We start from the raw sequence: 111,376 nt of genomic DNA on the forward strand, positions 1-111,376 counted from the left end.
GATCGTCGCCTTCCCAGATGATCGCGGTCTGGTTGGCGCGCGTGGCGAGATGCCGGTCGATGCAGTTCCAGGCGACGTTGAGAACGCCGTCCTCGAACCATTTGATCGAGATGTTGCCCGGCGCAAAGGAGACGTTCTCGATCTTCGTCGGCGCGTGCATCCAGTCGATGCGCTTGGCTTGCTCGGCCCAGAAGGCGTTCGGGTCGGCGATCGAGCGGGCGTACATGTCCTTGTACTTGGCCTGGTCGACCCAGGCGCGCTTGGTCCATTCCGCGGGGACGTCGTAGATCTTCTCGGACATGTTTCCCTCCAGATACGGCAAGCCGAGCACAGACGAGTGGCGAGCCGACTTCATCGTTGAACGATTATGCGTCCGCGTAACCGGACACGACAAGCCGCACAAGCTGGACCTTCGACGAGCGGCCGGCCATGCGGGGGATCAAGGCTGCGGAGCGCGACTGTCGCAGATCTGAAACAGCCGGGGAGCCGGCTTTCGGGTCTTTACCCAGATCGTCGGAAGGGGCTCGTGCAGGGCGCCCATGCGCCGCAGGCGGTATTTAGAAACCGCCTGTCACCGATTCGGGACTCGCAATGCCGTTCGGAACACCCTAAGTGGCTAACCCGGGTCCCAAGAGACCGTCCAAGAGTCCTGCCAAACGACCCTTGGAACAAACATCAGAACAGCGGCATTGAACGGTAACAGACAGGGCCAAGGCTTAACACTATGATGGATCAGCAGAATCTCGGGACGATACGGCCCGCTTCAGCCGATCCTGCAGCCATTGCGCTGGCCAAAACCCTTGGACAATGGCCGAAACCGGCCGGTTCCAGCCGTTCCAGCCCGAAAAAGGTCTTTGATTCAGCTTCCCCGGCCGCCGTTGAGGAACTCGCCAAGGAGCTGGGCCTGCGGCTTGGCGACCAGAACGAGCTGAAGATCCGGCGCATCAAGCGCGGCAAGGGCTATTCTTTCGTGCGGCCTAACGGCGCGCATATCCGCGACGCCCGCACCATCCGCCGCCTGCACGCCATGGCGGTGCCGCCGGCCTATCGCGAGGTGCGCTACTCGGCCGATCCGACGACCCATCTTCAGGCGGTGGGACGCGATGCCGCGGGCCGGCTGCAATATCGCTATCACGCCGACTGGGAGAAGGTCCGCGAGCACCGCAAGGCGCACCGGCTGGAGAAGCTCGTCGGCGCGCTGCCGAAGATCCGGCGCAAGGTGTCGGCGTTCCTGTCGGGCGACGAGCCGACGCGCGAGTTCGCGCTCTCGGCGGTGATCGAGCTGATCGCGCGCACCGCGATCCGTCCCGGCAATGAATCCTACGCCCGCCTCAACGGCACCCGCGGCGCCACCACGCTCTTGAAGTCCAACGTCACGCTGGAAGACGATTGCTTCGTGCTGACCTTCAAGGCGAAGGGCGGCAAGGCGGTGCGGAAGGAATGCGACGCGGCCAAGCTGGTGCGTGCCATCGGCATTTTGCAGAGCGTCCCCGGCAAACGCATGTTCCAGTATCGCGATGCCTACGGCATCGTGCGCGCGGTCAGCACCACGCAGGTCAATGCCTTCCTGCGCGAGATCGCCGGCATCAAGATTTCGCTGAAGGATTTCCGCACGCTGATGGCGTCTGCCGTCGTCGTGGAATCACTGTCGCGCATCACGCCGGCGACCAGCCAGCGCGGCCGCAAGAAGCAGGTGCTGGAGGCGATCCGCGCCGCCGCCGACAAGCTCTCCAACACGCCGGCGATCTGCCGCAAGAGCTACGTCCACGACACCATCGTCACCGCTTTCGAGGACGGAATTCTGGAGCGCTTCGCTGCGACCATGAAGGGCCAGCGCTCGCAGGCGCGGCGCGAGCAGCTGTTGCAGCAGGTGGTCGCGACCGCGGCGGTGTAAGGGCGGTGCCGCGCAGCACTCCGCTCTCGTAGGGTGGGCAAAGGCGCGAAGCGCCGTGCCCACCAGCTCTCAATAATCGCGACCAGATCGTGGGCACGCTTCGCTTTGCCCACCCTACGGCAGCGGCGATTACATCCCGCCCATCTTGCAGACGAGCTTCCACTCCTCCGCCGTCACCGGCTGCACCGAGAGGCGCGAGTATTTCACCAGCGCCATCTCGGCGAGCTTCTTGTCGGCCTTGATCGCAGCCATCGTCACCGGCGTCTTCAGCGGCTTGTCGGCCTTGATGTCGACGCAGACGAATTTTTCCGTCTTGTCGGTGGGATCGGTGTAGGCCTCCTTGATGATCTCGGCGATGCCGACGATCTCCTTGCCCTCGTTGGAATGATAGAAGAACGCCTTGTCGCCCTTCTTCATGGTCACGAGGTTGATGCGCGCGGTGTAATTGCGCACGCCGGTCCAAGCCTCGCCCTTGGCGCCCTTCGCGACCTGCTGGTCCCAGGACCACACCGATGGTTCGGATTTCACCAGCCAGTAGTTCATCGCAACTTGCCCCATTCTCGATACTTACGTGTCGCGATAATACCGCGACGCGGATGCCCGCGACAAGCACGGGCATCCGATAACCACCGCTGCACTCATTCCTTCAGATAGCGATCGAAGAATTTTGCGATATCGGTGAAAGCTTCCTTCGTCTCCGGCGCATTGATGCTGAACTGGTATTGAGCGTGAGACTGGCCTTCATAGACGTTGAGGTCGGCAACCACGCCGGCGCGCCGCAATTTGCGATGCGTGCGAACCGTGTTGCTGAGGAACAGGTCGCGTGTACCTGACGTGAGGATGGTCGGTGGAAACCCTTTGAAGTCGCCGTAGATCGGCGAGATGTAGGGATTCTTCATATCCGTCCCGTTGGCATAGAGCTTTGCGGCGCGGCCGAGCCAGCCGTCCCAGGTCACCAGCACGTTGTCGACCCATTCATTGCTGGCATAGGTGTCGCCGACCTTGTCGATATCGGACCACGGCGTGCCCGGTGCGATCGCGGCCGGCTTCGGCAGTTTCTCGTCCTTGGCCCGCAGCACCATGGCGAGCGTCATCGCGCCGCCGGTCGACGTCCCGAAGATCGCCATCCGGCGTGAATCATGCGTCTTCGTGACCTCCTTCCAGACCGCCATCGCATCGTCCATCGCGGCGGGATAGGGGAAGTCGGGCGGCATGCGATAGTCAACCGAGATCACCTTGAAGCCGCCGAAACCGGCCATCATGATCGCTTCCGGCAGTGCGGCCTCGCCGGGGCCGAATACATAGCCGCCGCCATGGACATGGACCAACAGGCGGCGCCGGTTCTCGGGCGGGATCCTGTTTGGCGTGACGATGAAGCAATGCACGCCGGCAATCTTCGTCTCCTCGACCTTGACGCCGAGCTTCTCCTTCATCGCGGGGACATTGGCGATCGAGAGCTTGGCGCGACGGTCGATCAGCTCCTTCCATTCCGCAGGCGTCTTCGGGTCCGCGTTGAAGTGCGGCGGAAACGGTGCGCCGATCATGGCCTGCATGTCGGAGCTGACGTCATTGGCGGGATTGGCGATCGACTTGACGGGGGCGACCCGCTTGCCGTTTTCGGCATTGGCCGCCGCCTCGTTTCTGGCGAGCTCGTCATAGGAGATTGCGGCCTGGGTGTAGGCGGCGGTGGGTAAGGTCATGGCGGCGAGTGCGATGGTGGCGATCGAAACGATCGCGCGATGCGGTTTGCGCATGCGTTCTTCCCCTGGATCCGTTTGATTGTTGTTGGACCGGGATCCTGCGGTGTGCCGCTAGGCTAGACCAGCGTGCAAAGGCCGTGAAGTGCTACCCGCAAGGCGGCCGCTATTCCTCGGCCTTGAACGGCCGTGTCAGCAGCCCTTCGATGGCGGCGTCGATGGTCAACCGGCCATCGAGGATGGCGGCGACCGCTTGCGAGACCGGCATGTCGACGTTCCGCGCCGCCGCGAGCTCGACCAGCACCGGCGCGGTGAACGCGCCTTCCGCGAGCTTGCCCGCCGGCGCGGCCTCGCCGCGACCGAGCGAAATGCCGAGCGCGAAGTTTCTCGACTGCGCGGTCGAGCAGCTCAGCAAGAGGTCGCCGAGGCCGGAGAGGCCCGAGAGTGTTTCCGTGCGCGCGCCGCAGGCGCGGCCGAGTCGCGCCAGCTCGCTGAAGCCGCGCGTTGTCAGCGCCGCGAGCGCGGAAGCACCGAGGTTGCGTCCGACCACGATGCCGGCGGCGATCGCCAGCACGTTCTTGGCCGCGCCGCCGATCTCGACGCCGCGAATGTCGGTGGAGTGATAGGGCCGGAAGGTCGGCGAGCCCAGCGCCTGCACCAGCGCGCTCGCCAGGGCTTCGTCCTTCGCGGCCAGGGTTACGGCGGTCGGCAAGCCGCGCGCGACATCGTCGGCGAAGCTCGGCCCCGACAGGATCGCCGGCAGCGCGTGAGGTGCGGCCTCCGCGATCACGTCGGTCATGAATTTGTGGGTGCCGTGCTCGATGCCCTTGGCGCAGGCGACGATCGGTACCGGCTTTGCCAGATGCGAGGACAGCATGTTGACGGCGCCACGCAGATGCTGTGCGGGCGTCACGATCAAAACCATGTCGGCGCGCGCAGCTTCCGCGAGTTGATGCGTGACGACGATGTCAGGCGCCAGCCACACGCCGGGCAGCCGCGGATTGTCGCGGGTCGAAGCGATGCGCGTTGCATGCTCCGCATTGCGGGCCCAGAGCGTCACGTTCCGTCCGGCCCGCGCCGCCACGGTCGCCAGCGCCGTGCCCCAGGCACCCGCACCGATCACCGCGACGGATTGGAACGCGGCCATGGCTAGATCTCTCCACCCCCTCGCCCCGCTTGCGGGGAGAGGGTCGGGGTGAGGGGGAGTCTCCGCAAGGACGGTGACAGAGAGACCCGCGGAGAGTCCCCCTCACCCGGATTGCATCTTCGATGCAATCCGACCTCTCCCCGCAAGCGGGGCGAGGTGAAGTGGAGCCCGTGGCGAGACGACGGCATTCAGTATCCCGCCCGCGTCTTGCCGTAACCGGCCGGCGCCGTCGCATTGGCGTCGAGCAGCCAGCGCGCGCGCGGCTGGGCTTCCATCGTGTCGGTCATGCCAAGCGCGAGGCGTTCGGCACCGGCCCAGGCGATCATCGCGCCATTGTCGGTGCAGAGCGCGGGCGGCGGCATGATCAGTTGCGTGTCCGCCTCGCGCGCGACGCCGTAGAGGGCGCCGCGGATCGCATGATTGGCCGCGACACCGCCGGCCGCCACCAGCGCGTTGGGTGCACCGAACCGCTCGCGGAAAAGTCTCAATCCGACATTGAGACGGTCGGCCGTCGAGTCCAGCACCGCGGCCTGGAAGCCCGCGCAGAGATCGTTGATGTCCTGCTCCGTGATCTCTGTCAGCCGGCTCGCTTCGGTGCGGACTGCGGTCTTCAACCCGGATAGCGAGAAGTTGGCATCGGGGCGGCCCTGCATCGGTCGCGGAAAAGCAAAACGCTTGGCATCGCCGTTTGCCGCCGCGCGCTCGACCTGCGGTCCGCCTGGATAGGGCAGTCCCAGCATCTTCGCGACCTTGTCGAAGGCCTCGCCGATCGCGTCGTCGACGGTGGTGCCGAGCCGCACATATTGCCCGACGCCGGTGACGGCGACGATCTGGGTATGGCCGCCCGAGGCGAGGAACAGGCAGTAGGGAAATTCGATGGCGTCGGTGAGGCGCGGCGTCAGCGCATGCGCTTCGAGATGGTTCACCGCGACCAGCGGCGTGTCATGCACCATCGCGATCGCCTTCGCGGTGGTGAGCCCGACGATGACGCCACCGATCAGTCCCGGTCCCGCGGCGGCCGCAACACCGTTGAGCTGCGCAAAGCCGATGCCGGCCTCCGTCATGGCGCGGTCGATGATGCCGTCGAGCAGATCGACATGGGCGCGTGCGGCAATCTCCGGCACGACGCCACCGAAGCGGGCATGCTCCTCGACCTGCGACCGCACGATATTGGACAGGATCCTGCCGACACCGTCGGGCGCGCGCTCGATCACGGCCGCGGCGGTCTCGTCGCAGGTGGTTTCGATGCCCAGCACCAGCATTGGTGAATCGTTATCCAATTTGCTCCCTTGCGCTCATCCGTAAAGCAGAGTTCTGGTACGTCCGTCAGCGTTCGTCAATGCGCCACCGCCACGTGGTTCGGGAACACCAGCGATGTCCATTCTTGTCACACGACCGCATCCCGACAATGAGGCGACGGCAGAAAATCTGCGTGCGCGGGGTCATGTGGTGCTGCTCGCACCGGTGCTCAAGTTCGAGCCGGTCGCGTTCCATGACGAGAGCGAGGCAGCCTACGGTGCCATCATCGTGACGTCGGCCAATGCGATCCGTGCTGTTGCGCCGCAATTGCAGGACCTTGGCTTAAAGGACCTTCGCCTGCTGGAGCTGCCGCTGTTTGCGGTCGGCGAACACACGGCCGCCGCGGCGCGTGACGCCGGTTTCGCCGAGGTGATCGTCGCCGGCGGCGATGCCGCTTCCTTGCGCGACAAGGTGATGCAGAGCGCGCGCGACAAGCTGCTGAAAAAGAAGAGTACGCTGCTTTATCTCGCGGGCGCGGATCTGTCGCGCGATCTCGGCGGTGAGCTCGGCGCGGAGGGCTTTAATGTGGTGACGCAGACCACCTATCGCATGGCGCCGGTCAAGATTTTGCCGCGCGATGTCTGCGACGGTTTCGCTGCCCATGGGATCGGGGCGGTGCTGCATTACTCCCGGCGCAGCGCACGGGCCTTTCTGGACGCGGCACGGGACGAAGGCGTCGAAATCTCGGCGCTGGCGATCCCGCAATGCTGCCTGTCCGAGAACGTGGCCGCCGTGCTGCGCGACGCCGGTGCGTCGCAGGTTCTGGTCGCCGCGGCACCTGACGAAAACGCCTTATTCGACACCTTGGAGCGTGCTTTGCGGACCCGTTTGGCGTAAGAGGTCGGGCCGAATCCGACGCAATCGGGTCCGTTTAGGGCATGTAAGTGTGAGGAACCGTCACGATGGCCGATGACAAGCCTGAAGACGCAAAGCCTGAAGATTTGGGCAAGCCTGAAGACTTGAGGAAGCCTGAAGACTTGGGAAAGCCTGAAGACCTGGCAACGGCCCCCGGGTCCGGCCGCGCCAAGCGCACCCCGCCCACCATCGACCTCGAGGCCACCGAAATCTCCACTCAGCCGCAGGAAACGGTCGGCGAGCGGGAGACTCAAGCGGCGGCCGAACAGGCCGCGCATGAGCATGCCAAGATCGACGAAACCAAGGTTGAAGAGATCAAGCCCGAGCTGCAGCCTGAGTCCGCCGAAGCGCTGGCTGCCGTCGCGTCGCCGCCGGTTTCGCCGCCAGTTTCGCCTTGGGTCGTTGCGCCGTTGTCTGGCGCCGTCGCAGCGGCCATCGTGATCGGAATAGGCTGGATGCTGGGCTGGCCCGCGGTGCAGGCGCCGCCGGCTGCGCCGCAAGTGACGAGTGCATCGGTCGATGCGCTGAGCGGTCGCATTGCCGCGGTCGAAGCCAAGGCGGCCAGGCCCGCAGCCGATCCGGCCATGGTGGCGCGGATCGACGCGCTGGAAAAGTCCGTCACAACCTTGCGCGGCGACATCGCCGGTCTGCGGGCACAGTCCGACAAGACCGCGAGCGCGTTGAGCGACGCCAAAGCCGCGCCGCGCGATGCTGCGGTTTCCTCCGATCTCGCCAACCGCGTCGCGCAGCTCGAGCGCGCCAGCAAGACGGAACGCGCCGAGCTTGCACAGCAGAGCGAGAAGATCGACGACAAGCCGCTGCGCCATGTGGTGGCGGCGTCCCTGCTCGACGTCGCCGTGCGCCATGGCGACCCCTATCAGTCGCAACTGTCCGCGGCGCGGTCGCTCGCGGCCAAGCCCGACGGGCTGAAGCCGCTCGAGACCTTTGCGGCATCAGGCATCCCGACGCCGGTCGCGCTGAGCCGCGAGCTGCTGAATATCGTGCCCAAGCTGGCGCCGCCGGCGGAAGCCCCGGCCGCGAATGCCGGCATTGTCGAGCGCCTCCAGGCGGGGGCGTCAAAGCTCGTCCGCATCGAGCGCACCGACGGTATCGGCAACGATCGCGGTGCGATCGTCGCGCGCGTGACGGCTTTCGCGCTTCGCAACGATTTCGTCGAGGCGCGGCGCGAGCTGAAGACGCTGCCCGAGGCCGATCGTGCCCCGGCGCAGGCCTGGCTCGACAAGGCCGACGCCCGCGATGCCGCGCTCGCGGCTTCTCGCAAATTTGCCGACGACGCCATGGCGGATCTCGTCAAGCCTGCTCAATAAAGGTTCGCGCAACAATCAGCGCGTATAGGGATCGTCATGCTTCGCATCGTCCTCTTCCTCGTTTTGATTGCGCTGGCGGCGGCCGGCGCGGCCTGGGTTGCCGACCAGCCCGGTGAAGTCGTGATGACCTGGGGCGGCTGGAAAGCCTCGCCGACCATTCCGGTGTTCGTGCTGCTTCTCGGCCTGTTCGCCGTGGCGATCGTCCTGCTCTGGAGCCTCCTGACCACGACGTGGCGATTGCCCGGCCGTGTGCGCCGCCGCCGACACGAGAAGCGTCATGCACGGGGGCGCCACGCCATCACCCAGGGCCTGCTTGCGATCGGCCATGGCGATACCGGGCTCGCCCGTCGTCACGCCGACACCGCACGACGGCTTGCCGCAAACGATCCGCTCGCGCTGCTCTTGCACGCGCAGTCCGCCCAGCTCGAAGGCAATCGCGACGAAGCGCAGCGCGTCTTCCGCGTCATGGCCGAGCGCGAGGATACCCGCCTGCTCGGCCTGCGCGGCCTGTTCATCGAGGCGCAGCGCGCCGACGATGCGGTCGGCGCCGTGATGATCGCGGAAGAAGCGATCAAGCTGTCGCCGTCCTCGACCTGGGCCTCGCATGCGGTGCTCGGCTTCCGCTGCGCGCGTGGCGACTGGAGCGGCGCGCTTGCGATCCTGGATTCGAATCTGGCCGCGGGCCTGATCGACAAGCAGGCCTATCGCCGGCAGCGCGGCGTGCTGCTCACGGCGCGCGCGCTCGAGCTCGAGACGATGGATCGCGACGTCGCGCGCGAGAGCGTGATGGAGGCGATCAAGCTGGCGCCGACCCTGGTGCCGGCCGCCGTGCTCGCCGCGAAATTCGAGAGCGAGGCGCATCAGGTGCGCCGCGCCATGAAGCTGGTCGAAGCCGCCTGGCTCGCCAATCCGCACCCCGATCTCGCCGATGCCTATGCGCATGTGAAGCTCGGCGATTCCGCGCGGCAGCGCTTGCAGCGGGTCGAGACGCTTGCCGCCAAGACGCCTGTCGCAAAGACGCCTGCCGACAGGGCCGGGCATGTCGAGGGCCAGCTCGCAATCGCGCGCGCCGCGATCGACGCCTCCGAATTTGCCCGCGCGCGCGCGGTTCTGGCGCCTTACGTCAACGATCCGACCCAGCGCGTCGCGTTGCTGATGGCCGAGCTCGAACGCACCGAGCACGGCGACGGCGGCCGGGCCCGTGCCTGGACCTTGCGCGCGGTGCGCGCCCGCCACGACCCGGCCTGGACCGCGGACGGCTATGTCAGCGACCGCTGGCGCCCGGTCTCGCCGGTCACTGGCCGCCTCGACGCCTTCCAGTGGCAGACGCCGGTCGCGAGCCTGCCCTCGGACAGGGGCACCACGATTGAATCCTCGGCCTTCGAGGAGGCCATGCTGGCCGCCCCGCCGCCAAAGCGGGTCACGGCGGCCCCGCGTGAAAGCGCGGCGGAACCGGTTGTGGCTACGCCGGATCCGGTGCCGGCCGCACAGGACAATTTACCCCCTGAGGCCAAGGAGGCCGTCAGCGGAGCGGCCAAGGAAACGATCAAGGAATCCATCAAGGAAGGGCCGGTGGTGACGCCCGCCGAGCCGGTCAAGCCGACCCCGGAGGTTGCCGAATCATCGCCGGTGGCGGCCACTCCGGTGTTCCGGACCCGTGCTGACCTCGGCAAGCCGGCGCCCGCCCCGATTCCTGCCGTCATCCCGATCGTCCGTGCCCCTGACGATCCCGGGATCGATGACGAGGGTCCAAGCGATGAATTTACGGAACAAATCGGCACGCCAAAGGCCCAGGCTGGCGGCTGGCGCGGATTCTGGTCTCGCTGGGGCGCGTGAGGCCGATTTCGCTTCCCGCTTGTTCTTCGCTTGTCCTTGCCAATTCGGGCCATGCCCGATATCAGAAGCGCGCGTATCGGGGCCGGCATTGCCAGGTCCCGCAGGGTTCGCCGCAATAGCTCAGTTGGTAGAGCACGTCATTCGTAATGACGGGGTCGGGGGTTCGAATCCCTCTTGCGGCACCAGCGCGCCCCATTCATCCGATCGTCATCTGCCCACCGAACCCGGCTCGCGCGTTGCGCTCCGTGCTCGTGTCACTACGATGCGCCGCTGAGAAAGCGCACGTGACGGGGCAAGTGGTGGGTACGGAGAACAAGGCCGATCAGAACAATTGGCTGCGGATCTCCGGTCTCGTCATTCTCGCGGCATGCATCACGGCCATCGTCGCCTCGCGATCGATCGAAGCCTCAACGCTGCAGGGCCGGCTCTCTGTCCCGCCACTCTACGACGACGTCTCCTATTTTCTCGATGCCGTCAGGTGGATGAATGCTGCAACCGACCGGAGCATCTTCGCCAGCGTCTGGGCTCTGCTGCACGACCACGCGCCGTTCTCGACGCTCGTGGCGGTCATCGGGCTTGCGCTGTTTCCCGGCAGCTTCATCGGGCCTTATCTCGTCCACGCCGTGATCGTCTTTGTATTCCTGCTCGGGATCGTCTGGCTGGTCTGGCACCGGCCGGTGCTCGAGATCGCGGTGTGCCTGATCGCGGTGCCGTGTGTGCCGGTGCTGTGGCACACGGTGACCGAGGCGCGACCGGATCTGCCTTCGGGTCTTGCCATCGGCCTTGCTGCCGGGGCGATCGTTCACCGCGGCGTGCTCGATCGCAGCGCGCGCGCACTGGCCGGTCTCGGCGTGGCCTGCGCACTGGCCGTCAGCGTCAAGCCGACGGCGTTCTTTGCCGCGCTGGCTTTGCTTGGGTGCGCATTTGCGATCCGGCTGTTTGTCGACTGCATCGCGGCGGGCGGATTGCGGCCGTCGATCCGCAAGGCGTTCAGTGCGCTCTTGTGGTTCGTGCTGCCGCTGATCGCGACCACGGCGCTCCTGATCGGGCCGGCGCTGTTCGAGACCGTCACCTACATTCTCCATGTGTTCATCGGCCAGCGCGATCTCTGGACGACAGGTGAAAGTTTTTCGGCGGGATTGCTGCGCTTCTCGATCGGTGGCGAGGGCCAGTTCGGCCTGCATTACTGGTTTGCCATCGGCGTGGCCTTGATGCTGCTGCGTCTGGTGCTCGCGGCCCTTCACGGCAGAGCGGCGTTGCGCGACGCCATCGTCCTGCTCGCGGCCGTGCTGATCGCCTACGCCATTCCCTCCGTCGCGGCGATCAAGACCTATTATTTCGGCGCGATGTTCTATGGCCTGTTCATCGTCGCGATGGTGCTCAATGGCTGCGCCAGTCTGGAGCTCAGCGAAGCGTTGCTTGCCCGCGTCGGTCTCGGCAACGACATCCGCCGCTATCTGCCCATTGCCGTCCGGGTGCTGGCGCTCGCCTTTATCGTCCAGCTCTTCGTCAGGCACGTCGTCATCGGTCCCATCAGCATGGCGACACCGCTGAGCGCGCAGCAGCAGGAAAGCATTCGCCTTGCGACCGGGCGGCTGTGGTCGCTGCTGCGCGACATCAAGCCGGAAAAGCCCAGCCCGCTCATTGTCGGTTTTTCGAGCCCCTATCCGGTGACGTCGGCAACCATCCAGCTCTATGCCGCGCAGGCGAAGACGAGTCTCGTCATTCGCAACGAGCTGTATCACCGGAGCGCACAGGAAACCGGCGATGCGTTGTTGAAGTCGGAAATCCTCGTGCTCTCGAGCTCGATCCCGCACACGCTGGTCGGGCCGCGCGTCGGCGACGAGCTCATTGCCCGCATGGATGCAGACAAGGGGCTCTGCGTCCTCGATACCCAGACATTTCCGGACGTAACCCTGCGGGTCTATCGGCGCGGGTGCTGATGGCGGTCTGGTGGGTTCGAAGGAAGCTGAGGTCGATGTGAGTTTGATCACATAACCCGGGAGGCGTCTCCCGTAATGTCCCTGTCACGCAAACACGGGGAGATTTCACATGCGCAAGATCATTTGGGTTGCCGCCATGGTCCTGGCCTCCGCATCTGCCCAGGCTGGTGACCGCAGCCTGTCGATGTCAGCGGCGAGCGACCACAGCGCCGCTTCGCAAGTCACGACGACATCGGCCACCACGACGCAAATCAGCGAAGTCGCGCCGGCCGTCGAGCTTCCGAAATACGTCGATCGCCCGCCGGCAATCCCGGCTCCGCCTGCCCCGGCCGCTGCGCCCGCTCCCGCGCCTGCTGCGGCGACCGCGCCTGCCGTGACCACGCCAACGACGGCCTCGGCCCCTGTCGCGACGACCAGGTCCGCGAAGACTGCAAAGGCGGAGAAGCCGAAGCGCAAGCACGAATGGACCGAGCGCCGCATCATCAGCGAGCTGCATCGCCACGGCATCTATTGGTGATCTGCGGCTTCCTCCAAAAGCAAATGGCCGGGCGAAAGCCCGGCCATGCGCATATCGCAGGATGAATGGCGCTTACTGCGAAACCGTCTGCACCACGCTGGAGATCGGACGTGTGGTCGTGCTCGCGGTCGGCACCTTCAATTCCTTCAGCACCGCTTCGTCATATTCCGGCAGCGACTGGAAGGTGGTCTTGGCCTTGATCTGCACGATCTTGTAGCCGCCGGCCTTCAGCCGTGCGAGCAGCGACGGCAGCGCCTCACCTGTGTTCTTCTGGAAGTCGTGCATCAGGACGATACCCTTGCCGAGCTTGTCGAGCTTGGTCATCACCGTGTTGACGATCTTCTCGGGCGTGGCGCCCTTCCTGAAGTCGAAGGAGTCGAGGTCGGTCGACCACATCGCGACGTTGCGGGTGCCGAGATAGGTCACCATCGCCGGATTGTGCTGAAGCTGCGGGAAGCGGAAGAACGGCGCCGGGTTGGTGCCGAGCGCGAGCTTCACGGCGCTGAACCCCTTCTCGATCTCGTCCTTGGCCTGCTGCTCCGTCATCTTCTTGCCGTTGAGATTGAGATGCGACCAGGTGTGCGTGCCGACCGTGTGGCCCTGGGCCAGCACCTGGCGCAGGATTTCCGGATGCCAGGCGGCGTGCTTGCCGACCGAGAAGAACAGGCCCTTGGTGCATTCCTCCGCGAGCGCCTTCAGCACGGCGGGCGTGTTCACCGGCCACGGGCTGTCGTCGAAGGTCAGCACGACCTCCTTGTCGGTGAGGAAGTCGAACTGCTTGAAGGTCTCGAAGCCGAAGCCGGGGCCGCCGGTGGTGTCGATCTCGACGACGCGGGAGACACCCAGTGCGTTCGGATTGGCGCAGGCCTGTTTCGGCTGCGCCGCTACAGCCGGAGCAGGCGCGGGTGCTGCCTGCGCAAATGCCGCCGGCTTGGCCGCGATCGTCGCGGTGGTCTGGACGTCATCCTTGGCGGCGAGCTTCGCCGGTGCCGGCAATGGATCGGCAGCACGGGCGGCAACTGTCTTGGGAGCGCCCTGATCGGCGCGCGAGGAATAATAAAACCAACCGCCGGCGGCAATCACGACCGCCGCAACTACACTGGCCAGCATCAGGCCCAACGCATTACGCATCGCTATTCTTTCCAATTACGCAACCAAACCTGCGGAATTTCCCGCGTGCCGAGCCATTAATGCGAAGGAACAGTTAACGTGACACCAACACGACGGCGTTTGCGCCGGATTTTCAGCTGGATGCGCCAATGTGACCGATGTCACAATTGGGGTGCGGCCCGTGACCATCATCACAGTAGAAACTGTTTTGGTGGAGCATCGTAGTTCCCATCAACAACGGGCCCCGCTTCGGCGGTGCCAATGGGAGCTTCAAATGACCACCACTGTGAACAGCAAGTCCCTGACCACCAAGATCCGCGACACCAGCCTGGCCCTGGGCTTTGCCGCCATCGTTTCCATCGTTTCGACGACCTCGAGCTTCGCCTTCTCGTCCGAGGCGCAGCAGCAGTGCACCGGCGATGCCTTCCGTCTGTGCTCGGCGGAAATCCCCAACATCCCGAAGATCACCGCGTGCATGATGAAGCATCGTGCGGATCTGAGCGTCGGCTGCCGCGCGGTGATGGACAAGGATCTCGCCAAGGGCGCGTCCCGCAAGGTCGCTGACGCCCAAGACCAGTAAGACAGCCAGTAAGAGCGCAACTCAAGATCGTTGCGTCGGTTAGCTCCCCTCGCGATGTGCCCCGGCGTCAAGCCGGGGCCACGCGGCGGCGAAGATGCAGCCTGCCAATAAAGCCGTTGCGGCCCAGGGATCGTCGCACTAGCTTCGCCCGCACGTTCTTCCGGGTAAGAGGCATTACGCGATGACCAGATTCTTTTTCATTCTTCCTTTGCTCCTGTGCGCATCCGCCGCCTCGGCGCAGCAGCCCGGCCACGATGCCTGTGCGCGCGATGTCACCCGCTTCTGCCGTCCTGTGATGAACAATGGCGATGGCGCCGTGCTGGCGTGTTTGAAGGAGAACCGCACGCGGATCAGCAAGGGTTGCGACAAGGTTCTCAAGGATCACGGGCAGTAGTGATTCCCGTAGCAGCGACCTACGTGCTGCTCCCCGCCGCGGTCGCCACCACCGGCAGCACCTCCGCACTCGCACGATCCGGTGTCTCTTCCTTCCAGCGCACCGAGCCGAACGGTCGCTCCAGCATCCGGCGGATCCGCACCGGATCGGGGCCCATGTGGTACTCGATCGCCTGCTGATGCAGCGCGCGTTCGGACTGGGTCGAGCGGTTGCGCTGGCGCAGATAGTCGAACCAGGTCGGGCAGTGATAGCGCTCGGTCCACAATTCCGGATCGGCGATGTCGCGCGCGATCGACCAGCCGTAGGCGCCGTTGCGTTGCCGTGAGAGCTGCACGTCCTGCATCACATTGTGGAAGGCGCGCGCGTTCTCCTGCGCGACGCGATACTCGATCTCGACCACCAGCGGCCCGCTGCGGCCGGTGATCGACAGCTTCACCTCCGGATCGGCCAGAACGTCGGCATCCTCGTTGCGGGCGCCGACGCGCGGCATCGTCAGCCACAATCCGAGCAGCGGCGAGATCAGCATCAGGCCGGCGGCGGTCAGCAACGCGACCTCGACACCGGCATAGTCGGTGAGATGGCCCCAGCCCCAGGCGCCGATCGCGATGCCGCCGGAAATCGAGGCCTGGAACGCCGCGAGCGAACGGCCCGCGACCCAGCGCGGCGCCGAGAGCTGCACGCCGATATTGAACAGTGCGACCGCCGCCATCCAGACCGCGCCCGCCAGCACCAGCGCGGCCGCCGTCAGCACCGGCTCGCTGCTGACGGCAAGCGCGGCCATCGCGAATGCCATCGAGATGGTGCAGGCGCGGATCGCGGCCTCGCCGCTCATGCGCTTGCGCAATTCGTGGATGTTGAGTGCGCCGACCACGGCGCCCATGCCGAAAGCGCCGAGCATAATGCCGTAGGTCTGCGCGCCGCCGTGCAGCAGGTCGCGCGCGACCAGCGGCATCAGCGCCATGATGGCGCCGCCGATCAGGCCCATCACCAATGTGCGCAACAGCACGATCTTGATCGGCGGCGAATTGGTGATGTAGCGGAAGCCTGAGACCATGGCGCGGTTGAGCTTCTCTCGCGGCAGGCGCGAGGGCTCGGTGTTGCGCCGCCAGAGCAGCAGCACCACCAGAAGCGGCACATAGAGGATTGCGTTGCAGGCAAAGGCGGCGACAGCGCCGAGCGAGGCGACGATGACGCCGCCGACCGCGGGACCGAAGCTGCGCGCGATGTTGTAGCTGATGCCGTTGAGCGCAACCGCCGACGGCAGCGCGTCGGGCGGCACCTGTTCGCTGACCGAAGACTGCCAGGCCGGGCCGAACAGCGCGTTGCCGCTGCCGACGACGAAGCAGAAGGCGAGCAGCAATTCCGGGGTGATGAGGTTGAGCCAGGCCAGCACAGTGAGCGCGGTTGCGCCGATCAGTGCGATCAGGAGTGCGATCAGGCTCACGATGCGGCGGTCATACATGTCGGCGATGGCGCCGGCCGGCATCGAGATCAGCATGATCGGCAGCATCAGCGCGGTCTGCACCAGCGCGACCTTGTCCGCCGAAGCCGCCATCTGCGTCATCGCCCAGGCCGCGCCCACGCCCTGGATCAGCAGGCCGAGATTGGAGAGCAGGCTGGCGAGCCAGATGCGCCGGAATACGGTGTACCGCAGGGGTGCGGCGATGCCGTCGCCGGCGAAGGTCTGACGGTTCGGCTGCTCGGTCATATCCCCTTCCAAATGGGCTGGCAGAAATGATCTTCGATTGGTCTCGGGTGATTCCGGCAAGTTCAGTGATGCCTGCGAAAGTCCTTCGCTGTCCAGTGGTTAGGCCGGTATAAGCGGTGCAAAGATGGTTTTGCCGGGGAGGAACAGATGAAGCTGTCGCGACGGATGATCTTGCAGGGGGCGGGCAGCTTGCCTTTCGCAGTTGCGAGCCTGCGGGCGGGCGCGTTGGCGCAATCTGCGCCGGCGGCTGCGCTGCCTCTGGACCCGCCGCCCCCGATCCTGTTCGTCCATGGCAATGGCGACTACGACGCGCTCTGGATGACCACGATGTGGCGGATGGAATCCAACGGCATCGCGCGCGATCGCATGGCGGCCATCAATTTCACCGATCCCAACGCGCGCAGCGACGACAAGGTCGAGCAGGCGAACCGCTCCTCGACCGAAGATCAGCGCCGCGAGCTCTCTGCTGCCATTGCCGAGCTCAAGCGCCGCACCGGCGCATCGCGCGTGGCGCTGGTCGGTAGTTCGCGCGGCGGCTATGCGATCCGCAACGTCATCAGGAACGGCGGCGTCGGCGATGTCAGCCACGCCGTCCTCTGCGGCACACCCAATCACGGCGTGTTCGCGACCGAGGACCAGCCGAACAACGAGTTCAACGGTGGCGGTACATTTCTGCGCGGTCTCAACGAGGGCGAGAGCGAGGTGACGCCGGGCGTGGCCTTCCTGACGCTGCGCAGCGACGGCATGGACAAATACGCGCAAGCCGACGGGCGATTCATCGGCAAGCCGGGCACGCCGACGGGTGTGACCGTCGCGGGGCCGGAGCTGAAGGGCGCGACCAACCTCGTGCTCGGCGCGCTCGACCATCGCGAGGTGGCGTTTCACCCGCGCGCGTTCCGCGAGATCTACAAGTTCATCGCGGGACGCGAGCCCGCGCGGATTGCGATCTTGGCGGAGCCAAGCGTCAGGCTGAGCGGGCTCGTCACCGGGACACCTGGGGGCGCGCCGACCAATCGTCCGGTCGCGGGTGCAACTGTCGATGTCTTCCGCGTCGACGCTGATACCGGTGAGCGCAAAGGCAATGCCGTGCACAGCACGAAGACCGGCGCCGATGGCCGTTGGGGACCGGCGCAAGTCGATCCGGCCTGGACGCTTGAATTCGTCCTGACATCGCCGGATGCGCCGACGACGCATATCTACCGCTCGCCGTTCCCGCGCTCGTCCGACGTCGTGCACCTGCGTGCCGCACGCCCGCTTGGGCCGGCGGACAAGGACGCGGGCGCCGTCCTGATCATGTCACGCCCGCGGGGCTATTTCGGTGTGCCGCGCGACGTGGTGCTGTTCGACGGCAAGGAGCCGGCCGACGTCAAGCCGGGCGTGCCCACGGATTCGGCAGCAACATTGCGGCTTCCAGCCAGCGAGGTCGGGCGTAACATCGTGGCCCAGTTCGGCGAAGAACGAATTGTGGCGCGCCTCTGGCCTGCTTCCGAGAACAGGATTGCGATTGCCGAGCTGACTTACTAGCTATTTGCCTGGGTTACATCGGGAGGGAGCCATGAACATCGCCAGCGTGCGTCGGCCCATCATCCCTCCGGCGCCGCCGCGTGCGCCCGACGACATGTCGTTCTTCGGCCGGCTCTCCGTGATCCGGCAGAACATGATCGCGACCTGGGGGCAGCGTGCCTATGAAGAAGACGTCATCAAGGGCCGCTTCCTCCTCCGTCACAGTTTCATCCTGAACCGGCCGGATGCGATCCGGCACGTCCTGCTCAGCAATTACGAGAATTATTCGCGCACGCCGGCGGGCATCCGCATGTTGCGGCCCGTGCTCGGCGAAGGCCTCCTGATCGCCGAAGGTCACGACTGGACATTTCAACGCAGAACGCTCGCGCCTGCCTTCACGCCGCGTGCGACCGCGAACCTCGTTCCGCACATGACGGCGGTGCTCGACGAAACCATTGCGAAGCTTGATACGCTGACCGGCGCGCCGGTCGATCTGCGCGAGATCATGCAGCGCATGACGCTCGAGATCGCCGGGCGAACGATGTTCTCGTTCGGCATGGACCGGCACGGTGCGACCCTGCGCAATTTCGTGATGGAGTATGGCGAGCGGCTCGGACGGCCGTATCTTCTCGACATGCTGCTGCCGGTGTCCTGGCCGACCCCGATGGATCGGGCGCGCGCCCGTTTCCGCAAGCGCTGGACCGAATTCGTCGCCATGCTGATCGCCGAGCGGCGCAGGATGGGCAAGAAGGACGGCGCGCCGCCGCGCGACCTGTTCGATCTCATGGACGAGGCGCGCGATCCGGAAACCGGCAAGGGTTTTTCCGACGAGCAGCTCGTCGACGAGGTCGCGACCATGATCCTCGCGGGTCACGAGACCACCGCAACCGCGCTGTTCTGGGCGCTCTATCTGCTCGCGCTCGATCCGGAGACGCAGGAAGAGGTCGCCTCAGAGACGCGTGGCGAGCATCTCGATAGCATGGCCGAGATCGATCGCCAGAAATTCACCCGCGCCGTGATCGACGAGACCATGCGGCTCTATCCGCCGGCCTTTCTGGTCGCGCGTGCCGCGCGCGAGAAGGACAATGCCGCCGGTGTCGAGATCGGCAAGGGTGACATCATCATGATCGCGCCGTGGCTGCTGCACCGGCATGAGAAGCTGTGGGATCAGCCGAACGCGTTCATTCCCAAGCGTTTCATGACGAAAGAGGCGCCTGATCGTTTCGCCTATCTGCCGTTCGGCGCGGGTCCGCGCGTCTGCATCGGTGCGCCGTTCGCGCAAGCCGAATCCGTGCTGGCTTTGGCCCGGCTGATCGGCGCATTCCGCGTCGAGCTCGCCGACAGGGATCCCGTGATCCCGCTCGGTGTCGTCACCACCCAGCCGAACCGCTCACCCCTGTTCAGCATCTCGCGTCGGTGACAGACATTCGTCTGGCCGGTCGCGTGATCCACCCGAGATAGAGTTGCGCCAAAGGTAACACGATGAGCGACATCCAGGCCCAGATTTCCGTTCTCAAGCAGACCGCCGATACGAAGGTGGTCGACGCGATCTCGCGTTTGATCAAGGACGGCGAGGATCACGAGCTCAACCGCGTCAATGTGCTCGACTTCGCCACGCTGCATGGCCTCGACGAAGAGCACGCGATCTCGGGCTTTCTGCATTCGGCCCGGCTTGGGCTGTTCGATCTCGGCTGGAACGTGCTGTGTCCGGGCTGCGGCGGCGTGCTTGGCGCTCACTCGACGCTGAAGGCGCTGAAGCCGGACGATTACCACTGCGCGCTCTGCGCCTGCGGCTACAAGGCTTCCGTCGACGATCAGGTCGAGGTCTCCTTCACCGTGAATCCGCGCGTCCGGCGCATTGCGGCGCACGATCCCGACACGCTTCCGGTGTGGGAGTATTTCAAGCAAGTGTTCTGGAGTTCCGGCGTCGACTTCAACAAGGAATCGTTTGCGACGCTGGCGAACGAGGTGACGCTCGACACGATGGAGCTGCCGGCCGGCGAGAAGGCGACGATGTCGCTGCAACTGCCGAATGACTTCATCATCATCTTCGAGCCGGTGACACACGCGGCGCATTTCATCGACGTGCAGGGCGAACCGACCAAGGACCGCCAGCAACTCGCCATCATGTACAACAGGGTGCAGGCGCCAACGGGGACCACGACGATGCGGCCGGGTCCGCTGCGGTTGTCGATGGAAAACCAGGCCGGTGTGCGCGTGCTGCCGTCGGTGTTCATCGCGGCCGAGGCGCTTCACCACCTCATCGGCAAGCGCAAGCCGTTCCTGACCGCCAAGCGGATGCTGTCGAACCAGACCTTTCGCGACGTCTTCAAGGCGGACAATCTCAGTCTCGACCAGCGACTCCAGATCACGTCGCTCACGTTCCTGTTCACCGATCTGAAGGGCTCGACGGCGCTCTACGAGCGTGTCGGCGATCTCGCCGCGTTCGATCTCGTGCGCGCGCATTTCCATGCATTGCTCGAGATCATCTCGTCCGAAAAGGGTGCGGTGGTGAAGACGATCGGCGACGCCGTGATGGCGACCTTCGTCCGCCCCGAACATGCGATCGTGGCCGGCCTGCGGATGCGCGCGGCGATGGAGGAGCTCAACAAGAAGCGCGAGACGGCGGATCTCATCGTCAAGATCGGCATCCACGAAGGGCCGTGCCTTGCGGTGATGCTGAACGAGCGGCAGGATTATTTCGGCCAGACCGTCAACATCGCCGCCCGCGTGCAGAGCCTGTCGACGGCGCAGGAGATCCACATCACCGGGCCGGTGCTGGATGCACCCGCGGTCGCGGCGGTGCTGGAACAGCGTGCGATCAAGCCGATCCAGAAACAGGCCGCGCTGCGCGGCATCGCCGACAAGATGGTGGTGTACGAGATTCCCTGAGGGGCTCGCGGCGTCCGCCACACGCTCCGTCCTTGCGACGGAGTTCGTGGCGGTTACTGCCCAGCCGCCAAGCTCATCACGAACCTGCTGCCCACGATAAACAGGTAGCAGCCGAACGCGACCTCCAGCGTTCGCTTCGACATCGCATGCGCGGCTCGCACGCCGAGCGGCGCTGTGACGAGGCTCATCGGCATCACCAGCACGGCGCCGATCAACGAGACGTAACCGAGCGCGAAAGGAGCCTGCAGCGCCGCAACGCCGGGATAGGTCGCCGCCGCCGGCCAGCCCGCATAGATGTAGCCGAGCGCGCCGGGGATCGAGATCAGCACCGCGAGCGCCGACGAGGTCGCCACCGCCTGATGAATGGGACGGCCGTAGAACGTCATCAGCAGGTTCGAGAACAGGCCGCCGCCGATACCCATCAGCGTCGAGAGGATGCCGACGCAGAAGCCGTAGACGCGCATCAGCGGTCCCTTCGGCAGATCGTCGCCGAACTTCCAGCCCTCGCGGGCGAAGATGAGACGCGCCGACGCGGAATAGGCGACGCAGACGAATACGATCTTGAACAGCTTTTCGGGCGCGTAGCGCGCAATCACGCTGCCGGCGACGACGCCGATCACGATCGGCAGCCACCACACCCGCAGGATCGTCATGTCCACGGCGCCGCGCTTGTAATGCGCCTGGAACGAGCGGATTGAGGTCGGGATGATCACGGCAAGCGAGGTGCCGATGCAGAGCGGCATTCGCACTTCGAGCGGCACCCCGGCGATGCGGAAGCATTCGTAAAACACCGGCACGAGTATAGCGCCGCCGCCGATGCCGAACACGCCGGCCAAAAATCCCGAGAGCGCGCCGGTTGCGATCAGCAACAGCGCGAGCTCGACGAGCTCCTTGATATCAAGACCTGCAATCACCTGACCTGCCCCGGCGACTGGTCGCAGCGTCGCCGAGACGCGCGCTCGGAGGTCGCTGCGCGCCAAGCTGTAGGCGATCTGATTTGCCCGGTCGACACGCCGCGCGTGCCGTCTGGGGTGGGATGCAGGTTGCGCATATCCGCGACCGGCCGCAAAACCGGATGGGGCTGCAGGTCCAGGCCGCACGAACGACCAGGGAGGCCGGTCAGCCGATCCCCTTCGGCGATTTGGACGGCATGGTCCGTTTAGAGGTGTTCCAATAGCGATTTCAATGCTTCGGGCGCGCACCTGAAGAAACGAATATGTATTCGGAATTTGGATGATAGGCCAAGGCTCTGGTATACCAAGCCCCCGATTGGCCCTGTTACATCAAGGGTCTAGAGCTGAACGCCGGTTCGATTTATGGCGATTTGGTGATTGCGCAGGCCAAACCGACTCCGTAAATAGAGCCAACCCTTCGCGATCTCCGCGCGCCCTCTGCTGGGCCGCCATAACATCAAAAGCCCATGACCGCACGGATCGAACGACCGCTTTCACCCCACATGCAAGTCTACCGCTGGACGCTGACGATGGCGCTGTCCATCGTCCATCGCGCCACCGGCATCGCCCTTTACGTCGGAACCCTGCTGCTGGTCTGGTGGCTGGTCGCGGCGGCCTCCGGCCCCGCCGCCTATGCCCATGTCCAGGCCTTCACCGGCAGCATCATCGGCCGGCTGATCGTGTTCGGCTACACTTGGGCGCTGATGCACCATATGCTCAGCGGCATCCGGCACTTCGTGTGGGACCTCGGCTACGGCTTCAAGGCCAATGAGCGTGAAGCCCTGACCTGGGGCGCGCTGATCGGCGGCATCGTGCTGACGGTGCTGATCTGGATCATCGCCTACGCGGTCGGAGGCGGACGATGAGCACAGGCGATACGCCCAGGCGCAGCATGCGCACCCCGCTCGGCCGCGTCCGCAACCTCGGCGCCGCCCATTCCGGCACGTCCGATTTCTGGCGCCAGCGCATCACCGGCGTCGCCATGACGCTGCTGATGATCCCGGTGCTGGTCGTCGTCATGATGACGCTCGGCAGCAACCAGGCCGGCGCCAAGCTGGTCCTCAGCTCGCTGCCCGTCGCCGTGATCCTGCTGCTCTTCATCTTCGCCAGCGCCTGGCACATGAAGATCGGCATGCAGGTGGTGATCGAGGACTACATTCATAACGAGAAGCTGAAGCTCATCTCGGTCATGCTCAATAATTTCTTCTCGATCGCCGTCGCGCTCGCCGCGACCTATGCGATCCTGAAACTTTCATCCGGAGTGTAAGCCATGGTCACAGCGACGAATGGCAAGGGCAACGGCGCTCCCGCCACCAACGGCAAAGCCTATCCGATCGAAGACCACACCTATGACGTCGTCGTGGTCGGCGCCGGCGGCGCGGGCCTGCGCGCCACGGTCGGCTGCAGCGAGGCCGGCCTGAAGACCGCCTGCATCACCAAGGTGTTTCCGACCCGCTCGCACACCGTCGCGGCACAGGGCGGCATCTCCGCCTCGCTCGGCAACATGCACAAGGACGACTGGCGCTGGCACATGTACGACACCGTGAAGGGGTCGGACTGGCTCGGCGACCAGGACGCGATCGAATACATGGTGCGCAACGCGCCCGAGGCGGTCTACGAGCTCGAGCATTGGGGCGTGCCGTTCTCGCGCACCGAGGACGGCAAGATCTACCAGCGCCCGTTCGGCGGCATGACCATGGATTACGGCAAGGGCCAGGCGCAGCGCACCTGCGCCGCCGCCGACCGCACCGGTCACGCCATGCTGCACACGATGTACGGCCAGTCGCTGCGCCATGCGGCCGAGTTCTTCATCGAATTCTTCGCCATCGATCTAATCATGGACGACCAGGGCACCTGCCGCGGCGTCATCGCGCTCAAGCTCGACGACGGCACGCTGCACCGTTTCCGCGCCCAGACCGTGATCCTCGCCACCGGCGGCTATGGCCGCGCCTACGCCTCCTGCACTTCGGCGCACACCTGCACCGGCGACGGCGGCGGCATGGTGCTGCGCGCCGGCCTGCCGATGCAGGACATGGAGTTCGTGCAGTTCCACCCGACCGGCATCTACGGCTCGGGCTGCCTCGTGACCGAAGGCGCGCGCGGCGAAGGCGGTTATCTCGTCAACTCCGAAGGCGAGCGCTTCATGGAGCGCTATGCGCCGTCCGCGAAGGATCTGGCGTCGCGCGACGTCGTCTCGCGCGCAATGACCATCGAGATCCGCGAAGGCCGCGGCGTCGGCAAGAAGAAGGACCACATCTTCCTTCATCTCGACCATCTCGATCCCGCGGTGCTCGCCGAGCGCCTGCCGGGCATCTCCGAATCCGCAAAAATCTTCGCCAATGTCGACGTGACGCGCGAGCCGATCCCGATCGTGCCGACCGTGCACTACAACATGGGCGGCATCCCCACGAACTATCATGGCGAAGTGCTGACCAAGCGGGATGGCGACGACAACGCCACCATTCCGGGCCTGATGGCGATCGGCGAAGCCGCCTGCGTCTCCGTGCACGGCGCCAACCGGCTCGGCTCCAACTCGCTGATCGACCTCGTCGTGTTCGGCCGCGCCGCAGCGCTCCGCCTCGCCGAGAAGCTGACGCCGAACGCCACGCAGCCGGAGCTGCCGGCGAATTCGTCCGATCTCGCGCTCGGCCGCCTCGACCATTACCGCTACGCCTCCGGCGGCACGCCGACCGCGAAGCTGCGCGAAGGCATGCAGCATGTGATGCAGAACAATTGCGCGGTGTTCCGCACCGGCGACATCCTGAGCGAAGGCCAGGACCTGATCGAGAAGGTCCACAGCGGCATCACCGACATCGCCGTGTCCGACCGCTCGCTGGTGTGGAATTCGGACCTCGTCGAGACGCTGGAGTTCGACAATCTGATCTCGCAGGCGGTGGTGACGATGAACTCGGCCGCCAACCGCACCGAGAGCCGCGGCGCGCATGCCCGCGAGGATTTCTCCGACCGCGACGACAAGAACTGGATGAAGCACACGCTGGCCTGGCTGGACGATGCCGGCAAGGTCAAGATCGAGTACCGCCCGGTTCACGACTACACCATGACCAACGACGTGCAGTACATCCCGCCCAAAGCGCGCGTGTACTGAGCGAACAGCGAAGGCCCTAATCGAATGGTTGAATTCGCACTTCCGAAGAACTCCAAGATCACCGGCGGCAAGACCTGGCCGAAGCCCGCGGGCGCGACCGAAACGCGCGAGTTCCGCGTCTATCGCTGGAATCCGGATGACGGCAAGAACCCGAGCGTCGACACCTATCACGTCGACACCAATGATTGCGGTCCGATGGTGCTGGACGGCCTGATCTGGATCAAGAACCACATCGATCCGTCGCTGACGTTCCGCCGCTCCTGCCGCGAAGGCGTCTGCGGCTCCTGCGCCATGAACATCGACGGCCAGAACACGCTGGCCTGCACCCGCTCGATGCACGACGTGAAGGACGGCGCGGTCAAGATCAATCCGTTGCCGCACCAGCCGGTGGTGAAGGACCTCGTCCCCGACCTGACCAATTTCTACGCGCAGTACGCCTCCATCGAGCCATGGCTGAAAACGACGTCGCCGACGCCGCAAAAGGAATGGAAGCAGAGCCACGAGGACCGCGAGAAGCTCGACGGCCTCTACGAGTGCATCCTCTGCGCCTGCTGCTCGACCTCGTGCCCGAGCTATTGGTGGAACAGCGACCGCTATCTCGGCCCGGCCGCTCTGCTCCAGGCCAATCGCTGGGTCTCCGACTCCCGCGACGAGGCGACCGGCGAGCGGCTCGACAATCTCGAGGATCCGTTCCGGCTCTACCGCTGCCACACCATCATGAACTGCGCCAAGGCCTGCCCGAAGGGCCTCAACCCGGCCGAAGCCATCGCCGAGCTCAAGCTCAAGATGGTCGAGCGCCAGATCTAGGCCTCGTTCACGCTACGCCCCGGCCGCCGGAAGCGCTTCCCCTGTGGCCATCCTTCGAGACGCCCGCCATTGGCGGGCCTTCAGGATGAGGACCGAATGCGTGGCCGCAGTTTTGACGAGCGCAGATGCGGCTTAGCCTCATCCTGAGGAGACCGCGAAGCGGTCGTCTCGAAGGACGAGGCGCGCGCTCAGGTCGCGCATCGCCACGATGGGGGCATTCTACGATCAACGCCAGTTTGAGCAGAATTTTCTGCAATTCGCCCTGCGGGTGAACTGGCGGGATACAACCAAAGATTACCGGCACAAGCCGCTTCCTTCCCGGCGCGAATTTCAGCTAAGCTTCCGGCCGGGGGACCGGGAGCGACCGTGCAGGGCGCACAACGCAACTCGCTGAGACTGTTGCAGTGGATGATGGCGGCATCCCTGGCGCTGCCGGTTGCACTGTTCGTCTTCACCTCCACGATCTCCTACACTTCGACCAAGGACATCGCGGACCGCGAGATCGAGCGTACGCTCGACGTCGCGCATGAGCATGCCCTCAAGGTGTTCGAGACCATCGACCGCAGCCTTGCCGAACTCAACGAAGTCGTGCGCGGCCTTCCCGACGAGGTCATCCGCGCGCGCGAACCGGCGCTGCACCGCCGCCTGAAACGGCTGACCGATGCGCTGCCACAGCTCAAATCGGCATGGATCTTCGACGCGAACGGAAAGTCGCTGGTCAACAGCCTCGCCTCGCCGCCGCAGGATCTGAGTTTTGCGGACCGCGACTATTTCTACGCCCATGTCGACCAGAACATCGGCACGTTCATCGGGGCGTCGCTGACACCGCGGCCGCCCTATCAGGGCGCGCGCTTTTTCGGCGTGAGCCGGCGTCGCGAAACCGACGACGGCAGCTTCATCGGCGTGATCCAGGCCTCCGTCCTGCCGGAATATTTCGAAAGCTTCTATGCCAGGATCGGTTCGGATCCCGGCAGCTTCTTCGCGATGGGACGCACCGACGGCGTGCTGCTCACCCATTTCCCCCGGCTCGACCGGGACTTCCGGCTCGATCCGGCCGGGCCGGTCGGTCGGGAGATCGCCGCGCACCCGGACCATGGCCTCATCACCATCGGCTGGCCGTCGGACGGGATCGAACGGCGCGTCGGCTACAGGCGTGTCGCCGAATATCCGATCTATGTCAGCGCCGGGCTCGAGACCGCGGCGATCCGCGCGCGCTGGCTCGCCACCATGGGCCAGCATCTGGTGTTCGGCGTGCCCGCCACCGCACTGCTGTTCCTGCTGCTGGCGCTGGCGTTCAGGCGCACCCAGCACCTCCAGGCGGAAGCCGCAAAGCGGCGCGAGGCCGAGGAGGCGCTCAAGCACAGCCAGCGGCTGGAGGCGCTCGGGCAGCTCACCGGCGGCGTCGCGCACGACTTCAACAATTTGCTGACGGTCATCCGCGCCTCGGTCGACCTGTTGAATCGTCCGCAACTGACGGAGGAGCGGCGGCAACGCTACATCACCGCCATCGCCGACGCAGTCGCGCGCGCGGCAAAACTGACCTCGCAGCTGCTGGCGTTTGCACGGCGCCAGACCCTGAAGCCGGAAGTGTTCGACGTCGGCGAGCGGGTGCAATCGCTGCACGACATGCTCGCCACCCTGCTCGGACCCGCGATCGAGATCGTCATGCGACTGCCGGCAGAGCCGTGTCTCGTCAACGCCGATGCCGGCCAGTTCGAGACGGCGCTGATCAACATGGCGACCAATGCGCGCGATGCCATGCAGGGCAAGGGCAGGATCATTTTCGCCGTGCAGGGCGCGACGACCATCCCTGACACGCTGGCACATCCCTCCGGCAGCCAGATCCCCAGCGATTCCGGTTTCGTCGGCGTCGCCGTCAGCGACACCGGCATCGGCATTCCCGCCGCACGATTGGGGCGCATCTTCGAGCCGTTCTTCACCACCAAGCAGGTCGGTGCGGGCACCGGCCTCGGCCTGTCCCAGGTGTTCGGCTTCGCCCGGCAATCCGGCGGCGAGGTGACCGTGATGAGCGACGTCGGCCAGGGCAGCACCTTCTCGCTCTATCTGCCGCGCGTGCCGGCGGATCTGCTGCCGCAGCGCCAGGCGCCGAACACGGCGCCGGCAGTCGTGGGCAGCGGCATGTCGGTGCTGCTCGTCGAGGACAATATCGAGCTGGCCAATTTCGCCGCCGACGGCCTCACCGAGCTCGGCTACAGCATCACGCTGGTCGACAACGCCGCGGACGCGCTCGCCGAGCTGGTGGTCGATGCCGATCGCTTCGATGTCGTGTTCTCGGACGTGGTGATGCCCGGCATGACCGGGCTCGATCTGGCGCACGCCATCCGCGACCGCGGCATCGGCGTGCCCGTCGTGCTGACCAGCGGCTATAGCGAGGCATTGTCCCAGGACGGCGCCACCGGCTTCGACCTCGTGCAAAAGCCTTATTCCATTGAGGAATTGTCGCGCGTGCTGCACAGGGCGGCGCGGCTGCGGCGGGTGCGGGATGGCGCCGCGGAGTGATTCGGCACGTGGAACCGCAGGGAACCGTTTGATTTCCTTCGCGTTGTCCGCACATGAGCAAGCCGGCCGCGAAGCGTGAAAAGGGCAAGAAGCCGCCCATTGTCGAGATCAAGGGCGAGAACGGCGACGAGGTAGCGCCGCCGCCGCCGGAGGTCGTCGAGCCGGACCCGGAGCTCTCGCCCGAGGAGGCCGAGCAGGCGCGCAAGGATTACCTGCTGACGCGTTTCTGGATCAGCGCGCGCGGCTTCTGGGGCCGCAACGGCGACCGGCTGGCCTGGCTCTACTCAATCGGGCTCGGCGTGCTGATCGTCCTCACCGTTGCCTTTCAGTACGGCATCAATGTCTGGAATCGCGCGATCTTCGACGCCATCGAGAAGCGCGAGGCCTCCACCGTCTTCCATCTCACCGCGGTATTCTTTCCACTCGCGATCGGCAGCATCGTGCTCGGCGTCGCGCAAGTGTTTGCGCGGATGGGCATCCAGAGGCGCTGGCGGGCCTGGCTCACGGCCAGCGTCCTGACGCGCTGGCTCAAGAACGGCCGCTACTACCAGCTCAACCTCGTGGAGGGCGATCACAAGAATCCGGAGTACCGGATTGCCGAGGATCTGCGCATCGCAACCGATTCGCCGGTGGACTTTCTCGCCGGCGTCACCTCGGCGCTGCTGTCGGCCGCGACCTTTATCGTCGTGCTCTGGACCATCGGCGGCGCACTCACCGTCACGCTCGGCGGCTCCACCATCACCATTCCCGGCTTTCTCGTGATCGCCGCGATGCTCTATGCGGGCATCGCCTCGGGCTCGATCCTGGTAATCGGCCGCCAGTTCGTGCAGGTGTCCGAGGACAAGAACCAGGCCGAGGCCGATTTCCGCTACACGCTGACGCGTGTGCGCGAGAACGGCGAGAGCATTGCGCTGCTCGGCGGCGAGGAGGAAGAGCGCGACGGCATCGACCGCAATTTCACCAGCGTGCTCAGGCAATGGGCCCGGCTCGCCGGCCAGCACATGCGGACCACGCTGGTGTCGCAGGGCTCGAGCCTCGTTGCACCCGTCGTGCCGCTGCTGCTCTGCGCGCCAAAATTCCTCGACGGCAGCATGACGCTCGGACAGGTGATGCAGGCGGCCTCCGCCTTCACCATCGTGCAGAGCGCGTTCGGCTGGCTCGTCGACAATTATCCGCGGCTCGCCGACTGGAACGCCTGCGCGCGCCGCATCGCCTCGCTGATGATGTCGCTCGACGGTCTGGAACGCGCCGAGCAGGGCGATGGTCTCGGCCGCATCAAGCGCGGTGAGACCAGCAACGAGACCATGCTGGAAATGAAGGATCTTTCCGTCACGCTCGACGACGGCACCGCCGTGGTCGGCGAGACCGAGGTGGCGATCGAGCCGGGGGAGCGGCTGCTGGTCGCCGGCGAATCCGGCACCGGGAAGAGCACGCTGGTGCGCGCCATTGCAGGGCTATGGCCATGGGGTGGCGGCAGCGTCAATTTCCATCCCGACCGGCGGCTGTTCATGCTGCCGCAACGGCCCTACGTGCCCTCCGGGTCTTTGCGCCGCGCCGTCGCCTATCCCGGCGCCGAGGACGACTGGACCGTCGAGCAGATCGGCGAAGCCCTGCACAAGGTCGGCCTCGACCATCTCAAGGAGAAGATCGAGGAGGAAGCACCGTGGGACCAGACGCTCTCGGGCGGCGAGAAGCAGCGCCTCGCCTTCGCGCGGCTTCTGCTGCACAACCCTGACATCGTCGTGCTGGACGAGGCGACCTCCGCGCTCGACGAGAAGAGCCAGGACAAGATGATGAAGATGGTCACCGACGAGCTGCCGAAGGCGACCATCGTCAGCGTCGCGCACCGCGTCGAGCTGGAAGCCTTCCACAGCCGCAAGATCGTGCTGGAGCGCCGCAAGGGCGGCGCCAAGCTCGTCAGCGACATCGACCTGATCCCGCGCAAGGGCAAGCGCAAGCTGCTCGGGCGATTTTTGCGGCAGCGCAAGGCGGTGCCGAAGAAGGCGGCGTGAGGGAAGCGTACTCTCTCCGTCGTCCCGGACAAGCGAAGCGCAGATCCGGGACCCATACCCCCAGGGAGCAATTTGACGAAGACTCGGAGTGGGCATCTCGCACCACACGCCTCCCTGTGTTTATGGGTCCCGGGTTCGCTTCGCGCCCCGGGACGACACCGAAATTGTAGCTCCCGGCAAAACCGGCTATGCATGCGCCGCTTGCAACGAGGACTGCCTGCTTGACGCCCGACAATGCCCCATCGTCCACGCCATTCGGCGCGTTTGCGCCCAATGCCGCACAGGCCGCGATCATTCGCCTCGCGACACAGTCGGGGCTGAAACGCGGCGCGTTTCGGCCGTGGATGTCGCGGCTGGTCAATCTGCTGCGCGGCGGCCCGGTCGACGTGCAGTACCAGGGCGCCTCGTTCCGGCTCTACCATCAGGGCAGCGCGACCGAGCGCGGCGCGCTGTTCAATCCCGACTACAATCTCGACGAGCTCGACTTCCTGCGCCAGCACACGCAACCGGGCGGCACTTTCGTTGACGTCGGCGCCAATGTCGGCACCTTTGCGCTGGTGATGGCGCAGCAGGTCGGCTCCGCCGGCAAGGTGGTTGCGATCGAGCCGCATCCGCTGACGTTCGGGCGGCTCGCGTTCAACCACGCCGCATCGAAGGCGGTGCAGGTGCGCCTGGTTCAGGCCGCCGCCGGCGACAGCGATGGCGAGCTCATGATCGAGAGCGGCGGTGGCAACCTCGGCGCAACCCATGTCGTCACCGGCACGGCCAGTGCAGAGGCGATCAGGGTGCCGTCGCTGCGCCTGACGCGCATCCTTGAAGAAGCCGGTGTCACACAGGTGGATTCGCTCAAGATCGACGTCGAAGGCTTTGAGGACCGCGTGCTGATCGGCTTCTTCCGCGATGCGCCGCAATCGCTGTGGCCGCGCGCGGTGGTGATCGAGCATCTGTCACAAAACGAATGGCGGCAGGATTGTATTGCCGACATGGTCACGCGCGGTTTTGCGATCGTGCGCAAGACGCGAAGCAATACGTTCCTGTCGCGCTGACAGGGACGAACAACGGAGGTTGCGATGATCGACCATCTGGGTTTCTCCGTCTCCGACTACGAGCGCGCGAAGGCGTTCTATACGAAAGCGCTGGCGCCGCTCGGCTACGGCCTGATCATGGAAGTGACGGCGGAGCAGACTGGCCACGCGCCGGCTGCCGGCTTCGGCGCCAACGGCAAGCCGGACTTCTGGTTTGGCGGCGAAGGCGCCATGAACAAGCCGGTGCACGTTGCCATCACAGCCAAGGACCGCGCCTCGGTCGATGCCTTCTACAAGGCGGCGATGGCGGCCGGGGGTCGCGACAACGGACCGCCCGGCATCCGGCCGCATTATCATGCGAACTATTACGGCGCGTTCGTGCGCGATCCCGATGGCCACAACATCGAGGCCGTCTGCCACGCGCCGGAATAGACGGGTTCCAGCAATAGGCAGGAACCACGTTCCACGCAGGCCGTTATCGTTCCTTGCAGGAAGGAACCTGAAATGGCTAACGACAATGCTCGCGATGTGGATCGCGCCTGGGATCTGATGAAGACAATCGGATTCGCGATGCTGGTGACGCGTGACGGCGACAAGCTGCGCGCGCGGCCGATGAGCGCATTTCTCGATCGCGACGCGAACACGATCTATTTCCTTACCGACGCACGGCGTCACAAGGACGAGGAGATCAAGCGCAATCCCTCGATCAATCTGTCGTTTGCGGATGCCGGCAGCCAGAAATATGTCTCGCTGACGGGCACCGCGGTCGTTTCCAACGACCGCGCCAAGATCAAGGAGCTGTTCTCGACGCCGGCGAAGGCGTGGTGGGACAGCGCGGAGGATCCCAACATCCGCGTGCTCAAGATCACGCCAGACGATGCCGAATTCTGGGACTCCCCGGGCACGGTGATTTCGTATGTGAAGATGGCAGCCGCGGCGGTAACAAATACGCGTCCCGATCTCGGCGAGAACCGCAAGGTCCAGATGTGATGCCGATCGAGCCGCCCGAAATTCCACCTTCGACGCCGGGCACTCCGACCGAGCCGCCAATGGGGATTCCGCCAGGCAACCCGCAGCCTGAAATCGCGCCGCCGGTGCGCGAGCCCGGCGAATCACCACGGCCCGACGAGTTGCCGGGCAACATGCCTGAAGAGATTCCATCGCGCGGGCCGAACGGACCGCTCACGCCAAATCCCGCGACGGATGAAAATTCGCCGCGGGATGGCGCATGAGGCGAACCATCACGTATGAGGCAATTGCAACCAGCGTCTGAATGCGCAATGAACGTTGTCATAGTGACGTGATTTGCATGCAGAAATAAATCGGGCCGCGACCGCTTCGCCCGCCACATTCCGGCCTAACGCGTAGCCGTTCATTCCAACACTTCGTCAAAGAACCTTCCGGGGAAGTTCACCACCATGACCAACCTTCGTTTCGTGCTGCTTGCAACGACGGCTCTGACCGCGATGCAATTCGCAAGCTCCGCATCGCATGCGCAGAGCGCGCCGCCGCTCGTCGTCGCGCAGGCGCAGACACAACCGCCAGAGAACGACAAATCGAAGCAGCCGCCGCCGAAGGGAGCGCCGCCGCCAGCCGCGCGTCCTGCCGCGCCACCTCCGCCTGCCGCAGCACCGCCTGCGGCACCCGCACGCCCGAGTGCGCCACCGCCCGCGGCCGCACCTCCGCATCCTCCCGCTGCGCCGCCGCCGGCTGCGGCGCCATCGCGTCCGACGCCGCCGCCGCCGCCGCCACCGCCAGCCGCTGCTCCCAAGCAACCATCGCCGCCTCCGGCCGCGGCTCCGCAGCAGCACGCGCCGACACCGCCGCCGGCCGCACAGCCGCACTCACCGACGCCGCCTCCCGCGGCGCGTCCCGCTCCCACGCCGCCACCGGCAGCAACACCGCCCGCTCCGGCACCCGCGGCTCCCGCAGCGCGTCCGTCTACGCCTGCTGCTCCGACCGCGACGCCCACAGCAACGCCTGCACCGGCAACGACACCTGCGCCGGCCGCAACGCCCGCACCGGGCACGCCAGCTGGACGCCCGGGCGCACCGCCGCCAGGCGGACGTCCCGGCACGCCTCCTGCCGCAGGAACACCGTCGCCCACTCCCGGTGCTGCGCCCGCTCCGACAGCCACGCCGGCTCCCGGTGGCGCTCCGACCCCGCCGCCCGGACGTCCCGGTGCGGGGCCGACGCCCGCCCCCGGCGCAACCCCGGCTCCGACGGCAACCCCCGGCCCCGGCGGCACTGCAACGCCCCCGCCTGGCCGTCAGGGTGGAGCACCTCCTCCGGGTGCGCCCGCAGCCGGAACTCCGGGTGCACCGCCCCAAGCCGGCCTCCCGCCCCGACCCCCGGCTCCGCCCGCCGGCGTCGCGGCGCCGAGCACCGTTTCGGGCTCCGCAGCCGCAACGGCGCCGCCCGACAGGGCGCAAAATGCTCCGCCGACGGTCGCCCCGGCCTTCCGCAGCGCCCCCACCACGACCACGCCCCTGCCGCCTGCGCCGCGCCCGCAGCAGCGTGACCTGACGCCACTCGCGATCGGCGCGGCCGTCGTGGGCGGCGCCGTGATCGGCGCGACCATCGCCGACTACCGCAACCAGCGCCGCGAAAGCATCGAAGGTGGCCGCACGGTCTACACCGAGCCGGATCGCATCATCATCCGCGATCCCGGCGGGCAGACTTACGTCCGCGGCAACGATCTCTATCGCTTCCGCTACGGCGCCCGGGATATCCGCACCGACACCGTCGGCGGCGATACCCGCACCGTCGTGATCCGTCCCGATGGCAGCGAGATCATCACCACGGTCGGCCCGGACGGTCGGTTGCTGCGGCGAATCCGCAGGGACAGCGGTGGGCGCGAGATCATCATCATCGACAACAGCTACCGCGATCCGCAGTCGGTCGGGGGCTTCTATGTCGACGCGCCGCCGCCGGTCGTGAACATTCCCTATGATCGCTATATCGTCGACGCGCAGGAAGCGTCGCCGGACGTGATCTACCAGACCATGGTGGCACCGCCGGTGCAGCGGCTCAATCGCCGCTACACGCTCGACGAAATCCGCTACAGCCCCAATGTTCGCATGCAGATGCCGAGCATCGATCTCAACACGATCAACTTCGAAACGGGATCGTGGACGATCCCGCCGGATCAGGCGGCGCGGCTGCAGGGGATCGCCGACGGTCTCAACCGTGCGATCCAGGCCAATCCGCGCGCGGTGTTCCTGATCGAAGGTCACACCGACGCGGTCGGCAACGACGTCGACAATCTGTCATTGTCGGATCGTCGTGCGCAGTCCGCGGCCGAATTGCTGACTCAGCAGTTCGGTGTGCCCGCCGAAAACCTGACGTCGCAGGGTTATGGCGAGCAGTATCTGAAGGAGCAGACGCCAGGGCCGAGCCTGATCAACCGGCGTGTCACCGTCCGCAACATCACGCCGCTGCTCAACGGCGGCCAGGCCTCGCTGCCGCCGCCCCCGCCCGGCACCGCGCCGCCGCGCTGAGGCGACACGCATCAATGCAAAATGGCCGGGAGCGATCCCGGCCATTTTTGTTTGGAGCGTTGTTCTGCTTTGACGCGATCTACTGTCCGGCGGCGAGCCCCAGCGCATCGGCCATCACGCGAAACACCTCGGTGTTGTCCATCGAACCGTGCACGCGCTCGCTGCCCGGCCCGGTCGCCGTCAGGATGACATCCTCGCCCGAATGCACGCTGGCGCCGATCATCGCCGACAGATTGCCGGGGCGCAGCACCGCGCCGGGGACGTCCTTGTATTTGTCGTTGGCCTTGAAGGTGCCGTCGTCGCCGGCCTTGACGGTCGGCTCGTTAGGATTGTCGAGTTTCGGCCGGAAGGTTTCGTAATGGTCCGGCAGGCTGGCCGAGAAGATGGCGAGCCTACGGCTCACATCGACGCGCGATGGATAACCGTCCGCATCGGGCGCCGGATAGTTCGGAAATCCGGCCTGCTCGTAGACGCCGACGCGTTCGCGCAAGGAAACATTGGGCGTCGTGCCCATGTCGTCATTGACGGTGCCGACCAGGCTGTTGGGATGATTGTGGTCCGCCAGCACCAGGATCAGCGTATCGTCACCGCGCGCCTTCGCCCATTCGCGCGTCTCGCGCACCGCGTTGTCGAGCATGATCGTGTCGTAGACCGCGCGCTCCATGTCGAGCACATGCGCGTATTTGTCGATCAATCCGGACTCCACCATCAGGAAGAAGCCGGTCTCGTTCTTTGCGAGGATGGTCAGCGCGGCCTGCACCTGCCCGGTCAGATCAGGCTGCTCCGGGAATTTCTTCACACCGCCGCCCTTGAGAAATTTGCGGTCGAGCACGCCGTCCATGTTGCCGGTGGCGAACAGGCCGAGCAGCTTGTTCGTCTCCGGCTTTGCGGCGGATGCGCTGAGCTCGCTCGCGGTGGTCGCGACTTGATAGCCAGCGTCCCGAAACTTCGCGATGTAGTCGGTCTCGTCCTTGCGCTTGGAGCCGGCGGCCGACTTCGGCAGGAGATTCGCGCTGCCACCGCCCATCAGCACGTCCGGCTTCGCGGAAAAGAACTGCTCGACGATCTCGTCATAGGCCGCGCGACGACGCGTATGCGCGACCATCGCGGCCGGCGTGGCGTCCTCGATCTCGGTGTTGGTGACGATGCCGATCGCCATGCCGTGCCGACGCTTGGCGAGGCTGGTGATGGTTTCGACCCTGGGATCGTCGAACGGGCTTGCGGTGCGGTCCGCATAGACGCCCAGCGCGTTGACGGCACCCTTGTGGCCGGTCGCATAGGCGCTGGCCGAGTTCGCGGAATCCGTGATGATCGAATCCGAGCCCGCGGTCGCCACTAGCGCCATGTGAGGCATGTCGTCGATCGCGAGCTTGCCGCGGCTCTTGCCCTCGGAAATGCCTTTCGACAGGATTCGCGCCGCGACCCGATGCGCCGGCGACATGCCGTCGCCGATGAACAGGATGACGTTCTTCGCCTTGCGCGGGCCTGTATCATAGATGTTCCATACGACGCTGCGCTGCTGGGTGCCGTCGGTCACGTCCACTGTGACGCTGCCGGGCTTGGTCAGCGTGACATCGCGCAGGGTCAGCGCCGACTGGTCCTTGACGTCCTCGCGATCGACGAACGTTCCGGCGCGACCGAACGCGGCGGCATAATCCGCGCCGTTCACCGTCACCTTCAGTTTGGCCGGATCGACCAGCCCGGGAAACTCGACCTTGAAGTCGAACCGGGCGCCGGCGAGGATTTCCGCGCGATCGATCGGATAGATCGTCTGCGCCGACAATGACGACGTCCAACAGAGGACGATGAGAGAGGCCAGTGCCGATCCCTTGACCATGCGCGATGCTCCGCTATCCCGTTTCCGACAGAAACAGGAAGCGTAGCAATCGAGCATGACACCGTCATTAAGTCGCGCGCCGCCCGATCGGGCGGCAAAAAGCCTCAGCTCAAAAAGCTCAGCCCTTGTCGTTCTCTAGCCGGAAGATCTGCGAGCCTTCGCTGCCCGAGAGCAAGCCCGTATCCGTGTAGAGCTTCAGCTTGGTGCGCGTGTCGGCGATGTCGAGGTTGCGCATGGTGAGCTGGCCGATGCGGTCGGCCGGCGAGAAGGCGGCGTCCTCGACCTTCTCCATGCTGAGCCGCTCCGGCGCATAGGTGAGGTTCGGACTTTCAGTGTTCAAAATAGAATAATCGTTGCCGCGGCGCAGCTCCAGCGTGACCTCGCCGGTGACGGCGCGCGCGACCCAGCGCTGTGCGGTTTCGCGCAGCATCAGAGCCTGCGAATCGAACCAGCGGCCCTGATAGAGCAGGCGGCCGAGACGCATGCCGCTGATGCGGTATTGCTCGATGGTGTCCTCGTTGTGGATCCCGGTGACCAGGCGCTCATAGGCGATGTGCAGCAGCGCCATCCCCGGCGCTTCGTAGATGCCGCGGCTCTTGGCCTCGATGATGCGGTTCTCGATCTGGTCGCTCATGCCGAGGCCGTGGCGGCCGCCGATCGTATTGGCTTCGAGGAACAGCGCGACGGGATCGGAGAAGGTCTGGCCGTTCAACGCAACGGGCTGGCCTTCCTCGAAACGCACCACGACCTTCTCGGTCTTGACATTGCAGTCATCGCGCCAGAACGGCACGCCCATGATCGGGTTGACGATCTTGATGCCGCTGTCGAGGCTCTCGAGGTCCTTGGCTTCGTGCGTGGCGCCGAGCAGATTGCTGTCGGTCGAATAGGCCTTCTCGGCGCTCATCTTGTAGGCGAAGCCCTGCGCGGTCATGAACGCCGACATCTCGGCGCGGCCGCCGAGCTCGTCGATGAACTGCTGGTCGAGCCAGGGCTTGTAGATGCGCAAGGATGGATTGGTCAGAAGGCCGTAACGGTAGAAGCGCTCGATGTCGTTGCCCTTGAAGGTCGAGCCGTCGCCCCAGATGTTGACGCCGTCCTCCTTCATCGCCGCGACCAGCATCGTGCCGGTGACGGCGCGCCCGAGCGGGGTGGTGTTGAAATAGGTGATGCCGCCGGTCGAGATGTGGAAGGCGCCGGACTGGATCGCGGCGATGCCTTCGTGGACCAGCTGCGTGCGGCAGTCGACGAGGACGGCCTTCTCGGCACCGAACGCCTCGGCCTTGCGCGGGATCTCGTTGTAGTCGGCTTCGTCGGGCTGACCGAGATTGGCGGTATAGGCGTAGCAGCGCGCGCCCTTCTGCTTCATCCAGAGCAGCGCCGCGGAGGTGTCGAGGCCGCCTGAAAAAGCAATGCCGACTTTCTCACCCTTGGGCAGGCTTTTCAGGATCGTGGTCATGGCGCTTCCAATCGGGTCTCAAGGGGCTGATGCTGACCGCGCGAATATCAAATTTCGCAGGGATCGGCACGCATTTAATGGTTCAAACCGAGGGCTCGGCGCCCGTCTTGCGACCGAACAGGCGCTGCCGGAGCCGGTAGGCGGGCATGTTGAGCCGGGTCAGGGCGGCATCGACCGCCTTGTCCGAGAACCGGGTCCGGGGCCAACGGTAGATCATCGCATAGGCGAACCAGATCACGACGAAGGTGACGAGGCCGGCGATCGAGACATCGGTGAAGAAGTGGCCGCCGAAGGCCATGCGGAGTCCGCTGGTCACGGCACCGAAGACGACGGCTCCGGCATAGGCGAGCGGCCGCCACGCCGGCGGGGCGAGAGCGGCGGGCGCCAGCGTCCAGAATGCGGTCGCGCCCTCGCCGGAGAAGAACGAGCAGTTGCGCGCACAATCGCCGCGCGGGTCCCACCACGGCACGAATTGCTGGTCGCCTGCAAATTGGGTGACCACCACCGGGCGGGGCCGGCCCCAATAGGTCTTGAAGGTGAGGTTGGTCAAAATGCCGGCCGACAGCGTCAGCGTCACCAGCAGAAAGATGATCGCGCGCCCCGATACCATCAACGGCCGGTCGGGCCTGATCATCTTGACCACCAGCGCCACCAGCGACGGCAGCGCGAAGGCCCAGGCAATCCACATCGCGGCATCACGCGCGATGCCGGCCCAGCCGACCAGCTTGAGCGGAAACGTCTTCGTCTGGGGATCGAAGAACAGCGCGGCGAGCTTGAGGTCGAGCTCGGGATAGAGGCCGAAAACGACGCCGATCACGAGCCACAGCGCCAGGCCGATAAAGAGTCCAGTCCGGTTCATGGCGCGCGGTTTAGCGGAGTGGAGAGGGGATGAAAACCCCGGACTCGGCGCGACTTATCGCGCATCCGGCCTTGAATTCAACGGCAGCGGCGGAGGCGGCTTGCGCGGGGGCGGCGGATTCCGCCAGGCGCCGGCATTGCGGCCGGCGATCAGCCAATAGACCACGCCGGCGACGATACCCGCACCGGTCATGATCTCCAGGTGACGGCGCACCACGCCTTCGAACTGCAACGTGTCGGAGTGGAAGGGCACGAGGCCGAGATAGCAGGCGAGCCCGACGAGACCGCCGCCGACGGCGTAAGCGAGCGCGCTGCGGATGTAGAGCGCTTCGGTGATCGCGACGATCACCGCCGCCGGAACCAGCGCGAAGCCCGAGACGAAGATAAAGCCGAATCCGAGCAGGATATCGATCGCGCCCTGATCGACCGGGCCGGCGCCGAGATCGGCAAACTCCGGAAACAGCAGCGCGACGACGACGATCATGCCGCCGACGAAGCAGGACGCGAGAAAGCCGATGAAGATGACGATGAGGCGGCCGATCAGGGACATGACAGGAAAGCCGATTCAGCCGTCATTGCGAGGAGCCCGCGACAAAATTGCAAAGCAATTTTACGCTGGTGCGACGAAGCAATCCAGATTGCCGCCGCGGAAACAGTCTGGATTGCTTCGCTTCGCTCGCAATGACGAGGAGGCGAGAGCGCGCACATGTCCAGCTAGTCCGTCATCGCCATGGCGCGCAGCGCCTGGCGCTCGCGTGCCGAGAGCTTTTCTGTCTCCGACTTGAGCTGGCCGCAGGCGGCGAGGATGTCGCGGCCGCGTGGGGTGCGCACCGGCGAGGAATAGCCGGCGTTGAAGATGTATTCGGAGAATTTTTCGATCTGGTCCCAGTCCGAGCACTCATAAGCCGTGCCGGGCCAGGGATTGAACGGAATGAGATTGATCTTGGCGTGAATGCCCTTGAGCATCTTCACCAGCAACTTTGCGTCGTCGAGCGAATCGTTGACGCCCTTGAGCATCACATATTCGAAGGTGATGCGGCGTGCGTTCGAGGCGCCGGGGTAGTCGCGGCAGGCCTGCAACAGCTCCTTGATCGGGTATTTGCGATTGAGCGGCACGAGCTCGTTGCGCAGCTCGTCGCGAACCGCATGCAGCGAGATCGCGAGCATCACGCCGATCTCCTCGCCCGCGCGCACGATGTTCGGCACCACGCCCGAGGTCGACAGCGTGATGCGGCGGCGGGAAATGCCGATGCCTTCATTGTCGCCGACGATCAGCAGCGCATCGCGCACCGCCTCGAAATTGTAGAGCGGCTCGCCCATGCCCATCATCACGATGTTGGTGACGCGGCGCGTGCCGTCCTCGCGATCGGCCCAGTCGTTCAGGCGATCGCGCGCGACCATGATCTGCCCGACGATCTCGCCGGCGGTGAGGTTGCGCACCAGGCGCTGCGTGCCGGTGTGGCAGAAGGAGCAGTTCAGCGTGCAGCCGACCTGCGAGGAGACGCAGAGCGTGCCGCGATCGGTCTCGGGGATGTAGACGCACTCGACTTCATGGGCGCGCTCGACATTGTCGCCGCTCGGCAGGCGCAGCAGCCATTTGCGGGTGCCGTCATTGGAGATCTGCTCGGCCACGACTTCGGGCCGGTCGACCGTGAAATGCTGCGCGAGCTCGGCGCGAATGCCCTTCGAGACCGACGTCATGTCGTCGAAGCTCTGGGCGCCGCGGAAATAGAGCCAGTGCCACAGCTGCTGCACCCGCATCTTGCGCTGCGCCGGTGCGACGCCGATTTCGCCGAGACGATCGGCCAACTCGGTGCGCGACAACCCGATCAGCGACGGCTTGGCCGGCGGCACATAGGTTTCGAGCGGAGTCTTCTCCACCAGGATTGCGTTGTGCGGCTCAGCAGTCGGTTGCATGGGATGCCTGATATCTCTCGTCATGCCCGGGCTTGTCCCGGGCATCCACGTTCTTTTCGCCCGTTACCAGCGCGTGGATCGCCGGGACATTTGGTGCGAAGACGCGCTTCGCGCATTAGCCCGGCCCCGACGACTGAAATTATGGAACCGACCCCATATAGCAACTGAAGCGGCCGATTGCGACCGTAGAGCTACCGGGGGCAGATACAGCCTTAACGCCTGCAATCCTGCGAAATCCGGTCGAGCGCCTGGGCGAGGCCCTTCAGCGAGAAGGTGTCGGTCGTCTCCGTGCCCTTGGCCGAGACGCCCTTGACGACGAGATCGGCGGATTTGCGCATGGCTTCGACCATCCGCTCCTCCTCGGCCGCGTTCTTGATCCAGAGGCCGTCACCCTGGGTGTACATCGAGAAGGCGGCGCCGCCGACCTCGACCGAGGATTCCGAGCCCGGCTTCAGCGCGTAGCCGATCATGACCGAGACTTCGTTGTTCACCTTTTCCGCCGGCCGGGTCGAGACGAAGGCATAGGCGGGATCGCGCGGCCGGTTCGGCGGGTTGGTCTTGGACGAAGACGGCTTGGCCAGCGCGAAGCAGACCTTCTTGCCGTTGGGCGTCGCCGAATAGGCGCCCCAGGTGCCGAACTGGCCCAGCAGGGTCGGCTCGGCGCCCCCCGCAACCGCCGCGGGCGGTGCCGTGGGTTTGCTCTCGGGCTTTGCAGCCGTCTTTGCCGCCGTATTGGCCACTGGCGCAGCCGGTTTCGGTGCAGCTTTAGGCGCTGGTTGCGCCGTCTGCGCCCGCGCGGAATCGGTGAATCCCCACACCGACACGCCAGTCATCAAAGATAAAATCAGCACCCGCCACATGCTGGAGTGGTTCCCTCAATATTGTGACTGGAAGATGGCCCGGCCGTGCTTTGCCCCGGATGCAGAGATAGCCGGGAAAGTCCAATTTGGGAAGGCAGTTAGCGGGTCAGGCGGTTCGTCAGCGAGTTCGTCAGCCTTGGGATCGCGCGGCGCGCTGCTCGGACCATTGTGCATCGGTCCAGCCAAGCAGATCCTCGGCGCCGGAGCTGCGCAAATGCGCGCCACCGTCGATCACCACCATCTCGCCATTGATGTATCCGGCACGGTCCGAGACCAGGAAGCTGGCGAGATCTGCCAGCTCGCTGTGCTCGCCGGTGCGGCCAAGCGGGTTGCGCGCGGTCCAGCCCTCGTCGCGGCCCTCGGGGCGGAGCTGACCCGATGCGCCCGCGGTCGGGAACGGACCCGGCGCGATGGCGAGGGTGCGGATGCCCTTCGGTCCCCACTCCACCGCGAGGCTTTTGGTCATCGCCAGCACCGCCGACTTCGCCATCGCCGAGGGAACGGTGAAGGCGCGGCCGGTGATGGTCGAGGTCGAGAGGATCGAGAGCACGACGCCGCCATGCTTGCCCTCGATCCAGCGCTTGCCGGCGGCGAGCGTGCAGTACATCGCGCCATGCAGCGTCGGCGCCAGGATCGCATCCGCCGCGCGGAACGAGAGATGCTCGCTCTGTGCGATGAAGGTCGCGGCCGCGTTGTTGACGAGGATGTCGAGCGGCGCCTCGCGCCAGATGGCGTCCATCATGCCGTCCACGGCACCACCGTCGCGAACATCGCAGGCGATCGTCGTGACCTTGCCGCCGGTCTGCGCGCGCATCTCGCTTGCCATTGCCTCAAGCCGGTCGAGCTTGCGGCCGCAGATCACGAGCTCGGCGCCGAGTGCGAGGAAGCGACGGCCCATCGCGGCGCCGAGGCCCGAGCCGCCACCGGTGACGAGGATGCGCTTGTCCCTGAGCAGACCTTTTTCAAACATCGTTTGAATCCTTCCGTTTCTTCTTGCTTCGTCATTGCGAGCGCAGCGAAGCCATCCAGACTATTTCCGCGGGACGGGCTCTGGATTGCTTCACTTCGCTCGCGATGACGAGGATAGGCCGGCGCGTAGCCTTAGACAAAGAATCTGGATTGTCGCCCGTGCCTAAATCCGGCAGAACCGACCCAACTATAATTCCACTCGAAACGCCCCAGGTGCCGCCATGAAAGCCATTCTCTGCTCGCAATATTGCCAGCCCGACGATCTCGTGCTCGCCGATGTGCCGGATCCGGTGGCGGGTCCTGGCGAGGCCGTCATCGCGATCAAGGCGGCGGCGCTGAACTTCTTCGACATCCTGATGATCCAGGGCAAGTACCAGATCAAGCCGCCGTTCCCGTTCTCGCCGGCCGCCGAAGTCGCGGGTGTGATCGAGAGCATCGGCCCTGGTGTCACCGAGGTGAAGGTCGGCGATCGCGTGGTTGCGTCCTGCGGCCACAACGGTGCGCGCGAGAAGATCGCCCTGCCGGCGGCATCGATCGTCAAGATCCCCGACAATCTCGACTATGACCGTGCGGCCGGCATCATCATCATCTACGGCACCGCGCTGCATGCGCTGGAAGATCGCGCCAGCCCGAAGCCGGGCGAGACGCTCGCCGTGCTCGGCGCGGCCGGCGGCACCGGTTTGGCGGCTTGCGAGCTCGGCAAGCTGATGGGCCTGAAAGTGATCGCCTGCGCTTCGTCGGACGAGAAGCTTGAATTTGCGAAGGCGCATGGCGCCGAGCTGACGCTGAACTACGGCAAGGAAGATCTGAAGGAAGGCCTGCGCAAGCTCACCGGCGGCAAGGGCGTCGACATCATCTTCGATCCGGTGGGTGGCACCTATGCCGAGCAGGCGCTGCGTTCGATCGCCTGGGAAGGCCGCTTCCTTGTGATCGGCTTTGCCGCCGGCGACATTCCGAAGATGCCGCTGAATCTCGCGCTGCTGAAAGGCTGCGACATCCGCGGCGTGTTCTGGGGCGCCTGGACGCGCCTCAACCCCGAGAAGAACCGCGCCAATCTCGAGAAGCTCGTGAAGTGGACCGCGGAAGGCAAGATTTCATCGCATGTCGACCGCACCTTCCCGCTGGCGCAGACGGCGGACGCATTGAAAGTGCTCGCGGGTCGTCAGGCCATGGGCAAGGTGATTTTGCATCCGTGACATCGCGGTGCTGTTTCAGCACACGCAACTGTCGTCGCCCGGCCAGTGCGCAATTGCGCACTAGGACCGGGCGACCCAGTATTCCAGAGACGTCAGAGATTTAGCCGAGAAGCCGCGGCGTACTGGATTCCCCGCCTTCGCGGGGAATGACGGCGAGCGCGGGACGCGCAGTGTGCCCACCCTCGCCCTGTAAAATCTCTCTCAACCATCGCGGCCAAAATGGCGGTGCATTCCCTCGCCTCGCCGCAATCAAACCCAAATATTTCCCGATTCGCGCAAACCGCCGTCGTTTTTTGGGCTGAATCGGACGGCGATTTACCGGTTCCAGTTAGCGGGGCGCTGCTGGACAAAAACAAGAAGATGGGAGCCGGCAAGGCCCCTGCGTTGCGTCATAATGGGGAGCATCACACCATGGAGACGACGGCATCCCGTCCGTCCAGGGAGTCGCGGGCGTTCGACTCCGATCAAGCCGCATCACGTCCGCCTGCCAAGTCCTACCTTCGTGCGCGAGTCGCACGGGCCGAGCTTCCAGACGATCCAATGCCGTTGTTCCTGTCCGATCCTCTCGGGGCGCCGGACCCATTGGAATACGCGCCACCGGGTTCGCGTTCGAGGACGAGGATCGCACCGCGCGTTCTGGCCGCCATTCTGGCGGCATCCACCATCGCGATCCCGGTCACGCTGTTTCAGTCCGATCTTCGCCGGCTGCTTGCCGGTGAGGCCGGCGGCTCGACCGACGCAGCTCCGCAGCAATTGGCGGCACCGGCGCGGCAGACGCCGTTGAAGGATCCAGCCCGTGTAACCAACGCGAAGCTGGCGAGCGCCGATACGCGGGACCTCCCTGCACCGCCAAGCCGCGAAGCGATCGCGACCGCCTATCAGATTGCGTTGCAAGCCCAGGCTCCGATATCGGCGCCGGTGTCAGCGCCGGCGCCCGCCGTGGCGCCGCCTGCACCGCCCGAGCCCGTCAGGACGCTCGACGCCGACACGCTGGCAGGGCTGATGACGCGCGCAAGAAGCCTGATCGGCATCGGCGACATCGCTGCCGCGCGCCTGCTGCTCGAACGCGCGGCCAATGCGAACGATGCAACGGCAGCACTTCTGCTGGCGCAGACCTATGATCCCGCGGTGCTGGGCACCAGCGACGCGCGGAGCATCATTGCCGACGGACCGGCCGCACGTGACTGGTACCAGCGGGCTGCATCACTCGGGTCGGCGGAGGCGCGTCAGCGCCTCGCCCGGTTTCAGAACTAGAACGCGTCAGGGGACATCATGCGTAACGCTTTGGGAATGGCGCTTGGCGCCATCATGACGATCTGTGCCTTCAATGCCCGCGCCGAGCAGACCGAATATGATCCGGCCAAGGTCTCGGACAGTTTGAAGGCCATCTTCCAGTTCGGCTCGACCTCGACCAAGCAGGCGCTGAACGCCAATACGGTCACGCTGATCACCGGCACGATCGGCGGCACCTATGTGCAGTTCGGCGCCGACCTCGCCTCGGTGCTGGACGACGGCAACAGGATTCGCGTGCTGCCGATCGTCGGCCGTGGCTCGGTGCAGAGCGTCGCCGACATCCTGTTCCTGCAAGGCGTCGATCTCGGCGTCGTGCGGGCCGACACGCTCGACTATCTCGAACGCAAGGGCTTCGCCAAGGACATCAAGCGGCAGTTCACCTATGTGACGAAACTCTACAACGAGGAGATGCAGGTGATCGCGCCGAAAACGGTCGCGACGCTGAAGGACCTCGAAGGCAAGACCGTCAGCGTCGACCTGCCGAACGGCGGCACCTTCGTCACCGCGCTCACCGTGTTCGAGCGGCTCGGGATCAAGGCGAAGTTCGTCTATGTCGAGCAGCGCATCGCGATGGAGAAGCTGAAGGCCGGGGAGATCGACGCCGTCATCGTGGTCGGCGGCAAGCCGTACAAATCGGTCTCGACCTTCGGCAATGACGGCCGCTTCCATCTTGCGAAGGTCGACTACGCCAAGCCGCTCCAGAGCGACTATCTGCCGGCGACGTTGACCGCGAAGGACTACCCGAACCTGATCAAGGAGGGCGAGAGCGTGGACACGATCGCGGTTCCGGCCGTGCTCGCGGCCTATAATTGGGCGCCGAACACCGAGCGCTATCGCAAGCTTGCTTTGTTCGTGGACGCGTTCTTCACCAAATTCCCCGCGCTCCAGAACCCGCCCTTCCATCCCAAGTGGAAGGAGGTCTCGCTCGCCGCACCGCTGTCCGGCTGGAGCCGATTGCCGGTGGCGCAGCAATGGCTCGACAAGCACGGCGTCGAGCCGGTGGCCCGGCAGCGCTTCGAGGCGTTTCTGAAGCAGAGTCCAACGGCTGCGAAGGTGTCCGACACGGACAGAGAGACGTTGTTCAAGCAGTTTCAGGCGTGGGATGCGGAGAAGGCGCGGGCAGCGGAGAGGAAGTAAGGGGCGTCATTGCGAGGAGCGAAGCGACGAAGCAATCCAGAATCTCTCCGGAGAGGCAGTCTGGATTGCCTCGCTTTGCTCGCAATGACGGTGCTTGGAGCAAGCGGCATCAACACACTCGGTGTCATCGCCCGGCTTGACCGGGCGATCCAGTACTCCGTGACGCCAGTGATTGAATCGAGAAGCCCCGGCGTACTGGATTCCCCGCCTTCGCGGGGAATGACAGCGGAATGCGGATCGACAGCGGTTACGCCGCTTCTGCTCCCGAATCCGCCTCACCCACCCCACGCTTCAACACAGCTCGCGCGGCGTCACGATGCTCATTCGTGATATGTCCCGCCACCATGCGGATGGCTGTCGCCAGCACGGCGGCGTCATCGGTGAAGCCGAGGATCGGCATCACGTCGGGAAGGAAATCGAACGGCAGGATGAAATAGGCGATCGCGCCCAGCAGCGAGGCCTGGACATGGCGCGGCGTCTGCCGGTCGAACGCGCAGTAATAGGCCGCGAGAAGATCTTCCGCGAACGGCAGATGCGCGACGACGCGCTTGAGCTTGCGCCAGAACCGACGACGCACGCTTTCGCGATCTTCCGCGAGCCGATCGGCCGGCTCGAAGCCGACACTGTGTTCGGCAGCCATGGTCGAGAACTCCCCGTTCACCCGGACGCGGCGGATGGCCGCATCCCCTGCTGATCACAACATGGGGACTCGCATCGGGCCTGCAAGATGTCAGCCTGGCGTCAGCCGGCGATAGCGTTCATTGCGGTCGCCAGCTTGATGTCGAGCCCGGTGACGCCGCCGGCGTCATGGGTCGACAGCACCACCTCCACCGTCTTGTAGACGTTGCGCCATTCGGGGTGGTGATCCATCTTCTCGGCGACCAGCGCCGCGCGGGTCATGAAGCCGAACGCCTCGTTGAAATCCTTGAAGACAAAGGTTTTCCCGATCGCGTCGCGGCCCTGAACCTCGGTCCAATCAGGGATGGTGCCCAGCGCCTGCTTGCGTGCTTCCGGCGACAGCCGCTCTGCCATGATGGCCTCCGTTTTCAGGGGAACTTTACCCTAACACCGTGCATAGGACCGGGGTTCATACGGGAATTACGTCCATCCGGTAACCATGACGGAGATGTAACCCCGCCGGACAAGAAATTTGCTACAATTGCGGGCGTAAATCGCCGGCCAAGATGAAACTGAGCCTCAAGCGACTGTTCGGGAGATCGATGACCGGGGGATTGGACCTGGCCGAAGCGCCCACCCCGCCGTCGCCGCGATCCGCGGCGCGACGGATGGCGCTTGTCTCTCTTGCATTGGTGCTTGCCATCATCGGCGCGCTCACCGGCGGCTATTATTTCGCGATGCGTCCGGTGACGCTGAAGATCGCGGTCGGTCCCGCCAACAGCGACGACCTCAAGGTCGTGCAGGCGCTGACGCAGGCGTTCGCGCAACACAAGAGCCAGGTGCGGCTGCGGCCGATCCAGACCGACGGCGCCACCGCCAGCGCCGATGCGCTCGCCGAAAGCAAGGTCGATCTCGCCATCGTGCGCGGCGACGTCGACGTGCCCAAAAACGCGCAGGCGGTCGCGACCTTGCGCAAGAACGTCGTGGTGCTGTGGACGGTGCCCGGCAAGGGCAAGAAGAAGGGCGCGAAGATCACCAAGATCGCGCAGCTCGCCGGCCATCGCGTCGGCGTGATCGGCCGCACCCAGGCCAACGTCAATTTGCTCAAGGTGATCCTCCAGCAATATGGCGTCGATCCCGCCAAGGTCGAGGTCATCCAATTCCCGGCCAATGAAGCCGCCGAGGCGATCAAGGCCCAGAAGGCCGATGCCTATCTCGCGGCCGGCCCCGTCAACAGCAAGATCACCTCGGATGCGATCGCAGCGACGGCCAAGGAGGGCGGCACGCCGACCTTCCTCGCGATCGATTCCGCGGATGCGATCGCGCAGAACCATCCGGTCTACGAAGCATCGGAAATTCCCGCCGGCACCTATGGCGGCTCGCCCGATCGTCCCGACGACGAGGTCAAGACCATCAGCTTCTCGCACCACATCGTGGCGCGCAAAGGCGTGTCCGAAACCACCATCGCGGCGTTCACGCGGCAGCTATTCGCCGTGCGCCAGCAGCTGGTGGCGGAATTCCCGATGGCGGCGAAGATCGAGACGCCCGACACCGACAAGGATGCGGTGATCCCCGTGCATCCAGGTGCTGCCGCCTTCGTCGACGGCGAGGAAAAGACCTTCCTCGACAAATACAGCGATTACATCTGGTGGACCCTGATGGCGCTCTCCGCGATGGGCTCGATCGGCGCCTGGTTCGCGGGCTATCTGAAGAAGGACGAGCGCGACAACAACAGCCATCTGCGCGACAGGCTGTTCGACATGATCGCCGCCGCACGCAAGAGCGAGACAACCGAAGATCTCGACCAGATGCAGACCGAGGCCGACGAAATCCTGCGCGACACGCTGCGCTGCTTCGACCACGGGGCGATTGAAGAGGGCGGGCTCACCGCCATCAACATCGTGCTCGATCAGTTCCACGCCGCCGTCGCCGACCGCAAGGCCGTGCTGTTCAGCCTGCCGCAGAACCTGCAACGCGCGGGCGCGCAGTTCAGGGCCGCGGGCAACGCGTAACGCTTGATTCCAAGACCCTCATGGTGAGGAGCGCGGAACGCGCGTCTCGAACCATGCAGGCCCAAATGTCGCCTGCGGCCATCCTTCGAGACGCCCGCTATGCGGGCTCCTCAGGATGAGGACTGAGACTGCGGGTCGCTTGAACTGAGAGCTTGCGCGCGTAATCGCTGCGTCACACTGTCTCAATATAGCGTCGGGCTTCATCGTGGCGTCCGCCTGGGCGGGTGGCCTCGCGCGATATCGAGATCATCCCCATGAAGATCAAACTCTCCCGCCGCCGTTTCCTCACCACCAGCGCCGGCGTGCTTGGCGCGGTCGCCATGCCGCATCTGTCGCGCGCAGCCGACCGGCCGGCCGTGACGCATGGCGTGCAGTCCGGCGACGTCAGCGTCGATGGCGGCGTGGTCTGGGCCCGCACCGATCGTCCCGCGCAGATGCTGGTCGAGGTCGCGACGACGGAATCCTTCAAGAACGCCCGCGCGCTGCCGCCGATCGCGGCGCTGCCGGAGAGCGACTTCACTGCAAAAATGCTCATCGAGAACCTGCCCGGCGGTCAGGACATCTTCTATCGCATCCGCTTCCGCGATCTCTCGCATGGTGCGATCGAAGGCGAGTCCGTGGTCGGCCGCTTCCGCACCGCGCCGGCCGATCGCCGCGACGTCAGCTTCGTCTGGGGCGGCGATGTCGCGGGTCAAGGCTGGGGCATCAACCCTGACGACGGCGGCATGTTCAGCTTCGCCACGATGCGCAAGCATCGTCCGGATTTCTTCCTGCATTCCGGCGATACGATTTACGCCGACGGCCCGATTCAACCCGAAGTCAAACTCGCCGACGGCAAGATCTGGAAGAACGTCACGATCCCCGAGAAAGCCAAGGTCGCGGAGACGCTGGACGAGTATCGCGCGGCGCACAAATACAATCTCACCGACGAGAATTTGCGTGCCTTCAATGCCGAGGTGCCGATCTTCGCGCAGTGGGACGACCACGAGGTCACCAACAACTGGTCGCTGTCGAAGGAGCTGCCGGCGGCTTACAAGGTGCGCGACATCTCGCTGCTCGCCGCACGCGGCGCGCGTGCCTTCCACGAGATGTATCCGATGCGCGAGAGCATCCATGAGCCCGGCCGGGTCTATCGCCAGATCTCCTACGGCCCCCATCTCGACGTGTTCATGCTCGACGAGCGCAGCTATCGCGGCCCGAACGGTCCCAATCTCGAAACGGAATACGGCCCCGCCAGCTACTTCCTCGGCCCGGACCAGATCGCCTGGCTCAAGCGCGGCCTGCTGAACTCGCGCGCGACCTGGAAGGTGATCGCGTCGGACATGCCGCTCAGCCTCGTCGTGTCCGACACGCCGAAGGGCGGCTCGGAAGCGTTTGCACAAGGCGATGGCCCGGTACGCGGTCGCGAACTCGAGATCGCCGACATCCTGCGTTTCATCAAGATGGCGCCGATCAACAACACGGTGTGGCTGACCGCGGACGTGCACTACGCCGCCGCGCATTATTACGACCCGAACAAGGCGCAATTCCAGGACTTCGAGCCGTTCTGGGAATTCGTGTCGGGCCCGCTGCATGCGGGGACCTTCGGTCCGGCCCCGCTCGACAACACCTTTGGGCCCGAGGTGCGCTTCGTGAAAGCGCCGGGCAAGGACAACCAGAACCTGCCGCCGTCTGCCGGCATGCAGTTCTTCGGTCACGTCAGGATCGACGGCGCGTCCGGTCAGATGATTGTGACATTGCGCGACCGCGCCGACGTCGCGCTGTGGTCGACCACGCTCGATCCGAAATCGGCCTGACGCTGCAAGACTTCAGAACGATCAGGCGCCGCGTGCGCGCAACGCGGCCTCCAGCGCTTCGCTCGAGCAGGGCTTTTGCAGCCTCGGCCGCGCCTTGAATTCGGAAGCGATCCGCGCCTCCGCGCCATAGCCGGTCACGAAGACGAAGGGAATTTGCGCCGCCGCCAGCCGCTCGGCGACGGCAAAACTATTCTCGCGGCTGAGCTCGACGTCGAGCAGTGCGAAGTCCGGAGCCCGCGCCGCGATCAGGGCCAGCGCCCGCGCCACCGATCCCGCGGTACGCACGCTCTTCACGCCAAAGCCGAGCAGGCGATCCTCGAAATCGATCGCGATGATTGGATCGTCCTCGACGATCAGCACGTCGGCGGGCACGTCGGCCGAGCCATCCGAAGAAACAGGTATCATGATGCTGGCTATCGAGGGCTGCATGGTTTTATCCGTGAGGACAGCTTGATTCCGACGCCCGCGCCCAGTGCATCGGAGAGTTCCCGGAACGAAACTCACCACAGAACAGTTTTGACGTCTGTCCACTTGTGCACACAATCAGGGAAGGGACCTCGCTAGTGTTGAAGGGAGCCCAGGGGACTACGATGGACGTGCGTATCAGCAAGGCAAATGAGGTGAACAACCGGCCGGCGAACAATCTGTTGCGCCGCCTGAGTGCGGCCGACTACGCGATGCTCGCGCCGCACGTCGCGGTTGACGACGTCGACGCAAACCATCTGCTCTACAGTCCCGGCGACGATGTCCAGGTCGTGCATTTTCCCTGCGGCCCTTCGCTCGCGACATTTCTCGTCCCCAATGAAGACGGCCGCGATGTCGAGACCATTCTGGTCGGCCGCGAAGGTGCGGTGGGCGGGATCGTCAGCGAGGGATTCCTGCCGGCCTATACCCGCATCTGCGTGAAATTCAGCGGGCCGTTTGCGCGCATTCACGTCGGCAAGCTGGACGCGGCCAAGGCGCGATCGGCGTCGCTGCGCAACATCTTCGCCCGCTACGCCGACTGCATGCTGGCGCAGATATTCCAGTCCACCGCGTGCAACGCCATTCACTCGATCGAGCAGCGCACGGCGAAGTGGATCATCGCGGCGATGGAGCGGACTGGCGACGCGAACAGCGTACCGCTGACGCACGAGCAGCTGGCGACGCTGCTCGGGGTCGGGCGCAGCTATGCGAGCCGCGTGCTGCAGTCGTTCAAGGCCGAAGGCGTGCTCGACACGCGGCGCGGCTCGATCCTGGTCCGCAACCACGACGGCCTCCGCCTGCGTGCCTGTCTCTGCAACGACGCCGTGAAGATGCATTTCGAGGAGGTGCTGCGGGGGGTGTATCCGACCGAGGAAGCGGATCTGAGCTCCGTGCAGGGCTGACCGGGGCCCGCCACCCCCGTTAAGGGCCGGTTTGGTGCGGGATTTTCGCTAAGCCCCGGGGATTCCCGGACAAAATTCAATCAACCAACCCCGAAAGAACGCATTGTTTTTTGGCGTTTTTTGCCTATATTGCGCTGCAAACGCGCAGGGTGCCCGGTTGATCTAGCCGAGCGGCCCTTTTGGGCGTAATAGGCCCCGTTTTCCACGTTTCAGCGTTGTCCGTGAAGAGGTCCCGGCTTGACCGGCGAGATCGCGCTTAACCCATTGTCCGACCGTAAAGAAGCTCACTCATGAATCTTCGCAACATCGCCATCATCGCCCACGTCGACCACGGCAAAACCACTCTGGTCGACAAGCTGCTGCAGCAGTCCGGCACCTATCGCGACAACCAGCGCCAGGTGGAGCGCGCGATGGATTCCAACGATCTGGAACGCGAGCGCGGCATCACCATTCTGGCCAAATGCACCTCGGTGCATTGGGAAGACACCCAGATCAACATCGTCGACACCCCCGGCCACGCCGATTTCGGCGGTGAGGTCGAGCGTATCCTGTCGATGGTCGACGGCGTGATCGTGCTGGTCGATGCCGCCGAAGGCCCGATGCCGCAGACCAAATTCGTGGTCGGCAAGGCGCTCAAGCTCGGCCTGAAGCCGATCGTCGCCATCAACAAGGTTGACCGTCCCGACGCGCGCATCTCCGAGGTGGTCAACGAGGTGTTCGACCTGTTCGCGGCGCTGGATGCCACCGACGAGCAGCTCGACTTCCCGATCCTCTACGGGTCGGGCAAGAACGGCTGGATGGCCGACTCGCCGGACGCATCCCATGACGTCGGCATGAAGCCGCTGTTCGATCTCGTCATCAAGCATGTGGCGCCGCCGGTGGTCGAGGAAGGTCCGTTCCGGCTGCTCGGCACGATTCTCGAGGCCAACCCCTATCTCGGCCGCATCATCACCGGCCGCATCACATCCGGCACGGTGAAGCCGAACCAGGCCGTGAAAGTGCTGTCGCGTGACGGCAAGCTGGTGGAAACCGGCCGGATCAGCAAGATCCTGGCGTTCCGCGGCCTCGAGCGCCAGCCGGTCGAAATTGCCGAAGCCGGCGACATTGTCGCCATCGCCGGACTGCCCAAGGGCACCGTGGCCGACACGTTCTGCGATCCGACCGTCGAGATCCCGCTGCAGGCGCAGCCGATCGATCCGCCGACCGTATCGATGTCGTTCATCGTCAACAACTCGCCGCTCGCCGGCACCGAAGGCGACAAGGTCACCAGCCGCCTGATCCGCGATCGCCTGTTGCGCGAGGCCGAGGGCAACGTCGCGCTGCGCGTGGTCGAAGCCCAGGACAAGGACGCGATGGAAGTATCGGGTCGCGGCGAATTGCAGCTTGCGATCCTGATCGAGACCATGCGCCGCGAGGGCTTTGAGCTCTCCGTGTCGCGTCCGCGCGTCGTGTTCCAGAAGGACGAAGCCACCGGCCAGACCCTGGAGCCGGTCGAGGAAGTCGTGATCGACGTCGACGAGGAGCATTCCGGCGTCGTCGTGCAGAAGATGAGCGAGCGCAAGTCCGAGCTGATCGAGATGAAGCCCTCGGGCGGCAACCGCCTGCGCCTGGTGTTCTACGCGCCCACCCGCGGCCTGATCGGCTACCAGGGCGAACTGATGACCGATACCAAGGGCACGGCGATCATGAATCGCCTGTTCCACAACTACCTGCCCTACAAGGGCTCGATTCAGGGCCGCCGCAACGGCGTCCTGATCTCCAACGACCAGGGCGACGCGGTTGCCTATGCCATGTTCAAGCTGGAAGACCGCGGTCCGATGATGATCGAGCCCGGCTGGAAGGTCTACAAGGGCATGATCGTCGGCGAGCATACCCGCGACAACGATCTCGAGATCAACGTTCTCAAGGGCAAGCAGCTCACCAACATCCGCACCACCTCGAAGGACGAGGCTGTGCGCCTGACCCCGCCGATCCGCATGACGCTGGAAAAGGCGCTGGCCTATATCGAGGATGACGAGCTGGTGGAGATCACCCCGAAGTCGATCCGCCTGCGCAAGAAGCACCTCGATCCGAACGAGCGCAAGCGTGCGGAAAAGGCCAAGGAAGCTGTGGCGTAAGGGCTATTGCCCGAGCATGATCGGTCCATCGGGGACAGGTCATGCGCCCGCGTCCTTGTCCGGAGCATCGACCCCGCGATCGATGATGTCGATCGCGGACCCTGATTCAGCGAAGTCGCCCGCCTCGCGCAGCGCCACGATGTGCGGTGCCTTGTAAATATCGGGCTTGCGCTCGACATCCCAATAGGCGGTGTGGGTGAAGAAATCGGCGCCCCCCGCCAGCTTCGTCGAGACTGGAATGTCGACGATGTGCCGGCCGAAGATCGGTCCCAGCGGACCGCCGATCGCATCGCCCCAGAAGATTTGCTCGATCGGGAAATAGATGTTGGTCCAGCGCGTCAATCCGAACAGCGCGCCGTTATGGATTTGCCTCGCCTTCTTCTTTTTGTTGTCGAAGGACAGCAGGCCGTCCTGGTCCAGCCGTTTCGGCGGACAGGTCGGGAATTCCCGCTCACTGACCCGGCGATCGAAATCCTTCCTCAGCCGCTGGCGGCCATCGAGATCGGGGAAGCGCTTGTCCTCGTCGCACATCAGGAAATAGGCGTGTGACAGCGCACTTCCGAGCGTGACGTAATCGGTCACCAGCCAGCTCTTGAATTTGCGCTGTTCGAGCGGTTGCTTGACCGTGACGTCGGCGATGTTGGCAATGACTTGCCGCGCCTTGATCCGAAGCTCCCGCTTCTCGTCACGGGTGGCGATCGCCTCGGGTTGCCACCGCGCACCGTCGATATCCAGAAATTCCTGGCCGAGCAGCGTGATCGGCGGCAGATCGTCGGATACGCGGCTGAAATAGGCTCGCAGCATGTCGTAGGAGACGACGCAGCCCAAACTATGCGCGACGACGATGATGCGGTCATATTGTCCGGAGTCATGGAGACCTTCGAGCGTATCGACGGCTTCCTTCCTGATCGCACGCCGCACGGCGACGTTGGCGGGCGAGCCGCGGAAATATCGCGCGGCATCGCCCAGATAGGGTTGCAGGAAGGCGCCATTGACGGCGAGGTAGATGCTCAGAATGCCGAAGGCAATCGGCGCGCTCCAGGAGGAGTTCAGGGCCCAGGGCCATGACTTGACCACGGTCTCGAACAGAGGACGGGCCGGGTACCAGTATTGGTCGACCCAGACGAAGATGCCGCAGACGATCACGGAGATCGCGAGCGTCAAGGCGAAGGCAAGCAAGCCCCGCCGGCCCATGACCAGATAGGTCCCAAGCAATGCATCCAGAGTCGGAAGCGCGACCAGCGTGATCAGCTCCGCGCCGTCGAGCAGGCCCTTGTTCCTGTCGCCGGGAACGGCGAACTCCAGCCAGAAATAACCGGCGCCGAGGCCGATGCCGATGACGCAGAGCACGGCCAGCCAGATGCCGAGACGAAGATATCCCTTCAATAACGCACCGAAGAAACCGATCACGAGGCTGCTGAACAAGATCAGAGACGGCGCGATCAGGATATTTTGCGCGCTGGTCTGCGAGAACAGCAGCACGCCCTTGAGGGCCAGCAGCGCGAAAGACAGATTCATCATGCACAGGAAGATCGCCGCGCCCCACCACAGCCCGTTCAGGCCATGACGCATGATCGGACCTTTGCGGCAGAGCTCGTAGAGCCAGAGCAGAACCGCGACTGCCTTGGTCTCGCTCATGAGATGAGCCCAATACAGCTCGTGGAAGTCGACGCCACGCGCGTCTTTCGACCCCGGCACTTCATTCGTCGTCATCACCGAGAGGTCGATATCCTCCCGGTTCCTCTCCGGATGGGTCCAGAGCCGCTTGCCGTTGTCGGCGGGGTTGTTGCTGTCCCACCAGATGCCGCGGATGACGCCCCGGACCGTCTCGAGCGCGCGCTGGCTGCCGATGCCATGAACCACCAGAACGGCGGTTCGCTTGTGCTCTACGCCCGGATCGATGTTCGGCATGGCGGCAATTCCCCGGCTGAAAATAGCTGAAAAGATAATCGCGAATTGAATACAACCTTGGCACGAAAGACAAGCCGGTTCGGACCACTTGATACGCACGCTTCGTGCAGCAGGATGTTGCGTGGCCGAAGGCAAGGCGGCGCCCCAAACCGGTGTGCATTGCAAGAGGCGCGCGCCCGCCCGGCTTCAGCACATCCGGCGAACATGCTAGAGCCCGCCCATGACCTCTCTTCCCTCCTTCGTCGACGTCGCGATCATCGGCGCCGGTGCCGCCGGTCTGGGCGCGGCGCATGCGCTGCAAGGCTCCGGCCGCTCCGCGATCGTGCTGGAGGGCCGCGACCGGCTCGGTGGCCGGGCCTGGACCGTGCAGGCCTCGCCTGACGTGACGTTCGACGTCGGCTGCGGCTGGCTGCACTCGGCGGACAAAAACTCCTTCGTCGCGATCGCGCGACAACTCGGTTTCGAGGTCAACAAGGACCTGCCGCCCTGGCGCGAGCGCGCCTATGGCGACGCCTTTCCGCAAAGCGAGCGCGACGCGTTCATGCGCGAGATGGACGCGTTCTATGAGCGCATGTGGCAGGCCGCGCAAAAAGGCAGGGACGAGCCCGCGAGTCTGAGTCTCGAGCCCGGCAATCGCTGGAATCCGATGATCGATGCGGTCTCGACCTACATCAACGGCTGCGAACTGAAGGACATGTCGACGCTGGACTGGGACGCCTACGAGGACACCAATTTCAACTGGCGTGTTCGCCGCGGCTATGGCGCGCTGGTGACGGCCTACGGCGCGCCCTGCTCGGTTGCGCTGAACTGCAACGTCACGCTGATCGATCATTCCAGCAAGCGCATCCGCATCGCGACGTCGCAGGGCACGTTGACCGCGGACAAGGTGATCGTCACCGTGCCGACCAATCTGATCGCCGACGAAGCCATCCGCTTCTCACCGCCGCTTCCCGCCAAGGTCGGTGCCGCAGCCGGCCTGCCGCTCGGCGTCGACGACAAGGTGACACTGGCGCTGAGCGATGCCGAAGCCTTCCCCAGGGAAGGCAATTTGCGCGGCGCGACCATGCGCACCGAGATGGGCACCTACCACATCCGCCCGTTCGGCCAGCCCTGCATCGAAGGCTTTTTCGGCGGCAGCTTTGCCCGCGCGCTGGAAGAAGCGGGCGCCGGCGCCATTGCCGCGCAGAGCATCGATGAGATCGCGGGCTTTCTCGGCAACGACATCCGCCGCAAGCTGAAGCCGCTCTACGAGTCGCGCTGGGCGCATGATCCGTTCGCGCGCGGGTCCTACTCCCACGCGCTGCCGGGGCACGCCGGGGATCGCGCCGTGCTGGCGGCGCCGGTCGATGGGCGGCTGTTCTTCGCGGGGGAAGCGACGTCACCGGAGTTTTTCACGACGGCGCACGGAGCAAGGGATAGTGGAGAGCGGGCGGCGAAGGAAGTGCTGGCTGTTCTGGGAACGCCGTAACGACACACTCCGTCATTGCTTCGCTGCGCTCGCAATGACGAACTACTCGATCACCCGTGCCCGCAAATCGGCATCGGGCACGAAGCAGGCGTCGTATTTCCCAAAGATGCGGTAGCGGTTGTGCGCGATCAGGCCGTACATCGCATTCCGCAGCGGTTTTGGAACGGCGAACAATGCGCGCGTCCAGGCCCAACCGGGCAGGTTCGACAGCACCGTCAACGCCGCGTCTGACTTCATGAACACCTCGCCGCCATGGATCACTGCGTTGGTGTCGGGATCATCGGGATCGATGCCAAATGTCCGCGCCAAATTCGCCCCGTAATCCGACTGGATCGGAGTGAAACGAAACCGCCTCGCCGTGTCGCGCTGAGCCACGAACCGCACCCAGCGCGAGCAGAAGATGCAGACGCCGTCGAACAGAATGACATCGTCGTCGGGCCATTTGCTCATCAGCGATTGTCCAGCATCATTAGCGCCACCAGCATCAGCACAATGGCCGGTCCCGTCTTCACCAGCGCCCCGAGCGGCTCGACCCATAGGTCTGGCGTGAGAATCGCCGCACCGAACATATAGCCGAGCGAGGCGACGATGCCCACGACGAGTCCGACCGCCGCGGTGCGGCGGAAGGCGATCAGCACGCCGATGCTCATGTCCATCAGGCTGGTGCCGATGGTGATGGGGGCGATCAGCGCAGGCGGAAAGTCGTGTGCGCTCAAAATGCCGGCGGCGGCGCGATAGGACACGAACAGCGCGATGAAGCCGGAGACGAGCCAGAACGCGACCAGGCTCGCAAAGATCAGCGCCTTGATCAGGAACAGCCGTGCGAACCATTTGTCCTGGATGGTGGCGGGGTGGCGTCCGATCGTATCGGTCAAAGTCTTTGGCGCGATGCCCGTCGCCGCAATCCATGCGGAGGGATCGCCTCGCACGCCGCGGCGCAGCTCGGCAATGGCGGTGGTGCGCATCGGCGGCATCCAGCCGAGCGCGTTGGCGAGATCGCCGATTTCCGCGCCGAGATCGAGTATCAAGGACGGCAGCGCGAGGCGCGGCCAGCCTGATGTGCCGAAGGCAAGGCGGAACTGCTTGATGACGCCGGCCATCGTGACCGGCTCGGCCTGCATCAGGTCCCAGGTGACGGCCTTCACGGAGGCATCGTCGATCTCGCGCGCCGCGAGCCAGGCAATGGTCGCCGAAATATCCTCGACCGCAACGGGCTGGAACGGCGTTGCCATCACCGCAGCCGGCAGATCGAGCGGGAAGGCGGCGAGCGCGCGGAGCATGGCGCTGCCACCATAGGCTGATGGTGCGACCACGAAGCCGGGCCGCAGGATGGCATGGGGAATGTGGGATGCCGCGATCAACCTCTCGGCCTCGCGCTTGGTCGTGGCGAAGGCGGTGCGATCGGCCTCGGCTGTTCCGGGAATCGAGATGTGCACCAGCCGGATCGCGCGGCCGCTGTCGCCGATCGCCTGAAGCAGACGCGCGACGAAGTCGCGATGCACGGCGTTGGTATCGCTGCCGGGACCATCCTGCAGCACGCCGAGACAGTTCACGACGATATCGGCGGCATGCTCTTTCAAGAGGTGCGTCAGCGCGGCCGCATCGAGCGCGAGGATCGGCCGTTCGATGTCCAGCGCGCTCATCGTCTGCGCCAGCGACAGGCTGCGCGCCACGCCGATGACGCGAAAACCCCGCACGCGCAGATCGTCGGTGACGAAGCGGCCGATCAGGCCGGAGGCGCCGAGCACCAGAATGGTTCGCTGATCCATCGGTGTCCTCAAAACGGCTTTGCGACCATCAGCCAGAGAATGAGCATCGTCGCGCCGAAGCCCGGGAAGCCGAATGCGAACCAGCGGCGGAATAGCACGAAATAGCGCTCCGGAAGCGCGCCGCGCTGCGCGGCCGCCTTGCGCGCGAGATCACGCATCTCGATCTGCATGAAGACGACGGGGACCCAGAACAGGCCCGCGAAAACGTAGAGCGCGAGCGAGGCCAGCAGCCAGCGCTCGGTGACCGGCGTCGCCGAGAGCATCATCAGCAGGCCGCCCGTGAGCGGCTGGAAGATCACGGCCGAGAGTGTGAAGATCGCATCCGCGATCACCACCACCGAGGCCGTGCGTGCGATGAAGCCCGCGTCGCTCGTGCGATGCGCCATCAGCATGAAGAAGGCGATGCCGGTTCCGGTGCCGAGGATGACGATGGCGCCGAGCACATGCAGAAATTTGACCAGGAAATACAGCGTCATGGCTTCTTGGTCGCCGCAGGTTTCGGCAGGTTCAGCGCGCGTTCGAGCTCGCTGCTCGCCGCTTTGACGCCGGCCTCGGTCTCGATCAACCAATGGCCCTCGCTGCCGACGGCCGGCAAGGTGCGGAAGTCGACCTTGCCGCCGCTGCCGTGAAACGCATCCGCAAGGCCCAGCGAAAATGTCGGTGCGAAGTAAGTGTCGTTGGCGGCCACCAGCCAGGTGACGGGAATGTGCGCGGCCTTGCCGAACTCGGCTGCGGCCGCAAGAAGTGTGTGTGGCGCGCAGATCCGGTTGGCTTCGTCATTGGCATGACCGCCGCGTCCGGGCGCAAACACTGTGATCCCCGAGATCGCTTTCGCGTCGGCGCTCGCGAGCGCCAGCGCGCCCCAGCCGCCGGCGGAATGGCCGATCACAACCGCGGCATCCTTGCGGATGAAATCCTGCCTTCGCAGGAATTCCAGCGCGCGCGAAATTTCATCGGCCGTCACACGGCCCGCGCGCAAATAATCCGCGTCATCGCAGCCGCCTTGGTCTTCTGCATAACGGCCGCCGGTCGCGCCGTGGCCGAGTCGCTCCGGCACCAGCACGGCGAAGCCGCGCGTGACGAGAAAGGCTGCGAGCGCACGGTATTCCGGCTGCGGCATTTGCGCGCGACGCAAAACGTTCTGCGTCGAGGCATGCGCGATCAGCGCAAGCCGAAACGGACCGGCGCCGGCGGGCCGAAACAGCAGGGCACGCGCGGCAATATCGGAATCCGGCGAGGGCACGCGCCACTCTTGCCGTCGAAACGGTTCGCCTTCCTCACCCGATCGCCCAAACGTGACCTGCGCGCACAGAGGTGGCGCGGTCAGCAGGGCCAGCAGAGACAGGAGCGCAAGGGTGTTGAAGAGCCGCATGAATTGCCGAAGGCGAACACGGAGAGCGACGACCAAACGAGTTGGCAAGACTAGTTGGAACGAATCAATATTGGCGGACTTTCGCGTTGCCATCGCGGTTCATTGGTTGCTGCAGGGGAGTTTTGCACCGACGCATGGCAGGCCGGTGCCCTTCGAAATGGCGTCTTGTCTTTTTTCGGTACAACATGGTTAAAATACTGATGCACAAAATCCACACGTTAACCGATAATTAACGATAGGTCTTGCCGCCAGCGCGGCGACTTGGTTTGATCGCGCCCATGAGCACAACCCTGATCGAGGTCCGGCCGGCCAAAGCTGCAGATGCAACTGCGGTGGCGTCCACCCATGACGAAGCCTGGCGTTCCGCCTATCAGGGCATCATTCCCGGCGGCGAACTGGAAAAGCTGATCAATCGCCGCGGTCCGCAGTGGTGGGACAGCGCGATCCGCAAGGGCAGCCGCGTCAGCGTGCTGGTGTTCGGCGACAAGATTGCCGGCTACGCCAATTATGGACGCAACCGCGCCCGCAGCCTGCATTTCGATGGCGAGATCTACGAACTCTATTTGCGCCCCGAGTTTCAGGGCCTCGGCTTCGGCCGTCGCCTGTTCACAGCCGCCCGCCGCGACCTGATGCAGAGCGGCCTGAAGAGCATGGTCGTGTGGGCGCTCTCGGACAACGATCCCGCGACCGAGTTCTACCGGGCCCTGGGCGGCCGCATGGTGGCACGCTCCTCGGAGCGTTTCGGGCCGAAGTCGCTCGACAAGGTTGCCTTCGCCTGGACCAACTAAAATTGGACCCATTGAGCTGCTGAAAGCTTAGTCGGCAGCGCTTCCCATCCGTCGATACCGACAGCCTTTTGCGCCGGTGATCGCTGGATTCATTATTTCACAAAAACACGATGGATTGGCGGGCCAAGCCCGCGTATGACAGCGCCAAAATCGCTGCCGGGCGCGATTTATCCTCGGCAACAACGGAGCCTTGAATGCGTATCGATGCGGTCTCGATCGGAAAAAACGTCCCCCACGACGTCAACGTCATCATCGAAGTCCCCGTGGGCGGCGAACCGATCAAATACGAGATGGACAAGGAGGCCGGCACGCTCGTCGTCGACCGCTTCCTCTACACGCCGATGCGTTACCCCGGTAACTACGGCTTCATCCCGCACACGCTGTCGGATGACGGCGATCCCTGCGACGTGCTGATCGTCAACACCCGCGCCATCATCCCCGGTGCCGTCATGAGCGTGCGCCCGGTCGGCGTGCTGTTCATGGAAGACGAAGCCGGCGGCGACGAGAAGATTCTCGCGGTGCCGTCGTCGAAGCTGACGCAGCGCTACGACAAGGTGAAGTCGTACTCCGACCTGCCCGACATCACGCTGCAGCAGATCCAGCACTTCTTCGAGCACTACAAGGATCTCGAACCCGGCAAGTGGGTGAAGATCCTGCGCTGGGGCGGCCCGGAAGACGCGCAGAAGCTGATCCTCGAAGGCATCGAGCGCGAGAAGAAAAAGAAGGGCTGAGCTTTGGTGTCCCGGACGCGATGCGGCACGAAGTGACGCGTCGCAGAGCCGGGACCCAGAATGCCGCGAGCATGGGCCCCGGCTCTGCAGCGCATCGTTACACGCTGCGCTGCGTCCGGGGCACGAGAGATCGAACTACACCGCCGGCCTCTGTAGGCCTGCGATCGCACAGGCCGCGCGCAGCGTATTCACCAGCAGACATGCGACCGTCATCTGGCCGACGCCGCCCGGGACCGGCGTGATCGCGCCCGCCACAGCCAGCGCTTCCTGATAGGCGACGTCGCCGACCAAGCGCGTCTTGCCATCCTCTTTCGGGATGCGGTTGATGCCGATGTCGATCACGGTCGCGCCCGGCTTGATCCAATCACCGCGCACCATCTCCGGCTTGCCCACCGCGGCGTAGACGAGGTCCGCGCGCTTCACGAGCCCCGGCAGATCGCGTGAGCGCGAATGCGCGATGGTCACCGTGGCGTTCTCGTTCAGCAGCAATTGTACCAGCGGACGGCCGACCAGGTTCGAGCGGCCGATGACGATGGCGTTCATGCCCTCGAGCGAGGCGTGCACGCTCTTGGTCAGGATGATCGAGCCGAGCGGCGTGCAGGGCGACAGCGCCTCGAAGCCGCCGGCGAGCCGGCCGGCATTGTTCGGATGCAGGCCGTCGACGTCCTTGGCGGGATCGATGGCATTGATGACAGCCTCGGTGTTCAGGCCCTTCGGCAGCGGGAGCTGCACCAGAATGCCGTGGACGGCGGGATCGCGGTTGAGCTTGGCGACGACCGCCAACAGATCCGCTTGCGAGACGTCAGCGGGCAGCTTGTGCTCGAACGAGGCCATGCCGGCCGCCTGGGTCTGGGTATGCTTGGAGCGGACATAGACTTCGCTGGCGGGGTCGTTGCCGACCAGCACCACCGCGAGGCCCGGCACCAGATGATGGTCGCGCTTGACGCGGGCGACCTCGTCAGCGACGCGACCACGAAGTTCCGCAGCGATGATTTTTCCATCGATGATCTTGGCCGTCATGTCAGTTCCCTCAGTCTGTCGATTTGGCTGACGCCAGCCTGCGCAGGGCCTCGCCAAGCCGCGCCGGATCGCCGCCGACCGCGATCTGCTTCAGCCGCGAGGTGGCACCGGATAGCAGCTTTACATTGGCCTTGGGCACGCCAAGCGCTGTCGCCAGCAGCACCAGAACGGCCTTGTTGGCTTCGCCGCCATCGGCGATCGCGCGCACCCGCACCTTGAGCACGCTGCGGCCATCGGCCAGCTGTTCGATCCCGTCGATGTCGTCGCGGCCGCCCCGCGGCGTCACGCGCAATGCGATGCTTATTCCTGCGGCCGCGTAGCGCCAGGGTTCCCTCGGGGCAACCAATACGCTCCCGCCTGCTCAGATCACGTTCGGATAGATGTAGTACAAAATCACCCGCTCGATGAACATGATCAGCAGGATCAGGATGATCGGCGAGATGTCGAGGCCGCCGAGGCTCGGCAGGAAATTGCGAATCGGTGCCAGCACCGGCTCGGTGATCCGGTACAGGAACTCCGCCACCGCCGAAACGAACTGGTTGCGGGTGTTCACGACGTTGAAGGCGATCAGCCAGGACAGGATCGCGGAGGCGATCAGCAGCCAGACGTAGAGGTCGAGCACGATGATGACGATGTCGAGAACGGCACGCATGATTTTTGCAGACTCTGGCTTTTAAGGACTCTGGCTTTTGAAACGCTGGCTGCGGTCAGGATTGACGCCTTTTGCTAGATATCGGTTCCCCCCCGCCCAAACAAGGGAAGTCGGTGCCGGAATGGCTAAAACCGGGTTACACCCGTCCTTGACTTGACCTTGGCGGGGACTTAAATGGCGCCCGGTTGTCGGCCGCATTCACCAGAGCGGCCAGCAAAGGGGCCATAGCTCAGCTGGGAGAGCGCGTCGTTCGCAATGACGAGGTCGGCGGTTCGATCCCGCCTGGCTCCACCACGCTTCGCCCTTCGGGCTACGCGTGGCGCAGCCGCGCGGAGCCCGAAGGACGAAACGTGGTGTCCGGCGAAGCCCGCAGGGCGAAGACGGACTGCCCCTCGAAAATCCCCCTACTTCCCCGTAAACCGCGGCGGCCGCTTCTCCATGAAGCTCGCCACACCCTCCCTGAAATCACTTCCGTTCAGCGCCACCATCATCTCGCGATTCGCCTCGATGGTCGCCTCGGCCAGCGTCTGGAACGGGACGTCGTAGAGCTGCCGCTTGATCACGGCCATCGCGCTCGGAGAAACCATCTCCGCGAGGTCGCGCGCGTAGGCGTAAGTCTCCTCGCGCAGTTTCTCCGGCGAGTAGAGCCGGTTGACCAGGCCGATCCGCAGCGCCTCTTCGCTTCCCACACGCCGGGCCGACAGCAACAGATCCATCGCGTTGGCGTGGCCGACGATGTGCGGCAGCATCCACGACATGCCGTGCTCGGCGATCAGCCCGCGCCGCGCGAAGGCGGTGGTGAACACCGTGTTGTCGGCGGCAAAGCGCAGGTCGCAATAGAGCGCGTGGACGAGGCCGATGCCGGCGGTCGCGCCGTTGAGCATCGCGATGACAGGTTTGCCGATCGACGGATAGAAGCCGTAGCGCGTCTGCCAGTCCGGCCGGCGGTTCATGTCGAACGGCGGCAAATTCGACGCGCGCCTGACGTCGTTGGGATCGAGCCCTTTCAGCGCGTCCATGTCGGCACCGGCGCAGAAGCCGCGGCCCGCGCCTGTCAGCACGATGACGCGAACATTGTCGTCGGCGCTCGAGGCTTCCATCGCATGGCGCACGTCGCGCTCCATGATCGGCGTCCATGCGTTCATGCGATCAGGGCGGTTGAGCGTGATGGTCGCGATCTTGTCGCTGACGTCGTAGAGAATGTGTTCATAGGCCATGACGCTCTCCCTGTGCTGCCGGCACGCGTTCGCGCGCGCTCGTTGGCAGAGAGCCTAGCATATCCGGGGATGAGACAACGGCTTGCGTGGAGGCGCGATTACTCGGCGGCTTGCGCCAGCACCGGCCGGCGCGCCAGCCAGCCGTCGATGAAATGATCGAGCCAGGCGCGTTCGGCCGTATCGTAGACGGCACGCTCCGCAAAATGATGATGCCGCTCGCGCGCGCCGGGCGCGCTGAGGCCGTCATAACCGCGCGTGGTCCAGCAATGCATCATCGCGTAAGTCACGTCGGGATGAAACTGCACGCCGAACGCGTTGCCGGTGCGGAACGCCTGCACCGGGAAATCATCGCCTTCCGCAAGCAATTCGGCACCGACAGGCAACTGAAATCCTTCGCGATGCCAGTGATAGACCTGCGCCGGCCAGTCCGGGCACAGCGCGTGGCCCGCGGCGGTCGGGCGGATCGGATAGTAGCCGATCTGGGTCAGCGCCTCCGCATGCGGCGCAACGCGCGCGCCGAGCTGCATCGCGAGCATCTGCGCACCGAGGCAGATGCCGAGGAACGGCCGCTGTTCGCGGAGCGGAATTTCGATCCAGTCGATCTCGCGGCGGATGTAGTCGTCGGAATCATTGGCGCTCATCGGGCCGCCGAAGAACACGGCGCCGGCATGTTGATCAAGCGTCTCGGGCAGGGGATCGCCGAAGCGGGGACGGCGGATGTCGAGACGATGGCCGAGCGCACGCAATGCATTGCCGACGCGGCCGGGTGTCGAGGATTCCTGATGCAGGACGATCAGAACCGGCAACCGGTTTTCGGAGGCGGCGACGCTTGGCGCCCTCTTTCGGAAGGGCACCACCTCTGCGCTACCAAACCTGTTCGTCCGGAACGACATGGTCTCTGCGAGTGCTATCGGTTCAGACCGCGAGCATACCTAAGCGATCGTTAATTTCGTGTGAGTTTGCGCACACACGCCCGATATTGAAGCAAGCTCCGGGCCATGACGGACACCGAGGCTTTCTTCAGTGCCTCTGCCGCTGAAACCGGCTGGTGGCGGCCAGGATGAAGCCGCGCGGGAAGAATCGCAGCGCGAATGGCACGATCTTGATACCGAGACCCGGCAGCACTGCCCGTTTGTTGGCCATCAGGCCGCGATAGGCCTGCTCTGCGACGACGGAGGCCGGCACATTGAGAAGGGCGGTATCATGGCCGGACCCGACGCCGGCACGCGCCTGAAATTCGGTGGGCACCGGACCCGGGCAAAGCACGGTGACGCGAACGCCGCGCGGCGCGAGCTCCGCGCGCAAGGCCTCGGTGAGGGAAATGACATAGGCCTTGGATGCGTAGTAGACGGCCATGCCGGGGCCGGGCAGAAAACCGGCGACCGATCCGACATTGAGAAGACCGCCCTTGTTTCTGATCAGCTGATCGGCAAAGCGCAGCGACAGGTCCGTCAGGGCGCGGACGTTGACATCGACGATGCCGACCTGTTCGCAGCGGTCGCGCTCGATGGCATCGCCGAATACGCCGAAGCCGGCATTGTTGACGAGATTGTCGAGCTCGACGCCTTCGGCCGCGAGCGCTGCGGCGATCTTCTCGCCGGCATCGGCGTCCTGGAGATCGCAGGCGATCACGATCGGCTTCTTGCCGCCCTTCGCCGCAAGCTCGTTTGCGAGCGCTTCCAGCCGCTCCGCCCGCCGCGCCGTCAGCGCGAGACGATGCCCGTTGGCGGCGAACACACGCGCCAGCTCCGTGCCGATGCCCGCCGAGGCACCGGTGATCAACGTTACCCGCTCAGTCACGATGGAAGTCTCTTGAATTGAAGTTTTTTGGCCCCGCAATGACGGAACGAGAGCATAAGCCATGCGCGACAGGCAAGCGGCGCTGGCAGCATGGCCGCTTGAGCGGGCAGCAGGGAGAGCGTGAAAAGCCGGGATTTCAGGCGAATCCGGAACCCGGGCGCCGGCAAGACCACATTAAAGTTTCGTCATGTGGTCCGCACAACCGGCAGTAAGGCCGCGTTGGGTGGCTCAACCGCCAACAGCGTTGTCCTTGACCTGACCGGCGGCACGGTCCGCGACCGCATGCTTCAGGTCGATCCGGTCGCGCTGGGAAATCCCGAGCAGGTCGGAGGCGCGCCAGACCACGTTGTCCTCGAACTCGGTGACCTGGCCGTCGGCATAGACCAGCTCCCACATCATCTGGACGATGCGCTTGCGGCCCTCTTCGTCGAGCGAGCGCATGATGACGCTGGTGAAATGATAGAGGTCGACCGCCTCGCCCTCGACCTGGGTCGCATCGGCGATCAGGCGAGCCGCGGTGCCGCGATCGAGCCCGAAATGACTTTCGATGAGGGCGTGCAGCTTGCGCTGCTCGGTCGCCGTCGGCTGGCCGTCCAGCGAAACGACGTGAACCAGCAGCGCGGTTGCCGCCAGCCGGTAATCGCTGTCGCCGAATGCGCGATCCCCGGCCTGGGGAGCAACAATGTCGGCGATAAACTGGCGCAGGCCGTCGAGCATAGGGTCCTACCGAAATCGATGACGCCGCGGAGGCGCGGCGGCTACCAGCATTATATGAGCAGGAAACTCAACCGGTGCAATGTGCGTCAGTTCCGCGCGCGTATTACGTTTCGGCAATCTGGGCGCTCTTTATGCCGTCATGGCCGGGCCTGTCCCGGCCATGACGACGAAAGTTGCAGCACGCATCCATTTCCACAACGTCATTGCTTCGTCGCAAGGGCTCCTCGCAATGACGAGGCGAGAGAGCGAGCCCCTCACTTCTTCTCGTAAATATCCTTGTACGTGTCGCGCAAGATGTTCTTCTGCACCTTGCCCATGGTGTTGCGCGGCAGCTCGTCGACGACGAAGACGCGCTTGGGCATCTTGAACTTGGCGATGCGGCCGTCGAGCGCCCTCAGCACTGCGGCTTCGCTGACATCGGCGCCCTTGTTGCAGACCAGCACGGCGGTGACGCCTTCGCCGAAATCGGCATGCGGCACGCCGATCACGGCGGACTCGACCACGCCGGGCATGGCGTCGATCTCGCTCTCGATTTCCTTGGGATAGACGTTGAAGCCGCCGGAGATCACGAGGTCCTTGCCGCGGCCGAGGATGTGAACGTAGCCCCTGTCGTCGATCTTGCCGAGATCGCCGGTGATGAAGAAGCCGTCGGGCCGGAATTCGGACTTGGTCTTCTCCGGCATGCGCCAATAGCCTTTGAATACGTTCGGGCCCTTCACCTCGATCATGCCGATCTCTTCGCGCGGCAGCTCCTTGGCCGTTTCAGGGTCGGTCACGCGCACGGAGACGCCGGGGAGGGGAAAGCCGACCGCGCCGGGCACGCGATCGCCGTCATACGGGTTCGACGTGTTCATGTTGGTCTCGGTCATGCCGTAGCGCTCGAGCACGGCATGGCCCGTGCGCGCCGACCATTCGCGATGGGTTTCGGCCAGCAGCGGCGCCGAGCCCGAGATGAACAGTCGCATATGCTTGGTCGTCTCGCGCGACAGCGCGGTGTTCTGGAGCAGGCGCGTGTAGAACGTCGGCACGCCCATCAGCACGGTCGCGCGCGCCATCAGCTTGATGATCAGATCCGGATCGAGCTTCGGCAGGAAGATCATCGACGCGCGCGCGAACAGCGTCACGTTGGTCGCCACGAACAGGCCGTGGGTGTGGTAGATCGGCAGCGCGTGGATCAGCACGTCCTTGTCGGTGAAGCGCCAGTAGCCGACCAGCGAGAGCGAGTTCGACGCGAGATTGTCGTGCGTCAGCATCGCGCCCTTGGAGCGCCCGGTGGTGCCCGAGGTGTAGAGGATCGCGGCGAGATCGTCGTTCGCCCGCGGCACGGTCGCGAATTCGTGGCTCGCCTTGTCGGCGGCTTCCGTCAGCGAGCCCTTGCCGTCGGGTCCGAGCGTCTCGACCTTGGCCTTCACCTTGGCGGCGATCGGGGCGAGCCCTTCGGCCTTGGAGGGATCGCAGACCACCAGCGACGGCTCAGCATCGCCGATGAAGTAATCGAGCTCGTTCAGCGTATAGGCGGTGTTGAGCGGCAGATAGACCGCGCCGGCCCGCACGGTGCCGAGATACAGCACGATATTGGCGACGGATTTCTCGACCTGCACCGCCACGCGGTCGCCGGGCTTCACGCCGCGCGCGACCAGCACATTCGCCATCTGGCCTGCCCGCGCGATCAGATCGCCATAGCTGATATGGACGCCGTCCTGCGTCTCGATGGCGAGGCGTCGGGGATCGTCGAGGCCATCGAACAGGCGGGAAAACAGATTGGCGTTGGCAACTTGGTTCATGCAAGATTTCCTCGACCGCAAAGCAACAAGGCCGGTCAAAACCGAGGGCTGGATTAGCAAAAACCGCCCCAATGAAGCAACGGAGACAGTTTGCATGACCAAAGTTGGGAAACGCGTAGCCTGGGTGACGGGCGGCGGCAGCGGGATCGGGGAAGCCGGCGCGGAGGCATTGGCCGCCGACGGTTGGACGGTGGTGGTATCCGGCCGCCGCAAGGACGCCCTGGATACCGTGGTGGCCAAGATCGCCGGGGCGGGCGGGGCAGCCGAGGCCATCGCGCTGGACGTGGCCAGCGCGGACCAGGCTCAGAAAGCGGCCGATCACATCGTCGCGACGCATGGCCGGATCGACCTGCTCGTGAACAATGCCGGCATCAATGTCCCCAAGCGGAGCTGGAAGGACATGGAACTGGATGGCTGGGACCAACTGGTCCAGGTCAATCTCAACGGCGTGCTCTATTGCATGCGCGCGGTGCTGCCGACGATGCGCAAGCAGCAGGACGGCTCGATCATCAACGTCTCGTCCTGGGCCGGCCGTCACGTCTCGAAGATGCCCGGCCCGGCCTACACCACCACCAAACATGCGGTGCTGGCGCTGACCCATTCCTTCAACATGGACGAATGCGTCAACGGCCTGCGCGCCTGCTGCCTGATGCCGGGCGAGGTGGCGACGCCGATCCTGAAACTCCGCCCAGTGGTGCCGAGCGAGGCGGAGCAAGCGAAGATGCTGCAATCCGAAGATCTCGGCCGCACCATCGCGTTCATCGCCTCGATGCCGCCGCGCGTCTGCATCAACGAGCTCCTGATCAGCCCGACGCATAATCGCGGATTCATTCAGACGCCGAACAACAGGGATTGAGACGCGCGCGCGACAATCTCCGCTCGTCGTCCCGGGGCGCGACGCAGTCGCGAGCCCGGGACGACAGCCGAGTGTGTCGCGCGCGCTCACACACGAACACCCCGCCCCATAGTTTCACGCATCACGATAAATTATTTCCCGAAACCACTTCGCGAAACCTCCCGTAGTTCGGTGCAACGACGCGCTACTGCTTCACGTCAAACTGTCGCAGGCGCCGTTGTTGCCCAACGCAAACGCCGGCCCATGCCGGTCACAATTCAATCGGGAGATCCTCCATGTCGAAGCGTATTGCCTATCTCGCCGCCGCCGCTTTCAGCGCGCTCGCCATCACCGCGACCGTGGTCGCGCCTGTCCGCGCCGAGGAGAAGACCGTCATGGTCGGCGGCGCCGCGATGTTCCCGTCCAAGAACATCGTGCAGAACGCGGTCAACTCGAAGGACCACACCACGCTGGTCGCGGCGGTGAAGGCAGCCGGCCTCGTGCAGACGCTGGAAAGCAAGGGCCCGTTCACGGTGTTCGCGCCGACCAACGCCGCCTTCGGCAAGCTGCCGGCCGGCACCGTCGACACCCTGGTCAAGCCTGAGAACAAGGCGACGCTGACCAAGATCCTCACCTACCATGTCGTGCCCGGCAAGCTCGAGGCCTCCGACCTCACCGACGGCAAGAAGATGAAGACCGCCGAAGGCGAAGAGCTGACCGTGAAGAAGCAGGACGGCAAGGTCTGGATCGTCGACGCCAAGGGCGGCACCTCGATGGTGACGATCTCCAACGTCAACCAGTCGAACGGCGTGATCCATGTGGTCGACACCGTGCTGATGCCGGCGACGTAACACCGCGCGCCCCAGTTTAGTCCCACGACGGGGACGAGCGGCAAGGCGAGCCGGGGCAACCCGGCTCGCTTTATTGTGACCGGGATAGCCCCGAGGCATCGATTCGATGCCGCACGGGGCGTAACGAAGGCGGAAGCAACGGCGTATACTCTCTGTCACGCGACGTTCAGGACGGAACCATCATGTCGAGCCTCACAGCCACCGACGAGCAGGTCAGCGCCACGCGAGCCAAAGTGATCCAGCCGGCCTGGGTTCGGATCATGCACTGGGTCAACGCATTTGCCATGATCCTGATGATCCTGTCGGGCTGGCAGATCTACAACGCCTCGCCGCTGTTCGGCTTCAGCTTTCCCCGCGAGTATACGCTCGGCGGCTGGCTCGGCGGCGGCCTGCTCTGGCATTTTGCGGCGATGTGGCTGCTGATGATCAACGGCCTCGCCTATCTCGTCACCGGCATCGCCACCGGACGTTTCCGCAAGAAGCTGCTGCCGATCACGCCGGCCGGCGTGCTCCACGACGTCAGGGCGGCCCTGACCTTCAAGCTCGGCCATGACGACCTCACCGTCTACAATTACGTCCAGCGCGTGCTCTATGCCGGCATCATCCTGGTCGGCGTGCTGATCGTGCTCTCGGGCCTGGGCATGTGGAAGCCGGTGCAGCTCTATTATCTCGTGATGCTGTTCGGCGATTATCCGACCGCGCGCTACGTGCACTTCTTCTGCATGGCCGCGAGCTGCGCCTTCCTCGTCATTCACGTTTTGCTCGCGCTGCTGGTGCCGAAGAGCCTGCGCGCGATGATCATTGGCCGCTGATAAGGAGAACATGTCATGGCCAAGCGCTCATTCCTGATCCCCGGCGTCGACAAGCGGTTGCTGATCAAGGACTCCATCAAGACGATGCCCGACGTCACCCGCCGCCGCTTCATCGCGGGCGGCGCCAGCCTCGGCGCGCTGACCCTGCTCACCGGCTGCGACGTCATCGACTCGTCCTCGGCCGAGGAGATGCTGAAATCGGTCTCGAAGTTCAACGACGCGGTGCAGTCCTTCATCTTCAATCCCGACGCGCTGGCGCCGACCTTTCCCGAGAGCGCGATCACGAAGCCGTTTCCGTTCAACGCCTATTACGATCTCGACGACGCCCCCGATGTCGATGGCGCCGACTGGAAGCTCGAAGTGCGCGGCCTCGTCGACAACAAGAAATCCTGGACGCTTCCCGAGCTCTACAAGCTGCCGCAGGTCTCGCAGATCACCCGCCACATCTGCGTCGAGGGCTGGAGCGCGATCGGCAGCTGGACCGGCACGCCCTTGCGCGATTTCCTCAAGCTGATCGGCGCCGACACGCGCGCGAAATATGTCTGGTTCCAGTGCGCCGACAAGGAAGGCTACAACTCGCCGCTCGACATGCGAACCGCATTGCATCCGCAGACGCAGATGACGTTCAAATATGCCAACGAGATTCTGCCGCGCGCCTACGGCTTCCCCATGAAGATCCGCGTGCCGACAAAGCTCGGCTTCAAGAACCCGAAATACGTGGTCTCGATGGAAGTCACCAACGACTACAAGGGCGGTTACTGGGAAGACCAGGGGTATAATTCGTTCAGCGGGAGCTAGCTCCGCCGCCGTAGGGTGGATTAGCGAAGCGTAATCCACCGCTTCTGTTGCCGAGGAGATTAAAGAGGTGGGTTACGCCTACGGCTAACCCACCCTACGGTATAGTGCTGCGCTGGACATGTTCGCTGCAGCGGTCCTATTTTTCAGGCCGCATGAGCTCGATTCCAGCGATCAGAATGAACATCAAGACATGGCTGGCAGCATCGCTGATTTGCGTTGCGGCGATGTCCGCGCTGGTCGACGGCCTTTTCTTTTGGCGCGGCATCTACGCAAGGCCTGTGACCGCTGCTTTTGCAGATACTCTGTTGGCGCTTTTGATCATCATGTGGATCGTGGCTGACCAACGAGATCACCCACAAGTCGAGCGGCCGTTCGACTACGGATTTCTCCTCATGGTGTTTTGGCTGCCGTATCTGCCTTACTACCTGTGGCGAACGAGGCGTTTCGCCGGATTAGGGTTGTTCGCCGGCTTTCTCGGATTGTTCTCGCTAGGGTTCTTCGTTCAACTGGCGATGTGGGCAATTCTCGTGCTGAACAAATAGGTCTCGTAGGGTGGGCAAAGCGAAGCGTGCCCACCAAACTTCTCAACGACGCACAGACCGTGGGCACGGCGCTGCGCGCCTTTGCCCACCCTACGGCACCGTTTCCTTGGCTGGCCCCACCTTCCGCTGGCACAGCGCCGCAACCGCCCCCAGCGCCAACAACGCCGCCGACACATTCAGCGCGTAGCTCAAGCTCCCCAGTGCATCCGTGATGGCGCCGACCACGATCGGGCCGAGCGTCTGGCCGACGCCGAACGAGATCGTCATTGCCGCGATCGCGCGCGGCCACACCTCGGGCGGATAGTTGAAGCGGACGAATGCGGTGGTCGAGCCGACCACGGCGAAGAAGGCGACGCCGAACACGACCGCGGAGGTCGCAAGCCACGCCGGCGAATGCCCCAGCATCGGCAGGCCCGCACCGAGCGCGTTGGTGCCGAGGATGATCGCGGTGGCCAATCCGCCGCGATCGAGCGCAAGTACGCGACGCCAGAACCACGGCGTGACGAAAGCGCTGAGCCCGATCAGGCCCCAGAATCCCGCCTGCGCCGCGGCGCCGCCGCCGCCGTCGCGGACATAGGCGATCATGAAGGTCATGTAGGCGATGTAGCCGGCGCCGAACAGGAAGTAGGCCGCGAGATAGATCAGCACGGGGCGCATCGCGAAGGCGGCGTGGCCATCTTCCGAGAAGCGCGCGCCGCTTTCGATGCGGATCAGGAACAGCGGCACGGTCATGATGGCCGACAGCAGCGTCAGCGCCCACCACACCAGCCACCACGAGCCCGGCCCGAAATATTGCAGCGTGAACGGGGCGATCAGCCCCGAGGAGAGGATGCCGATGCCGGGCCCGGCGTAGAACAGGCTGAGCAGGAAATTAGCCCGCGCGGGCTGCGACTGCGCAATGGTCGCGGCCAGCGCGCCGCCGGCGACGAAGCCGGCCGCGGCACCGAGGCCCAGCACGAGGCGCGCAAGGCTCAGCGCGACGAAATTGCCCGTCAGCGCGCAGGTCGCGAGCGCGGCGACGCAGGCCAGAGTCCCGCAGCGGATCGCGGCCGACCAGCCGACCTGCTGGATCAGCCGGGACGCCACCAGCGCGCCCACGAGGTAGCCGACGGCGTTGATGGTGTTCATGAAACCGGCCGCCGAATAAGACCAGCCGAGGTCCTCCCGCATGTCGGGCAGCACCAGCGCATAGGCAAAGCGGCCGATGCCGAGCCCGACCGTGGCGGCCAGCGACAGGGTCAGGATCAGCCGCGCGGGATGGGCGACGGGCAGGGGGTGGTCAGGTGCGTGCAAGGGGTACTCCGGCCGGCGCAGTGTGGCAGGCCCTGCCCGCCTTGCACAGCCGCGAGGCGGCAATGGTGTCTTGCCAAGCGCGCAACGCCGCTCTAGCACTCCGGCCGAATTCGATCTCAGAGGAAACGAAAATGGCGACCCACAAACTGCTGCTGCTCCCCGGCGACGGTATCGGCCCCGAGGTGATGGGCGAGGTGAAGCGGCTGATCGACTGGCTCAATTCGGCCGGGATCGCCAAATTCGAGACCGACACCGGCCTGGTCGGCGGCTCCGCCTATGACGCCCACAAGGTGTCGATCTCCGAGGGCGACATGGCCAAGGCGCTGGCTGCGGACGCCATCATTTTCGGCGCGGTCGGCGGCCCGAAGTGGGATGCGGTGCCCTATGAGGTGCGCCCCGAAGCCGGCCTGCTGCGCCTGCGCAAGGATCTCGCTTTGTTCGCCAATCTCCGCCCGGCCGTGTGCTACCCGGCGCTGGCCGATGCCTCCAGCCTGAAGCGCGAGGCGGTCGAGGGCCTCGACATCGTCATCGTGCGCGAGCTCACCGGCGGCGTCTATTTCGGCGAGCCCAAGACCATCACGGATCTCGGCAACGGCCAGAAGCGCGCCGTCGATACCCAGGTCTACGACACCTATGAGATCGAGCGCATCGGCCGCGTCGCCTTCGAGCTGGCCCGGAAGCGCAACAACAAGGTGACGTCGATGGAGAAGCGCAACGTCATGAAGTCGGGCGTGCTCTGGAACGAGGTCATGACGGCGGTCCACAAGCGCGAATATCCCGATGTCACGCTCGAGCACCAGCTCGCGGATTCCGGCGGCATGATGCTGGTGAAAGCGCCGAAGCAGTTCGACGTCATCGTCACCGACAATCTGTTCGGCGACATGCTGTCCGACATCGCGGCGATGCTGACCGGATCGCTCGGCATGCTGCCCTCGGCCTCGCTCGGTGAGGTCGACGTCAAGACCAAGAAGCGTCGCTCGCTGTTCGAGCCGGTGCACGGCTCCGCCCCCGATATCGCAGGCCAGGGTCTCGCCAATCCGATCGCGATGATCTCGTCGTTCGGCATGGCGCTGCGCTATTCCTTCGACATGGGCGATCTCGCCGACAAGGTCGACGCCGCGATCGCCGCGGTGCTGGCCAGCGGTCTTCGTACGGCCGACATCAAGTCGGAAGGCACCAAGGCCGCCTCGACCACGCAGATGGGCGAAGCGATCCTGAAGGAATTGCAGAAGCTGCACGCCTGACGGCAAGCACTGCTCTCGTAGGGTGGGCAAAGCGCAAGCGTGCCCACCAGTTGAGCGTGATTGGAAGAGATGGTGGGCACGGCGCTTCGCGCCTTTGCCCACCCTACGGCACCTGCTCTCGGAGTTACCTCATGGATTCCCACCGTCCCAAGATCGCAGAAACGATCATCCATGAGACGGTGCGCCAGCGCGAGGCGCAGATCGGGCGGCGCTGCGAGATCCTCAGCCATACCCGCATCGAATATGCCTCGCTCGGCGACTATTCCTATCTCGGCGAGAATTGCGACGTCGCCGATGCGGTGATCGGAAAATTCACGGCCATCGCCAACGCGGTGCGGATCGGCGCGCCGAACCATCCGATGGGCCGCGCGTCCCAGCATCGCTTCACCTACGTCCCCGAATATTACGAGGCGAGCGCAACGCGCGACCGCGACTTCTTCGCGGACCGCCGCGGCGATCGTGTGATCGTCGGCAATGACGTCTGGATCGGTCACGCCGCGATCCTGCTGCCGGGCGTCACCGTCGGCGACGGCGCGGTGATCGCCGCGGGCGCGGTCGTCAGCCGCGATGTCGCGCCCTACACGATCGTCGGCGGTGTGCCCGCGCGTGCCATCCGCAAGCGCTTCGATGAATCCGTTGCGGCAAGCCTGCGACGCATCGCCTGGTGGGATTGGCCGGATACGCTGATCTTCGAGCGCCTCGGCGATTTCCGCTCCGAGGCGATCGAGGAATTTTGCAGGCGGTATGATCCCGAGGCCAATTCGTAGGGTGGGTTAGCCGAAGGCGTAACCCACCTCTTCTGTCTCTGCGGAGATCAACAGTGGTGGGTTACGCTACGCTAACCCACCCTACGGCATCTCTCACAAACAAAAAGGCCGGGCGCGAGCCCGGCCTTTTGATTCGGTTTTGAGGTCCGCTCAGTACAGCGGGAAATTCTGCGGATAGCCGCCGACATCGGACGGCGGGCTCAGCGGCTGGCGATCGATCGGGCGGTTGAGGTTTTCTCGGGCGAAGGACGGATAACCGACAGCCGGCGGGAAGGCATAGTCGCTGAATTTGCGGTCGCCCGGATTCACCTCGGTGCCGCCGTCGAGCCAGGAGCGCTTGCTCACATAGATACGGGTCCGGCCCTGCTGGTAGACCGCGTTGGGACCGCTCGGGCCGTAATAGGCCCGGCCGCGCTCGTCATGGCGCTTGGTCTTGGTGTCGGCCGAGGCCGGCGTCGCGAGCGACACGGCAATCACGGCGCCCGCCGCGAGCCAGGTCGCCAGTTTGGAGAATTTCGAGCTCATCACGTCCCCTTCAGGCGGCAAGCCGCCAGTCGATGTCACTCCATACTAGCCCGGCGGGGGCGGCCGCAACTAGGTCAATTGGGTCACACCAGCCCGGAATAATCGTGCGCGCCGGCAAAAGTTGCATCAATACCAGCCACTTGAGCTTGATGCAGGAGCTTGATGCGGATCAAAGCGCTCCGCGCAATTGCGCATTGGCGGCGCCGAGCAGCCAGTCCGACGAGACTTGCGATGCTCCTTGGGACGCTCCCTGGGATTCGCACCCCCGGCGCTTGAGCTCGGCACGGGCGAACAAGTCCGCCAGCTTCGGCTCGTTGCCCGAGGTCAGCAGCGTCAGCCGGTTCAGCGTGCAGGCGATGGCGGCGCGCCTGGCCGGCATTGTGTCGCCCTGGCAGGAGAAGCCGGAGATCTGGAGCGCCGGCTCCTCGCTGCGTTTGAGGTAGCCCAGGCATCCCCGGGCGCTGTCCGTCGTACCGGTTGGCCGGAACAGGGCAATTGGGCCGAACTTCGTGTCGATCAGGCCGGCCTGCTCGAGCGTGTCAGCCGCGCCCAGCCCCATCTGGACGGCCAGATCCGCGGTCGCCGGACGGGCCACGTCGAATTCGCCGCCTTCCCGGTAAATCTCGAGTTCGGCCAAAGGCTTGTTCGCCTCGCCGGCCCAGCGCATCACGTCCCTGCGGCCGCCTTCGGGGTGCCGGAGGATGGTATAAGAGGCTGTTTTTTCGGATGAATCCGGCTTGCTGAGGGCAAAGGCCGGATGCGAGCGGGAGGCTTCGCTCCAGCCCGGCTTCGCCGCGGGCGCGTCATCGCCGAGATCAGGGAGCTGGCCGAGCGCGGCGAGGCCAAGGATGGCAAACAGGGCGAGCGCCCCCACATAGGCGAACAGGCGCGCCAGCGTGCCGACGATCTCGTCGGCGAAGGCTGCAAGCGCCAAATGGATCTGGGTAGGGGTTGCGGCCGTGCTGGCCTCAGGCGACTGCATCCACGGCCTTCAGGCATGGTCCAACGTTGTCTTGAGGCCGGTTCTCGCATAGAAGCGCTGCTCTTCCTGTTTAAGCACTAGCTTCAGGAACGGGCTTTTTCATCGGAGAGTGAACGATGGGTTACAAAGTCGCAGTCGTCGGCGCGACCGGCAATGTCGGACGGGAAATGCTCAACATCCTCGATGAGCGCAAATTTCCCGCGGACGAGGTCGTGGCCCTGGCGTCGCGCCGCAGCGTCGGCGTCGAGGTCTCCTATGGCGACCGCACCCTGAAGTGCAAGGCGCTGGAGCATTACGACTTCTCCGACGTCGATATCTGCCTGATGTCGGCGGGCGGTGAGGTGTCGAAGGAATGGTCGCCGAAGATCGGCGTCGCCGGCACGGTCGTGATCGACAATTCCTCGGCCTGGCGCATGGACCCGGACGTGCCGCTGATCGTTCCGGAAGTGAACGCGGATGCGACCGCCGGCTTCAAGAAGAAGAACATCATCGCCAACCCGAACTGCTCGACCGCGCAGCTCGTGGTCGCGCTGAAGCCTTTGCACGACAAGGCGACCATCAAGCGTGTCGTGGTCTCGACCTATCAATCGGTGTCGGGCGCCGGCAAGGACGGCATGGACGAATTGTTCTCGCAGACCAAGGCCGTCTACACCAACCAGGAGCTGGTCAGTAAGAAATTCCCCAAGCGCATCGCCTTCAACGTCATCCCCCACATCGACGTCTTCATGGAGGACGGCTACACCAAGGAAGAGTGGAAGATGATGGCGGAGACCAAGAAGATTCTTGATCCCAAGATCAAGCTCTCCGCGACCTGCGTGCGCGTGCCGGTGTTCGTCGGCCACTCCGAAGCCGTCAACATCGAGTTCGAGAATCCGATCACCGCGGACGAAGCGCGCGACATCCTGCGCAAGGCGCCCGGCTGTCTCGTCATCGACAAGCAGGAGGCCGGCGGCTACGCGACTCCTTACGAAGCGGCCGGCGAGGACGCCACCTACATCAGCCGCATCCGCGAGGACGCGACGGTGGAGAACGGTCTCGTGCTGTGGTGCGTGTCCGACAACCTCCGCAAGGGCGCGGCCCTCAACGCGATCCAGATCGCGGAAGTCCTGATCAACCGCAAGCTGATCAGCGCGAAGAAGAAGGCGGCGTAAGCGCCGCTGCCGCTCTCGTAGGGTGGGCAAAGCGAAGCGTGCCCACCACCTGCGTTTTAATCGAGAGAGGTCGTGGGCACGGCGCGTTGCGCCTTTGCCCACCCTACGAGACCTACGCCCCGCTCCGCGCGTTCCGAAATTCCTTCGCCGCCTTGTCCAGCACGAACAGCGATCCCTCCGCGACGCCGAAATAGGCGCCGTGGGTCTGCATCTGGCCTGAGTCCACGGCCTTCTGCACGAACGGGAACGTCATCAGGTTTTCCAGGCTGCGGAACACCGCGGCCTTCTCGATGCGCTCGACGAATTGCGCCATGCTCTCGTGGTCGCGCTGCTCGACCACTTCGCCCGGCTTGATGAACATCTGCATCCATTTGCCGATGAAGTCGCCGGGCGTCAGCGGCTCGATCTTGTCGACGAACGCGCGGATGCCGCCGCATTGCGCGTGGCCGAGGATGACGATGTGCTTCACCTTCAGCACCGTCACCGCATATTCCAGCGCGGCGGAGACGCCGTGCGCATTGCCGTCGGGCTGATACACCGGCACCAGATTGGCGATGTTGCGGACCACGAACAATTCGCCCGGGCCGACGTCGAAGATGACTTCGGGCGAGACGCGGCTGTCGCAGCAGCCGATCACCATCACTTCCGGGAACTGCCCCTTCACCGACAGCTCGCGATAGCGGCTCTGCTCGGTCGGCAGCCGCTGGGTGGCGAAGGCCTTGTAGCCTTCCAGCAAATGCTCTGGGAATGTCATGGCCTATGCCTAATCATATACCGCAGGGGCGAACAAGCCTTTCGAATAGGCAGGCCAGATGCTATCGGCTTGGTTTGCTGTTTGAGCATGATCCTCCAGGAAACCGCCGCACACTTTTCCGGGATCATGCTCCAGAATACGCCTGATGAAACCGGAAGGAATGCTTGCATGACCCGCCCGCGCCGCAGCCATCTGTTCATGCCCGGCTCCAACCCCCGCGCGCTGGACAAGGCACGCAATCTCGCCGCCGACGGCCTGATCCTCGATCTCGAAGATTCCGTCGCCCCCGACGCCAAGGCAGCGGCACGCGACGGGATCGTTGCCGCGATCGCGGCCAAGGGTTTTGGAAAGCGCGAGATCCTGATCCGGACCAACGGCCTCGATACGCCCTGGTGGGCCGACGACGTCGCGATGGCCGCCAAGGCCTCGCCCGATGGCATCCTGGTTCCGAAAGTGTCAAGCATCGAGGACCTCCAGACCATCGGCCATCACCTCGCCGAGCTCGGCGCCGCACCGACGCTGAAAGTCTGGGCGATGATCGAGACCGCGCGTGCGGTGCTGCATGCCGAGGAGCTGGCGACTGCCGGGCGCGATCCGAAGACGCGGCTGTCGGGCTTCGTGTTCGGCCCGAACGACATCTCGCGCGAGACACGCATCAAGATGATGCCCGGCCGCGCCGCGATGATCCCGATGATCACGCATTGCATCCTGGCGACACGCGCCGCCGGCCTCGAGATTCTCGACGGCCCCTATAGCGACATCGCCAACCCCGACGGCTTCGCCTCCGAATGCGCGCAGGGCCGCGACCTCGGCTTCGACGGCAAGACGCTGATCCACCCCTCGCAGATCGACGCCTGCAACGCCATCTTCACGCCGCCCGAGGAGGACATCGCGCGCGCGCGAAAAATTATCGCGGCGTTTGAGCTGCCAGAAAACGTCTCGCGCGGCGCGATCCGCCTCGATGGCGCGATGGTGGAGCGCCTCCACGCGGACATGGCCCGGCGCACGATCGAGATCGCGGATGCGATCGCGGCGATGGCTAAGGGCTAGGCGCACACTTCGATATGACGGCGCGTTCTGCGCGGTGACTTTCCGCTTTGTGATGTCACGCACATTCAGGTGTGGTGAATGCGAGCATTGTCTCATTCACGCGCTGCATGGTGCAGCCAACAAACCGGATAACAACCATGACGACCTCCCGCATCGCGCTGTTCGCCCTCACCGCCATCATCGGTCTCGGCTCCCTGGTCGGCTCCACATCCAGCTCGCACGCCTACACCACCGATTACCGCTGGGCCAACAATTCAGGTTACGTCAATTGCGTGCGTGGCGTGAACCAGCGCGCGCAGATGATGCGCCCCCAGGTCCGCGGCGCGTATGCGGCTGACGGGACCGCCGGCTGCAACCGGATCTTCTACGGCCGCAGCTGAGCCGCAGCTCTCATGTAACATCGTCGAATGTGAATCGGATCGCCCGCCTCGCGCGGGCGATCCGTTGCCGGAATTCCGCGATGAAAGATGCGTGCCGCCTCAGCGCGGCGCGACGTCGGCGCGTTCGAGCGATTCCAGCGTCGAGGCGTTGCCGCAATAGCCCGGGTAGTTTTCAACGACTGCGCCGGTGACGAGCTCCAGATTGCAGCGGGCCTTCTGCTGGCACAACGAACAGACGCGCTCCATGTCGCGCAGCAGGAGCGGCTGCGCGCGCTGCAGGCGCTCGTTGTCGATACCGAGTCGCTCGAGCAATTGCGGTAATTCGTCGGCGGCGTGCTTGCCGTGCCGGACCAGCTCTTCGAGATCGCCGGGCGCAATCCTGAGATCGCTGGCGATGCGGTCGAAATCGCTGCGGTCGAGCCGCCGCATCTCGTTCAGCTCGCGGTGATGCTTCAGCCAGGCGGCAAAGGACTCGATGACGTCCTGGACGCGGGGATACGGCCTGCTTGCGGCGCTCATGCGAGGCTCCATTGGGGTCGTGCGGTTGGAGCAAGACTAGGCACAATGGTGCAGGCGCGCGTTGCGCTGGATCAAATTTGGAATGGATCGAGAAAACAGGTCGCGTGTCCCGGACGCGCTGCAGCGTTCCCGGCGATGCGAAGCATCGTCCGGTACGCTGCTGCGCAGAGCCGGCAACTGTTATGTCGGGTGTTATGTCGGGCAGGCCTTCAAGTAGGGTTTCCTGTCGCGCATCATTGCGTTGAGGACGGTCAGGAGCTTCCTGGCGACGGCAATGAGGGCGAGCTTGGCCGGTTTGCCGGCCTGCCGAAGCCGTGCGTAGAAGGCCTTGAAGGGATCGGCCCGGCGGACCGCGTTGAGCGCAGCCATGTAGAGGGCGTCGCGAACGCGCTTTCGGCCGCCGGCGATCTTGCGTTTGCCGCGGAAGGCTCCGCTGTCGACGTTGAAGGGGGCGAGGCCTGCGAGCGCCGCAATCTGCTTAGCTCCAACACTTCCCAGTTCCGGCATCTTCGCGATGAGCTGCATGCAAGCCACGGGACCCACGCCAGGTAGTGAGCGCATCAATCGCGCATCCTCCGCGATCTCTGGCTCGACCTTGATCAGTCCCTTGATATCGGTCTCGATCTCGGCGATCTCGCTGTCGAGAACCTCGATAAGGCGGCTGATGCGTTCGGCCATGGCACGGTCGTCAGCCTCGCTACGCCTGTTCTTCTCCTGCGCGCGCATGAGAACCAGCTGATCCCGCCGTTTTGCAAGCCGCGCCAAAGCGTTGCGAGCGGGATTGGCGGCCTGCTCGGTTGCCGGCTGCAAGGCCCGGGCAAAGGCTGCCAGCATCCGCGCATCGATCGGATCGGTCTTGGCGAGCTGACCGCTGGCGCGTGCGAAGTCGCGGGCTCGGGCCGGATTGATCCGGGCGAAGCGGATGCCGGCCTGACTCAGTGCCTCGCGAAGCTCGAGGTCATAGACACCCGTCGCCTCGAAGACGACTAGCACATCGCATCGCCAACGCGCCGCGATCTGCATGATGGCCTGCGTCGCGTTGGCGATGCGCTCCGGTACGCCCAGGGCCTCATCGAAGATGTCGAGATATTGTTTGGAGACGTCGATTCCGACGCAACGAAGGGTTATGATCATGGTGCCTGTCCCTGTGATGCGAGGTCTGTTGGCGCAGCCTCGTGCAACTGTTCAGGTTGGTAATGGAACGGGCGGGAGACCGAGCCGGCTCACGGCGTCAAGCGCCTAGGACCCAACGGCTTCCCGCCCAACCCCATCCTGACAGACTTCCAAGACACAGGGACCCAGCAACGCAGCAAGATGGGTCCCCGCTCTGCGGAGCGGCACTACGCGCCGCACCGCGTCCGGGACACGAGAGGAGAGTTACGCGAATCTCTCCGCCGCCCACGCATACAGGCTGCCCGGGATCGGCTTCTCGCCGCCGCGGCCCTTGGGCGAGATGTGCAGGCCGATGATCTCGGGGTCGGTGACGAGGCCGAGATAGCTCGAGGGATCGAAGAACAGTTTTGGCTCGGCATGCACGGCATAGAACGACTGCTTCGGCAGCGCGTTCTGCAGCTCGCCAGTGCGGCGCGCGAGTGCCGTCAGCGCCGCAGGCCCGAAGATCGCAATGCGAATATCCGAGAGGCGCTTCGAGCCGCCGCGCAGGCGGCGCATCATGAAGGTGATGCGGTGGCGCAGCGACAGCCAGTCCGGAGTCAGCTCGTCCTGCTCCATCAGCTCTTCGAACGCGGCAACGATGCCGTGCTGCGGAGGAAGATAGATCACGGAGTTGCCGAGCTGGCGCGGCCGCTCCCAGGCGAAGTACGGCTTTGTCGGATCGATTTCGACGGGCTTGAGCAGCAGCACGTCGGCGTCGAGCCAGACGCCGAGACCCTTCGCCATCAGCTTCATGCGGAAGAAATCGCTGAATTGAAGCGTGGTCCAGTCGCGCCAGCTTCCGTCCGGCTGCGGCGGCCGCAATCGCTCCGAGAACGCGTGCGGCAGGATCGCCTCGGCATCCGCGTTGCCGACGCCGGCAGGCAGGCCCGGAATGGTGTCGAAGCTGTAGACCGTGACCTTGTGGCCGGCCGCGAGCTGCGAGCGCAGACAGGTCTGGCGTAGCGCGTCCATCGGGCCGTGCCAAAAGGTGACGATCTCGGGTCGCATGCGGGCAAGCTTAGGGGATGTTGAGGGCAAAGAAAAAGCCCCGGCGCTTTCGGCACCGGGGCTCGAACGAAAATTTCAGATCAGGCCCAGGCGCGTTCGCTCTTGAGCTTCTCTTCATAGGTGTCGATCGAGGTCTTCTTCTCCATCGTGAGACCGATGTCGTCGAGGCCGTTGATCAGGCAGTGCTTGCGGAACGGGTCGATCTCGAACTTGACCTTGCCGCCGTCGGGACCGCGGATCTCCTGGTTCGGCAAATCGATCGTCAGCGTCGCGTTGGCGCCGCGCTCGGCGTCGTCGAACAGCTTGTCGAGGTCTTCCTGGCTGACGCGGATCGGCAGAATGCCGTTCTTGAAGCAGTTGTTGTAGAAGATGTCGCCGAACGAGGTCGAGATCACGCAGCGGATGCCGAAGTCGAGCAGCGCCCAGGGCGCGTGCTCGCGGCTCGAGCCGCAGCCGAAATTGTCGCCGGCGACCAGCACCTTCGAATTGCGATAGGCGGGCTGGTTGAGGACGAAGTCAGGGTTCTCGCTGCCGTCGTCCTTGTAGCGCTGCTCGGAGAAGAGCCCCTTGCCAAGGCCGGTGCGCTTGATGGTCTTGAGGTACTGCTTCGGAATGATCATGTCGGTGTCGACATTGATGATCTTCAGCGGCGCCGCGACGCCTTCCAGCGTGGTGAACTTGTCCATGGTTGCGTTGTCCCGGGTGGTTCTGGGGGAACTGGTATTTATCGCGATCGGGGCCCGAATCCTAGGTCGAATTCGGCAGGTCTCGTCTGCTTGGCCAGATCAAGCCACGGAGAAGGTGCACCCCCTCCCAGCAGGCGTGGGAGGGCAAATCGCCGTCACTCCGCTTGCGCCTCGATCGCGGCCATATCGTCGTCGGAGAGGCCGAAATGGTGGCCGATCTCGTGGATCAGGACGTGGCGGACGATGTGGCCGAGGCTTTCGTCGTGCTCGGCCCAGTAATCCAGGATCGGCCGGCGGTAGAGCCAGACCATGTTGGGCAGCCGTGCGACATCGCCGAAACTCTGCTGGGGCAGGCCGACGCCCTGGAACAGGCCGAGCAGGTCGAACTCGCTCTCGCACGCCATCTCGTCCATGACCTCCTCGGTCGGGAAGTCGTCGACCCGGAGGATCACGCCCTCGCAGAGCTTTCGAAACTCCGCCGGCAGGCGCTCGAAGATGTCATGTGCCGTCGCTTCCATCTCGGACAGCGAGGGCGCTTTCAATTCCGTCCACATGGGACCCTCTTACCGCGGGTTTCCCGGCGATGCATCCGGCTTTATAAAGCGCGGCGAGGTTGACGGGCGCCGCCAAAACGGGGACCGTGGAGCCTCGAATGGGACGTTTCAGGTGGGCGGAAAAATGCGAGCGAAAACAGCGCTGACGCTACTGTGCATGGGGTTGTTTTCGCAGATTTGCGTTGGCGTTCAGGCTCAGGCCCAGACGGCTGGTGCCGAAGTCCGTCTGGCCCAGGCCGGCTCGCCCGACGCTCCGCCGCGGCGCAAGCGTCCCCCGCCGCGGATCCGCGTCACCCCCTATTACAGCCCGGATGGCGTCTACCCGCGCTACAACCCGGGTCCGGATGCGGTCCGCGAGTGCAACGCCACCTATGTGCAGGAATACAGGCCCAGCGGCACGGTGATCGTGCCGCATATGCACTGCTACTGGCGCCGGGGCTGAGGCCTTACTGCCCGCGCAACGCGCCGATCAGGCCGGCGCCGACGACGAGTGCGGACGCGCCATAGACCAGGATCGCCATCACGGATTGCGTGAGCGGGCTCGCCGCGCCGGCCTCGACGCCAGGCCCCTGCGCGGCAAGCGCCGAGCTTGCAGCGAGAGCCACGCTCGCCGTGATCGCGAGGCGAGATACAAGCAAGCCGTTGATACTTGGCATGACCATCTCCCTTAGTCGCTCGACCAGAAGATACGTTCGCCGTTGATCGCTGGTTTTTGTTGGTGCGCGCAATGTTGCGCCGATGCGCAGGAACTTAATCCGGCTCCCCCGCATTCAGCTTTCGGGGCACGTCCATCCATACCCGATTCAGGCGTGAGGCTCTAGGGCTCGGCTCTAGTCCTTGCGTCGTAGCGTCGGGTCAGTGCGTGCACCGCAAGAACGATGTCAGGAGATCCAAACAAAATGCAGTCCTTGAAAATGCTCGGCCTCGCGGCCACTGGCGCGCTGTTCGTCCTCGCCGCGCCTGTCGAGCGCGCGCAGGCGGTGTCGCTGATCAATCCGGGTGCCGCCCAATCGGTGCAGGATGAAGCGAGGCCTGCCACCGAAGTGCGCTGGCATCGCCACCACGGCCGCCGTCATCACTGGCGCGGGCATTCCCGCTGGCATCGTCATCACCGTCGCTGGTGATCGGCTGAGTTGCGAACAGGCCCGGTTTCCGGGCCTGTTTTAACTTGCAGGCGGCCGCGTGATGCTCGCATGCTGAGCACGGAGGTGGTCATGACGAGATGGATTGCATTGATCGTTGTTGCCGGGCTTGCCGCCGCCTTGCCTCGCGCCTCTGTCGCGGAGAGGCTGACGAAGCCGGAAGCCTCCGCAGGCGTCGCGATCTTCGATGCGCGGCGACACGCGCGATCCGACCACGTTGCGCGACCTGCGCTGCGCCCTGATCCACGCTATTACGCGCGGCCCGTCTATTACCGCCCCTATCCCTACGGCGTGCCCGCGCCGTTCGTGTTCGGTTATGGGCCGTGGTGGTGACGCCGTCGTTCATTCATGAGGCGTTCACGTCGCTGTCCCTAATTTAATCTTGGGGGCGACGGCAAACGAACAGCCAAATGAACGGCAGTGGCGCGAGACGCTGCGCCGCAATGCCGCTGTCCAGATTCAGGGAGAATGCCATGCTGAGGATGTTGGGTCTCGGGACAGGTGCGGTGCGCCTGCTCGGGCTTGCGGCCATTGCCACATTGGCGCTGTCGGCCGCGATGGCGCGTCGTGCCGAAGCGATGACGCCGATCAATCCGACCGCGCTGCCGGCGACGAAGGCCGCAAGTGATGACATGATCCAAATTCGCCACGGCGGCGGTGGACATGGCGGACATGGTGGCGGCTTCCATGGCGGCGGAGGTTTTCGCGGTGGCGGCTTCCACGGCGGCGGCGCGCATTTCGGCGGTTTTCGCGGCGGTGGTTTCCGCGCCGCGCCCGCGTTTCACGGCGGCGGCTATCGCTACGGCGGAATGCATCACCATGGCGGATTTCATCGCTACGGGATCCATCGCCCGCATTACGGCTACCGCCACTTTCACCGGCGCTATTACGGCGGCTACTATCCTTCCTACAATTATCCGCGCCGCTGCCGCGTGATCTGGACCTATTACGGCCCGCGCCGCGTCTGCCGCTGGCATCGCTGGCACCATCCGTATCGCTATTGGTAAGTTGAGCCGAGTCAGCGAGCCTATCCAGGAAGCGTCATGGCCGGGCTTGTCCCGGCCATCCACGTTCCTGGAGCGCGCATCAGAGAAGTTCGTGGATGCCCGGGACGAGCCCGGGCATGACGACGGAGAGATTCGTTACAGCCAGTCCTTCAGCTTCCGCGACGCCGATTTCCATGGCGTCAGGTTCTCGAACTTCCATTGCTTGAACATCGCCGGCGGCCAGCGGCTGAGCTTTGAAGTCTCCTCGACCTCGGGCGTGGCGACCATGCGCAACGGCGCTGCGCGCCGCCGGTGCTGGCGGGTCGCCGCGCTGATCAGATCGACATATTCAGGCTTGTTGGCCATGGCTTGCGTCCTCGCGAAACCCTCGCGAGGACGCAATGTGGGCGTCGGCGATTAACGGCCGTTTGCCGTGATCGCTACAATTGAAGGGAGTGGCTCAGCGCCACTCGCGTACGTCGACGAAGTGACCCGCGATCGCAGCGGCTGCCGCCATCGCCGGCGACACCAGATGGGTGCGGCCCTTGAAGCCCTGGCGGCCCTCGAAGTTGCGGTTCGAGGTCGAGGCGCAGCGCTCTTCCGGCGCCAGCTTGTCCGGGTTCATCGCGAGGCACATCGAGCAACCGGGCTCGCGCCATTCGAAGCCGGCCTTGATGAAGATCTTGTCCAGACCTTCAGCTTCCGCCTGCTCTTTTACGATGCCGGAGCCCGGCACGACCATGGCGTTGACGTGACCCGAGACGTGCTTGCCTTCGGCGATCTTGGCGGCAGCGCGCAGATCCTCGATGCGGCCGTTGGTGCAGGAGCCGATGAAGATGCGATCGACCTTGATGTCGGTGATCTTCGTTCCCGCCGTCAGGCCCATGTATTTCAGCGCGCGATGCTTGGAGAGACGCTTGGCCTCGTCCGCGATCTGGTCGGGATCAGGCACGATGCCGGTCACCGAGATGACGTCCTCTGGGCTGGTGCCCCAGGTCACGATCGGCGGCAGCTTGGCCGCGTCAAGGCGCAGCTCGTGGTCGAAATGCGCGCCCTCGTCGGAGCGCAAGCCCTCCCAGTAGCGCATCGCCGCATCCCAGTCCGCGCCCTTCGGCGCCTTCGGGCGGCCGCGCAGGAAGTCGTAGGCCTTCTGGTCGGGCGCAACGAGGCCGGCGCGGGCGCCGCCTTCGATCGACATGTTGCAGACCGTCATGCGGCCTTCCATGCTGAGCGCGCGGATCGCATCGCCGGCGTATTCCAGCACGTAGCCGGTGCCGCCTGCGGTGCCGATCTCGCCGATGATGGCGAGGATGATGTCCTTGCCCGTCACGCCGTCAGGCAATTTGCCGTCGACGGTGACGCGCATGTTCTTCGCCTTTTTCTGGATCAGCGTCTGCGTCGCCAGCACATGCTCGACCTCGGAGGTGCCGATGCCGTGCGCGAGCGCGCCGAACGCACCATGCGTCGAGGTGTGGCTGTCACCGCAGACGATGGTGGTGCCGGGCAGGGTAAAGCCCTGCTCGGGGCCGATGACGTGGACGACGCCCTGGCGCTTGTCGAACTCGTCGTAATATTCGATGCCGAATTCCTTGGCGTTGTCGGCCAGCGCCTTGATCTGCTCGATGCTCTCAGGGTCGGGATTCGGCTTGGTGCGGTCGGTGGTCGGCACGTTGTGGTCGACGACGGCGAGCGTCTTTTCCGGCGCGTGCACCTTGCGGCCGGTGGCGCGCAATCCTTCGAAGGCCTGCGGCGAGGTCACCTCGTGCACCAGATGGCGATCGATATAGAGCAGGCAGGTGCCGTCCTCGGCTTCGTGCACCAGATGGTCGTTCCAGATCTTGTCGTACAGGGTGGTGGGCTTGGACATGAGCGTCAGCTCCGAAGCATGTTGTGTAAGCGGATGTGCGCGGTCACGCGCGGGGCAACAGAATCGTCAGCGCAGCTTTTAGGCTGCGCGCGTAAGCTCTGACGTTGCCGAGGTCGCGAAGCGTCCGAAAAACCGGCCAGGCAGCCGCGAGCGATCGTCGATGACGATGCGCTTGACGGACGAGAGGCTGGACAGATCTGGAAACATTCCAGGAATATATAGCAGGCCGGTTCGGAATCGCGAGGGCTTTGACACGCACGGCTGACGCAACAAAAAAGCGCGGGGTTTTGCCCCGCGCTTTCGAAAAACTCGTCTGTAAGCGGAGCTTACTCGTTGACGGCCTTGGCGTGCTCGGTCTTCTCGACGATACGCGCGGACTTGCCGCGAAGGCTGCGGAGATAATAGAGCTTGGCGCGACGCACTTTGCCGCGGCGCACCACCTTGATCGAGTCGATCATCGGCGACATCACCGGGAACACACGCTCCACGCCCTCGCCATAGGAGATCTTGCGGACGGTGAAGCTCTCGTTGAGACCACCGCCGGAACGGCCGATGCAGACGCCTTCATAGGCCTGCACGCGGGTGCGGTCGCCTTCGACGACCTTCACGTTGACGATCACGGTGTCGCCCGGACCGAACTCCGGAATCTCCTTGGTGGCGGAGAGCTTGTCGAACTGCTCTTTTTCGAGCTGTTGGATCAGGTTCATGAGGTAATCTCCATCGGCGCGCCCAGCCGCAAAATCGGGGGCTGCGCGAAATTCGTTGATCCAGCTATTGCGGATATGGCCGCTCCTATAAGGCAAGCCGGAGGGTTTGTCACCCGTCTGTCGTGCTTTTTGGCGTTTTTCGCCGTCCGGGCCGATTCGGGGGTTTGGCGGGGATTTGGGCCCATAAATCGGGCCGACGAGCCTCAGTGAGGGCTTCGGATTGCGCCCGCCGCCACCTGGCAACCTTCGCATGGTCGCCGGAGGTCAGGATCTCCGGGATCGGAGTTCCTTCGAACAGCTGGGGGCGGGTGTATTGGGGGTATTCGAGCAGGCCGTCCGAAAAACTCTCCTCGGTTCCCGAGGATTCCTTGCCCATCACCCCCGGCAGTAGTCGGACGCAGGCATCGATCAGGGCCAGGGCTGCGATTTCGCCCCCGGACAGCACGTAATCGCCGATAGAGACCTCCTCCAGGCCTCGGCCGTCAATCACGCGTTGGTCGATCCCCTCGAACCGTCCGCAGACGATCAGGGGGCCCGGGCCCTTGGCGAGCTCGGCAACGCGGGCCTGGGTCAATGGCCGACCTCGCGGGCTCATCAGCAGGCGCGGCCGGTCGGATCCGATCTCCGCAGCGTCGATGGCCGCTGCCAGAACGTCGGCCCTCAGCACCATGCCGGGACCGCCGCCGGCGGGGGTGTCGTCGACGCTGCGGTGGCGGTCGGTGGCGGAAGCCCGGATGTCCCGTGCCTCGATCTCCCAGAGCCCGGACGCCAGCGCCCGGCCGGCCAGGCTCACGCCGAGCGGTCCCGGAAACATCTCCGGAAACAGCGTCAGCACCGTCGCGCGCCAGGGAGTGGGGTTGGTCATTGGATCTCAGTCGTTGTCGTCCCGGACAAGCGAAGCGCAGATCCGGCACCCATAACCACCGCAGTCAATTTGCGATGGCTGGAGCTGCTAGCTTAGCCAAAACCACGGCCTGGGGTTATGGGTCCCCGCTTTCGCGGGGACGACTCGCGGGGAGAGCTTCGCCACGCTCTTCGCCCTCGATCTCCTGCGGCAGCGCGATCACGACGCGGCTGCCGGCGAGATCGACCTCGGGCACCACCGCGTTGGTGAACGGCAGCAGCATCGTTGCGCCCTTCAGCGGCGCGATCTCGATGATGTCGCCGGCGCCGAAATTGTGGATCGCGAGCACGCGGCCGAGCGCGACGCCGTCCGTGGTGACGGCGTCGAGCCCGATCAGATCGGTGTGGTAATATTCGTCCTCATCCGTCGCGGGCAGCTTGTCGCGCGCGACGTAGAGCTCGATGCCGTTGAGACGCTCGGCCTCATCGCGGGTCGTGACGCCCTTGAACGTTGCAACCAGATGATCTTTGGCCTCGCGCGCCGTTGCCACCTCGAACTGGCGCTTGCCGTCCCTCGACAGCAACGGGCCATAGCGTTTGATGGCAAAGGGATCTTCGGTGAAGGTCCATAGTTTGACCGCACCGCGCACCCCATGCGCGGCGCCGATCCGCGCGACGCAGATCAGCGCCGACATGATCTAACCTTAGCCCTTCGCGGCGGCTTCGGCCTGCGCCTTGCGCTCCTTGCGCGGCACGGCCTTCTCGGGGTTGTTGCGCGCTTCGCGCTTCTTGACGCCGGCGGCATCGAGGAAGCGGGACACGCGGTCCGACGGCTGCGCGCCCTTGGCGAGCCAGGCCTTCACCTTGTCCATGTCGAGCTTCAGGCGGGTCTCGTTGTCCTTCGGCAGCAGCGGGTTGAAATAGCCGAGACGCTCGATGAAGCGGCCATCGCGGGGGAAACGGGAGTCGGCGACGACGACGTGATAGACGGGACGCTTCTTGGTGCCTGCGCGGGCGAGGCGGATAACGACGGACATCTTAGTTCTCCTTCAAAGTACAGATTGTTCGGTTGATTGGTATTCCGCGTTGCGCGAGACCGATGCGATCCCTCGCGACGAATTCCTCATTTCTTCTTGCCCGGAAAACCGCCGAGACCCGGCAGCATCGGCTTGCCGCTCAGTCCGGTCAGACCGGGGACGTTCGGCAGACCGGTCCGAAGACCGGCCGGCAAATCCTTCGGCAGGCTGGGCAGGCCCTGGCCGCCACCGCTCTGCATCTTTTCCTGAAGTGCCTTCATCTCTTCCGGTGAAGGCGGCTTCATGCCGCCGCCGAAGCCCATCGCCTGCGCGATGCCGGCGAGCGGACCGCGCTTGCCCGAGCCCATCGCCTTCATCATGTCGGCCATGTTCCGGTGCATCTTCAGCAGCTTGTTGACCTGCTCGACGCTCTGGCCGCTACCCGCGGCGATGCGCTTCTTGCGGCTGGCCTTGAGCAGATCGGGATGACGGCGCTCGTCGCGCGTCATGGAATCGATCACCGCGACCTGGCGCTTCAGGATCTTGTCGTCGATCCCTGCGGCCGCGATCTGGTTCTTCATCTTGGCGATGCCGGGCATCATGCCCATCAGGCCGCTGATGCCGCCCATGTTCGCCATCTGCAGCAGCTGCTCGCGCATGTCGTTGAGGTCGAACTGACCCTTGCGCATGCGCTCGGCGGTGCGCGCGGCCTTTTCGGCGTCGATGTTGGCCGCGGCACGCTCGACCAGCGAGACCACGTCGCCCATGCCGAGGATGCGGCCGGCGATACGGTCGGGATGGAAATCTTCCAGCGCATCGGTCTTTTCACCGGTGCCGATCAGCTTGATCGGCTTGCCGGTGACGGCGCGCATCGACAGCGCGGCGCCGCCGCGGCCGTCGCCGTCGACTCGTGTGAGCACGATCCCGGTGAGGCCGACGCGCTCGTCGAACGCGCGCGCAAGGTTCACGGCGTCCTGGCCGGTGAGGCTGTCGGCGACCAGCAGCACTTCATGCGGATTGGCCGCGGCTTTGATCGCAGCCGCTTCCGCCATCATCTCTTCGTCGAGCGTGGTGCGGCCGGCGGTGTCGAGCAGCACGATGTCGTAGCCGCCGAGCTTGCCGGCTTCCAGCGCGCGCTTCGCAATCTGCGGCGGCTGCTGGCCCGCCACGATCGGCAGCGTCGGAATGTCGAGGTCGCGGCCGAGCACGGCCAGCTGTTCCATCGCCGCCGGACGATAGATGTCGAGCGAGGCCATCAGCACCTTGCGCTTGTCGCGCTGGACCAGACGGCGGGCGAGCTTTGCGGTGGTGGTGGTTTTGCCCGAACCTTGCAGGCCGACCATCATGATCGGCACCGGCGGCACGGAATTGACGTCGATGGTCTGGCTTTCGGCGCCGAGCGTGTTGATCAGCTCGTCATGGACGATCTTGACCACCATCTGGCCGGGCGTGACCGACTTGACGACGGTGGCGCCGATCGCCTGCTCGCGGACGCGCGCGGTGAAGCTGTTCACCACTTCCAGCGCGACGTCGGCTTCCAGCAGCGCGCGGCGCACTTCGCGCATCGCGGCGTCGACGTCCTTTTCGGTCAGCGCACCGCGCCCCGTCAGACGATCGAGAATGCCACCAAGCCGTTCCGACAGATTGTCGAACAATGCCGTTGTCCTTGTCCTGCGCGCGCAGGGTTGCCGTGTTCACTGCTGTCATCCCCCGGCTTGACCGGGGCATCCAGTACGCCGCGGCACCTCGGCTTGAGCCGGGCTGCCTCTGGGATACTGGATCGCCCGATCAGGTCGGGCGATGACCACTTCCTCGGGGAAGCGATCTTCCAAACACCTTTACGCCCGAGGGCGCATCGCGCTGTCGGGCGTTGGCCTCTGGCCTCCGGGGCCAGTGGGCGGGTCGAAAAGAAAGCCTTTCCGAGAAAGTGGCGGGGTTAAACGCCGCTCCCGCCCAAAAGTCAAGGAAAGTTAGGTCGCGGGGGTGCCTTTGTCAGGGTAAGGCTCTGAAAATAAGGCTCTTTTGGCGATGGGTTCCTTTTTCCGTCGCCCCGCCCATATAGCCGGTGATGTCTTACCGCTCCAACCACCGCTGAATCCCGCCCCGTGCCGATCACCCGCCGCCGTATTTTTGGATTGCTTGCCGGTGGCGCCGCGCTGGTCGGCGTGCCTTCCCTCTGGATGTCCCGCATGAAAACCTATGACGGCCCGGTCTCCGACCATTTCGACGGCCTGACCTTCTTCGATCCCGATGGGGCGCCGCCGAGATCGCTCGGCGAGGTGCTGCGCTGGCAATTGGGTGGCCGGGGGCAGCGCGCGGACTGGCCCGATTGGGTCCCGAACGCTCACGCTGACACGCCGCCGGCCCGCGTCGACGGCGACAAGGTGCGGCTCTCTTTCGTCGGCCACGCCAGCTGGCTGATCCAGGCCGCCGGCCTCAACATCCTGGTCGATCCCGTCTGGTCCGAGCGGGTCTCGCCCGTCAGCTTCGCCGGACCGAAGCGGCACAACGATCCCGGCATTGCCTTCGAAAAGCTGCCGAAGATCGACGTCGTGCTGGTCTCGCACGGGCACTACGATCATCTCGACATCGCGACCTTGTCGCGGCTCGCCAAGAATTTTGCGCCGCGCGTCGTGACGCCGCTCGGCAACGACGTGACGATGCGCAGCTCCGATTCCACCATCAAGGCGGAAGCCTTCGACTGGCACGACCGCATCGAGCTCGGCAACGGCCTCGCCGTGACGCTGGTGCCGACAAGGCACTGGACCGCACGCGGCATGTTCGATCGCAACAAGGCGCTTTGGGCAAGCTTCGTGCTGGAGACGCCGGCCGGAAAAATCTACGTCGTCTGCGATTCCGGCTATGGCGATGGCGGACATTTCCGTCGCGTCGCCGAGAAGCACGGGCCGCTGCGTCTCGCAATTCTCCCCATCGGCGCCTACGAGCCGCGCTGGTTCATGCGCGACCAGCACATGAATCCGGAAGATGCGGTGAAGGCGCTGGCCGATTGCGGCGCGCAACAAGCGCTCGGGCATCATCATGGTACGTTTCAACTGACGGACGAGGCGATCGACGCGCCGTCGAAGGCGCTGGTGGAAGCGCTCGATGCCGCGAAGATTCCGCAGGAGCGGTTCGTGGCGATGAAGCCGGGGCAGGTGGTGGAGATCTAGCGGAGGTTTTGCGCCGTTCTCCGCTGTCGTCCCGGACAAGCGCAGCGCAGATCCGGGATCCATAACCACAGGGAGATGTTTGGCGAAGACTCGGAGTTGCCCGCGTCGCGCGATAACCACTCCCTGGGGTTATGGGTCCCCGCGTTCGCGGGGACGACAGCTGTATTCGTGGCGAGCAGCCTATGCCCTACTGCCCCGTCTTGATCGCCCAGCTCACATTCACTGTCACCGACAGCGTTTCCTCACCTGGTGCAACGGTAGCGCCGCCTGCAGCCATTGGCGCAGCGGCCATCCGTCCTTTGAACAACGGCATGGGAGCGCCACCCTCCGAGACACTGAGCGGTGCACCCAGCGTCACGCCGGTGGCCCTGGCGTAGACCTCCGCCTTGCGGCGGGCATCGGCGACGGCCTGCTCACGCGCGTCATCGAGCAACTTCGACGCCTGCGTCACCTCGAACGAGATGTTGCCGATATCATTGGCGCCGGCGCCGACCAGCGTGTCGATGATTCCGGCCACCTTTGTCACGTCGCGGATCTTCACGGTGACGCGGTTGCTGGCGCGGAAGCCGACCACGGGCGAGGCGCCGGTGGATTTGTTCTGGCCGTATTGCGGCTGAAGCGACAGGCGCGAGGTCTGGTAGTCCTTTTCGGCGATGCCGGCGCCCTTCAGCGCCAGCAGCACCTTGCCCATCGCGGCGTTGTTGGCGTCGGCGGCTTCCTTCGCGGTCTTGGCGTCGTTGGCCACGCCGGCGTCGATCTGCGCCAGATCGGGCGCCGCGGAGATCGTGGCTTCGCCGCTCACCGAGATGGCTGACGGAAAGTCATCGGCAAGCGCAGGCGTTGCCAGCAGCGTGGCGGCGAAAGCGGCAGCGAGTATGGCAGGCTTCTTCATCATTCTCACTTCAATGGCACGAACACGTTGATCACGAGCTTATCCTCGGCCGTCTTCAGGGGATCGGTGAGGTACTCCTCGACGAAGGTGTCCTTGGCTTCCAGCTTCTTGTCGTCGAGGTGATTGGTGATCGCCTCATAGGTGTTGTCCATGTTGTCGTAGGAGCCGCGATGGACGAATTTCAGCGCCTTGCCCTCGGGCGATTTGCCGATGCTCATGTCCTTGGGCAGGTTCTTCGGGTCCTGATCGACCGGAATCTCGGCGAGGAAGGTGAAGCCGGTGTCGTCGGTCGAGGTGTAGACAATCATCGAATTGCCGGCGTGCTTGATGCCCTGCTTGTCCAGCAGCGTGTTCAGCGCCTTGAAGGCGTCGATCAGCGTGTCGAATGCGGAATCCCAATTGGCAGTGCCCTTGACCATCAGGACCTTCCTGGGCTCGAGCGCGGTCTCCTGGCCAAAGGGGTCGGCGGTCTGCACGGGGGCGGGCGTTGCCGCCGGAGCAGGCGAGGCGCTCGCGGCCGGCGCGGGTGAAGCCGACGGGGCCGGCGAGGGACTTGCTGACGCGGCCGGCGCCGGGCTCGGGGTTTGCGCCAGAGCGCCGGACAGGCCGAGCGACAAGGCCGCTGCCGGGATCAGCGCGGCCAGAGCGAGACGACAAAGACGATTCATTCTATTCTCCCCAACAGCTTATCCACCAAGGCCTTACGCCCCCAACGGCCTTGACCCGCCGCGCATCCCGGGTCGCGCGAACTGCGCCGTTCTAACACGCGAGCGCCGAATTCGTCCCATGACAGATGCGTCATGGCAGACGTCCCGGCAGCGGCGGCAAAACACTGGCCAAGCCGCCAAGGATCGCCATATAAGGCAGGCGAAATTCGGGAATTTTCATGAGCGCACTGGCCAACCACGCATTTGCCAAGATGAACGGCATCGGCAACGAGATCGTCGTTGTCGACATGCGCGATTCCACGGCAAAGGTCACGCCGGACGACGCGCGCGCGGTGGCGTCCGTGCAGGGTGGTGTGCCCTACGACCAGCTCATGGTGCTGCACAAGCCGCGGTTCGACGGCACCGAAGCCTTCATCAGCATCTACAACAATGACGGCTCGGAAGCGGGGGCCTGCGGCAACGGCATGCGCTGTGTCGTGCGCCGCATCTTCGAAAAGACCGGGCAGACCAACGCGACGTTCGAGACGGCGGCCGGTCTGCTCAATGCCTGGCAGGGTCCTGCGCCGGATCTCTACACGGTAGACATGGGCGCGCCGAAGTTCGGCTGGCAGGATATTCCGCTCGACCAGGAATTCCGAGACACCCGCTACATCGAATTGCAGATCGGACCGATCGACAATCCGATCCTGCATTCGCCCTCGGTCGTGAGCATGGGCAATCCGCATGCGATCTTCTGGGTCGAGGACGTCAACGCCTACGATCTCGAGCGCTTCGGTCCGTTGCTGGAAAACCACCCGATCTTCCCCGAGCGTGCCAACATCACGCTCGCCCATATCGTCGATCGCGAGCACATTACGATCCGCACCTGGGAGCGTGGCGCCGGTCTCACCAGGGCCTGCGGTTCGGCGGCGTGCGCCACGGCGGTTGCGGCCGCGCGTCTGAAGCGCACCGAGCGCAATGTCGAGATCACGCTGCCCGGCGGCAAGCTCGGCATCGAATGGCGCGAGCGCGACGACCACGTGCTGATGACGGGCACGGCGACCTTCGAATTCGAAGGCAATTTCGATCCGGCGCTGTTCGCGCCGGCCGGCTGATGGCCGTCGACATCGTCACCTTCGGCTGCCGTCTCAACGCCTTCGAGGCGGAAGTGATCCGCCGCGAGGCGGAAGGCGCAGGCCTCGAAGACACCATCGTCATCAACAGCTGCGCCGTCACCAACGAGGCGGTGGCGCAGGCGCGCCAGTCGATCCGCAAGCTGAAGCGCGAACGGCCCGGTGCGCGCATCGTCGTCACCGGCTGCGCCGCGCAGACGCAGAGCGCGATGTTCGCCGGAATGGTCGAGGTCGATCGCGTCGTCGGCAATGACGACAAGATGCGCGGCGATGCATGGCGAGATGCGCGTGCAGCCTTCGATCTTGGTGCAACTGAAAAGATCGCCGTCAGCGACATCATGGCCGTGAAGGAGATGGCGCCGCATCTCGTCGATGGCTATGCGAGCGGCCTGCCGCGCGTGTTCGTGCAGGTGCAGAACGGCTGCGACCATCGCTGCACCTTCTGCATCATCCCCTATGGCCGCGGCAATTCACGCTCGGTGCCGATGGGCGCGGTGGTCCAGCAGGTGCGGGCGCTGGCCGCGCGCGGCCATGCCGAGATCGTTCTGACCGGCGTCGATCTCACCAGCTACGGCGCCGACCTGCCGGGCGCGCCAAAACTCGGGATGCTGACCAGGCAGATCTTGCGGCACGTGCCGGAGCTGAAACGCCTGCGCATCTCCTCGATCGATTCGATCGAGGCCGACAGCGATCTGCTCGACGCCATTGCCGATGATGCGCGCCTGATGCCGCATCTGCACCTGTCGCTCCAGTCCGGCGACGACATGATCCTGAAACGCATGAAACGCCGGCATTCGCGGGGCGATGCGATCGCCTTCTGCGACCAGGTCCGCCGCCTGCGCCCGGACATCGCCTTCGGCGCCGACATCATCGCGGGCTTTCCGACCGAAACGGAAGACATGTTTTCGCGCTCGCTCGATCTGGTCGAGGAGTGCGGCCTGACCTTCCTGCACGTCTTTCCTTACTCGCCGCGCCCCGGCACGCCGGCCGCGAAGATGCCGCAGGTTGCTGGGCCCGCGATCAAGGAGCGCGCGAAACGGCTGCGTGCGGCGGGTGAAGCGGCGTTACGGAAGCGGCTCGATGCAGAGATCGGCACGACGCGCGATGTGCTGATCGAGAGCGATGGACAAGGACGCACGGAGCACTATCTGCCGGTGTCGATTGCGGGCGAGCGGGTTGGAAGTGTGGTGCCGCTTATGATTGCCGGCAGCGATGGCGAGCGTCTCACCACACAGCCGGTGTCGTCGCCCGGCTTGACCGGGCGACCCCGTACGCCGTGGCGTCTCCGTATCCCATAATCGTCTCTGGAATACTGGATCCCCCGCTCCAGTGCGCAATTGCGCACAAGGCGGGGATGACACCGGTGGTTTGGTGAACCGCGCGCCCCCTACGACGCCCTGACCTGCCAGAATCGCAGCGTCCGCCGCGCATTCTCCGGCGTCATCCGCGCGTAATTGCCTTGCGCCCTCGCAAGGTCCGCCGGCTTCATCGCGCCGGTCGCAAAACGGCTCTCCAGCACGGCGACTGTCGTTTCCCAGCTGAGCTGCGCCGCCTTGCACGGCACCAGCAGGCCATCCTCGCGCAGGCTTTGCATCAGCGGGCGAATCACTTCGACGGTCGATCCGGACAACGCAGCCAACGCCGCCACCGCTTCCTCGTAGCGCCGCTGCCTGGCAAATCCGAACAGCACAGTTTCGTTGAGCTGACCGGTTGCCTTCAGATTCGCAATCGCGCGCTTGGCGCCCTCGAAATCGCGGACCCCGGACATCTCGCGCTCGACGCCGACGGTGACGGCGGCGATAGCGCTTTGGATCTCATCGAACAGATCGGGCGGCGCGCGCGACAGCAGGCGGGTGCGCACCGCGTCGGTGGCCGAACGCAGCAGCTGGCGGCGCAGATCCGACGGCAAATCGACGCGCACACCGACACTGACGGCGAGCTCGGGATCGCTCTCGGCCTGTCCGACGACGACAGCAAATCCCTTTCCGGACATGCGCGCGCCGGGATTGGCGGCAAGACGCCGGCTGACGCTGGGATAGCGCCGCGCCAGCAGCGCGTCGGTGACGATCTCCTTCAGCCACCAGCGTCCGGCGACCGCGAGCAGATGCGGCTCGCCTTTGCTGGAGGCGATCTTCACCAGATCGCAATCGTCGAGGCGCGCGGATTCCTGCAGCACCGGACCGGCGATACGAATTTCGTCGTTGTTGGCGAGGCGGCGGATCACGGAGGGCGGCGCCTGCGCGATCGGCGCCAGCTGCGCGCTGATCTCGGCCAGCGCAATTCGTGCACCGATGTCGGCGATGGCGCGCAGCTCGATGGTGCCGATCAGGCGTTCGAGCACGTCGTCGAACAGCGCGATCTGCTCGTCGTCAAAACTGCCGGCGGAGGAGAGAAACAGGTCGGTGACGCGGCGGGCCGTTTCCAGGCCCTTTTCCGCCGAGCCGAGCCGAATCGCGGATTCGACTTCGTCGATGATCGATAACTCGGCCGTGGACATGACGCGCAGCTCGTCCTGAGCGGATTGACGGAAGCTTGTTCTAAGCAACCGCTATCATTAGAGACGAGCCCTGAACGTTTCGTAAACTATGGGGCCTTGACCCTCATCCTGAGAGCCTGACTCAAAATAAGTCATTGAGATATCAAGCTCTGGCCAGTCGACGAGAGAGCAGACGGATGCTTGCGATGAGGACCCATGCCTCCGCGCTGGCGATGGTTGCCTCGAAGTCCTTGGCAAGCCGTCGATTGCGACCGAACCAGGCGAACGTACGCTCAACGACCCATCGTCGGGGTTCGGCTTTGAACGTTCCAACGCTTTGCGAGCGGGTGACGATTTCAATGGTCCATTTGCCCAGGTCAGCGATGGCATCGAGCAGCTTTGGACCACGATAGACGCGATCGGCGAAGATATGGCGCAAGCCGGGGAACAGGCGGCCGATGATTCGCAGCAGCGGAACTGCGCCGTGATTGTCTTGGAGATTGGCGGGATGCACCTGCACAGCTAGCAAGGAGCCCTCGGTATCGGTGACAATATGACGCTTGCGTCCTTTGACGCGCTTGGCCATGTCAAACCCGCTTGGACCGCCACTTTCCGTGGTCTTCACACTCTGGCTGTCGATAATCCCAGCCGTTGGCGTAGGTTCGCGTCCTTGCCGTTGCCGAACGCGTTGGACCAGCGTGTCATTGATCGTGCGCCACAAGCCAGACCCGCGCCACTTGTAAAAATAATACTGAACCGTCGAGCACGCCGGGAAGTCCTTGGGCAGTGCTCGCCACTGGCAGCCGCTAGCGCCAATGTAGAGAATTGCATTCATGATCACGCGGAGACTGATCTTTCGCGGACGGCCGAGCCGACAGCAGACAGGCATCAACGGCTCAAGCAAACTCCACTCCGCATCCGTCATGTCACTTGCATAACGAAGTCCATCGCGCCGATATTGTTCGCGGGTGATTTCGGTCCAACACATGTTGTGCTCCCTCGAGTCTTCGCAAACACGAGAGAATCACAACGGGCTGAAATCACTCAATTTTCTTTTCCGGTCAGGCTCTGAGGGCCCGCCAAAGGCGGGCGTCTCGAAGGATGCAGGCCCGGCCGCAACAGCGGGGCCTTCATGGTTCGAGACGCGCGTTCCGCGCTCCTCACCATGAGGGTCTGGAAGGCTATTCCCCATTCCATCCGCAGGCACGCAGCTTCTCGTGCATATGCGGCGGCGCCGGTGCCACCACCTTGACCGGGTCCTTGTTCCGGGAGATCGGCACCACGATCTCGCGGGAATGCAGATGCAGCTTCGGCTCGCCGAAACGCGGGCCGTTGCCGTAAATGTTATCGCCGAAGATCGGCCATCCGGTCGCCGAGGAATGCACCCGCAATTGATGGGTCCGCCCCGTGACCGGTTCCATGGCGAGCCAGGTCAGGCCGTCGCCGCGGCCCATCACCTTCCAGTTGGTGATGGCCTTCTGACCCTCGGGATCGGGCTTCTGCCACCAGCCGCGTTCGGCGTTGAGCCGGCCGAGCGGCATATCGATGGTGCCTTCGTCTTCAACGGGGCCGCCTTCGACCACGGTCCAGTAGGTCTTGCCGATCTTGCCATGCTTGAAGAGAAGGCCGAGCGAGGCAGTCGCCTTGCGATGGCGCCCAAGCACGAGGCAGCCGGAGGTGTCCTTGTCCAACCGGTGGGCCAGCACCGGCGGCCGCGGCAGGCCGAAACATAGCGCGGTGAAGGAGTCCTCGAGATTGGCGCCGCCCTTGGGACCCCGATGCACCGGCAGGCCCGACGGCTTGTCGATGATCAGCATCAGCCCGTCGCGATGGAGCACGCGCGCCTGGATCTCGTCGGCGGTCAATTGGGGAACATCGAGCAATTGCAGGACCTTCGGGTCAAGTCTTTCGTTTAGGGGCGGGAACGGCTAACACACCGCCACCATGAACGATACCACGTCAGATCCCCCCAAGCTGAGCTGGTGGCGCCGCCTGTCCAACGGGCTGAAGCGCACCTCGTCCTCGCTCGGGACCGCGGTCGCGGACCTCGTCACCAAGCGCAAGCTCGACCGCGCCATGCTCGACGACATCGAGGACGTGCTGCTGCGCGCCGACCTCGGCACTTCGGTCGCGGTGCGGATCGCGGACGCGGTCGGTACGGGCCGCTACGACAAGGCGATCTCGGCGGACGAGGTCAAGGACGTCGTTGCGACCGAGGTCGAGAAGGTGCTGGCGCCCGTGGCCAAGCCGCTCGTGATCGACGCGGGCAAAAAGCCGTTCGTCATCCTCGTGGTCGGCGTCAACGGCTCCGGCAAGACCACGACGATCGGGAAACTCTCGCAGAAATTTGCCTCCGAAGGCCGCAAGGTGATGCTCGCCGCCGGCGACACGTTCCGCGCCGCCGCCATCGAGCAGCTTAAGGTCTGGGGCGAGCGCACGAAGACGCCCGTGATCGCAGGCGCGCAGGGCTCGGATTCGGCGAGCCTCGCCTTCAACGCGCTGACGGCTGCCAGGGAGCAGGCCGTTGACGTGCTGCTGATCGACACCGCCGGCCGCTTGCAGAACAAGGCCGAGCTGATGAACGAGCTCGAAAAGGTCGTGCGCGTGATCCGCAAGGTGGATGACACTGCGCCGCATGCCGTGCTGCTTGTGCTGGATGCTACTGTCGGCCAGAACGCACTGTCGCAGGTCGAGGCCTTCCATCGCACCGCCGGGGTCACCGGCCTCGTGATGACCAAGCTCGACGGCACCGCGCGCGGCGGCATCCTGGTGGCGCTCGCGGAGAAATTCAAACTGCCGGTGCATTTCATCGGCGTCGGCGAAGGCGTCGACGATCTTGCGCCGTTCACCGCGCGCGATTTCGCCCGCGCCATCGCCGGAATCGAGTCTTAGGTTTCTTTCGTCATCCCCCGCGAGGGCGGGGGATCCAGTATTCCGAGGCGCTTGTGGTCTACAACGAGCGGCGCGGCGTACTGGATGCCCCGCTTCCGCGGGGCATGACAGCAACAAAGGTCAGGTAATGGACAAGACCCAGCCGCATCCGCTGTTCAAGCTCGCGACCGAGCTCGGTCCGCTGCTCGTGTTCTTCTTCGTGAATGCGAAGTTCAATTTGTTTGCCGCGACCGGCGCCTTCATGGTCGCGATCGTGGTGGCGATGGTCGCCTCCTATGTGGTGACGCGCCACATCCCGATCATGGCGATCGTGACGGGCGTGATCGTGCTGGTGTTCGGCACGCTGACGCTGGTGCTGCACGACGAGACCTTCATCAAGGTCAAGCCGACCATCATCTACGGCCTGTTCGCCGCGATCCTCGGCGGCGGCCTGCTGTTCGGCCGCTCCTTCATCGCTGTCATGTTCGACCAGATGTTCAACCTGACGCCGCAGGGCTGGCGCATCCTCACGCTGCGCTGGGCGTTGTTCTTCGCCGGCATGGCGGTGCTGAACGAGATCGTCTGGCGCACCCAGAGCACGGATTTCTGGGTGAACTTCAAGGTGTTCGGCGTGACGCCCATCACGATGATCTTCGCCATCGCCCAGATGCCGCTGACCAAGCGTTACGGTGTCGAGCCGGCGTCGCTGGAAGCGAGCGAGGCCGAAGCGGGGGATGTGCGGAAGGGGTAGGGCGAAGCGTCGCTCCACATACCGCTGTCGTGCCCCGGCTTGACCGGGGCATCCAGTACGCCGCGGCTTCTCCGTATACGTCTGATGCCTCTGGAATACTGGATCGCCCGATCAAGTCGGGCGATGACAGTTGAGTGTGTCGCACGAGCGCCGAGCTAGCTCCCCGCCGCCTTCAGCGCCTTCTCCATCTGCGGCAACAGCACCGTCCGATAGTTATCCGCGGTGATCGGCCCCACCAGCTTGTAGACGATGGTGCCTTCGCGGCCGACGACGAAGGTCTCGGGCACGCCATAGACACCCCATTCGATCGAGGCGCGGCCGTTGGCGTCGACGCCGACGCGGCTGAACGGGTTGCCGTAGCGGCCGAGGAAGCGCCGCGCGTTGTCGGCGCCATCCTTGTAGTTGATGCCGACGAGCTCGAAGCGTTTGTCTTTTGCCAGCTCGGTCAGCAGCGGCGCCTCGTCGTGGCAGGGCACGCACCAGGAGGCCCAGACATTGACCAGACTGACCTTGCCCTTGAACGCGGCGGGATCGAGCCCGGGCACCGGTGCGTTGTCGGCCTGCAATCCCTCGAGCGGCGGCAGCGCGGTCTGCGGCGCGGGGCGTCCGATCAGCGCGGAGGGAATCCGCGAGATATCGCCGCTGCCGAGCCGGAACCAGAACAGCAGCGCCACGGCGATGAAAGCGAGCAGTGGGAGCACCATCAGGAAGGTGCGGCGCTGTGGCGGCGTTGATGTCGATTGATCACTCATGGCTGGTCCACAGCACTTCGGCCCGAGCGGCGTGTGACGCCCCCGCGCTCCAGCTCGCGCAGGCGCTGCGTCTGGCTGCGATAGTCGAGCACGATCCAGCCGATCAGGACCACGACGACCAGCGCCGCGGCAGCATAAGACGTCACGATGAAGGACGCGTAGGGACCGAGCGACATCGTCATGCAGCTCCGGCTTCTTTTGACGCGTTTTCTTGACGCGAACCGGGGGCCACTTCGCTTGAAAACGCTACGCGACTCGCCTGCATCATCTGCAGCGAGCGGACGCGCCGGCGCAAAATCTCGTTGCGCATCGCGGCCAGATGCAGCGTGACGAACAGCAGCGTGAACGCGACCGCCATCACCAGCAGCGGAATCAGGAACGATTTGTCGAGCGAGGAGCCGCCCATGCGCATCACCGAGGCCGGCTGGTGCAATGTGTTCCACCAGTCGACGGAGAATTTGATGATCGGCAAATTGATCGCGCCGACCAGCGTCAGCACGGCGGCGGCGCGCGCCGCGCGCGAGGGATCGTCGACCGCGCGCCACAGCGCCATCAGACCGAGATACATCAGGAACAGAATCAGCACCGAGGTCAGCCGCGCATCCCATTCCCAATAGGTGCCCCACATCGGCCGGCCCCACAGCGAGCCCGTCAGTAGTGCGAGGAAGGTGAAGCCGGCGCCGATCGGTGCGGCCGCCTTCGCGGCCACGTCGGCGAGCGGATGGCGCCACACCAGCGTGCCGAGCGAAGCGATGCTCATCACGCCCCAGACGAACATCGACAGCCACGCATTGGGCACGTGGATGAACATGATCTTCACGGTGGCGCCCTGCTGGTAGTCGTCGGGCGCGAGCGCGGACTGGTAGAGTCCGATCGCGAGCAGGATCATGGTCGCACCCGCGAGCCACGGCAGCACCCGCGCCGTCAGCGCGAGGAACCGGGTCGGATTGGCGAGGTCGATCAGCGTCATGGCATCCTGATAGTCGCGGGGGTGACGGGAGGCAATCAGCACAAAAGAAGTTGTCTAAAGTTGATCGGGGTCAAGATCAGTCAAGTCCATGCCGCAGGCTCGCGGCCGCCGCGAACGGGCCGACCACCAGGCTGACCAGCGACAGCGCGCACAGGATCGAGAACGGTGCGCCGAAATTCATGGGGCCGACGATCACGGCCTGCGAGGCGGCGACGCCGAAAATCAGCACCGGGATCGACAGCGGCAGCACCAGCACCGCCATCAGCAGCCCGCCCCGGTGCAGCGTCACCGCCAGCGCCGCGCCGATCATGCCGGTGAACGTCAGCGCCGGGGTGCCCGCCAGAAGCGTCAGCGCCACCGCGCCGGTCGCGACCATGTCGAGGTTGAGCAGCAGGCCGAGCACCGGGGTTGCGACAATCAGCGGCAGGCCGGCGGCGAGCCAATGCGCCAGCGCCTTGGCCGCGCAGGCGAGTTCCAGCGGCGTCCGGCTCATCGTGATCAGGTCGAGCGAGCCGTCCTCATGGTCGGCCATGAACATCCGGTCCAGCGTCAGCAGGCTCGCCAGCAGCGCGCCGAGCCACAGGATCGCCGGCCCCAGCCGCGACAGCAGCGCCAGATCCGGCCCTACCGCGAACGGCATCAAGACGACGACGGTCAGGAAGAACAGTACGCCAATCAGGGCCCCGCCGCCGACGCGGAGCGCGATCCGGATGTCCCGGCGAATGAGGGCGGCGAGGGCGGTCATGGGGAGGCTCCATGCTGCCGCAAGGGCGGTGCGCTCCCTCCCCCGCCTGCGGGGGAGGGTTGGGGAGAGGGTGTCTCGGCAATGAAGAGCCCCCAAGAGGAGAGAGCCCTCACCCGGCGCCATAGCCGATGCAAAGCATCGGCGTTCTTAAGGGACGGCGGCCAAGGGCCGCCTATGCCGACCTCTCCCGCAAGCGCGAGAGGCGAGGGCGCCCGGAGCGACAATGGTGGCCGCTCGAAAAGCTGAGGGTCGGGCCGAATCATACCATCCCCCCGATCCGCAGCTCCCGCGAATCGATTCCCAGCGGCGCATGGGCTGCCGCGATGATCAGGCCGCCGCGGCCGAGATGCTCCCGCATCAGGGCGCCGAACATGTCCTGGCCGGCGACATCCAGCGCGTTGGTCGGCTCGTCCAGCAGCCAGATCGGGCGGCGGACGGTCAGCAGCCGGGCCAGCGACAGCCGGCGGCGCTGGCCCGCCGAGAGGAAGCCCGCGGGCAGATGGGTGGCATGGTCGAGCCCGACAATGGCGAGGCTCTCGGCGGCGTCACCGCGCTCGCCGCCCAGGAAATCGGCCCAGAATGCCAGATTTTCAGCCACGCTCAGCGCCGGCTTGAGGGCGTCGCGATGGCCGAGATAGTGGCACTGCTCCGGCAGCGTCATCTCGGCGTCGCCGCCGTCCAGTACGATCGTGCCGCCGGCCGGAATGAGCAGGCCCGCGATCAGCCGCAGCAGCGAGGTCTTGCCCGAACCGTTGCGGCCCACGACAGCCACGGCTTCGCCCGACACGGCCTCGAAATCGAGCCCGGAAAACACCTCGCGGCCGCCGCGCACGCAAATCACCCCGCGTCCGGACAGCTGCATCTTGCCTTGGTTCAATCCGCTCAAAAGCCTGGCCTCAGGAAATCTTGGGGTAGCGCATGGGAATTTTTGGCTCGCGAATTGCTGCGGCACGATTGTGGCTGTGGCGGCGCGGTTAGAAAGCTTCTATAAGCCCGGAACTACTTGATGCAGCAACTCAACCTGCCCCTGCAAGCGACCCAGCCGGATTCGCTGACGGTGTTAAAATACCCCTTGCCGGGTATAACTAACAATTGGGATTTCCTTTCATGACCTCTCTCGACAGCTTCAAATCCAAAAAGACCCTCAAGGTCGGCGCCAAGACCTATGTCTATTACAGCCTGCCCACGGCCGAGAAGAATGGTCTGAAGGGAATTTCGAAACTTCCCTACTCGATGAAGGTGCTGCTCGAAAATCTCCTCCGCAACGAGGACGGCCGCACGGTCAAGAAGGAAGACATCGTCGCGTTCTCGAAGTGGTTGCGCAAGAAGTCGCTGGAGCATGAGATCGCGTTCCGCCCGGCCCGCGTGCTGATGCAGGATTTCACCGGCGTTCCCGCGGTGGTCGATCTCGCCGCGATGCGCAATGCGATGCAGAAGCTCGGCGGCGATGCCGAAAAGATCAACCCGTTGGTGCCGGTCGACCTCGTCATCGACCACTCCGTGATCGTGAACTTCTTCGGTGACAACAAGGCTTTCGGCAAGAACGTCACCGAGGAGTACAAGCAGAACCAGGAGCGCTACGAGTTCCTGAAGTGGGGCCAGAAGGCATTCACGAACTTCTCCGTCGTGCCGCCCGGCACCGGCATCTGCCACCAGGTCAATCTCGAATATCTCTCGCAGACAGTCTGGACCAAGAAAGAGAAGATGACGGTCGGCAAGAAGACCGGCACCTTCGAAGTCGCCTATCCCGACTCGCTCGTCGGCACTGACTCCCACACCACCATGGTCAACGGTCTCGCCGTGCTCGGCTGGGGCGTCGGCGGCATCGAGGCGGAAGCCTGCATGCTCGGCCAGCCGCTGTCGATGCTGCTGCCCACCGTCGTCGGCTTCAAGCTGAAGGGCGCGATGAAGGAGGGCGTCACCGCGACCGACCTCGTGCTCACGGTCACGCAGATGCTGCGCAAGCTCGGCGTGGTCGGCAAGTTCGTCGAGTTCTTCGGCCCCGGTCTCGACAATCTCTCCGTCGCCGACAAGGCGACCATCGCCAACATGGCGCCCGAATACGGCGCGACCTGCGGCTTCTTCCCGGTCGACGCCGCCGCGCTCGATTACCTCAAGACCTCCGGCCGCGCTCCGGCGCGCGTCGCGCTGGTGCAGGCCTATGCCAAGGCACAGGGCCTGTTCCGCACCGCCAAGTCGGCCGATCCGGTGTTCACGGAAACGCTGACGCTCGATCTTGCGGACGTCGTGCCGTCGATGGCCGGCCCGAAGCGCCCCGAAGGCCGTATCGCGCTGCCGTCGGTCGCCGAAGGTTTTTCGCTCGCGCTCGGCACCGAGTACAAGAAGGCCGAGGAGCCCACCAAGCGCTTCGCGGTCGAAGGCAAGAATTTCGAGATCGGCCATGGCGACGTCGTCATCGCCGCCATCACCTCCTGCACCAACACCTCGAATCCGAGCGTGCTGATCGGCGCCGGCCTGCTCGCGCGTAACGCTGCTGCCAAGGGCCTCAAGGCCAAGCCGTGGGTGAAGACCTCGCTCGCCCCGGGCAGCCAGGTCGTCGCCGGCTATCTCGCCGATTCCGGTCTGCAGGCCGATCTCGACAAGGTCGGCTTCAACCTGGTCGGCTTCGGCTGCACCACCTGCATCGGCAATTCCGGTCCGCTGCCTGAGGAGATCTCGAAGTCGATCAACGACAACGGCATCGTCGCCGCCGCCGTGCTCTCCGGTAACCGCAACTTCGAAGGCCGCGTCTCGCCCGACGTGCAGGCGAACTATCTGGCTTCGCCGCCGCTGGTGGTCGCCCACGCGCTCGCCGGCAGCGTCACCAAGAACCTCGCGGTCGAGCCGCTCGGCGAAGGCAAGGACGGCAAGCCGGTGTACCTGAAGGACATCTGGCCGACGACGAAGGAGATCAACGCCTTCATGAAGAAGTTCGTGACCGCGGCGATTTTCAAGAAGAAGTATGCCGACGTGTTCAAGGGCGACGCCAACTGGCGCAAGATCAAGACGGTCGAGAGCGAGACCTATCGCTGGAACATGTCTTCGACCTATGTGCAGAACCCGCCCTATTTCGACGGCATGAAGAAGGAGCCGGAGCCGGTCACCGACATCGTCGAGGCACGCATCCTCGCCATGTTCGGCGACAAGATCACCACCGACCACATTTCGCCGGCCGGTTCGATCAAGCTCACCTCGCCCGCCGGAAAATATCTCAGCGAGCACCAGGTGCGCCCCGCCGACTTCAACCAGTACGGCACGCGCCGCGGCAACCATGAAGTCATGATGCGCGGCACCTTCGCCAACATCCGCATCAAGAACTTCATGCTGAAGGGCGCGGACGGCAACATTCCCGAGGGCGGTCTCACCAAGCACTGGCCCGACGGCGAGCAGATGTCGATCTACGACGCTGCGATGAAGTACCAGCAGGAGCAGGTGCCGCTGGTGGTGTTCGCCGGCGCCGAATACGGCAACGGCTCCTCGCGCGACTGGGCTGCGAAGGGCACGCGTCTGCTCGGCGTGCGCGCCGTGATCTGCCAGAGCTTCGAGCGCATCCATCGCTCCAACCTGGTCGGCATGGGCGTGCTGCCGCTGACCTTCGAGGACGGCACCTCCTGGTCCTCGCTCGGCCTCAAGGGCGACGAGAAGGTCACGCTGCGCGGTCTGGTCGGCGATCTCAAGCCGCGTCAGAAGCTGACCGCGGAGATCGTCTCCGGCGACGGTTCGTTGCAGCGCGTTTCGCTGCTTTGCCGCATCGATACGCTGGACGAGCTCGATTACTACCGGAACGGCGGTATCCTGCACTACGTGCTGCGCAAGCTCGCGGCCTAAGCGCGAATTTGTGAACGGTGGCTCACCGCGACGTGAGTAGAAGGTTAAACGGGGGCGGCCTATCACAGGGCCGCCTTCGTGCGTTGAGACACGCCTCCGATGGTCCCGCCCGGCGGAAAACCTCGCCCCGGACGGTTGATAGAGTGATGCCCGTAAGATTACGGTGACCATCAGGCGATAGGATCTTCCCCCACGCGTGCGAGGTGTGACGTTCAACATGACTGCAATGACGGCTTCTCATCTGGTTTCGCGCTGGTCCGGTGCACTCTGGTCCGGAGCCATCGGCATCTGCGCCATCGTCGCCGTCATCCGTCCCGCCGAGGCTGATCCTCGCGCCGTTGTCGAATTGTTTACCTCGCAGGGCTGCTCGTCCTGCCCGCCCGCCGACAAGATCATCGGCGACCTCTCCAGCGATCCCTCGATCATCGCGCTGAGCATGCCGATCGACTATTGGGATTATCTCGGCTGGAAGGACACGCTGGCGGATTCACGCTTCTCTGCGCGTCAGCGCGCCTACTCGAAGATGCGCGGCGACCGCGAAGTCTACACGCCGCAAGTTGTCGTCAACGGCTCCACGCACGTCATCGGCAGCGACCGTGCCGGCATCGAGAATGCGATCGGCAAGACCGACAAGGGCGTCGGCGTGATGAGTGTGCCGGTGACGATGTCGCTCTCGGGCAAGCAGATCAACGTGTCGGTGGCCGCGAGCAAGGAGCCCACCGTCGCGCGTGGCGAGGTCTGGATCTGCTCGGTCGCCAAATCGGTGCCGATCTCCATCGCCAAGGGCGAGAACCGCGGGCAGCAGGTCATCTATCACAACGTCGTGCGCAATCTGCTCAAGGTCGGCGACTGGACCGGCCGTCCGGAAAGCTGGACGGTGCCGATCGAGAACCTCACGCGCGACGGCGTCGACGGCGCGGTGGTCTATGTCCAGGACGGCAGCCGCGAGAAGCCGGGCCCGATGCTGGGCGCGGCGTACACGTCGCTGCACTGAAGCGCGCTGCTTCGAATCTTTCCGACGCAATCACTCTCAACCCTCATGGTGAGGAGGCGCGTTAGCGCCGTATCGAACCATGCAGGCCCGGCTGCTGCAACTCGGCCTCGATCCATCGAGACGCCGCTTCGCGGCTCCTCAGGATGAGGAGAAAGAGTGTTCGCGCTGATGCTTCGAGAGAAGGCGCGTCGAGGCAGAAACATCCCGACACAAACAAAAAAGGACCAACTTGCGTTGGCCCTCCTTGTCGCGCGTACAGACCCGATCCTGTTCGACCCCGGGGGGCTGGGGGCTGAGGAATCCGGAACCGAAAGGACCGGGTCAACGCACACAGGTCTTTTCGCAATGCAGGGCGGCGCGCGATGGGCGGAAAAGCGGCGATATCAAGATTC

Annotated in this window: 111 protein-coding genes and 2 tRNA genes (1 of these 113 running past the window's edge); 55 read left to right on the forward strand and 58 right to left on the reverse strand. The window is 64.7% G+C overall.

Annotated features, from left to right (window positions below; translation table 11 throughout):
- A protein-coding gene (acs, locus tag AB7532_RS01330) for an acetate--CoA ligase (protein WP_441233041.1) crosses the window boundary here: on the reverse strand, positions 1-301 show its start. It extends 1,646 nt beyond the left edge of the window; 301 of the gene's 1,947 nt are visible here — the first part of the coding sequence; its start codon is at positions 299-301; its stop codon lies beyond the left edge, outside the window.
- Positions 302-724: 423 nt separating this feature from the next.
- Here acs and AB7532_RS01335 point away from each other — a divergent pair, with 423 nt between their 5' ends.
- On the forward strand, positions 725-1,894 hold the full coding sequence (locus AB7532_RS01335) for a DNA topoisomerase IB (protein ID WP_441233042.1): 1,170 nt from the start codon (positions 725-727) through the stop codon (positions 1,892-1,894).
- A gap of 129 nt (positions 1,895-2,023) precedes the next feature.
- Here the strand turns inward: AB7532_RS01335 and AB7532_RS01340 are convergent, their stop codons facing one another.
- The 4 genes from AB7532_RS01340 to tsaD form a co-directional block, all read right to left on the reverse strand.
- Complete coding sequence (locus AB7532_RS01340) at positions 2,024-2,437, reverse strand: EVE domain-containing protein (protein ID WP_441239167.1); 414 nt, start codon at positions 2,435-2,437, stop codon at positions 2,024-2,026.
- Positions 2,438-2,532: 95 nt separating this feature from the next.
- Positions 2,533-3,648 carry an alpha/beta hydrolase gene (locus AB7532_RS01345; RefSeq protein WP_441233043.1) on the reverse strand — a complete coding sequence of 372 codons (1,116 nt, stop codon included), beginning with the start codon at positions 3,646-3,648 and terminating at the stop codon, positions 2,533-2,535.
- A gap of 109 nt (positions 3,649-3,757) precedes the next feature.
- Positions 3,758-4,738, reverse strand: a complete 981-nt coding sequence (locus tag AB7532_RS01350; RefSeq protein WP_441233044.1) for an NAD(P)H-dependent glycerol-3-phosphate dehydrogenase — start codon at positions 4,736-4,738, stop codon at positions 3,758-3,760.
- A 188-nt stretch (positions 4,739-4,926) separates the two neighbouring features.
- The gene (gene tsaD / locus AB7532_RS01355) at positions 4,927-6,000 is read right to left on the reverse strand and encodes a tRNA (adenosine(37)-N6)-threonylcarbamoyltransferase complex transferase subunit TsaD (protein ID WP_441233045.1); all 1,074 of its coding nucleotides are present in this window, start codon (positions 5,998-6,000) and stop codon (positions 4,927-4,929) included.
- 112 nt (positions 6,001-6,112) lie between these two features.
- On the opposite strand from tsaD, the gene AB7532_RS01360 reads away from it, so the two are divergent.
- The 6 genes from AB7532_RS01360 to AB7532_RS01385 all read left to right on the forward strand — a co-directional run bounded on the left by AB7532_RS01360 (position 6,113) and on the right by AB7532_RS01385 (position 12,516).
- Positions 6,113-6,874, forward strand: a complete 762-nt coding sequence (locus AB7532_RS01360) for a uroporphyrinogen-III synthase (protein ID WP_441233046.1) — start codon at positions 6,113-6,115, stop codon at positions 6,872-6,874.
- 140 nt (positions 6,875-7,014) lie between these two features.
- Positions 7,015-8,220 carry a COG4223 family protein gene (locus AB7532_RS01365; protein WP_441233047.1) on the forward strand — a complete coding sequence of 402 codons (1,206 nt, stop codon included), beginning with the start codon at positions 7,015-7,017 and terminating at the stop codon, positions 8,218-8,220.
- Between the two features lie 36 nt (positions 8,221-8,256).
- Complete coding sequence (locus tag AB7532_RS01370) at positions 8,257-10,056, forward strand: heme biosynthesis HemY N-terminal domain-containing protein (protein WP_441233048.1); 1,800 nt, start codon at positions 8,257-8,259, stop codon at positions 10,054-10,056.
- Positions 10,057-10,165: 109 nt separating this feature from the next.
- Positions 10,166-10,241, forward strand: a tRNA-Thr gene (locus tag AB7532_RS01375).
- A gap of 99 nt (positions 10,242-10,340) precedes the next feature.
- Entirely contained in the window at positions 10,341-11,999 is a 1,659-nt protein-coding gene (locus AB7532_RS01380) for a hypothetical protein (RefSeq protein WP_441233049.1), read from the forward strand.
- A gap of 109 nt (positions 12,000-12,108) precedes the next feature.
- Positions 12,109-12,516, forward strand: a complete 408-nt coding sequence (locus AB7532_RS01385; RefSeq protein ID WP_441233050.1) for a hypothetical protein — start codon at positions 12,109-12,111, stop codon at positions 12,514-12,516.
- A gap of 72 nt (positions 12,517-12,588) precedes the next feature.
- Here AB7532_RS01385 and AB7532_RS01390 read toward each other — a convergent pair whose 3' ends face one another.
- Positions 12,589-13,647 (reverse strand): polysaccharide deacetylase family protein, encoded by a 1,059-nt coding sequence (locus AB7532_RS01390; protein WP_441233051.1) that lies wholly within the window; start codon positions 13,645-13,647, stop codon positions 12,589-12,591.
- Positions 13,648-13,900: 253 nt separating this feature from the next.
- On the opposite strand from AB7532_RS01390, the gene AB7532_RS01395 reads away from it, so the two are divergent.
- Together AB7532_RS01395 and AB7532_RS01400 are read left to right on the forward strand one after the other, a co-directional pair.
- Positions 13,901-14,206 (forward strand): hypothetical protein, encoded by a 306-nt coding sequence (locus tag AB7532_RS01395; protein WP_441233052.1) that lies wholly within the window; start codon positions 13,901-13,903, stop codon positions 14,204-14,206.
- A 181-nt stretch (positions 14,207-14,387) separates the two neighbouring features.
- Positions 14,388-14,600: a hypothetical protein gene (locus AB7532_RS01400; protein WP_441233053.1), complete on the forward strand. Its 213-nt coding sequence runs from the start codon at positions 14,388-14,390 to the stop codon at positions 14,598-14,600.
- Positions 14,601-14,619: 19 nt separating this feature from the next.
- Here AB7532_RS01400 and AB7532_RS01405 read toward each other — a convergent pair whose 3' ends face one another.
- The gene (locus tag AB7532_RS01405; RefSeq protein ID WP_441233054.1) at positions 14,620-16,308 is read right to left on the reverse strand and encodes an MFS transporter; all 1,689 of its coding nucleotides are present in this window, start codon (positions 16,306-16,308) and stop codon (positions 14,620-14,622) included.
- Between the two features lie 147 nt (positions 16,309-16,455).
- On the opposite strand from AB7532_RS01405, the gene AB7532_RS01410 reads away from it, so the two are divergent.
- The 3 genes from AB7532_RS01410 (at position 16,456) to AB7532_RS01420 (ending at position 20,703) form a co-directional block, all read left to right on the forward strand.
- Complete coding sequence (locus AB7532_RS01410) at positions 16,456-17,832, forward strand: hydrolase (protein ID WP_441233055.1); 1,377 nt, start codon at positions 16,456-16,458, stop codon at positions 17,830-17,832.
- A gap of 31 nt (positions 17,833-17,863) precedes the next feature.
- Positions 17,864-19,231, forward strand: a complete 1,368-nt coding sequence (locus AB7532_RS01415; RefSeq protein WP_441233056.1) for a cytochrome P450 — start codon at positions 17,864-17,866, stop codon at positions 19,229-19,231.
- Positions 19,232-19,293: 62 nt separating this feature from the next.
- Positions 19,294-20,703, forward strand: coding sequence for an adenylate/guanylate cyclase domain-containing protein (locus AB7532_RS01420; protein WP_441233057.1), 1,410 nt, complete (start codon positions 19,294-19,296; stop codon positions 20,701-20,703).
- A gap of 53 nt (positions 20,704-20,756) precedes the next feature.
- Here AB7532_RS01420 and AB7532_RS01425 read toward each other — a convergent pair whose 3' ends face one another.
- A complete protein-coding gene (locus AB7532_RS01425; RefSeq protein WP_441233058.1) occupies positions 20,757-21,617 on the reverse strand; it encodes a sulfite exporter TauE/SafE family protein in 861 nt (286 codons plus the stop codon).
- A 506-nt stretch (positions 21,618-22,123) separates the two neighbouring features.
- Between AB7532_RS01425 and sdhC the strand changes: the two genes are divergently transcribed.
- From sdhC to AB7532_RS01480, 11 genes are all read left to right on the forward strand, one after another.
- On the forward strand, positions 22,124-22,522 hold the full coding sequence (sdhC, locus tag AB7532_RS01430; RefSeq protein ID WP_441233059.1) for a succinate dehydrogenase, cytochrome b556 subunit: 399 nt from the start codon (positions 22,124-22,126) through the stop codon (positions 22,520-22,522).
- Positions 22,519-22,923 (forward strand): succinate dehydrogenase, hydrophobic membrane anchor protein, encoded by a 405-nt coding sequence (sdhD, locus tag AB7532_RS01435; RefSeq protein WP_441233060.1) that lies wholly within the window; start codon positions 22,519-22,521, stop codon positions 22,921-22,923. Before sdhC ends, sdhD begins: the two co-directional genes overlap by 4 nt.
- Before the next feature lie 3 nt (positions 22,924-22,926).
- Positions 22,927-24,762, forward strand: coding sequence for a succinate dehydrogenase flavoprotein subunit (gene sdhA, locus AB7532_RS01440; RefSeq protein ID WP_441233061.1), 1,836 nt, complete (start codon positions 22,927-22,929; stop codon positions 24,760-24,762).
- A gap of 24 nt (positions 24,763-24,786) precedes the next feature.
- Positions 24,787-25,569: a succinate dehydrogenase iron-sulfur subunit gene (locus AB7532_RS01445; RefSeq protein WP_441233062.1), complete on the forward strand. Its 783-nt coding sequence runs from the start codon at positions 24,787-24,789 to the stop codon at positions 25,567-25,569.
- Between the two features lie 366 nt (positions 25,570-25,935).
- Positions 25,936-28,089, forward strand: a complete 2,154-nt coding sequence (locus AB7532_RS01450; RefSeq protein ID WP_441233063.1) for an ATP-binding protein — start codon at positions 25,936-25,938, stop codon at positions 28,087-28,089.
- A gap of 53 nt (positions 28,090-28,142) precedes the next feature.
- Complete coding sequence (locus AB7532_RS01455) at positions 28,143-30,101, forward strand: ABC transporter ATP-binding protein/permease (RefSeq protein WP_441233064.1); 1,959 nt, start codon at positions 28,143-28,145, stop codon at positions 30,099-30,101.
- Between the two features lie 221 nt (positions 30,102-30,322).
- Positions 30,323-31,147: an FkbM family methyltransferase gene (locus tag AB7532_RS01460; protein WP_441233065.1), complete on the forward strand. Its 825-nt coding sequence runs from the start codon at positions 30,323-30,325 to the stop codon at positions 31,145-31,147.
- Positions 31,148-31,171: 24 nt separating this feature from the next.
- Positions 31,172-31,558, forward strand: coding sequence for a VOC family protein (locus tag AB7532_RS01465; protein ID WP_441233066.1), 387 nt, complete (start codon positions 31,172-31,174; stop codon positions 31,556-31,558).
- A gap of 72 nt (positions 31,559-31,630) precedes the next feature.
- On the forward strand, positions 31,631-32,116 hold the full coding sequence (locus tag AB7532_RS01470) for a pyridoxamine 5'-phosphate oxidase family protein (protein WP_441233067.1): 486 nt from the start codon (positions 31,631-31,633) through the stop codon (positions 32,114-32,116).
- Positions 32,116-32,358 carry a hypothetical protein gene (locus AB7532_RS01475; protein WP_441233068.1) on the forward strand — a complete coding sequence of 81 codons (243 nt, stop codon included), beginning with the start codon at positions 32,116-32,118 and terminating at the stop codon, positions 32,356-32,358. The genes AB7532_RS01470 and AB7532_RS01475 overlap by 1 nt, the downstream gene beginning before the upstream one ends.
- Positions 32,359-32,544: 186 nt before the next feature.
- Positions 32,545-34,626 (forward strand): OmpA family protein, encoded by a 2,082-nt coding sequence (locus AB7532_RS01480; RefSeq protein WP_441233069.1) that lies wholly within the window; start codon positions 32,545-32,547, stop codon positions 34,624-34,626.
- Between the two features lie 79 nt (positions 34,627-34,705).
- Here AB7532_RS01480 and AB7532_RS01485 read toward each other — a convergent pair whose 3' ends face one another.
- The 7 genes from AB7532_RS01485 to AB7532_RS01515 form a co-directional block, all read right to left on the reverse strand.
- Positions 34,706-36,463 (reverse strand): alkaline phosphatase, encoded by a 1,758-nt coding sequence (locus AB7532_RS01485; RefSeq protein WP_441233070.1) that lies wholly within the window; start codon positions 36,461-36,463, stop codon positions 34,706-34,708.
- A gap of 118 nt (positions 36,464-36,581) precedes the next feature.
- Positions 36,582-37,919: an argininosuccinate synthase gene (gene argG / locus AB7532_RS01490; protein ID WP_441233071.1), complete on the reverse strand. Its 1,338-nt coding sequence runs from the start codon at positions 37,917-37,919 to the stop codon at positions 36,582-36,584.
- Positions 37,920-38,001: 82 nt separating this feature from the next.
- The gene (locus AB7532_RS01495; RefSeq protein WP_441233072.1) at positions 38,002-38,778 is read right to left on the reverse strand and encodes a phosphatase PAP2 family protein; all 777 of its coding nucleotides are present in this window, start codon (positions 38,776-38,778) and stop codon (positions 38,002-38,004) included.
- A 54-nt stretch (positions 38,779-38,832) separates the two neighbouring features.
- Positions 38,833-39,327, reverse strand: coding sequence for a hypothetical protein (locus AB7532_RS01500; protein ID WP_441233073.1), 495 nt, complete (start codon positions 39,325-39,327; stop codon positions 38,833-38,835).
- Positions 39,328-39,491: 164 nt separating this feature from the next.
- Positions 39,492-40,694 carry a 23S rRNA (adenine(2503)-C(2))-methyltransferase RlmN gene (gene rlmN / locus AB7532_RS01505; RefSeq protein WP_441233074.1) on the reverse strand — a complete coding sequence of 401 codons (1,203 nt, stop codon included), beginning with the start codon at positions 40,692-40,694 and terminating at the stop codon, positions 39,492-39,494.
- 212 nt (positions 40,695-40,906) lie between these two features.
- Positions 40,907-41,554 (reverse strand): invasion associated locus B family protein, encoded by a 648-nt coding sequence (locus tag AB7532_RS01510; protein WP_441233075.1) that lies wholly within the window; start codon positions 41,552-41,554, stop codon positions 40,907-40,909.
- Positions 41,555-41,684: 130 nt separating this feature from the next.
- The gene (locus tag AB7532_RS01515; protein WP_441233076.1) at positions 41,685-42,524 is read right to left on the reverse strand and encodes an SDR family oxidoreductase; all 840 of its coding nucleotides are present in this window, start codon (positions 42,522-42,524) and stop codon (positions 41,685-41,687) included.
- 220 nt (positions 42,525-42,744) lie between these two features.
- On the opposite strand from AB7532_RS01515, the gene AB7532_RS01520 reads away from it, so the two are divergent.
- The 3 genes from AB7532_RS01520 (at position 42,745) to AB7532_RS01530 (ending at position 46,149) form a co-directional block, all read left to right on the forward strand.
- Positions 42,745-43,719: an NADPH:quinone oxidoreductase family protein gene (locus AB7532_RS01520; RefSeq protein ID WP_092027866.1), complete on the forward strand. Its 975-nt coding sequence runs from the start codon at positions 42,745-42,747 to the stop codon at positions 43,717-43,719.
- A 219-nt stretch (positions 43,720-43,938) separates the two neighbouring features.
- The gene (locus AB7532_RS01525) at positions 43,939-44,973 is read left to right on the forward strand and encodes a hypothetical protein (RefSeq protein WP_441233077.1); all 1,035 of its coding nucleotides are present in this window, start codon (positions 43,939-43,941) and stop codon (positions 44,971-44,973) included.
- An 18-nt stretch (positions 44,974-44,991) separates the two neighbouring features.
- Positions 44,992-46,149, forward strand: coding sequence for a TAXI family TRAP transporter solute-binding subunit (locus AB7532_RS01530; protein WP_441233078.1), 1,158 nt, complete (start codon positions 44,992-44,994; stop codon positions 46,147-46,149).
- Between the two features lie 247 nt (positions 46,150-46,396).
- On the opposite strand, the gene AB7532_RS01535 is transcribed toward AB7532_RS01530, so the two are convergent.
- Positions 46,397-46,789: a YkvA family protein gene (locus tag AB7532_RS01535; RefSeq protein WP_441233079.1), complete on the reverse strand. Its 393-nt coding sequence runs from the start codon at positions 46,787-46,789 to the stop codon at positions 46,397-46,399.
- 101 nt (positions 46,790-46,890) lie between these two features.
- The gene (locus AB7532_RS01540; protein ID WP_441233080.1) at positions 46,891-47,181 is read right to left on the reverse strand and encodes a 4a-hydroxytetrahydrobiopterin dehydratase; all 291 of its coding nucleotides are present in this window, start codon (positions 47,179-47,181) and stop codon (positions 46,891-46,893) included.
- 152 nt (positions 47,182-47,333) lie between these two features.
- On the opposite strand from AB7532_RS01540, the gene AB7532_RS01545 reads away from it, so the two are divergent.
- Positions 47,334-48,779: a TAXI family TRAP transporter solute-binding subunit gene (locus tag AB7532_RS01545; protein ID WP_441233081.1), complete on the forward strand. Its 1,446-nt coding sequence runs from the start codon at positions 47,334-47,336 to the stop codon at positions 48,777-48,779.
- Between the two features lie 254 nt (positions 48,780-49,033).
- Positions 49,034-50,575, forward strand: a complete 1,542-nt coding sequence (locus tag AB7532_RS01550) for an alkaline phosphatase D family protein (protein WP_441233082.1) — start codon at positions 49,034-49,036, stop codon at positions 50,573-50,575.
- Between the two features lie 21 nt (positions 50,576-50,596).
- Here AB7532_RS01550 and AB7532_RS01555 read toward each other — a convergent pair whose 3' ends face one another.
- Positions 50,597-51,004, reverse strand: a complete 408-nt coding sequence (locus tag AB7532_RS01555; protein ID WP_441233083.1) for a response regulator — start codon at positions 51,002-51,004, stop codon at positions 50,597-50,599.
- Positions 51,005-51,165: 161 nt separating this feature from the next.
- Between AB7532_RS01555 and AB7532_RS01560 the strand changes: the two genes are divergently transcribed.
- Complete coding sequence (locus AB7532_RS01560; protein ID WP_441233084.1) at positions 51,166-51,942, forward strand: Crp/Fnr family transcriptional regulator; 777 nt, start codon at positions 51,166-51,168, stop codon at positions 51,940-51,942.
- Between the two features lie 290 nt (positions 51,943-52,232).
- Positions 52,233-54,059, forward strand: coding sequence for a translational GTPase TypA (typA, locus tag AB7532_RS01565; protein ID WP_441233085.1), 1,827 nt, complete (start codon positions 52,233-52,235; stop codon positions 54,057-54,059).
- Positions 54,060-54,098: 39 nt separating this feature from the next.
- Here typA and AB7532_RS01570 read toward each other — a convergent pair whose 3' ends face one another.
- On the reverse strand, positions 54,099-55,970 hold the full coding sequence (locus AB7532_RS01570; RefSeq protein WP_441233086.1) for a hypothetical protein: 1,872 nt from the start codon (positions 55,968-55,970) through the stop codon (positions 54,099-54,101).
- Positions 55,971-56,190: 220 nt separating this feature from the next.
- On the opposite strand from AB7532_RS01570, the gene AB7532_RS01575 reads away from it, so the two are divergent.
- A complete protein-coding gene (locus AB7532_RS01575) occupies positions 56,191-57,438 on the forward strand; it encodes a flavin monoamine oxidase family protein (protein WP_441233087.1) in 1,248 nt (415 codons plus the stop codon).
- A 42-nt stretch (positions 57,439-57,480) separates the two neighbouring features.
- Here AB7532_RS01575 and AB7532_RS01580 read toward each other — a convergent pair whose 3' ends face one another.
- From AB7532_RS01580 to AB7532_RS01595, 4 genes are read right to left on the reverse strand one after another with little or no spacing between them, the layout of a single operon-like run.
- Complete coding sequence (locus tag AB7532_RS01580) at positions 57,481-57,888, reverse strand: thiol-disulfide oxidoreductase DCC family protein (protein WP_441233088.1); 408 nt, start codon at positions 57,886-57,888, stop codon at positions 57,481-57,483.
- Positions 57,888-59,207, reverse strand: a complete 1,320-nt coding sequence (locus AB7532_RS01585) for an SDR family oxidoreductase (RefSeq protein ID WP_441233089.1) — start codon at positions 59,205-59,207, stop codon at positions 57,888-57,890. Before AB7532_RS01585 ends, AB7532_RS01580 begins: the two co-directional genes overlap by 1 nt.
- An 8-nt stretch (positions 59,208-59,215) precedes the next feature.
- Entirely contained in the window at positions 59,216-59,683 is a 468-nt protein-coding gene (locus tag AB7532_RS01590) for a DUF2269 family protein (protein WP_441233090.1), read from the reverse strand.
- Positions 59,680-60,579, reverse strand: coding sequence for a dienelactone hydrolase family protein (locus tag AB7532_RS01595; protein ID WP_441233091.1), 900 nt, complete (start codon positions 60,577-60,579; stop codon positions 59,680-59,682). The genes AB7532_RS01590 and AB7532_RS01595 overlap by 4 nt, the downstream gene beginning before the upstream one ends.
- Before the next feature lie 278 nt (positions 60,580-60,857).
- Between AB7532_RS01595 and AB7532_RS01600 the strand changes: the two genes are divergently transcribed.
- Both AB7532_RS01600 and ppa read left to right on the forward strand, forming a co-directional pair.
- Positions 60,858-61,367 (forward strand): GNAT family N-acetyltransferase, encoded by a 510-nt coding sequence (locus tag AB7532_RS01600; protein WP_014490714.1) that lies wholly within the window; start codon positions 60,858-60,860, stop codon positions 61,365-61,367.
- Between the two features lie 194 nt (positions 61,368-61,561).
- A complete protein-coding gene (ppa, locus tag AB7532_RS01605; protein WP_441233092.1) occupies positions 61,562-62,098 on the forward strand; it encodes an inorganic diphosphatase in 537 nt (178 codons plus the stop codon).
- Between the two features lie 135 nt (positions 62,099-62,233).
- Here the strand turns inward: ppa and folD are convergent, their stop codons facing one another.
- The 3 genes from folD to AB7532_RS01620 are packed head-to-tail and all read right to left on the reverse strand — an operon-like array spanning position 62,234 to position 63,770.
- The gene (gene folD / locus AB7532_RS01610; RefSeq protein ID WP_441233093.1) at positions 62,234-63,118 is read right to left on the reverse strand and encodes a bifunctional methylenetetrahydrofolate dehydrogenase/methenyltetrahydrofolate cyclohydrolase FolD; all 885 of its coding nucleotides are present in this window, start codon (positions 63,116-63,118) and stop codon (positions 62,234-62,236) included.
- A gap of 10 nt (positions 63,119-63,128) precedes the next feature.
- Positions 63,129-63,464, reverse strand: a complete 336-nt coding sequence (locus tag AB7532_RS01615) for a DUF167 domain-containing protein (protein ID WP_441233094.1) — start codon at positions 63,462-63,464, stop codon at positions 63,129-63,131.
- 15 nt (positions 63,465-63,479) lie between these two features.
- Positions 63,480-63,770 (reverse strand): YggT family protein, encoded by a 291-nt coding sequence (locus tag AB7532_RS01620; RefSeq protein WP_007598721.1) that lies wholly within the window; start codon positions 63,768-63,770, stop codon positions 63,480-63,482.
- 218 nt (positions 63,771-63,988) lie between these two features.
- Here AB7532_RS01620 and AB7532_RS01625 point away from each other — a divergent pair.
- Positions 63,989-64,064 (forward strand) — tRNA-Ala (locus AB7532_RS01625).
- A gap of 110 nt (positions 64,065-64,174) precedes the next feature.
- Here the strand turns inward: AB7532_RS01625 and AB7532_RS01630 are convergent.
- The 5 genes from AB7532_RS01630 to AB7532_RS01650 form a co-directional block, all read right to left on the reverse strand.
- Positions 64,175-64,987, reverse strand: a complete 813-nt coding sequence (locus tag AB7532_RS01630; protein WP_441233095.1) for an enoyl-CoA hydratase — start codon at positions 64,985-64,987, stop codon at positions 64,175-64,177.
- Positions 64,988-65,085: 98 nt separating this feature from the next.
- The gene (locus AB7532_RS01635; RefSeq protein ID WP_441233096.1) at positions 65,086-65,880 is read right to left on the reverse strand and encodes a glutamine amidotransferase; all 795 of its coding nucleotides are present in this window, start codon (positions 65,878-65,880) and stop codon (positions 65,086-65,088) included.
- A 127-nt stretch (positions 65,881-66,007) separates the two neighbouring features.
- Positions 66,008-66,787: an SDR family NAD(P)-dependent oxidoreductase gene (locus AB7532_RS01640; protein ID WP_441233097.1), complete on the reverse strand. Its 780-nt coding sequence runs from the start codon at positions 66,785-66,787 to the stop codon at positions 66,008-66,010.
- A 228-nt stretch (positions 66,788-67,015) separates the two neighbouring features.
- Positions 67,016-67,504 carry a TerB family tellurite resistance protein gene (locus AB7532_RS01645; protein ID WP_441233098.1) on the reverse strand — a complete coding sequence of 163 codons (489 nt, stop codon included), beginning with the start codon at positions 67,502-67,504 and terminating at the stop codon, positions 67,016-67,018.
- A 254-nt stretch (positions 67,505-67,758) separates the two neighbouring features.
- Positions 67,759-69,288, reverse strand: coding sequence for a malonate--CoA ligase (locus tag AB7532_RS01650; protein ID WP_441233099.1), 1,530 nt, complete (start codon positions 69,286-69,288; stop codon positions 67,759-67,761).
- Positions 69,289-69,382: 94 nt separating this feature from the next.
- On the opposite strand from AB7532_RS01650, the gene AB7532_RS01655 reads away from it, so the two are divergent.
- The 5 genes from AB7532_RS01655 to AB7532_RS01675 all read left to right on the forward strand — a co-directional run bounded on the left by AB7532_RS01655 (position 69,383) and on the right by AB7532_RS01675 (position 73,126).
- A complete protein-coding gene (locus AB7532_RS01655) occupies positions 69,383-70,144 on the forward strand; it encodes an SDR family oxidoreductase (protein WP_441233100.1) in 762 nt (253 codons plus the stop codon).
- 275 nt (positions 70,145-70,419) lie between these two features.
- A complete protein-coding gene (locus tag AB7532_RS01660; RefSeq protein ID WP_441233101.1) occupies positions 70,420-70,974 on the forward strand; it encodes a fasciclin domain-containing protein in 555 nt (184 codons plus the stop codon).
- A gap of 182 nt (positions 70,975-71,156) precedes the next feature.
- Positions 71,157-71,786 (forward strand): cytochrome b/b6 domain-containing protein, encoded by a 630-nt coding sequence (locus AB7532_RS01665; protein WP_441233102.1) that lies wholly within the window; start codon positions 71,157-71,159, stop codon positions 71,784-71,786.
- A 15-nt stretch (positions 71,787-71,801) separates the two neighbouring features.
- Positions 71,802-72,584 (forward strand): molybdopterin-binding protein, encoded by a 783-nt coding sequence (locus AB7532_RS01670; RefSeq protein ID WP_441233103.1) that lies wholly within the window; start codon positions 71,802-71,804, stop codon positions 72,582-72,584.
- Positions 72,585-72,760: 176 nt separating this feature from the next.
- Entirely contained in the window at positions 72,761-73,126 is a 366-nt protein-coding gene (locus AB7532_RS01675; protein WP_441233104.1) for a hypothetical protein, read from the forward strand.
- A gap of 90 nt (positions 73,127-73,216) precedes the next feature.
- Here AB7532_RS01675 and AB7532_RS01680 read toward each other — a convergent pair whose 3' ends face one another.
- Positions 73,217-74,419: a YbfB/YjiJ family MFS transporter gene (locus AB7532_RS01680; RefSeq protein WP_441233105.1), complete on the reverse strand. Its 1,203-nt coding sequence runs from the start codon at positions 74,417-74,419 to the stop codon at positions 73,217-73,219.
- 131 nt (positions 74,420-74,550) lie between these two features.
- Between AB7532_RS01680 and leuB the strand changes: the two genes are divergently transcribed.
- Both leuB and AB7532_RS01690 read left to right on the forward strand, forming a co-directional pair.
- Entirely contained in the window at positions 74,551-75,663 is a 1,113-nt protein-coding gene (gene leuB, locus AB7532_RS01685; RefSeq protein ID WP_441233106.1) for a 3-isopropylmalate dehydrogenase, read from the forward strand.
- A 131-nt stretch (positions 75,664-75,794) separates the two neighbouring features.
- Entirely contained in the window at positions 75,795-76,430 is a 636-nt protein-coding gene (locus AB7532_RS01690; protein WP_441233107.1) for a DapH/DapD/GlmU-related protein, read from the forward strand.
- A gap of 150 nt (positions 76,431-76,580) precedes the next feature.
- Here AB7532_RS01690 and AB7532_RS01695 read toward each other — a convergent pair whose 3' ends face one another.
- Positions 76,581-76,955, reverse strand: a complete 375-nt coding sequence (locus tag AB7532_RS01695) for a hypothetical protein (RefSeq protein ID WP_441233108.1) — start codon at positions 76,953-76,955, stop codon at positions 76,581-76,583.
- A 169-nt stretch (positions 76,956-77,124) separates the two neighbouring features.
- On the reverse strand, positions 77,125-77,937 hold the full coding sequence (locus tag AB7532_RS01700; RefSeq protein WP_441233109.1) for a hypothetical protein: 813 nt from the start codon (positions 77,935-77,937) through the stop codon (positions 77,125-77,127).
- A 116-nt stretch (positions 77,938-78,053) separates the two neighbouring features.
- On the opposite strand from AB7532_RS01700, the gene AB7532_RS01705 reads away from it, so the two are divergent.
- Complete coding sequence (locus AB7532_RS01705) at positions 78,054-79,088, forward strand: aspartate-semialdehyde dehydrogenase (protein WP_441233110.1); 1,035 nt, start codon at positions 78,054-78,056, stop codon at positions 79,086-79,088.
- Between the two features lie 112 nt (positions 79,089-79,200).
- Here AB7532_RS01705 and AB7532_RS01710 read toward each other — a convergent pair whose 3' ends face one another.
- Positions 79,201-79,842: a carbonic anhydrase gene (locus AB7532_RS01710; RefSeq protein WP_441233111.1), complete on the reverse strand. Its 642-nt coding sequence runs from the start codon at positions 79,840-79,842 to the stop codon at positions 79,201-79,203.
- Between the two features lie 168 nt (positions 79,843-80,010).
- Here AB7532_RS01710 and AB7532_RS01715 point away from each other — a divergent pair, with 168 nt between their 5' ends.
- Both AB7532_RS01715 and AB7532_RS01720 read left to right on the forward strand, forming a co-directional pair.
- The gene (locus tag AB7532_RS01715; RefSeq protein ID WP_441233112.1) at positions 80,011-80,892 is read left to right on the forward strand and encodes an HpcH/HpaI aldolase/citrate lyase family protein; all 882 of its coding nucleotides are present in this window, start codon (positions 80,011-80,013) and stop codon (positions 80,890-80,892) included.
- 137 nt (positions 80,893-81,029) lie between these two features.
- Positions 81,030-81,272 carry a hypothetical protein gene (locus tag AB7532_RS01720; protein WP_441233113.1) on the forward strand — a complete coding sequence of 81 codons (243 nt, stop codon included), beginning with the start codon at positions 81,030-81,032 and terminating at the stop codon, positions 81,270-81,272.
- Positions 81,273-81,371: 99 nt separating this feature from the next.
- Here the strand turns inward: AB7532_RS01720 and AB7532_RS01725 are convergent, their stop codons facing one another.
- From AB7532_RS01725 to AB7532_RS01745, 5 genes are all read right to left on the reverse strand, one after another.
- A complete protein-coding gene (locus AB7532_RS01725; protein WP_441233114.1) occupies positions 81,372-81,791 on the reverse strand; it encodes a DUF6455 family protein in 420 nt (139 codons plus the stop codon).
- 192 nt (positions 81,792-81,983) lie between these two features.
- Positions 81,984-82,925, reverse strand: a complete 942-nt coding sequence (locus tag AB7532_RS01730) for an IS110 family transposase (protein ID WP_441233115.1) — start codon at positions 82,923-82,925, stop codon at positions 81,984-81,986.
- 243 nt (positions 82,926-83,168) lie between these two features.
- Positions 83,169-83,954 carry a hypothetical protein gene (locus AB7532_RS01735; protein WP_441233116.1) on the reverse strand — a complete coding sequence of 262 codons (786 nt, stop codon included), beginning with the start codon at positions 83,952-83,954 and terminating at the stop codon, positions 83,169-83,171.
- 80 nt (positions 83,955-84,034) lie between these two features.
- Positions 84,035-84,640, reverse strand: coding sequence for a 3-isopropylmalate dehydratase small subunit (gene leuD, locus AB7532_RS01740; protein WP_441233117.1), 606 nt, complete (start codon positions 84,638-84,640; stop codon positions 84,035-84,037).
- Between the two features lie 155 nt (positions 84,641-84,795).
- Positions 84,796-85,194, reverse strand: coding sequence for a metallopeptidase family protein (locus tag AB7532_RS01745; protein ID WP_441233118.1), 399 nt, complete (start codon positions 85,192-85,194; stop codon positions 84,796-84,798).
- Positions 85,195-85,351: 157 nt separating this feature from the next.
- Between AB7532_RS01745 and AB7532_RS01750 the strand changes: the two genes are divergently transcribed.
- Positions 85,352-85,636 (forward strand): hypothetical protein, encoded by a 285-nt coding sequence (locus tag AB7532_RS01750; RefSeq protein ID WP_441239168.1) that lies wholly within the window; start codon positions 85,352-85,354, stop codon positions 85,634-85,636.
- A 4-nt stretch (positions 85,637-85,640) separates the two neighbouring features.
- On the opposite strand, the gene AB7532_RS01755 is transcribed toward AB7532_RS01750, so the two are convergent.
- Complete coding sequence (locus AB7532_RS01755; protein ID WP_441233119.1) at positions 85,641-85,850, reverse strand: hypothetical protein; 210 nt, start codon at positions 85,848-85,850, stop codon at positions 85,641-85,643.
- A gap of 243 nt (positions 85,851-86,093) precedes the next feature.
- Between AB7532_RS01755 and AB7532_RS01760 the strand changes: the two genes are divergently transcribed.
- From AB7532_RS01760 to AB7532_RS01770, 3 genes are all read left to right on the forward strand, one after another.
- The gene (locus AB7532_RS01760) at positions 86,094-86,318 is read left to right on the forward strand and encodes a hypothetical protein (RefSeq protein ID WP_441233120.1); all 225 of its coding nucleotides are present in this window, start codon (positions 86,094-86,096) and stop codon (positions 86,316-86,318) included.
- 90 nt (positions 86,319-86,408) lie between these two features.
- Positions 86,409-86,669 (forward strand): hypothetical protein, encoded by a 261-nt coding sequence (locus tag AB7532_RS01765; protein WP_441233121.1) that lies wholly within the window; start codon positions 86,409-86,411, stop codon positions 86,667-86,669.
- Between the two features lie 140 nt (positions 86,670-86,809).
- Entirely contained in the window at positions 86,810-87,343 is a 534-nt protein-coding gene (locus AB7532_RS01770) for a hypothetical protein (RefSeq protein WP_441233122.1), read from the forward strand.
- Positions 87,344-87,478: 135 nt separating this feature from the next.
- Here the strand turns inward: AB7532_RS01770 and AB7532_RS01775 are convergent, their stop codons facing one another.
- The 7 genes from AB7532_RS01775 to ffh form a co-directional block, all read right to left on the reverse strand.
- On the reverse strand, positions 87,479-87,688 hold the full coding sequence (locus AB7532_RS01775) for a hypothetical protein (protein WP_441233123.1): 210 nt from the start codon (positions 87,686-87,688) through the stop codon (positions 87,479-87,481).
- A gap of 94 nt (positions 87,689-87,782) precedes the next feature.
- Positions 87,783-89,189, reverse strand: coding sequence for a 3-isopropylmalate dehydratase large subunit (gene leuC, locus AB7532_RS01780; protein WP_441233124.1), 1,407 nt, complete (start codon positions 89,187-89,189; stop codon positions 87,783-87,785).
- A gap of 326 nt (positions 89,190-89,515) precedes the next feature.
- Complete coding sequence (gene rplS, locus AB7532_RS01785) at positions 89,516-89,896, reverse strand: 50S ribosomal protein L19 (protein WP_091964989.1); 381 nt, start codon at positions 89,894-89,896, stop codon at positions 89,516-89,518.
- Between the two features lie 109 nt (positions 89,897-90,005).
- The gene (gene trmD, locus AB7532_RS01790) at positions 90,006-90,761 is read right to left on the reverse strand and encodes a tRNA (guanosine(37)-N1)-methyltransferase TrmD (protein WP_441233125.1); all 756 of its coding nucleotides are present in this window, start codon (positions 90,759-90,761) and stop codon (positions 90,006-90,008) included.
- 115 nt (positions 90,762-90,876) lie between these two features.
- Complete coding sequence (rimM, locus tag AB7532_RS01795) at positions 90,877-91,434, reverse strand: ribosome maturation factor RimM (RefSeq protein WP_441233126.1); 558 nt, start codon at positions 91,432-91,434, stop codon at positions 90,877-90,879.
- A 9-nt stretch (positions 91,435-91,443) separates the two neighbouring features.
- Entirely contained in the window at positions 91,444-91,776 is a 333-nt protein-coding gene (rpsP, locus tag AB7532_RS01800; RefSeq protein WP_014438992.1) for a 30S ribosomal protein S16, read from the reverse strand.
- 86 nt (positions 91,777-91,862) lie between these two features.
- A complete protein-coding gene (gene ffh, locus AB7532_RS01805) occupies positions 91,863-93,410 on the reverse strand; it encodes a signal recognition particle protein (protein ID WP_441233127.1) in 1,548 nt (515 codons plus the stop codon).
- 450 nt (positions 93,411-93,860) lie between these two features.
- Between ffh and AB7532_RS01810 the strand changes: the two genes are divergently transcribed.
- Positions 93,861-94,925, forward strand: a complete 1,065-nt coding sequence (locus AB7532_RS01810; protein WP_441233128.1) for an MBL fold metallo-hydrolase — start codon at positions 93,861-93,863, stop codon at positions 94,923-94,925.
- A gap of 187 nt (positions 94,926-95,112) precedes the next feature.
- Here the strand turns inward: AB7532_RS01810 and AB7532_RS01815 are convergent, their stop codons facing one another.
- Together AB7532_RS01815 and AB7532_RS01820 are read right to left on the reverse strand one after the other, a co-directional pair.
- A complete protein-coding gene (locus AB7532_RS01815) occupies positions 95,113-95,817 on the reverse strand; it encodes an SIMPL domain-containing protein (protein WP_441239169.1) in 705 nt (234 codons plus the stop codon).
- Between the two features lie 5 nt (positions 95,818-95,822).
- The gene (locus tag AB7532_RS01820) at positions 95,823-96,485 is read right to left on the reverse strand and encodes a GyrI-like domain-containing protein (RefSeq protein ID WP_441233129.1); all 663 of its coding nucleotides are present in this window, start codon (positions 96,483-96,485) and stop codon (positions 95,823-95,825) included.
- Between the two features lie 218 nt (positions 96,486-96,703).
- Between AB7532_RS01820 and dapF the strand changes: the two genes are divergently transcribed.
- Complete coding sequence (gene dapF, locus AB7532_RS01825; protein WP_441233130.1) at positions 96,704-97,579, forward strand: diaminopimelate epimerase; 876 nt, start codon at positions 96,704-96,706, stop codon at positions 97,577-97,579.
- Positions 97,579-98,895: a tRNA (N(6)-L-threonylcarbamoyladenosine(37)-C(2))-methylthiotransferase MtaB gene (gene mtaB / locus AB7532_RS01830; protein WP_441233131.1), complete on the forward strand. Its 1,317-nt coding sequence runs from the start codon at positions 97,579-97,581 to the stop codon at positions 98,893-98,895. The genes dapF and mtaB overlap by 1 nt, the downstream gene beginning before the upstream one ends.
- A gap of 89 nt (positions 98,896-98,984) precedes the next feature.
- Here mtaB and AB7532_RS01835 read toward each other — a convergent pair whose 3' ends face one another.
- From AB7532_RS01835 to AB7532_RS01845, 3 genes are all read right to left on the reverse strand, one after another.
- On the reverse strand, positions 98,985-100,094 hold the full coding sequence (locus AB7532_RS01835) for a DUF2336 domain-containing protein (protein WP_441233132.1): 1,110 nt from the start codon (positions 100,092-100,094) through the stop codon (positions 98,985-98,987).
- Between the two features lie 142 nt (positions 100,095-100,236).
- Positions 100,237-101,061: an IS5 family transposase gene (locus AB7532_RS01840; RefSeq protein WP_441233133.1), complete on the reverse strand. Its 825-nt coding sequence runs from the start codon at positions 101,059-101,061 to the stop codon at positions 100,237-100,239.
- A 193-nt stretch (positions 101,062-101,254) separates the two neighbouring features.
- A complete protein-coding gene (locus AB7532_RS01845) occupies positions 101,255-101,956 on the reverse strand; it encodes an RluA family pseudouridine synthase (RefSeq protein ID WP_441233134.1) in 702 nt (233 codons plus the stop codon).
- A 61-nt stretch (positions 101,957-102,017) separates the two neighbouring features.
- On the opposite strand from AB7532_RS01845, the gene ftsY reads away from it, so the two are divergent.
- A complete protein-coding gene (ftsY, locus tag AB7532_RS01850; protein WP_441233135.1) occupies positions 102,018-102,965 on the forward strand; it encodes a signal recognition particle-docking protein FtsY in 948 nt (315 codons plus the stop codon).
- A 127-nt stretch (positions 102,966-103,092) separates the two neighbouring features.
- On the forward strand, positions 103,093-103,695 hold the full coding sequence (locus AB7532_RS01855) for a septation protein A (RefSeq protein ID WP_441233136.1): 603 nt from the start codon (positions 103,093-103,095) through the stop codon (positions 103,693-103,695).
- Between the two features lie 155 nt (positions 103,696-103,850).
- Here the strand turns inward: AB7532_RS01855 and AB7532_RS01860 are convergent, their stop codons facing one another.
- The 5 genes from AB7532_RS01860 to ccmA form a co-directional block, all read right to left on the reverse strand.
- Positions 103,851-104,447, reverse strand: a complete 597-nt coding sequence (locus AB7532_RS01860) for a DsbE family thiol:disulfide interchange protein (RefSeq protein WP_441233137.1) — start codon at positions 104,445-104,447, stop codon at positions 103,851-103,853.
- The gene (gene ccmD, locus AB7532_RS01865; RefSeq protein WP_441233138.1) at positions 104,444-104,629 is read right to left on the reverse strand and encodes a heme exporter protein CcmD; all 186 of its coding nucleotides are present in this window, start codon (positions 104,627-104,629) and stop codon (positions 104,444-104,446) included. Before ccmD ends, AB7532_RS01860 begins: the two co-directional genes overlap by 4 nt.
- A complete protein-coding gene (locus AB7532_RS01870) occupies positions 104,626-105,417 on the reverse strand; it encodes a heme ABC transporter permease (RefSeq protein ID WP_441233139.1) in 792 nt (263 codons plus the stop codon). The genes ccmD and AB7532_RS01870 overlap by 4 nt, the downstream gene beginning before the upstream one ends.
- Before the next feature lie 76 nt (positions 105,418-105,493).
- Positions 105,494-106,162: a heme exporter protein CcmB gene (gene ccmB, locus AB7532_RS01875; RefSeq protein WP_441233140.1), complete on the reverse strand. Its 669-nt coding sequence runs from the start codon at positions 106,160-106,162 to the stop codon at positions 105,494-105,496.
- A gap of 259 nt (positions 106,163-106,421) precedes the next feature.
- Positions 106,422-107,024 (reverse strand): heme ABC exporter ATP-binding protein CcmA, encoded by a 603-nt coding sequence (ccmA, locus tag AB7532_RS01880; RefSeq protein WP_441239170.1) that lies wholly within the window; start codon positions 107,022-107,024, stop codon positions 106,422-106,424.
- 245 nt (positions 107,025-107,269) lie between these two features.
- Between ccmA and acnA the strand changes: the two genes are divergently transcribed.
- Together acnA and AB7532_RS01890 are read left to right on the forward strand one after the other, a co-directional pair.
- Positions 107,270-109,990: an aconitate hydratase AcnA gene (gene acnA, locus AB7532_RS01885; RefSeq protein ID WP_441233141.1), complete on the forward strand. Its 2,721-nt coding sequence runs from the start codon at positions 107,270-107,272 to the stop codon at positions 109,988-109,990.
- 217 nt (positions 109,991-110,207) lie between these two features.
- Positions 110,208-110,984: a DUF1223 domain-containing protein gene (locus tag AB7532_RS01890; protein ID WP_441233142.1), complete on the forward strand. Its 777-nt coding sequence runs from the start codon at positions 110,208-110,210 to the stop codon at positions 110,982-110,984.
- Positions 110,985-111,376 lie beyond the last annotated feature (392 nt).

The organism is Bradyrhizobium sp. 930_D9_N1_4, from assembly GCF_052076015.1.
Taxonomy (GTDB): domain Bacteria; phylum Pseudomonadota; class Alphaproteobacteria; order Rhizobiales; family Xanthobacteraceae; genus Bradyrhizobium.

Excerpts from the sequence above, each read along its gene's own strand:
- AB7532_RS01745 (WP_441233118.1), bottom strand. The coding sequence starts at position 85,194 with ATGTGGACGGAATTGAAAGCGCCCTCGCTGTCCGAGATGGAAGCGACG.
- leuB (WP_441233106.1), top strand. The coding sequence starts at position 74,551 with ATGGCGACCCACAAACTGCTGCTGCTCCCCGGCGACGGTATCGGCCCC.
- sdhD (WP_441233060.1), top strand. The coding sequence starts at position 22,519 with ATGAGCACAGGCGATACGCCCAGGCGCAGCATGCGCACCCCGCTCGGC.
- AB7532_RS01580 (WP_441233088.1), bottom strand. The coding sequence starts at position 57,888 with ATGAGCAAATGGCCCGACGACGATGTCATTCTGTTCGACGGCGTCTGC.
- AB7532_RS01710 (WP_441233111.1), bottom strand. The coding sequence starts at position 79,842 with ATGACATTCCCAGAGCATTTGCTGGAAGGCTACAAGGCCTTCGCCACC.
- AB7532_RS01390 (WP_441233051.1), bottom strand. The coding sequence starts at position 13,647 with ATGCGTAATGCGTTGGGCCTGATGCTGGCCAGTGTAGTTGCGGCGGTC.
- AB7532_RS01675 (WP_441233104.1), top strand. The coding sequence starts at position 72,761 with ATGAACATCAAGACATGGCTGGCAGCATCGCTGATTTGCGTTGCGGCG.
- AB7532_RS01385 (WP_441233050.1), top strand. The coding sequence starts at position 12,109 with ATGCGCAAGATCATTTGGGTTGCCGCCATGGTCCTGGCCTCCGCATCT.
- AB7532_RS01400 (WP_441233053.1), top strand. The coding sequence starts at position 14,388 with ATGACCAGATTCTTTTTCATTCTTCCTTTGCTCCTGTGCGCATCCGCC.
- rplS (WP_091964989.1), bottom strand. The coding sequence starts at position 89,896 with ATGAACCTGATCCAACAGCTCGAAAAAGAGCAGTTCGACAAGCTCTCC.
- AB7532_RS01775 (WP_441233123.1), bottom strand. The coding sequence starts at position 87,688 with ATGGCCAACAAGCCTGAATATGTCGATCTGATCAGCGCGGCGACCCGC.
- AB7532_RS01470 (WP_441233067.1), top strand. The coding sequence starts at position 31,631 with ATGGCTAACGACAATGCTCGCGATGTGGATCGCGCCTGGGATCTGATG.
- AB7532_RS01870 (WP_441233139.1), bottom strand. The coding sequence starts at position 105,417 with ATGACGCTGATCGACCTCGCCAATCCGACCCGGTTCCTCGCGCTGACG.
- AB7532_RS01560 (WP_441233084.1), top strand. The coding sequence starts at position 51,166 with ATGGACGTGCGTATCAGCAAGGCAAATGAGGTGAACAACCGGCCGGCG.
- AB7532_RS01535 (WP_441233079.1), bottom strand. The coding sequence starts at position 46,789 with ATGGCTGCCGAACACAGTGTCGGCTTCGAGCCGGCCGATCGGCTCGCG.
- AB7532_RS01410 (WP_441233055.1), top strand. The coding sequence starts at position 16,456 with ATGAAGCTGTCGCGACGGATGATCTTGCAGGGGGCGGGCAGCTTGCCT.
- acnA (WP_441233141.1), top strand. The coding sequence starts at position 107,270 with ATGACCTCTCTCGACAGCTTCAAATCCAAAAAGACCCTCAAGGTCGGC.
- AB7532_RS01415 (WP_441233056.1), top strand. The coding sequence starts at position 17,864 with ATGAACATCGCCAGCGTGCGTCGGCCCATCATCCCTCCGGCGCCGCCG.
- folD (WP_441233093.1), bottom strand. The coding sequence starts at position 63,118 with ATGACGGCCAAGATCATCGATGGAAAAATCATCGCTGCGGAACTTCGT.
- typA (WP_441233085.1), top strand. The coding sequence starts at position 52,233 with ATGAATCTTCGCAACATCGCCATCATCGCCCACGTCGACCACGGCAAA.
- ccmB (WP_441233140.1), bottom strand. The coding sequence starts at position 106,162 with ATGACCGCCCTCGCCGCCCTCATTCGCCGGGACATCCGGATCGCGCTC.
- AB7532_RS01630 (WP_441233095.1), bottom strand. The coding sequence starts at position 64,987 with ATGGCCTATGAACACATTCTCTACGACGTCAGCGACAAGATCGCGACC.
- trmD (WP_441233125.1), bottom strand. The coding sequence starts at position 90,761 with ATGACCAACCCCACTCCCTGGCGCGCGACGGTGCTGACGCTGTTTCCG.
- AB7532_RS01660 (WP_441233101.1), top strand. The coding sequence starts at position 70,420 with ATGTCGAAGCGTATTGCCTATCTCGCCGCCGCCGCTTTCAGCGCGCTC.
- AB7532_RS01465 (WP_441233066.1), top strand. The coding sequence starts at position 31,172 with ATGATCGACCATCTGGGTTTCTCCGTCTCCGACTACGAGCGCGCGAAG.
- AB7532_RS01700 (WP_441233109.1), bottom strand. The coding sequence starts at position 77,937 with ATGCAGTCGCCTGAGGCCAGCACGGCCGCAACCCCTACCCAGATCCAT.
- AB7532_RS01485 (WP_441233070.1), bottom strand. The coding sequence starts at position 36,463 with ATGGTCAAGGGATCGGCACTGGCCTCTCTCATCGTCCTCTGTTGGACG.
- AB7532_RS01840 (WP_441233133.1), bottom strand. The coding sequence starts at position 101,061 with ATGTGTTGGACCGAAATCACCCGCGAACAATATCGGCGCGATGGACTT.
- AB7532_RS01670 (WP_441233103.1), top strand. The coding sequence starts at position 71,802 with ATGGCCAAGCGCTCATTCCTGATCCCCGGCGTCGACAAGCGGTTGCTG.
- AB7532_RS01545 (WP_441233081.1), top strand. The coding sequence starts at position 47,334 with ATGAAACTGAGCCTCAAGCGACTGTTCGGGAGATCGATGACCGGGGGA.
- ppa (WP_441233092.1), top strand. The coding sequence starts at position 61,562 with ATGCGTATCGATGCGGTCTCGATCGGAAAAAACGTCCCCCACGACGTC.
- AB7532_RS01750 (WP_441239168.1), top strand. The coding sequence starts at position 85,352 with ATGGGGTTGTTTTCGCAGATTTGCGTTGGCGTTCAGGCTCAGGCCCAG.
- ccmA (WP_441239170.1), bottom strand. The coding sequence starts at position 107,024 with ATGCAGCTGTCCGGACGCGGGGTGATTTGCGTGCGCGGCGGCCGCGAG.
- AB7532_RS01570 (WP_441233086.1), bottom strand. The coding sequence starts at position 55,970 with ATGCCGAACATCGATCCGGGCGTAGAGCACAAGCGAACCGCCGTTCTG.
- AB7532_RS01555 (WP_441233083.1), bottom strand. The coding sequence starts at position 51,004 with ATGCAGCCCTCGATAGCCAGCATCATGATACCTGTTTCTTCGGATGGC.
- rimM (WP_441233126.1), bottom strand. The coding sequence starts at position 91,434 with ATGTCGGCGCTGATCTGCGTCGCGCGGATCGGCGCCGCGCATGGGGTG.
- AB7532_RS01735 (WP_441233116.1), bottom strand. The coding sequence starts at position 83,954 with ATGCGACCCGAGATCGTCACCTTTTGGCACGGCCCGATGGACGCGCTA.
- AB7532_RS01405 (WP_441233054.1), bottom strand. The coding sequence starts at position 16,308 with ATGACCGAGCAGCCGAACCGTCAGACCTTCGCCGGCGACGGCATCGCC.
- AB7532_RS01590 (WP_441233090.1), bottom strand. The coding sequence starts at position 59,683 with ATGACGCTGTATTTCCTGGTCAAATTTCTGCATGTGCTCGGCGCCATC.
- AB7532_RS01835 (WP_441233132.1), bottom strand. The coding sequence starts at position 100,094 with ATGTCCACGGCCGAGTTATCGATCATCGACGAAGTCGAATCCGCGATT.
- AB7532_RS01755 (WP_441233119.1), bottom strand. The coding sequence starts at position 85,850 with ATGCCAAGTATCAACGGCTTGCTTGTATCTCGCCTCGCGATCACGGCG.
- AB7532_RS01645 (WP_441233098.1), bottom strand. The coding sequence starts at position 67,504 with ATGCTCGACGGCCTGCGCCAGTTTATCGCCGACATTGTTGCTCCCCAG.
- AB7532_RS01550 (WP_441233082.1), top strand. The coding sequence starts at position 49,034 with ATGAAGATCAAACTCTCCCGCCGCCGTTTCCTCACCACCAGCGCCGGC.
- AB7532_RS01500 (WP_441233073.1), bottom strand. The coding sequence starts at position 39,327 with ATGTCCCTGATCGGCCGCCTCATCGTCATCTTCATCGGCTTTCTCGCG.
- AB7532_RS01730 (WP_441233115.1), bottom strand. The coding sequence starts at position 82,925 with ATGATCATAACCCTTCGTTGCGTCGGAATCGACGTCTCCAAACAATAT.
- AB7532_RS01860 (WP_441233137.1), bottom strand. The coding sequence starts at position 104,447 with ATGAGTGATCAATCGACATCAACGCCGCCACAGCGCCGCACCTTCCTG.
- AB7532_RS01720 (WP_441233113.1), top strand. The coding sequence starts at position 81,030 with ATGACGACCTCCCGCATCGCGCTGTTCGCCCTCACCGCCATCATCGGT.
- dapF (WP_441233130.1), top strand. The coding sequence starts at position 96,704 with ATGAGCGCACTGGCCAACCACGCATTTGCCAAGATGAACGGCATCGGC.
- AB7532_RS01345 (WP_441233043.1), bottom strand. The coding sequence starts at position 3,648 with ATGCGCAAACCGCATCGCGCGATCGTTTCGATCGCCACCATCGCACTC.
- AB7532_RS01350 (WP_441233044.1), bottom strand. The coding sequence starts at position 4,738 with ATGGCCGCGTTCCAATCCGTCGCGGTGATCGGTGCGGGTGCCTGGGGC.
- AB7532_RS01620 (WP_007598721.1), bottom strand. The coding sequence starts at position 63,770 with ATGCGTGCCGTTCTCGACATCGTCATCATCGTGCTCGACCTCTACGTC.
- AB7532_RS01855 (WP_441233136.1), top strand. The coding sequence starts at position 103,093 with ATGGACAAGACCCAGCCGCATCCGCTGTTCAAGCTCGCGACCGAGCTC.
- AB7532_RS01370 (WP_441233048.1), top strand. The coding sequence starts at position 8,257 with ATGCTTCGCATCGTCCTCTTCCTCGTTTTGATTGCGCTGGCGGCGGCC.
- sdhA (WP_441233061.1), top strand. The coding sequence starts at position 22,927 with ATGGTCACAGCGACGAATGGCAAGGGCAACGGCGCTCCCGCCACCAAC.
- AB7532_RS01335 (WP_441233042.1), top strand. The coding sequence starts at position 725 with ATGATGGATCAGCAGAATCTCGGGACGATACGGCCCGCTTCAGCCGAT.
- AB7532_RS01765 (WP_441233121.1), top strand. The coding sequence starts at position 86,409 with ATGACGAGATGGATTGCATTGATCGTTGTTGCCGGGCTTGCCGCCGCC.
- AB7532_RS01820 (WP_441233129.1), bottom strand. The coding sequence starts at position 96,485 with ATGAATCGTCTTTGTCGTCTCGCTCTGGCCGCGCTGATCCCGGCAGCG.
- AB7532_RS01525 (WP_441233077.1), top strand. The coding sequence starts at position 43,939 with ATGGCGGTGCATTCCCTCGCCTCGCCGCAATCAAACCCAAATATTTCC.
- ccmD (WP_441233138.1), bottom strand. The coding sequence starts at position 104,629 with ATGACGATGTCGCTCGGTCCCTACGCGTCCTTCATCGTGACGTCTTAT.
- AB7532_RS01725 (WP_441233114.1), bottom strand. The coding sequence starts at position 81,791 with ATGAGCGCCGCAAGCAGGCCGTATCCCCGCGTCCAGGACGTCATCGAG.
- AB7532_RS01600 (WP_014490714.1), top strand. The coding sequence starts at position 60,858 with ATGAGCACAACCCTGATCGAGGTCCGGCCGGCCAAAGCTGCAGATGCA.
- AB7532_RS01475 (WP_441233068.1), top strand. The coding sequence starts at position 32,116 with ATGCCGATCGAGCCGCCCGAAATTCCACCTTCGACGCCGGGCACTCCG.
- AB7532_RS01665 (WP_441233102.1), top strand. The coding sequence starts at position 71,157 with ATGTCGAGCCTCACAGCCACCGACGAGCAGGTCAGCGCCACGCGAGCC.
- argG (WP_441233071.1), bottom strand. The coding sequence starts at position 37,919 with ATGACCACGATCCTGAAAAGCCTGCCCAAGGGTGAGAAAGTCGGCATT.
- rlmN (WP_441233074.1), bottom strand. The coding sequence starts at position 40,694 with ATGCAACCGACTGCTGAGCCGCACAACGCAATCCTGGTGGAGAAGACT.
- rpsP (WP_014438992.1), bottom strand. The coding sequence starts at position 91,776 with ATGTCCGTCGTTATCCGCCTCGCCCGCGCAGGCACCAAGAAGCGTCCC.
- AB7532_RS01420 (WP_441233057.1), top strand. The coding sequence starts at position 19,294 with ATGAGCGACATCCAGGCCCAGATTTCCGTTCTCAAGCAGACCGCCGAT.
- AB7532_RS01585 (WP_441233089.1), bottom strand. The coding sequence starts at position 59,207 with ATGGATCAGCGAACCATTCTGGTGCTCGGCGCCTCCGGCCTGATCGGC.
- AB7532_RS01690 (WP_441233107.1), top strand. The coding sequence starts at position 75,795 with ATGGATTCCCACCGTCCCAAGATCGCAGAAACGATCATCCATGAGACG.
- AB7532_RS01540 (WP_441233080.1), bottom strand. The coding sequence starts at position 47,181 with ATGGCAGAGCGGCTGTCGCCGGAAGCACGCAAGCAGGCGCTGGGCACC.
- AB7532_RS01360 (WP_441233046.1), top strand. The coding sequence starts at position 6,113 with ATGTCCATTCTTGTCACACGACCGCATCCCGACAATGAGGCGACGGCA.
- AB7532_RS01715 (WP_441233112.1), top strand. The coding sequence starts at position 80,011 with ATGACCCGCCCGCGCCGCAGCCATCTGTTCATGCCCGGCTCCAACCCC.
- AB7532_RS01480 (WP_441233069.1), top strand. The coding sequence starts at position 32,545 with ATGACCAACCTTCGTTTCGTGCTGCTTGCAACGACGGCTCTGACCGCG.
- AB7532_RS01520 (WP_092027866.1), top strand. The coding sequence starts at position 42,745 with ATGAAAGCCATTCTCTGCTCGCAATATTGCCAGCCCGACGATCTCGTG.
- AB7532_RS01695 (WP_441233108.1), bottom strand. The coding sequence starts at position 76,955 with ATGAGCTCGAAATTCTCCAAACTGGCGACCTGGCTCGCGGCGGGCGCC.
- AB7532_RS01495 (WP_441233072.1), bottom strand. The coding sequence starts at position 38,778 with ATGAACCGGACTGGACTCTTTATCGGCCTGGCGCTGTGGCTCGTGATC.
- ftsY (WP_441233135.1), top strand. The coding sequence starts at position 102,018 with ATGAACGATACCACGTCAGATCCCCCCAAGCTGAGCTGGTGGCGCCGC.
- AB7532_RS01395 (WP_441233052.1), top strand. The coding sequence starts at position 13,901 with ATGACCACCACTGTGAACAGCAAGTCCCTGACCACCAAGATCCGCGAC.
- AB7532_RS01575 (WP_441233087.1), top strand. The coding sequence starts at position 56,191 with ATGACCTCTCTTCCCTCCTTCGTCGACGTCGCGATCATCGGCGCCGGT.
- mtaB (WP_441233131.1), top strand. The coding sequence starts at position 97,579 with ATGGCCGTCGACATCGTCACCTTCGGCTGCCGTCTCAACGCCTTCGAG.
- AB7532_RS01340 (WP_441239167.1), bottom strand. The coding sequence starts at position 2,437 with ATGAACTACTGGCTGGTGAAATCCGAACCATCGGTGTGGTCCTGGGAC.
- leuD (WP_441233117.1), bottom strand. The coding sequence starts at position 84,640 with ATGGACAAGTTCACCACGCTGGAAGGCGTCGCGGCGCCGCTGAAGATC.
- AB7532_RS01770 (WP_441233122.1), top strand. The coding sequence starts at position 86,810 with ATGCTGAGGATGTTGGGTCTCGGGACAGGTGCGGTGCGCCTGCTCGGG.
- AB7532_RS01815 (WP_441239169.1), bottom strand. The coding sequence starts at position 95,817 with ATGAAGAAGCCTGCCATACTCGCTGCCGCTTTCGCCGCCACGCTGCTG.
- AB7532_RS01635 (WP_441233096.1), bottom strand. The coding sequence starts at position 65,880 with ATGTCGTTCCGGACGAACAGGTTTGGTAGCGCAGAGGTGGTGCCCTTC.
- AB7532_RS01890 (WP_441233142.1), top strand. The coding sequence starts at position 110,208 with ATGACTGCAATGACGGCTTCTCATCTGGTTTCGCGCTGGTCCGGTGCA.
- AB7532_RS01595 (WP_441233091.1), bottom strand. The coding sequence starts at position 60,579 with ATGCGGCTCTTCAACACCCTTGCGCTCCTGTCTCTGCTGGCCCTGCTG.
- sdhC (WP_441233059.1), top strand. The coding sequence starts at position 22,124 with ATGACCGCACGGATCGAACGACCGCTTTCACCCCACATGCAAGTCTAC.
- AB7532_RS01760 (WP_441233120.1), top strand. The coding sequence starts at position 86,094 with ATGCAGTCCTTGAAAATGCTCGGCCTCGCGGCCACTGGCGCGCTGTTC.
- AB7532_RS01705 (WP_441233110.1), top strand. The coding sequence starts at position 78,054 with ATGGGTTACAAAGTCGCAGTCGTCGGCGCGACCGGCAATGTCGGACGG.
- AB7532_RS01655 (WP_441233100.1), top strand. The coding sequence starts at position 69,383 with ATGACCAAAGTTGGGAAACGCGTAGCCTGGGTGACGGGCGGCGGCAGC.
- AB7532_RS01530 (WP_441233078.1), top strand. The coding sequence starts at position 44,992 with ATGCGTAACGCTTTGGGAATGGCGCTTGGCGCCATCATGACGATCTGT.
- AB7532_RS01510 (WP_441233075.1), bottom strand. The coding sequence starts at position 41,554 with ATGTGGCGGGTGCTGATTTTATCTTTGATGACTGGCGTGTCGGTGTGG.
- tsaD (WP_441233045.1), bottom strand. The coding sequence starts at position 6,000 with ATGCTGGTGCTGGGCATCGAAACCACCTGCGACGAGACCGCCGCGGCC.
- AB7532_RS01445 (WP_441233062.1), top strand. The coding sequence starts at position 24,787 with ATGGTTGAATTCGCACTTCCGAAGAACTCCAAGATCACCGGCGGCAAG.
- AB7532_RS01650 (WP_441233099.1), bottom strand. The coding sequence starts at position 69,288 with ATGAACCAAGTTGCCAACGCCAATCTGTTTTCCCGCCTGTTCGATGGC.
- leuC (WP_441233124.1), bottom strand. The coding sequence starts at position 89,189 with ATGTCCAAGCCCACCACCCTGTACGACAAGATCTGGAACGACCATCTG.
- AB7532_RS01455 (WP_441233064.1), top strand. The coding sequence starts at position 28,143 with ATGAGCAAGCCGGCCGCGAAGCGTGAAAAGGGCAAGAAGCCGCCCATT.
- AB7532_RS01515 (WP_441233076.1), bottom strand. The coding sequence starts at position 42,524 with ATGTTTGAAAAAGGTCTGCTCAGGGACAAGCGCATCCTCGTCACCGGT.